This is a genomic window from Anaerovorax odorimutans, from assembly GCF_024459955.1.
Taxonomy (GTDB): domain Bacteria; phylum Bacillota; class Clostridia; order Peptostreptococcales; family Anaerovoracaceae; genus Hominibacterium; species Hominibacterium odorimutans_A.
Genome location: NZ_JANFXK010000011.1, coordinates 57,672 through 141,453, shown reverse-complemented (window position 1 = coordinate 141,453; position 83,782 = coordinate 57,672). Strand labels below are relative to the sequence as shown.

Annotated in this window: 75 protein-coding genes, 1 pseudogene and 1 riboswitch (1 of these 77 running past the window's edge); of the genes and pseudogenes, 62 read left to right on the top strand and 14 right to left on the bottom strand. The window is 47.9% G+C overall.

Translation table 11 applies throughout. The features are described 5' to 3' along the window. Window positions 1–94: 94 nt before the first annotated feature. The 6 genes from NE619_RS11085 to carB all read left to right on the top strand — a co-directional run bounded on the left by NE619_RS11085 (window position 95) and on the right by carB (window position 8,293). Window positions 95–940 carry a pentapeptide repeat-containing protein gene (locus tag NE619_RS11085; protein WP_256132481.1) on the top strand — a complete coding sequence of 282 codons (846 nt, stop codon included), beginning with the start codon at window positions 95–97 and terminating at the stop codon, window positions 938–940. A 151-nt stretch (window positions 941–1,091) separates the two neighbouring features. Then, a complete protein-coding gene (locus tag NE619_RS11080) occupies window positions 1,092–2,039 on the top strand; it encodes a 2-hydroxyacid dehydrogenase (RefSeq protein WP_256132480.1) in 948 nt (315 codons plus the stop codon). Window positions 2,040–2,054: 15 nt separating this feature from the next. Beyond that, window positions 2,055–3,326, top strand: a complete 1,272-nt coding sequence (locus tag NE619_RS11075; protein WP_256132479.1) for a D-serine ammonia-lyase — start codon at window positions 2,055–2,057, stop codon at window positions 3,324–3,326. A gap of 10 nt (window positions 3,327–3,336) precedes the next feature. Then, entirely contained in the window at window positions 3,337–3,795 is a 459-nt protein-coding gene (locus NE619_RS11070; RefSeq protein ID WP_256132478.1) for a PaaI family thioesterase, read from the top strand. A 219-nt stretch (window positions 3,796–4,014) separates the two neighbouring features. After that, a complete protein-coding gene (carA, locus tag NE619_RS11065; RefSeq protein WP_330640721.1) occupies window positions 4,015–5,124 on the top strand; it encodes a glutamine-hydrolyzing carbamoyl-phosphate synthase small subunit in 1,110 nt (369 codons plus the stop codon). Continuing rightward, window positions 5,117–8,293 carry a carbamoyl-phosphate synthase (glutamine-hydrolyzing) large subunit gene (gene carB / locus NE619_RS11060; RefSeq protein ID WP_256132477.1) on the top strand — a complete coding sequence of 1,059 codons (3,177 nt, stop codon included), beginning with the start codon at window positions 5,117–5,119 and terminating at the stop codon, window positions 8,291–8,293. The genes carA and carB overlap by 8 nt, the downstream gene beginning before the upstream one ends. 201 nt (window positions 8,294–8,494) lie before the next feature. On the opposite strand, the gene NE619_RS11055 is transcribed toward carB, so the two are convergent. Then, on the bottom strand, window positions 8,495–9,043 hold the full coding sequence (locus NE619_RS11055; RefSeq protein ID WP_256132476.1) for a YfcE family phosphodiesterase: 549 nt from the start codon (window positions 9,041–9,043) through the stop codon (window positions 8,495–8,497). Window positions 9,044–9,145: 102 nt separating this feature from the next. Here NE619_RS11055 and NE619_RS11050 point away from each other — a divergent pair, with 102 nt between their 5' ends. Continuing rightward, window positions 9,146–9,703, top strand: a complete 558-nt coding sequence (locus NE619_RS11050) for a radical SAM protein (RefSeq protein ID WP_256132475.1) — start codon at window positions 9,146–9,148, stop codon at window positions 9,701–9,703. Window positions 9,704–9,782: 79 nt separating this feature from the next. Here NE619_RS11050 and NE619_RS11045 read toward each other — a convergent pair whose 3' ends face one another. Together NE619_RS11045 and NE619_RS11040 are read right to left on the bottom strand one after the other, a co-directional pair. Continuing rightward, window positions 9,783–9,962: a (2Fe-2S)-binding protein gene (locus NE619_RS11045; protein ID WP_256132474.1), complete on the bottom strand. Its 180-nt coding sequence runs from the start codon at window positions 9,960–9,962 to the stop codon at window positions 9,783–9,785. A 64-nt stretch (window positions 9,963–10,026) separates the two neighbouring features. After that, on the bottom strand, window positions 10,027–10,716 hold the full coding sequence (locus tag NE619_RS11040) for an MgtC/SapB family protein (protein WP_256132473.1): 690 nt from the start codon (window positions 10,714–10,716) through the stop codon (window positions 10,027–10,029). Window positions 10,717–10,805: 89 nt separating this feature from the next. Between NE619_RS11040 and NE619_RS11035 the strand changes: the two genes are divergently transcribed. The 5 genes and pseudogenes from NE619_RS11035 to NE619_RS11020 all read left to right on the top strand — a co-directional run bounded on the left by NE619_RS11035 (window position 10,806) and on the right by NE619_RS11020 (window position 15,926). Next, window positions 10,806–11,531: a Fic family protein gene (locus tag NE619_RS11035; RefSeq protein WP_256132472.1), complete on the top strand. Its 726-nt coding sequence runs from the start codon at window positions 10,806–10,808 to the stop codon at window positions 11,529–11,531. Between the two features lie 228 nt (window positions 11,532–11,759). After that, complete coding sequence (locus tag NE619_RS11030) at window positions 11,760–12,122, top strand: Hpt domain-containing protein (RefSeq protein WP_256132471.1); 363 nt, start codon at window positions 11,760–11,762, stop codon at window positions 12,120–12,122. A gap of 40 nt (window positions 12,123–12,162) precedes the next feature. Then, window positions 12,163–14,841 carry a diguanylate cyclase domain-containing protein gene (locus NE619_RS11025; RefSeq protein ID WP_256132470.1) on the top strand — a complete coding sequence of 893 codons (2,679 nt, stop codon included), beginning with the start codon at window positions 12,163–12,165 and terminating at the stop codon, window positions 14,839–14,841. Next, window positions 14,826–14,879, top strand: a pseudogene (locus NE619_RS19300) (hypothetical protein); the annotation flags it as partial. The gene NE619_RS11025 and the pseudogene NE619_RS19300, both read left to right, overlap by 16 nt. Before the next feature lie 27 nt (window positions 14,880–14,906). Further along, complete coding sequence (locus NE619_RS11020; protein WP_256132469.1) at window positions 14,907–15,926, top strand: hypothetical protein; 1,020 nt, start codon at window positions 14,907–14,909, stop codon at window positions 15,924–15,926. Here NE619_RS11020 and NE619_RS11015 read toward each other — a convergent pair. After that, a complete protein-coding gene (locus tag NE619_RS11015; RefSeq protein WP_256132468.1) occupies window positions 15,912–17,420 on the bottom strand; it encodes an FAD-binding oxidoreductase in 1,509 nt (502 codons plus the stop codon). The two genes, NE619_RS11020 and NE619_RS11015, sit on opposite strands and share 15 nt — an antisense overlap. A 148-nt stretch (window positions 17,421–17,568) precedes the next feature. Here NE619_RS11015 and NE619_RS11010 point away from each other — a divergent pair, with 148 nt between their 5' ends. The 5 genes from NE619_RS11010 (at window position 17,569) to asrC (ending at window position 21,877) form a co-directional block, all read left to right on the top strand. Then, the gene (locus tag NE619_RS11010) at window positions 17,569–18,255 is read left to right on the top strand and encodes a Crp/Fnr family transcriptional regulator (protein WP_256132467.1); all 687 of its coding nucleotides are present in this window, start codon (window positions 17,569–17,571) and stop codon (window positions 18,253–18,255) included. A 70-nt stretch (window positions 18,256–18,325) separates the two neighbouring features. After that, window positions 18,326–19,093, top strand: a complete 768-nt coding sequence (locus tag NE619_RS11005) for a formate/nitrite transporter family protein (protein WP_256132466.1) — start codon at window positions 18,326–18,328, stop codon at window positions 19,091–19,093. A 2-nt stretch (window positions 19,094–19,095) separates the two neighbouring features. Beyond that, entirely contained in the window at window positions 19,096–20,118 is a 1,023-nt protein-coding gene (asrA, locus tag NE619_RS11000; protein WP_256132465.1) for an anaerobic sulfite reductase subunit AsrA, read from the top strand. After that, complete coding sequence (gene asrB, locus NE619_RS10995) at window positions 20,105–20,899, top strand: anaerobic sulfite reductase subunit AsrB (protein ID WP_330640719.1); 795 nt, start codon at window positions 20,105–20,107, stop codon at window positions 20,897–20,899. The genes asrA and asrB overlap by 14 nt, the downstream gene beginning before the upstream one ends. Window positions 20,900–20,911: 12 nt before the next feature. Further along, window positions 20,912–21,877, top strand: a complete 966-nt coding sequence (gene asrC / locus NE619_RS10990) for a sulfite reductase subunit C (protein ID WP_256132464.1) — start codon at window positions 20,912–20,914, stop codon at window positions 21,875–21,877. 198 nt (window positions 21,878–22,075) lie between these two features. Here asrC and NE619_RS10985 read toward each other — a convergent pair whose 3' ends face one another. Next, the gene (locus NE619_RS10985; protein WP_256132463.1) at window positions 22,076–23,167 is read right to left on the bottom strand and encodes an Rpn family recombination-promoting nuclease/putative transposase; all 1,092 of its coding nucleotides are present in this window, start codon (window positions 23,165–23,167) and stop codon (window positions 22,076–22,078) included. Window positions 23,168–23,415: 248 nt separating this feature from the next. Between NE619_RS10985 and NE619_RS10980 the strand changes: the two genes are divergently transcribed. The 22 genes from NE619_RS10980 (at window position 23,416) to NE619_RS10875 (ending at window position 47,522) form a co-directional block, all read left to right on the top strand. Next, window positions 23,416–24,258 (top strand): fumarate hydratase, encoded by an 843-nt coding sequence (locus NE619_RS10980; protein WP_256132462.1) that lies wholly within the window; start codon window positions 23,416–23,418, stop codon window positions 24,256–24,258. A gap of 10 nt (window positions 24,259–24,268) precedes the next feature. Further along, window positions 24,269–24,826 (top strand): Fe-S-containing hydro-lyase, encoded by a 558-nt coding sequence (locus tag NE619_RS10975; protein WP_256132461.1) that lies wholly within the window; start codon window positions 24,269–24,271, stop codon window positions 24,824–24,826. Next, on the top strand, window positions 24,827–26,107 hold the full coding sequence (locus NE619_RS10970; RefSeq protein WP_256132460.1) for a M16 family metallopeptidase: 1,281 nt from the start codon (window positions 24,827–24,829) through the stop codon (window positions 26,105–26,107). Beyond that, the gene (locus tag NE619_RS10965; protein WP_256132459.1) at window positions 26,108–27,019 is read left to right on the top strand and encodes a D-2-hydroxyacid dehydrogenase; all 912 of its coding nucleotides are present in this window, start codon (window positions 26,108–26,110) and stop codon (window positions 27,017–27,019) included. It begins immediately after the preceding gene. Further along, entirely contained in the window at window positions 27,016–28,104 is a 1,089-nt protein-coding gene (locus NE619_RS10960) for a glycoside hydrolase family 10 protein (protein WP_256132458.1), read from the top strand. Before NE619_RS10965 ends, NE619_RS10960 begins: the two co-directional genes overlap by 4 nt. A gap of 165 nt (window positions 28,105–28,269) precedes the next feature. Next, a complete protein-coding gene (locus tag NE619_RS10955; RefSeq protein ID WP_256132457.1) occupies window positions 28,270–29,913 on the top strand; it encodes a family 10 glycosylhydrolase in 1,644 nt (547 codons plus the stop codon). Window positions 29,914–30,117: 204 nt separating this feature from the next. Then, a complete protein-coding gene (locus NE619_RS10950; RefSeq protein ID WP_256132456.1) occupies window positions 30,118–32,025 on the top strand; it encodes a sensor domain-containing diguanylate cyclase in 1,908 nt (635 codons plus the stop codon). 55 nt (window positions 32,026–32,080) lie between these two features. Continuing rightward, entirely contained in the window at window positions 32,081–32,980 is a 900-nt protein-coding gene (locus NE619_RS10945; RefSeq protein ID WP_256132455.1) for a hypothetical protein, read from the top strand. 39 nt (window positions 32,981–33,019) lie between these two features. Then, window positions 33,020–33,706, top strand: coding sequence for a polyphosphate polymerase domain-containing protein (locus NE619_RS10940; RefSeq protein WP_256132454.1), 687 nt, complete (start codon window positions 33,020–33,022; stop codon window positions 33,704–33,706). Between the two features lie 12 nt (window positions 33,707–33,718). Continuing rightward, window positions 33,719–34,405 carry a DUF4956 domain-containing protein gene (locus NE619_RS10935; protein ID WP_256132453.1) on the top strand — a complete coding sequence of 229 codons (687 nt, stop codon included), beginning with the start codon at window positions 33,719–33,721 and terminating at the stop codon, window positions 34,403–34,405. An 18-nt stretch (window positions 34,406–34,423) separates the two neighbouring features. After that, window positions 34,424–35,830 carry a CotH kinase family protein gene (locus NE619_RS10930; RefSeq protein ID WP_256132452.1) on the top strand — a complete coding sequence of 469 codons (1,407 nt, stop codon included), beginning with the start codon at window positions 34,424–34,426 and terminating at the stop codon, window positions 35,828–35,830. A 12-nt stretch (window positions 35,831–35,842) separates the two neighbouring features. Continuing rightward, the gene (locus NE619_RS10925; protein WP_256132451.1) at window positions 35,843–37,990 is read left to right on the top strand and encodes a hypothetical protein; all 2,148 of its coding nucleotides are present in this window, start codon (window positions 35,843–35,845) and stop codon (window positions 37,988–37,990) included. A 3-nt stretch (window positions 37,991–37,993) separates the two neighbouring features. After that, complete coding sequence (locus NE619_RS10920; RefSeq protein ID WP_256132450.1) at window positions 37,994–39,073, top strand: HEAT repeat domain-containing protein; 1,080 nt, start codon at window positions 37,994–37,996, stop codon at window positions 39,071–39,073. Between the two features lie 17 nt (window positions 39,074–39,090). Continuing rightward, a complete protein-coding gene (locus NE619_RS10915) occupies window positions 39,091–40,494 on the top strand; it encodes a glycosyltransferase family 2 protein (protein ID WP_256132449.1) in 1,404 nt (467 codons plus the stop codon). A 260-nt stretch (window positions 40,495–40,754) separates the two neighbouring features. Beyond that, window positions 40,755–41,849 carry an aldo/keto reductase gene (locus tag NE619_RS10910; protein WP_256132448.1) on the top strand — a complete coding sequence of 365 codons (1,095 nt, stop codon included), beginning with the start codon at window positions 40,755–40,757 and terminating at the stop codon, window positions 41,847–41,849. A 99-nt stretch (window positions 41,850–41,948) separates the two neighbouring features. Next, window positions 41,949–42,941, top strand: a complete 993-nt coding sequence (locus NE619_RS10905) for a glycosyl hydrolase family 18 protein (protein ID WP_256132447.1) — start codon at window positions 41,949–41,951, stop codon at window positions 42,939–42,941. Between the two features lie 131 nt (window positions 42,942–43,072). Continuing rightward, window positions 43,073–43,146, top strand: a riboswitch (Fluoride riboswitch). Between the two features lie 31 nt (window positions 43,147–43,177). After that, the gene (gene crcB, locus NE619_RS10900) at window positions 43,178–43,558 is read left to right on the top strand and encodes a fluoride efflux transporter CrcB (protein WP_256132446.1); all 381 of its coding nucleotides are present in this window, start codon (window positions 43,178–43,180) and stop codon (window positions 43,556–43,558) included. An 18-nt stretch (window positions 43,559–43,576) separates the two neighbouring features. Then, entirely contained in the window at window positions 43,577–44,344 is a 768-nt protein-coding gene (locus tag NE619_RS10895) for a universal stress protein (protein ID WP_256132445.1), read from the top strand. Window positions 44,345–44,398: 54 nt separating this feature from the next. Then, window positions 44,399–44,575, top strand: coding sequence for a hypothetical protein (locus NE619_RS10890; protein ID WP_256132444.1), 177 nt, complete (start codon window positions 44,399–44,401; stop codon window positions 44,573–44,575). A gap of 701 nt (window positions 44,576–45,276) precedes the next feature. Continuing rightward, window positions 45,277–46,062 carry a basic amino acid ABC transporter substrate-binding protein gene (locus NE619_RS10885; protein WP_256132443.1) on the top strand — a complete coding sequence of 262 codons (786 nt, stop codon included), beginning with the start codon at window positions 45,277–45,279 and terminating at the stop codon, window positions 46,060–46,062. A gap of 76 nt (window positions 46,063–46,138) precedes the next feature. Then, window positions 46,139–46,813 (top strand): amino acid ABC transporter permease, encoded by a 675-nt coding sequence (locus NE619_RS10880; protein WP_256132442.1) that lies wholly within the window; start codon window positions 46,139–46,141, stop codon window positions 46,811–46,813. Next, window positions 46,800–47,522 carry an amino acid ABC transporter ATP-binding protein gene (locus NE619_RS10875; RefSeq protein ID WP_256132441.1) on the top strand — a complete coding sequence of 241 codons (723 nt, stop codon included), beginning with the start codon at window positions 46,800–46,802 and terminating at the stop codon, window positions 47,520–47,522. Before NE619_RS10880 ends, NE619_RS10875 begins: the two co-directional genes overlap by 14 nt. 139 nt (window positions 47,523–47,661) lie before the next feature. On the opposite strand, the gene argH is transcribed toward NE619_RS10875, so the two are convergent. Together argH and NE619_RS10865 are read right to left on the bottom strand one after the other, a co-directional pair. Beyond that, window positions 47,662–49,029 carry an argininosuccinate lyase gene (gene argH / locus NE619_RS10870; RefSeq protein WP_256132440.1) on the bottom strand — a complete coding sequence of 456 codons (1,368 nt, stop codon included), beginning with the start codon at window positions 49,027–49,029 and terminating at the stop codon, window positions 47,662–47,664. Then, on the bottom strand, window positions 48,980–50,248 hold the full coding sequence (locus NE619_RS10865; protein ID WP_256132439.1) for an argininosuccinate synthase: 1,269 nt from the start codon (window positions 50,246–50,248) through the stop codon (window positions 48,980–48,982). Before NE619_RS10865 ends, argH begins: the two co-directional genes overlap by 50 nt. Before the next feature lie 271 nt (window positions 50,249–50,519). On the opposite strand from NE619_RS10865, the gene NE619_RS10860 reads away from it, so the two are divergent. The 6 genes from NE619_RS10860 to NE619_RS10835 are packed head-to-tail and all read left to right on the top strand — an operon-like array spanning window position 50,520 to window position 55,674. Further along, complete coding sequence (locus tag NE619_RS10860; protein WP_256132438.1) at window positions 50,520–51,794, top strand: AI-2E family transporter; 1,275 nt, start codon at window positions 50,520–50,522, stop codon at window positions 51,792–51,794. Continuing rightward, complete coding sequence (gene murB, locus NE619_RS10855) at window positions 51,775–52,683, top strand: UDP-N-acetylmuramate dehydrogenase (protein ID WP_256132437.1); 909 nt, start codon at window positions 51,775–51,777, stop codon at window positions 52,681–52,683. The genes NE619_RS10860 and murB overlap by 20 nt, the downstream gene beginning before the upstream one ends. Beyond that, on the top strand, window positions 52,673–53,407 hold the full coding sequence (locus NE619_RS10850) for a PHP domain-containing protein (RefSeq protein WP_256132436.1): 735 nt from the start codon (window positions 52,673–52,675) through the stop codon (window positions 53,405–53,407). Before murB ends, NE619_RS10850 begins: the two co-directional genes overlap by 11 nt. After that, window positions 53,404–54,252, top strand: coding sequence for an RNase adapter RapZ (gene rapZ, locus NE619_RS10845; RefSeq protein ID WP_256132435.1), 849 nt, complete (start codon window positions 53,404–53,406; stop codon window positions 54,250–54,252). Before NE619_RS10850 ends, rapZ begins: the two co-directional genes overlap by 4 nt. Window positions 54,253–54,268: 16 nt before the next feature. Continuing rightward, window positions 54,269–55,210: a DNA-binding protein WhiA gene (whiA, locus tag NE619_RS10840; protein WP_256132434.1), complete on the top strand. Its 942-nt coding sequence runs from the start codon at window positions 54,269–54,271 to the stop codon at window positions 55,208–55,210. Between the two features lie 47 nt (window positions 55,211–55,257). Next, window positions 55,258–55,674: an acyl-CoA thioesterase gene (locus NE619_RS10835; protein WP_256132433.1), complete on the top strand. Its 417-nt coding sequence runs from the start codon at window positions 55,258–55,260 to the stop codon at window positions 55,672–55,674. 91 nt (window positions 55,675–55,765) lie between these two features. Here the strand turns inward: NE619_RS10835 and NE619_RS10830 are convergent, their stop codons facing one another. From NE619_RS10830 to NE619_RS10815, 4 genes are all read right to left on the bottom strand, one after another. Continuing rightward, complete coding sequence (locus NE619_RS10830; protein ID WP_330640718.1) at window positions 55,766–58,141, bottom strand: ABC transporter permease; 2,376 nt, start codon at window positions 58,139–58,141, stop codon at window positions 55,766–55,768. Then, a complete protein-coding gene (locus NE619_RS10825; RefSeq protein WP_256132432.1) occupies window positions 58,138–58,821 on the bottom strand; it encodes an ABC transporter ATP-binding protein in 684 nt (227 codons plus the stop codon). The genes NE619_RS10830 and NE619_RS10825 overlap by 4 nt, the downstream gene beginning before the upstream one ends. Before the next feature lie 65 nt (window positions 58,822–58,886). Further along, window positions 58,887–60,113 (bottom strand): sensor histidine kinase, encoded by a 1,227-nt coding sequence (locus NE619_RS10820; protein ID WP_256132431.1) that lies wholly within the window; start codon window positions 60,111–60,113, stop codon window positions 58,887–58,889. Beyond that, window positions 60,110–60,847 carry a response regulator transcription factor gene (locus NE619_RS10815; RefSeq protein WP_256132430.1) on the bottom strand — a complete coding sequence of 246 codons (738 nt, stop codon included), beginning with the start codon at window positions 60,845–60,847 and terminating at the stop codon, window positions 60,110–60,112. The genes NE619_RS10820 and NE619_RS10815 overlap by 4 nt, the downstream gene beginning before the upstream one ends. An 818-nt stretch (window positions 60,848–61,665) precedes the next feature. On the opposite strand from NE619_RS10815, the gene NE619_RS10810 reads away from it, so the two are divergent. The 3 genes from NE619_RS10810 (at window position 61,666) to NE619_RS10800 (ending at window position 63,964) form a co-directional block, all read left to right on the top strand. Continuing rightward, window positions 61,666–62,118 (top strand): DUF2975 domain-containing protein, encoded by a 453-nt coding sequence (locus NE619_RS10810; RefSeq protein ID WP_256132429.1) that lies wholly within the window; start codon window positions 61,666–61,668, stop codon window positions 62,116–62,118. Window positions 62,119–62,133: 15 nt separating this feature from the next. Further along, a complete protein-coding gene (locus NE619_RS10805; RefSeq protein ID WP_256132428.1) occupies window positions 62,134–62,340 on the top strand; it encodes a helix-turn-helix domain-containing protein in 207 nt (68 codons plus the stop codon). A gap of 61 nt (window positions 62,341–62,401) precedes the next feature. After that, a complete protein-coding gene (locus NE619_RS10800) occupies window positions 62,402–63,964 on the top strand; it encodes a DUF4153 domain-containing protein (RefSeq protein ID WP_256132427.1) in 1,563 nt (520 codons plus the stop codon). A 130-nt stretch (window positions 63,965–64,094) separates the two neighbouring features. Here the strand turns inward: NE619_RS10800 and NE619_RS10795 are convergent, their stop codons facing one another. Then, window positions 64,095–64,418, bottom strand: coding sequence for a DMT family transporter (locus tag NE619_RS10795; RefSeq protein WP_256132426.1), 324 nt, complete (start codon window positions 64,416–64,418; stop codon window positions 64,095–64,097). Then, the gene (locus tag NE619_RS10790) at window positions 64,419–64,865 is read right to left on the bottom strand and encodes a MarR family winged helix-turn-helix transcriptional regulator (RefSeq protein ID WP_256132425.1); all 447 of its coding nucleotides are present in this window, start codon (window positions 64,863–64,865) and stop codon (window positions 64,419–64,421) included. Between the two features lie 134 nt (window positions 64,866–64,999). On the opposite strand from NE619_RS10790, the gene NE619_RS10785 reads away from it, so the two are divergent. Next, entirely contained in the window at window positions 65,000–65,656 is a 657-nt protein-coding gene (locus NE619_RS10785) for an HAD family hydrolase (RefSeq protein WP_256132424.1), read from the top strand. 14 nt (window positions 65,657–65,670) lie between these two features. Here the strand turns inward: NE619_RS10785 and NE619_RS10780 are convergent, their stop codons facing one another. Further along, the gene (locus NE619_RS10780; protein ID WP_256132423.1) at window positions 65,671–65,916 is read right to left on the bottom strand and encodes a hypothetical protein; all 246 of its coding nucleotides are present in this window, start codon (window positions 65,914–65,916) and stop codon (window positions 65,671–65,673) included. Between the two features lie 270 nt (window positions 65,917–66,186). On the opposite strand from NE619_RS10780, the gene rlmD reads away from it, so the two are divergent. The 13 genes from rlmD to NE619_RS10715 form a co-directional block, all read left to right on the top strand. Continuing rightward, window positions 66,187–67,635, top strand: a complete 1,449-nt coding sequence (gene rlmD / locus NE619_RS10775; RefSeq protein ID WP_256132422.1) for a 23S rRNA (uracil(1939)-C(5))-methyltransferase RlmD — start codon at window positions 66,187–66,189, stop codon at window positions 67,633–67,635. Between the two features lie 122 nt (window positions 67,636–67,757). Continuing rightward, on the top strand, window positions 67,758–71,501 hold the full coding sequence (locus NE619_RS10770) for an ATP-binding protein (protein ID WP_256132421.1): 3,744 nt from the start codon (window positions 67,758–67,760) through the stop codon (window positions 71,499–71,501). A gap of 31 nt (window positions 71,502–71,532) precedes the next feature. Continuing rightward, complete coding sequence (locus tag NE619_RS10765; RefSeq protein ID WP_330640717.1) at window positions 71,533–72,549, top strand: virulence RhuM family protein; 1,017 nt, start codon at window positions 71,533–71,535, stop codon at window positions 72,547–72,549. A 184-nt stretch (window positions 72,550–72,733) separates the two neighbouring features. Beyond that, on the top strand, window positions 72,734–73,456 hold the full coding sequence (locus NE619_RS10760; protein ID WP_256132420.1) for a hypothetical protein: 723 nt from the start codon (window positions 72,734–72,736) through the stop codon (window positions 73,454–73,456). 99 nt (window positions 73,457–73,555) lie between these two features. Continuing rightward, window positions 73,556–74,272, top strand: a complete 717-nt coding sequence (locus tag NE619_RS10755; protein WP_256132419.1) for a DUF169 domain-containing protein — start codon at window positions 73,556–73,558, stop codon at window positions 74,270–74,272. A gap of 26 nt (window positions 74,273–74,298) precedes the next feature. After that, window positions 74,299–75,255, top strand: a complete 957-nt coding sequence (locus tag NE619_RS10750) for a helix-turn-helix domain-containing protein (RefSeq protein WP_256132418.1) — start codon at window positions 74,299–74,301, stop codon at window positions 75,253–75,255. A 205-nt stretch (window positions 75,256–75,460) separates the two neighbouring features. Beyond that, a complete protein-coding gene (locus NE619_RS10745) occupies window positions 75,461–77,164 on the top strand; it encodes an amidohydrolase (protein WP_256132417.1) in 1,704 nt (567 codons plus the stop codon). 1 nt (window position 77,165) lies between these two features. Beyond that, window positions 77,166–78,524, top strand: coding sequence for an APC family permease (locus tag NE619_RS10740; RefSeq protein WP_256132416.1), 1,359 nt, complete (start codon window positions 77,166–77,168; stop codon window positions 78,522–78,524). Window positions 78,525–78,553: 29 nt separating this feature from the next. Next, complete coding sequence (locus NE619_RS10735) at window positions 78,554–80,233, top strand: amidohydrolase (RefSeq protein ID WP_256132415.1); 1,680 nt, start codon at window positions 78,554–78,556, stop codon at window positions 80,231–80,233. After that, window positions 80,220–80,726, top strand: a complete 507-nt coding sequence (locus NE619_RS10730; RefSeq protein WP_256132414.1) for a GyrI-like domain-containing protein — start codon at window positions 80,220–80,222, stop codon at window positions 80,724–80,726. Before NE619_RS10735 ends, NE619_RS10730 begins: the two co-directional genes overlap by 14 nt. Window positions 80,727–81,386: 660 nt before the next feature. Further along, on the top strand, window positions 81,387–82,058 hold the full coding sequence (locus NE619_RS10725; RefSeq protein ID WP_256132413.1) for a hypothetical protein: 672 nt from the start codon (window positions 81,387–81,389) through the stop codon (window positions 82,056–82,058). A 25-nt stretch (window positions 82,059–82,083) separates the two neighbouring features. Further along, window positions 82,084–83,019: a cadherin-like beta sandwich domain-containing protein gene (locus NE619_RS10720; RefSeq protein ID WP_256132412.1), complete on the top strand. Its 936-nt coding sequence runs from the start codon at window positions 82,084–82,086 to the stop codon at window positions 83,017–83,019. 6 nt (window positions 83,020–83,025) lie between these two features. Then, a protein-coding gene (locus NE619_RS10715; RefSeq protein WP_256132411.1) for a hypothetical protein crosses the window boundary here: on the top strand, window positions 83,026–83,782 show its 5' portion. 137 nt of this gene lie beyond the right edge of the window; 757 of the gene's 894 nt are visible here — the first part of the coding sequence; the start codon lies at window positions 83,026–83,028; its stop codon lies off the right edge, out of view.

Genomic DNA, 83,782 nt, shown 5'->3' with positions numbered 1-83,782 from the left:
TGAAAATGAATCGAAACTCTACCAACTTGCCCGCAGATACATTATAATACTGTATGAGTGTTATTTGTAAGGTAAGAAAAAAAGGAGTTTACCGATGGATCAGAATATACATATGGAAAGCCAGTTTGAAAATCTGCGCGGGCAGCTCGCGATCGACTGCGGGGCATGCTGCGGACTTTGCTGCATCGCTCTTTATTTTGCCAAATCAGAGGGCTTTCCAACGGATAAAAAGGCAGGTAAGCCTTGTGGGCAGCTGCTCAACGACTTTCGCTGCAAGATCCATCCGCAGCTTGCGGAAAAGGGTCTGAAAGGCTGCATGGCCTACGACTGCTTTGGGGCGGGACAGAAAGTCACACAGAGCATCTATGGAGGCGCCACCTGGAAAAACATGCCCCCGGATCAAGCCGCAGAAATGTTTGACGTTTTTCTGCGGGTGTGCCGGCTGCATCAAATCCTGTGGTATCTCATTGAGGCCATATCTTTGACTCCGGCGCAGAAACTGAAAAATGAGCTGAAAGGGCTCATCATAAAAATCCAGACCACAGCCGGAAGTTCGCCCAAAGATATCTGCGCCTTTGATTTGGAAGAATATCGCAGCAGGGTGAACCATGCCCTAAAGGAAGCAGGAGAATGTGTGCAAAAGGAGGTTAGGGGGAGCATCGAAAAAGCGCAGATAAGAAAGGATCTTTGCGGCCGGGATTTTGGCCGGGCAGATCTGAGCGGAGAGAATTTTTTCATGGCGTTGATGATTTCTTCCAACTTGAGCGGCTGCAGACTGAGGGGAACCAATTTCCTGGGAGCGGACCTGCGAGACGCGGATCTGCGGGACGCAGATCTAAGCGAGAGCATCTTTCTTACACAGATGCAGATCAACGAAGCAAAGGGCAGCAAGCACACCCGTCTGCCGGGATGGCTTGTGCGGCCGGGACACTGGAAATAAAACGCAAAGTGAGCTATTCTTGCAAACCCGCCGGCCAATTGGTATAATAGACCCCAAGCAAAAAGCGGAAGAATGTGGAAATCCCCTGTGGCAAGACGATGCGGGAATAGCGCAGGATGCTTAAAACAAAGAGAAAAGGGAGGAAATAAATATGAAAATTGTACTGCTGGAATCTCTGGCTGTCAGCCAGGAGCTTCTCGACCAATATACGGCGCCTTTAAAGGCGGCAGGCCATACTTTTGAGGCTTATGAAAGAGACGACGATCCCAACAAGCAGATCGAAAGAGTAAAGGATGCGGATATCCTGATGATCGCCAATATGCCGTTAAAGGGACAAGTTATCGAAAACTGTCCAAACCTCAAGTTTATCGACATCGCTTTCACAGGCGTGGATCACGTGGATATTGAAGCAGCCAAAAAGCGGGGCATTTCCGTAAGCAATGCCTCCGGCTACTCCAATGATTCGGTCGCGGAACTGACCCTGTGTATGATGCTGTCCCTCCTGAGAAACGTTCCCCAGGTTGAGGCGCGCTGCCGCAGCGGAAAGACTAAGGATGGATTGGTAGGCAGTGAGCTGCGGGGAAAGACCGTAGGCATTATCGGTACAGGGGCCATCGGAAGCAGAGTTGGAGAATTGTGCCGCGCATTTGGATGCAGGACCATTGCATATAATGGCTTTTCCAGCAAAATCAGCACACAGGAGATGGAATACATGCCGCTGGAGGAAATGCTTTGCCAGTCGGACATCGTAACCCTGCACTGTCCTGTGACCGAGCAGTCCAAAAACATCATCAATGCCGAGTCAATTGCCTCAATGAAGGACGGGGCCATTCTCATCAATGCGGCCAGAGGGCCGGTAGTGGACTCCCAAGCCCTTGCGGACGCACTGAACGGCGGAAAACTGGCGGGCGCAGGCATCGACGTGTTTGAAACGGAGCCGCCGCTTGAACCGGAACACCCGCTGCTTCATACACCCAATACCATCGTAACCCCTCACGTAGCCTTTGCCACGGAGGAATCCATGGAAAAACGGGCAAAGATCGTCTTCGACAATATCCACAAGTGGATGGACGGAAAACAGATCAATCAAATCATCTGATGACAGGAGAAAACTATGGAACTTGAAACGCTGATAAAAGACTGTCCGCTGGTCGGACCCATGAGCGAGTACAGAGAAATCTACTGGGGAAATCCCCAGTACGGGCAGGAGGCGCGGCTTCCTTTTACCATGGCGGATATCGACGACGCAGAAGCAAGGCTCAATCGTTTCGCGCCATATATAAAGAAGGTTTTTCCCGAGACGGAAGATACAGGCGGAATCATCGAATCGCCGCTTAAGGAGATTCCCAGGATGGGGCAGGTGCTGGACATCGAAGGCAGATTGTTTCTCAAATGCGACAGTCATCTGCCGGTGTCCGGTTCAGTGAAGGCCCGCGGCGGCATTTACGAAATTTTAAAGCTGGCAGAAGAAATCGCAGTCAAAAACGGCATGCTGTCCCTGGATGATGATTATGGAAAACTGGCGGAAGAACCCTTTCGCGAGCTGTTTTCCCAATACAGCGTCGCAGTCGGTTCAACGGGCAACCTGGGACTTTCCATCGGCATCATCAGCGCTGCCCTGGGATTCAAGGTGACGGTCCATATGTCAGCCGATGCCCGCAAGTGGAAAAAGGATCTTCTGCGGGAAAAAGGCGTTAACGTGATCGAATACGCGGATGACTACCAGAACGCGGTGGCGGAAGGCAGAGCGCAGGCAGCGAAGGACCCCAAATGCCATTTTGTAGACGATGAGAATTCGAGGGATCTGTTCCTCGGCTATTCGGTAGCGGGAAAGCGCCTGCAGACGCAGCTGGCAGAGCAGAATATTCCGGTGGACGAAACGCACCCGCTGTTTGTGTATCTGCCCTGCGGTGTCGGCGGTGCTCCCGGCGGCGTGACCTTCGGCCTCAAAACCGTATTGGGACCCCACGTCCACTGTATTTTCGCAGAGCCAACCCATGCTCCCTGCATGGTACTGGGAATGATGAGCGGCCTTCACGATCAGATCAGTGTCCGCGACATTGGCCTGGACGGCAGAACCGAAGCCGACGGGCTGGCAGTGGGGCGCCCTTCCAAGCTTGTGGGGGCAGTTATGCGCACGCTGGTACAGAGCTGCTATACGGTGGAGGATGATAAGCTTTATCGGTACTTAAAGCTGCTGGCCGATCAGGAAGATATTTGGATTGAGCCTTCTGCCTGCGCAGGGTTTGAAGGCCCGGTACATATGCTGTACAGCGACCGGTGCCAGGCGTCCCATATCGTTTGGGCCACCGGCGGAAACATGGTGCCCAAAGAAGAGATGCGGCACTATTACCAAAGAGGAAATGAATTGGAAGCAAGAGAGTAAGGAGGCTGCGATGGACGGACAGAAACGAATGGAAGCATATTTAGACAAAACCATGCATGAAAATAATGTCGGACAGGAAAAAACGATCAACGGGATGATGAAATCCGTAAAAGTGGGATGTTCTTATGAAGATAAATCCATTTCTTTAGGATTCCCGGTTCTCCAGTGGCAGGCCAATCGGGCGGGGATGATGCACGGAGGAGCCATCTGTACCGCCTTTGATATGGCCGCCGCCGCAGTAGCCAGATTCTGCGCCGGTGAAAATTACGCGCCGACTATCAGCCTGGATGTGAAATATATCCGCCCGGTCAAGCTGGGAGACACTATGATCGTAACAGCAAAGGCCACGGCGGCAGGCAAACGGATTACCCAGATCGTCTGTGAAGCGGTGAGCCAGGAGACGGGAAAACTGGTAGCCACAGCAGCCACCGTATATATGAACGTAGATACAACCAAGGAAAAAAGATAGGCTGTCTTTAAGAGCTCGTCAGAGTGAAAGCTTTGCGAATGTTTAAAAACATTTGAAGCTTTCCCATGATGCGCTCTTTTTTCGGGCAGGCAAAGATATATACTGAAGATAATTTATTCATCCGAGAATTTTTATAAATTCATACTTGAATAAACATAAAAAGCGATGTATAATTATCTGAATGAAAAAATAAAGATGAGAATAAAAAGGATGAAGACTATGGACAACAATAAGGAAAAAATGGAAGGTCTGCTGTATTTGGAGGACGGATCGGTCTATAAAGGACATGGATTCGGATTCAAAGGTACTGCAGTGGGGGAATTGGTATTCAATACTTCTATGACCGGATATCAGAAGATATTAACAGACCCGTCCTATAAAGGACAGGTTATTACGATGACTTATCCGCTGGTGGGAAACTACGGAATCAGCGATATTGACAACGAATCCGGCAGCATTCATGCCTTTGGATTAGTGATTAAAGATTTGTGCCAGAAGCCGTCCAACAGCAACAGTGTTAAATCGCTGGATGAATGGCTCGTTGAACAGAGAACACCGGGAATCTGGGGAGTGGATACAAGAAAAATCACCAAAAAAATCCGTACGGAAGGAACGGTGAAATGCGTAATCAGCAATGAGGGCATTTCCATTGAAGAGGCCAAAAAGATCTGCGAAACCAATTCGCTGAGAGGCGACTGGATGAAAGCAGTCTCCGCGCCTGAAAGGATGACTCTGGGAGACGGCGGCGAGTACAAAGTAGCTGTGCTGGATTTCGGCGTAAAGCTGAGCATACTGAAATCCCTCATGAAAAGGGGATGCGAGCTGGAAATGTTTCCATACGGCACACCGGCCGAGGAAATCCTGGCATATCACCCGGACGGTATCTTTTTGACCAACGGACCCGGAGATCCGCAGGAAGCAACGGAAGCTGTAAAAGAAACGGCTGTTTTGCTGCGGGATGCGGGAGTGCCGATCTTCGGCATCTGCATGGGACATCAGATTCTGGCGCTGGCGGCCGGCGGACAGACCTACAAGCTTAAATACGGTCATCGCGGCGGCAATCACGGCGTCTATGATAAAGATACAAAGCGTTCTTACATAACTTCTCAGAACCACGGTTATGCGGTAAAAATGGAAAGCATCATGCTTAACGGCATGGAGGTAACTCATCTGAACCTGAACGACGGTACGGTAGAGGGAATGGAGCACAGAGACCTGCCTGTCTTTTCCGTGCAGTTTCATCCGGAAGCATCGCCGGGACCCAACGACAGCGCATATCTCTTCGATAAATTTGTAACTCTGATGAAAGGTGGTAAGGATAATGCCTAGAAAAGCTTCTTTAAATAAATTACTAATCATTGGCTCCGGCCCTATCATCATCGGCCAGGCGGCGGAATTCGATTATGCCGGCACCCAGGCCTGCAAAGCGATCCGTGAAGAAGGGATCGAGACCATTCTGGTGAATAGCAATCCGGCGACCATCATGACGGACAAAGGAATCGCCGATAAAGTATATATGGAACCTCTTACAGAGGAAGCCCTAGAACAGATATTGGAAAAAGAGCGCCCTGACGGAATTCTGGCAGGCTTCGGCGGCCAGACCGGTCTGAATCTGGCGATGGCCCTGGAGGAGCATGGAATTTTAGAAAAATATGGCGTAAAACTTTTGGGCGTCAACAGAGAGAGCATCGAAAAGGCCGAGGACAGGGAGGAATTCAAAAAGCTCATGCTGGAAATCGGCGAACCGATTCCGCCCAGCATCATTGCCACCAATATAAAGGAATGTTTTGAGTTTGTACAGCAGATCGGCTATCCGGTAATCATCCGTCCGGCCTACACTCTGGGCGGCACTGGCGGCGGCGTCGCGACCAACGACGACGAGCTGCGGCTGCTTTGTCAGAGAGGTATGGAAAACAGCGCCATCGGTCAGATTTTACTGGAAAAATCCGTGGCCGGCTGGAAAGAGATCGAATACGAAGTAATCCGCGACAGCAGGGACAACTGCATCATCATCTGCAGCATGGAGAATCTCGACCCGGTGGGCGTACATACGGGCGACAGTATCGTAGTGGCGCCGACCCAGACCTTAAGAGACGAAGAATATCAGATGTTGAGAGATTCCTCGGTAAAGATTATCCGCAGTCTGGAGATCGAGGGCGGCTGCAACGTTCAGTTCGCGCTGAATCCGGATAACGGAGAATACATTGTAATTGAGGTTAACCCTAGAGTAAGCCGTTCATCCGCTCTGGCGTCCAAAGCGGCCGGCTATCCCATCGCCAAGATCGCAGCCAAGATCGCCCTGGGATATAATCTGGATGAACTGAAAAATTATGTTACTCATGAAACAAGCGCCTGCTTTGAGCCGGTATTAGACTACTGCGTGGTAAAGTTTCCAAAATGGCCCTTTGACAAGTTCAGAACAGCTTCCAGAAAGCTGGGAACACAGATGAAGGCCACCGGCGAAGTCATGTCCATATGCAGAACCTTTGAAAGCGCCCTTTTAAAAGCGCTGACTTCCGTAGAGATCAAGTGCGACGGCCTGCGCATCCCCTTCGTCACCAATCTGGACGACGAAAAACTGATGGAAAAGCTGGCCGCCTGTGATGACGAACGTATCTTCTGCATTGCCGAGGCACTGAGAAGAGGATTGACGGATGTGGAGGGGCTCTATGACCTGCTGAAAATTGACCGCTGGTTCCTCAACAAGATCAAAGGCATCATTGATATGGAAACGGCTCTCAAGACGCAGCATCTCACAAAAGAACTCCTTTACGAAGCGGAGTCCAGAGGTTTTACGGACAGCGAGATCCTGGAGCTTTCGGGAGTGCCCAGAGAGGTACTGCAGGATATCCGTATCTACAATGACATTTTCCCGGTGTATAAAATGGTCGATACATGCGGCGGCGAATTCGACGCGGCCACTCCGTATTACTATTCCTGCTACGACGCAGAGGATGAAGTGGAGGTCAGCGATGAAGAGAAAATTCTGGTAATCGGGTCAGGTCCCATCAGGATCGGCCAGGGAATCGAATTCGATTACTGCTGTGTGCAGGGCGTATGGGCAATCAAAGATCTGGGCTACGAAGCCATCATCATGAACAACAACCCGGAAACCGTAAGCACGGACTTCGATACCTCCGACAAGCTGTACTTTGAATCCCTTCATATTGATAACGTGATGAACGTAATCAAGAAGGAGCGCCCGTACGGCGTGATCCTTCAGTTCGGAGGACAGACCTCTTTGAACCTGGCGGAAAAGCTCAACAGCCGGAGCATCAATATTCTGGGTACTCCGTATAAATATATCGACCTGGCCGAAGATCGGGAAAAATTCTGCGATCTGCTGGATGAACTGGGAATCGCGGTTCCCCAGGGACTGGCAGTGACTACGGCGGAGGAAGCCTTTGCGGCTGTGGAAAAGCTGGGCTATCCGCTGGTGGTAAGGCCTTCTTACGTAATCGGCGGAAGAGCCATGCAGGTGGTATACAGCGACGTAGAGTTAAAACGCTATCTAAAGGAAGCGGTTTCCATTTCCACCGAGCACCCTGTACTGATCGACAAATACGTTCAGGGCAAAGAGATCGAGGTTGACGCCATTGCCGATGGGGAAGATGTGCTGATTCCGGGAATTATGGAGCATATTGAACGAACCGGCGTCCATTCCGGCGACAGTATTTCCGTATATCCGCATTTCACTCTTTCCAAGGAAGTGGAGGATACACTGATCGATTACACCAAGCGGATCACAAAGGCGCTGAACGTTGTGGGCCTTGTCAATATCCAGTATGCTTACGACGGCCATAAAATCTATGTTATCGAGGTGAATCCGAGAGCATCGAGAACGGTTCCGATTCTCAGCAAGGTGACGAAGGTTCCGATGGTCAAGCTGGCTGTGGCTGCTATGCTGGGACACAAGCTGGCGGATTCAGAATACGGAACAGGCCTTTACAAGCGGTCGGATTATTACGCGGTCAAGGTTCCGGTATTCTCCAACGCCAAACTGACCAATATGGACATGGCCCTGGGACCTGAAATGAAATCCACCGGTGAAGTTCTGGGAATGGATAAAGACTTGAGTAAGGCGATCTACAAGGGATTTTTAGCAGCAAATATGAAGATCCCCACAGAAGGCAATATCTTTGTTACCCTGAGAGATCCGGATAAAAACGCGGCTACGGCTAAGACCCTTAAGCGGTACGAGCAGTCAGGCTTTAAGCTGTACGCCTCCGAGGGAACCGGCGCCTTTATGAAAGAAGCCGGGATCGCGGCGGAAGTGATTCCCTACGATCAGGCAAAGCAGATGATCGGCGAGGAAATCAAAATGGTCATCAATACGCCGAAGGTAGCCAACCGTCCGGGAAGCGACACCTTCCCCATCAGGCGCAAAGCGATTGAACGGGGACTGCCTGTTCTGACCTGCCTGGATACGGCTGCGGCATTCCTGATTGCCATCAACCTTAAACAGAAGGGCGTAGAACTGGACTACGAAGTGATGTAGTGAGCGGTGCTCCGCTATAAATAAGCGTGATAAGATTTAAAAATTCTTTATAATAAAAAAGGCGTATGTAGCACAGCGCCTTTTTTGCTATGGCCCACAATCTTGGATGGCTCCACAGCAAGATACAAAAAAATCAAAGGCTGTCGCATCCGTTTCTTGCTGATACGACAGCCTCTGTCATTATGTTTTCTGTCAATATGCCTAGAACCGATCGCTATAATTCAGCATTTGCCGCAGCCGTCCGCCTGAGGGCGGCTTTTTCTTCGGGCTGAGGCTGGAATAATAGACGATGGCGCAGTTGAATTCTTCCGGCGAAGTATGGATAATCGCATAGGAACCGTCGCTTCCGTCTCTTGGCAGGGAAAGGCTGCCGGGGTTGACCAGATAGATTCCGCCCGCTTCTTCGTAGGCCGGCCGGTGGGTATGGCCGAAGAGGACAGCTTTGCAGCCCAGCTCCTCAGCTCGATAGACCAGGTTCAGCGGTGACATCTTTACGTTATCCATATGCCCATGGGTCAGGAGCAGCTTGCCGTATTCCGTTTCAAGGATGCGGTAATCGTCAGAGTTGTAGGAGCCGTCCATATTCCCTTTAACAGAAACCACTTCCGTTTCCAGCTCCTTCTCCAGACGCCGGGCGTCCTCTATATAATCACCCAAGTGAACGACCAGATCCACATTGGTCAGTTTGGCCCAGACTTCCGTAACCTTTTCCGTCCTTCCATGGGTATCGCTAATAACAAAGATCTTCATGCACATATACCTCCGATAATGGGATTGTAACATAAGATGAAGCGGTTGACTAGGCCCGGGGTATAGAGTAAAATTGTTTTGTCTGAGTTAGAGGAGGTAGAAATGAAAATAGAACTGAAAGAAAACGGCCAGCCGTCCAGAGATGAGATCCTGGAAATGGCCCGCGGACAAAAACAGGTGATCATCGCAGGTGAGGAACCGCTCAGCCGCGTGGGGATCGTTGATATCGTAAAAAAACTGCAAAATGAAGAAATCTACATACAGACAGACGGGCAGGAACTGGAGCCTATGGCGGAAAAGCTGAAAAAAGCAGGATTGACGGGCGTGATCATAGAGGTGAACACGATGCGTTATACCCGCTATAAAAACAGCAATAACGGCAAGGAACTGGCAAAAGTCGTAGACGGAATCAATAAAGCGGTGGATCAGCAAATGAAGGTTCGTCTGAACGTTTCCCTGGAAAAGGGATTCAGCGATGATGAGGTGCTGGATTTTGTGCAGCTGACCTTCCAGCACGCCTACGAGATCGTTTTCCTGCCGACCATGCCTTACGAAGAGATCAAGGCCAAGATGCGTCTGTTCCCGGTGGAAGGTGATTACGGCGATGTGGAAATGTTCAAATATGCCGGAGCACGGGGGAAGATCGGATTCTTAAAGTAGTTTCTGTATTTTTTCATAATAAAACAGAAAAAACAGGCAGCGCGAAAAAAGCGCTTTGCCTGTTTTCCATTTTTGCCTTTTACTTTATGACCAGCCGGTCCAGGATTTCTTCGATCCTTTCAATGCAGCCGCCGCATACGGAGCCTGCTTCCGTTTCTTCCAAGATATCCTCATAGGTCTGCGCTCCATTGTCAATGGCATCTTCAATTTCGCCATAGGATACGGATTTGCACAAACAAACAAATTCATTTCTATCCATGATCGGTCTCCTTCTCTGTATATATTTCTATATATACATTAACCCGATCAGGAAATGTTATTCATCAAATTTCTTCTACAATATAAACGCCCTCCAAGTGGCTGAATTCATCAATAGCCTGACTGTGCCCCATGTTTTTGGGCAGGATCATGGAAAGATGAAAAGCGATGCCGCCCGGACTGACGGGATTATCCTGACTCAGATGTGTTTCGTAAAACGCTGCGTCCACGGTCCTTACATGCTTGATAAAGGCCCGAAAGTGCTCCACGGAATCGATTTCAATGTAGAGGTCGATAGCCCGGGAATTTCGGTAAAAATAATTTTCGATTTTCGGAAGCAAAGCCAGGCTGATGAAGATGACTGCTGCCGCGATGATCGCTCCCGAATAAAATCCGATCCCCAGCGCCAGGCCCAGACAGGCGGAAGCCCACAGGCCCGCCGCCGTAGTAAGTCCCTTTATTTTATGACGCCCAGTCACAAGGATCGTTCCCACGCCGAGAAAACCTACGCCGGTGATAACCTGCGCGCCCAAACGGGCAGGATCGCCGCTCCCGTAGATCTGACAGATATATTCATTAGTCAGCATCGCCAGCGTTGCTCCCACGCATACCAGGATATGGGTTCGAAAGCCGGCAGGATGGCGGTTGGCTCCCCGCTCCAGCCCGATAATGCCGCCGAAGATCACCGCCAGAACCAGGCGAAACGCCGTAGAGAATAAATTGATGTTGTAAAAGCAATCCGGTAAGGTATACATTTCTGTCCTCCGTTCGATTATTGTGATTATTATTATACCATAAATCAAAGTTATGTGATAAACTTAGGTATGAAATAAAGGAGGACCGCATGTACCAGGAATTATTGAAACAGAAGATCGATCTGAGCCTGCGAAGACCGTTTAAAAATGAAACGAATTTAAAGATCAAACGGATCAATGAGCTGGATTATATATATGGGGGCCTGACTCTGGACGGCACCGACCTTTCCCGGCAGGAAGTCGAGGGAATGATGGAGGGCGTGATACCGGGCACGGCTTCTCTGAAAGAATGTGTTTTTATAAAAAATTATCTCAATGCGCTGGAGCTGATAAGAAATTCTCTGTCCATGAAGAACAGTCTGGATACGCGTCTGCTTCTAAAGCTGCACGGCACGCTGACGGGAAGCAGTTCAGGCTTTCGCAGGAGTACGCCGACGGTGGTGGATTTCCGGCACGTGCCGCCGCATCACTCTGAGATCGAAGAACGTCTGGGCAAGCTGTTTCAGGCCGCGTACAAGACAGGAGCCAATGAGATACGCAGCGCCGCCCGGATTCATTGCGGAATCATGGACATCTATCCCTTTGAGCGGTACAGCGAGGCCATGGCCCGCATGGCGATGAACTACTATCTGGAGGAAAGAGGGTTCTACCCGGTTGCTTTGGGCTATAACCGGCGCGAGTATATAAAAACGGTCACCGAATGCCTTAAGGACAAGGACATCACCATCTTTTTCTGGGGACTGGAACGGGCGGAATTCAACAAGCAGGATTTGATACGTCAAATTGTGGAAGGAGACGAGGAAGCGGATACATAGGATTTGAACGCGCCCGGTCTGTTTTGTATGGAACGGAGCGCCGATACGGCGGAATCATTGGTGCAAACGGACAGAGATACGAGGTGTTTTACCGTTATCTTTGTTGCTTGTTCCTATTTGGATTGATATAATTTTAGTAGCATGAAATTATTCTGTGATTCCGCCATATAGTTCAAATGGATGCCTTTCGAAAGGCAACTGAGAATGAAAGGAAAAGGAGACAATCACATGGAAGAAAAAACTGTACTGGCTCTCGGCGAAGCCGGAGTAGATACGGAGGCCGCGCTCAGAAGGCTGGGCGGTAACGCGGCATTATATGAAAAAATACTGATGAAGTTTTTGGACGATCAGAGTTTTTCTGAGATCGGGCCGGCTTTAGATCAGGATGATTACGAAACCGCGCTGAAAGCGGCGCATACCCTGAAGGGGGTATCCGCCAATTTGGGAATGGATCGTCTGGCCGATGCCTGTGCGGAAGTGGTTAACCATATCCGCGCAAATGAGCCGGACCCTGCGAAAAACGCGTATCCGGAACTGGAGAAGGCTTACCGGGCTGTCTGCATGGCCCTGGCTAACGAAGAGAACGCCTGATTCAGCAAAGGGCTTCGCAGATAGAGGAGGAATAGGGAGCATGTGCCGGGATACGATATTAATTGTCGATGATATGGAGATCAATCGTACAATCCTCTGTAGTTTGTTTAAAGATGAATATCAATTGCTGGAAGCGGAAAACGGAGAACAGGCGCTGCTTCTGCTCAACCAGTATCACAGCAGCATTGCCATTATGCTGCTGGATGTTGTGATGCCTGAAAAGAATGGATATCAGGTCCTGGAAGAGATGAACGGAAACGGGCTGCTTTCCGAAGTCCCGGTAATTGTCATCACGGCGGACGATTCTCTGGAAGGGGAGCTGAGGGCCTTTGACCTGGGCGCTTCCGATATTATAGCAAAACCTTTCGAGCCGCATGTGGTAAAGCGAAGGGTGGATAATATCATAGAGCTGTATCTGCACAGGCATAATCTGGAGGATCTGGTGGACGAACAGGCGATAAAACTGCGGGAGTCCAACGATGTATTGATCGATGCGCTTTCATCGGTTATCGAGTATCGGAGTCTGGAATCCGGACAGCATATAAAGCGAATTCGTCTGCTGACGAAAGTCCTGCTTGAAGAGGTCAGAGAAAGCTGTCCTGAATACGGGCTGAATGAACATAAGATAAATGCCATTGCTTCGGCTTCGGCTATGCACGATATCGGTAAGATCGCCATACCGGACAATATCCTCAATAAGCCGGGCAGGCTTACGTACGAAGAATTTGAGATTATGAAGACCCATTCGCTCAAAGGCTGTGAGATTCTGGCAAGTCTTTCACGCATGGAGGACAAGGAATATCTGCGGTACGCTTATAATATCTGCCGTCACCACCACGAAAGATGGGACGGAAACGGTTATCCGGACGGCCTTGCGGGAGATGCCATTCCAATCTGCGCACAGGTTACGGGCATTGCGGATGCCTATGATGCTTTGACCTCCGACCGGGTATATAAAAAGGCAATTGCCCATGAACGGGCGGTCGAAATGATCCTCAATGGAGAATGCGGCGTGTTTTCTCCAAAGCTTTTAAGCTGCTTTCAAAATGTAAAGCAGCAGATGGCCGTACTGGTAAAACGGTACGCAGACGGTGTTGCGGCGGAGGACGAACAGCTTCAGACCAGCGAGCTTGCCGGTGTTTTTCGTGAAGAAAACATCAGTGCTTTTGAGAAGGAGCGCATGAAATATCATGCTATGCTACGATACGAAGATGCCATCGTAGGGGAGGTGGATCTGGCGACTAACAGCTGGCAACTCGTCTATTCATCGGGCCTGAACAACCCGGAACTGTTTAAGAGCGAAGCGATGGATAAGCTGGGAAAGGAATATATAGAAACAGCCGTTCATCCGCAGGACAGGGAACAGGTTTTCGAAATATGGAAACAGGGACTGGCGGATTTTTTTGCCGAGGGAAGGTTTCAACAGAGCTGGCAGTATCGGATCAAAGGTCAGAAAAGCGGTCAGTGGCAGCAGGTGATAATGACCCTGGTAAGAGTAGATACCGAGCATCCACAGCAGAAAAAAGGCTTAGTTTTATGGAAAAAGTATGAAGATGATAAACCGGTTAAGGCACAAAACGCGATTGATGAGAGCTCCGTGTTTCATAGTATCTTCCACGGTGTGAGACAGCTGCGCAACGATAAATGGCTGACCATCATTGAGATGGAAGACAGTTTTTTGGGCTACAGCCGTCAGCAAATAGAGGAACGCTTTGACAACCGATATATGAACCTCATTTATCAGGAGGACAGGGATTACGTGCTTCGGCAGCTGTCACGGCAGCTGAACAGCGGTTCGGAATACGAGATTGAATATCGGGCAGTCAACGCCCGGGGAGAAATCGTATGGCTGCTGAGTAAGGGCCAGTTGGTTCAGGATGGGCAGGGCGGCCAAATGCTCTACGGCGTGCCCATCGATATTTCAAAAACCAAGCGTACGGAAGAACAGCTGCAGATGAGTCTGGAGCGGTACAAGATTATTCTGGAACAGACCAACGATATTATCTTTGAATGGGATATTGCCAACGATCACGTGGATTTCTCCGCCAACTGGAAAGAAAAATTCGGATATGAACCGATCACTGAAAACGTTTCTCAGAGGATTATTAAGGCTTCCCATCTGCATCCGGACGATACGAAGGACTTTAAAGAGTACATTGAGGAAATGAGGTCGGGAAAACGTTACAATGAGCTGGAATTTCGCGTATCGGACGCCAGAGGACGTTACCGGTGGAGCAAAATCCGGGCGACTACGCAATTTGACAGTAAAGGCGCGCCCTATCGAGTAATCGGGCTGGTGGGTGACATCAATGATGAGAAGCTGGCTACCCAGGAGCTGCAGGCCAGAGCGGAGCGGGATATCCTCACAAAGCTCTACAATAAGGATTCGGCCAGGCAGAGGATCGAGCAGAGGCTTGAACTGGTGGATTCAAATAATTGCTGCGCTCTCTTTATCATTGATTTGGACAACTTCAAGCTCATCAATGACCGGTATGGGCATATGTTCGGAGACGCGGTGCTTAAAAAGATCGCAGAGCAGCTATCCCAGCTGTTCCGCAATGAAGATGTGCTGTCCCGGATTGGCGGCGATGAATTTATGGCCCTGTTTCAGGGTATGCAAAGCAGAGAGCATATTGAAGCTATCGCCGGACGGATTATTGAACGTTTCCGGCAAACGTTTGCCACCCTCCTCAGGACTGTCATATTTCGTGCAGCATAGGAATTGCCATAGCACCTGAGGACGGTACAGATTTCGAGACTTTGTTCCAGAAAGCGGACAGCGCTTTGTACCGTGCCAAGGCAGCAGGCAAAAAGCAGTTCTGCTTATACGATATGTCGCTGGACAGCATGGCTTTCAGCGCATCAGGAACCGGCCAAGAAACCGTAGACGAGACAATTGATTCGGATAGAAGATACAGCCCGGCTATGAACGAGCTGATTCCGGCGGCTTTCCGCATTCTCAGCAAGGGGGAAGATGTAAATCTGTCAGTTTCAAGACTTTTGGAAATAGTGGGGCAGCGTTTGGGCGTAAGCTGGGTCTATGTTGCGGAGCTATCGGAGGACAGGCGATATTACAGCAATACTTTTGAATGGTGCGGCGAAGAAATATCTTCGCAGAAATCCGTACTGCAGAATCGGCCGGTGGAGGATCTGGGAAAGGATTATATGAAGCACTATAATGAGCGGGGAATTCTGTATTCCAGCGATCTTTCCCAATTTAACGCTAAGACGAAGGCGTTCCTGGCAAAACTGGAGATAAAATCCGTACTGCAGTGCGGAATTTGGGATCATGGAACTTTAGGCGGATGGGTAGGATTTGCCGACTGCCGGGAGCAGCGCCTGTGGACCAGCGATCAAATTGACATTCTCTCCTTTATTGCGGAGCTGCTGTCCACATTCCTTCTGAAGGGGAGAGCGCAGCACCGGGCCCTGAACATATCCAGAGATCTGCAGGCTCTGATGAACAGCAGAAATACGTGGCTTTACATAATAGATCCGCAGACCTATGAGATCCTTTATATTAATGCGAAGGCCCGCGGGATCTCAAAGGAGGCAGTAAAGGGAGCCGTATGCTACCGCGTTTTCCTGGGACGGGAATCTGCCTGTGACGACTGTCCGGCAAAACTGGCCCGAAAGAGCAGGATCGCGTCCAAAGAATTCTACAGCGACAGTCGGGGAACCTGGATCTCCGCCGAAGCCACCTTAGTGCGCTGGGAGAATAAGGACGCGTATCTAATTGAACTTAGGGACATATCGGCATATAAGGAAAATGATAAAACCGGCAGGCCTCTAGGGAAGGAATGAGAATATATTTCCCCGATTGAGGAGCTGACAGGGATCAAAGATTTTTTTGAGATCCTGCATAGAAGCAAGCTGCTTTTCTGTATATAGTTCTGACAGAAGAGCAGTTTTTATTTTTCCTACGCCATGTTCAGCGCATACGGTTCCGCCCATTGCGGCAACATCTTTCGCCCATCGGCCGAACAGCTCTTTGCCGCGGTTAAATTCATCCATTGTCCTGGGGATAATGTTGACATGGACATGGTTGCTGCCGATATGGCCGAAGATGACGGAATCAAACCCGCCTGCGGCCAGGCCTTCGTTATAAAGGGACATAACCTCTTCCAGACAGTGATCGGGTACGGACATATCGGTTCCCAGCTTGGTGACAGAGGGACAGTCCTTTTTTATTTCGCTGATTCTGGTGTTGACACATTCCGGTGCGGCGTGACGGAACTGGTGCAGCTTGTCCATATTGCGGGAATTGATGGCCGCCCAGGTACGGCGGGGGTCGCCGCCCACGGATTCCATTGCTGAGCAGGTTTCTTCAAAGGCGGCTTTCAGCGCCTTGCGGTTATCGGAGGCGTATTCCGTATAAAGGGCGCAGCAGTCTTCTGCAGGAAGCAGCTCCATTTGGCAGAGGGCTTCCTTCGAACGCTGGGCCCGGCGCAGGAGACGCAGGGTGTCGGAATTGAAATATTCCAGGGCCTCAGGCTCCAGAGTAAGGGGAAGGGCCGTTTCTCCTCTGAGGAGCCTGACCAGACGCAGAGCGGCAGCTTCACTGGGAAGGAAGATGACAGCACCCCAGGTTTCCTTCTTGACCGGCAGCAGTTTCAGCTCCACAGCGGTGACGGCTCCAAGGGTTCCTTCTGCACCGATGAAGAGGTCGAGCATATCCATATCGGGCCGGATATAATAACCGGCCGTATGTTTTTTCACTGCGGGCATGGTGATATCGGGGAGGACACCGCTGATCCTTTTTCCCGACTCACAGGTGAGTGAAAAATGGCGGCCCCGGGCAAGACAGGCGCCTCTTTTTAGATGCAGCTTTTCGCCGCCGGGCAGGATCATGCGGAGCGCCGTGATATAGAAGCGGACGGAGCCGTATTTGAAACTGCGTGCGCCGGAAGAATTGCAGGATACCATGCCTCCCAGAGAAGCTGTTGTTTCTGTGGGATCAGGAGGAAAAAACAGTGAATAGGGGCGCAGATGCTGGCGGAGCGTCTGCAGGAGGACGCCGGGCTGCACGATGATGCTGCCGCCATATTTCTGAGGCTTTAGGGGCAAAATACGATTCATCCGCTCCAGATTGACAGCAATGCCGCCGTCGGGAACGCATCCCGCAGTGACTCCGGTCCGGCCGCCCTGGAAAGTTATAGGAGTACGGGGGTTTTCTTTGAAAATGGAAATCACTTCTTCTTCGCTTGTGGGAAAGAAGATTTTTTCGCAGTTTCCGCTGCGGCGCGATTCGTCCCGCATGTATTCGAGCATGGTTCCTTTATCATCGGCTGTTTTCAAGGGAAGCTCCTCCTTTGGCTTTGAATATAGCTTGATTATACGCCGCCGGGCAAAAAAAGTAAAATCTATGCGGCAGTTCTTGCGGGATTCGTCAATTTTTGCTATGGTTAAGAAGATATCAATCAAATACTGAGGAAAGGAATTGACCATGGATATAAAACAGGCCCTCTCCGCGGCGGAAATCCTGCGGGATGCCAGTCCGGCGTCCCTGGCTATGCTGGCGGGCTGCGGGGTTCTCCGCAGCGCAGAAAAAGGCGCCCATCTTTTTTACGATCATGATTACACAGAAACCCTCTATATCGTCATCAGCGGAATGGCGGCGCTGTACAAGATGAACAGCCAGGGTGAGAAAAAAGTGATCTTTGTCCTGGGAAAGGGAAAGGCGCTTAACGAAGAAATTCTCAACGGGCTTGCCTCTTCTGTCAGCTGCGAAGTCCTCAAGAGCGGGCTGGTGCTTTCCTTTCCCAGAGAGCAGATGCTGCTGGCCATGGAAGAAGACCGGGGCTTGAGCAGGGCTATGCTCAATTCCATGTCGCTGAAAATCCGCAGGCTGTACCGGCAGATGAAAAACACCACCAATTCCATCCGGGGCGACAAAAAGATCGCGGCCAAGCTGTGGAAGCTGGCAGCTGACTATGGAGCGCCATGCCCGGAAGGAACTATGATCGGCATCGACCTGACCATCACCTATCTGGCCGATATGCTGGGGACAAAGCGGGAAACCGCCTCCAGGCAGCTGAAGGTTCTGACGGATCAGGGGCTGGTGCTGGTGAAGAAAAATCGTTTCATCATCCCGGACTGCGAAAAACTATCTGAATATTTTAAATCCCCGTGATAAATCTCACGGCCTGATATCTCTTTCTTCGTTATAATTCTCACAAAGATAACGAAGGAGGAGATATTTTATGTTTATGGAGGAATTCACAGCTGTGACAAAGGCAGCCAAAGCAAAAGCGGATTTTCTGAAAAAGAATCCGCTGGGTTACTTTCTGGCGTCCATGCTGGCCGGAATGTACATCGGGTTCGGGATTCTGTTGATTTTCAGTATTGGGGGAATGCTGGACGGCGCTCCCTATACGAAGATCGTCATGGGCCTGTCGTTCGGTATCGCCCTGAGCCTGGTAATCATAGCCGGAGCGGAGCTTTTTACTGGAAATAACTTTGTGATGACAGCCGGGGCTCTTGAAAAAACAACCGGCTGGGGCCAGGCGGTAAAGATCTGGGTCGTGTGCTTTATCGGCAACTGGGCCGGCTCCATTCTTTTGGCAATCATTTTCTATGCCGCCGGATTCGCGGAAGGTCCGGTGGGTCAATTCATCGCCGATTCCGCAGCCACGAAAATGAGCATCGACTTTCTGCCGCTTCTTCTGCGGGGCGTTCTCTGCAACACGCTGGTATGTCTGGCCGTATGGTGCGGTTTCCGATGCAAGTCCGACAGCGGTAAGCTGATTATGGTGTTCTGGTGTCTGTTCGCCTTCATCACCACCGGCTTTGAACACAGCATCGCCAACATGACACTGCTGACCATCTCCATGCTGTCACCCATGGAAGCGGCGGTAAGCTGGAGCGGCTATTTCTACAACCTGTTTACGGTGACTCTGGGCAATCTGATCGCCGGTGCGCTGGTGCTGGCAGTGCCGTATTATCTGATCAGCAGAAAGAAGGAGGCGTGATCATGGGCTATTATCTGAAAGAAAGGGAAGCGGATCGTTTCCTGAAAGAGCTGTCCGCGGACTACGAGCTTTATGCTCCTGTAAAAATGAAGGATGACGGAATGTTTTCCGACACGGACACGGTGCGTTACGGAAAAATAGCGAAAGCCTCCGACATCGTCTTTGATGAAAAATCCGATTATTCTTTTAAAGAAGTCTTGCTGCCTTTATCGGAAACCCTGTTCTTTTTCACGGAAAACCAGATGAAGGAGGCTGACGGCAGAAAGAAGGGAGCCGTGATCTTCCTGAGAAGCTGCGACCTGCACGCGGTCAAACGGCTGGACGAAATCTACCTGAAAAACGGCTATGAAGACTACTATTATAAGAGAATCCGGGAGAATGTGAAGTTTGTGCTCATGGGCTGCAAGTCCTGCTTTGAAGACTGTTTCTGCGTGGATATGGGAACAGCGTCAGCTGATTTCTACGGTCTGAGCATGGAACCGAAGGATGGCGGCTATCAGCTGGATAATAAATATGCAGAGTGGGATGGAATTTTGGAAGAGCTGTGCCAGGAAAAACTGCCGGTGACACCTTCCACAGTGACGGAGACCAAGGTTCGGGTGACGATTCCCGAAAATCTGACGCTGGACGTCGCAAAATCCGGGATGTGGGATGAGTACGACGGCAGATGCATCAATTGCGGACGTTGCAACTTTGCCTGCCCCACCTGCACCTGCTTTACCATGCAGGATATCTTCTATACGGATAACGGAAAAGTGGGCGAACGCCGGAGAGTGGCGGCCTCCTGTATGGTAGACGGTTACACCGATGTGGCCGGCGGCGGTTCTTATCGGAAGAAGAACGGCGAGCGGATGCGGTTTAAGGTGCTGCACAAAATCTATGACTACAACAAACGCTTTGGCTATCATATGTGCGTCGGCTGCGGAAGATGCGACCGCATTTGTCCCGAATACATATCCTTCTCCGGCTGCATCGGCAAGCTGGAAGAGGCCCAAAAGGAGGTAGAAAACCATGATGCAGAATGAATATGTTCCTTTTTTCTCAGAGGTTAAAGAAGTGATCCGCCATACGGATATCGAATACACCTTCCGCATGGCTTACGAAGGGGATGTGAAGCCGGGGCAGTTTTTCGAGGTTTCCCTTCCCAAATACGGCGAGGCTCCCATTTCCGTCAGCGGCATTGATGAGGGCAGCATCGATCTGACCATTCGCAAGGTGGGCAAGGTGACGGACGAAATCTTTGAACACTATGAAGGCGACCGTTTGTTTCTCAGAGGCCCCTACGGAAACGGATTTGACGTGGATACCTACAAAGGAAAAGAACTGGTCGTCGTGGCCGGGGGCACGGGGCTTTCGCCGGTCCGGGGCGTGGTGGATTACTTTGCCGCCCATCCTCAGGAGGTCAAGTCCATGACTTTGATCGCCGGATTCAAGTCAGCTACCGATATTCTCTTTAAAAAGGATTTGCAGCGCTGGAGAAAGGTGATGAATGTGATTCTGACAGTGGACTCCGGGGAAGAGACTAAGGACTGTAAGGTGGGCCTGGTGACAGAATTCATTCCCGGACTTGAACTTTCGGACGTTTCTAAGGCCGCGGCCGTCGTTGTGGGCCCTCCTGTGATGATGAAGTTTGCTGCGGGCGCACTTCTTAAGAGAGGCTTTGCGGAGGAAAACATTTGGATTTCCCATGAGCGGAAAATGTGCTGCGGCATCGGAAAGTGCGGTCACTGCAAGGTGGATGACACCTATATCTGCCTGGACGGGCCGGTGTTCAACTTTACCAAAGGCATACGTCTGGTGGATTAAAGGAGGAAAAACATGGATATCAATACAAAAGCTTTGAAGAAAAACGCCTTCCGCGTGACCAAGGTGAGAGGGATCACAGCCTCCAGGGTACGGGTGCCGGGAGGCCATCTGCCCACAGAATATATGGGTATGATAAAGGCCATCGCCGATGAGTTCGGCAACGGCACGGTACATATTACAAGCAGACAGGGCTTTGAGATCCCCGGAATCCGCTATGAGGATATGCCGGCTGTCAATGAGCGGCTGCAGCCGATTATTGAAGGGCTGAACATCAACCAGCAAACGCCTGGAAAAGGCTATCCTTCCTCAGGTACGAGAAACGTGACCGCTTGTATCGGCAACCGGGTATGCCCCTATGCCTGCTATGATACTTCCGCCTTTGCCCAGCGAATTGAAAAAGCGATTTTTCCCAATGACCTTCATTTTAAGATCGCGCTGACCGGCTGTCCCAATGATTGCGCCAAGGTGCGGATGCACGACTTCGGCATCATGGGCATGAGCAGGCCCCATTATGAGAAGGAGCGCTGCGTGGGCTGCGAGGCCTGTGTGAAAAAGTGCCGCACCAAATCGGTGGAAGCGCTGACCTTCCGCAATTATAAGGTGGAGCGGGATGCCAAGACCTGCATCGGCTGCGGGGAATGCGCGCTGGCCTGTCCCACCAGGGCTTGGACCAGAGAGGGCGAAAAGCGTTACCGCCTGACCCTTCTGGGGCGGAGCGGCAAAAAGAATCCGCGGCTGGGCGTGGATTTCATCAAATGGGTGGATGAGGAAAGCATCATCAAAATTATTCTCAACACATATGATTATGTAAAAGAGTATATTGATCCCAATGCGCCGGGTGGCAAGGAGCATGTGGGATATATCGTGGACCGCACCGGCACGGAAGAATTTTTGAAATGGGCGATGCGGGATGTGGAGTTGCCCAAAGGAGCGGAAGTCATAAGCCCGCTGTACTGGGGCGGCATCCGCTATCGTTAAAATTTTTCATGGATGGCGAACGAGGTGAAATTTCGGCAGGGCATGCCACGTCACACATTCGCTATTTCCTGCATAAAAAAAGCAACCAGTGCGGATAACGATATCCGTGCTGCTTGCTTAAAAGTGGGTACTTTTAAACGTTGTATTTTGTGAATTACTTGCTGCCCTGAGGCCGGTCCCACCCGGCGGCAGCCTGAATTACCGGTTCAGAAGTTTTTTCAGAACAGCTTCCGGCAGATCTGTGATTTCTGAGATCTGTGTAAGGGATATGCCGCTGGCGTACATCTTTTTTATAAAGGCTTGTTCCTTTGCCGCAGCTTCCTCTTGAACTTTCATAGTTTTTTCTTGGGCCTGCTTTGCTTTCGACTGGGCCTGCTTAGTCTCTTTTCGGGCCTGTTCAGCCTCTTCCAAAGACTGTTTAATGCCTTCTTGGGCCTGCTTTGCTTCCGCCTGGGCCTGCCTTGCTGTTTCTTGAGCCTGTCTGGCTTCTGCCTGAGCCTGCCTAGCGTCTTCCTGGGCTTTTTCAGCCTCTTCTTGGGCCATTTCAGCTTCTTCCTGCAGCATCCTGATGTATTGTTTTTGATGGCGCTGCTGCATTCGGAATTTGTCCCGGGATATGGCCTGCTCCCGGATGATCTCATCAGCTGTAGCTTTTTTCAACAGTGTTTCGGTCATAGCGATCTCCTTTCCTCCCTGTGATTTCAACTCTGCCACATAAGCGGCTTCTTCCGGATCGCCGGCGTATCGCAGATACTCCAGATATCGTTCCAGTTCAGTCAGTTGGGACACCTGTCTGCGGCGGCCAGGGTTGACCTTCGGCAGCTCGAGGTAGTGCATCTGCAGCAGGTCTGTCAGCAGAAAATTCTCCCGAACTTCCTTGAGCATAAAGCAGCAGTGGAACTGATCCGTTTTGCGAAACAGGGAAAAATCAACGATATAGATGCTGATTGTTTTCTTTATTTTATCATAGGTTTCCCCGCTTTCCAAGGACTGTGTGATGATCCCGCTTTGATAATAGATATTGCGGTTGATGAAATACGGATCGTAGACCAGATGAATCTCCAGATTCAGCAGCTCTCCATCTGTAGTTTCGGCTTTGATGTCCAGAATGCTTTCTTTTTGGTCGGGCTGTTCCCGGATATTGAAGGGATTTCTGTAAGAAATTGAGGTGATAGGATCATCCCGGCGGTCTAAAATCAGGTTCAATACAGCGATAAGCGCCTGTTTGCAGGCTTTATCCTCTCTGGCATAAACGGCTTTAAAGATGATGTCATTTTTTAGAGTCAGCATAAGTAAAAATTCTCCTTTCTTTGATTTACATTTATTTACAATTATATAATATTTGGAAATAAATGTAAATGTGTAAATTGGTCCTGCCTTGTATGGGAAAGGGTTTTAGCGTATAATAGGAAAAGCAGAACTGGGGCTTTCGTTTGATATGTGCAGGACGCAGGGAACGGTGCAAAAGGATCGATGTTTTTAAACATATGGGAAGCCCAGCTGGCATATTTATAAATGAGGACAAACAGGGAGGAATTATGAGAACACTCGATGTAAAAGAGATTACGGCGGCTGTGGAAAAAATGGCAAAACAGACCAACCATTTTTTGAGCAATGACGTAAAGCGCGCCATTTCCGGCAGGACTGAAAAGGAACCCTGGCCGGTAGCCAAAGGCGTTTTGGAAAAGATAGAAGAAAATATCACCATTGCAGAGGAGGGCGTATTGCCGCTGTGCCAGGACACGGGAATGGCCTGTGTGTTTTTGGAGATCGGACAGGATGTTCATTTGACCGGAGGTTCTGTTACAGATGCGGTCAATGAAGGCGTTCGCAGGGGATACGGCGAAGGTTTCCTGAGAAAGTCAGTGGTCAGGGACCCTCTGCGGAGAGTCAATACCAAGGATAATACCCCAGCGCACATTCATTATGAGATTGTCAGCGGAGACAAGGTGAAGGTCGTATTTGCGCCCAAAGGATTCGGCTCGGAAAATATGAGTCAGATTAAAATGCTGCCGCCGTCTGCCGGTGCGGAGGGGGTAAAGGACTTTGTGGTTAAAGTCTGTGAAGAGGCCGGCGCCAACCCATGTCCGCCCATCGTGGTGGGCGTGGGGATCGGAGGCACCTTTGACAAAGTGGCATTGATGGCTAAGGAAGCGCTGCTGATTCCCTTTGACGAGGAAAACAGCGATCCGTACTACGCGGAAATGGAAGAAGAGCTGCTGACGCGGATCAACGCTTTGGGAATCGGGCCGCAGGGTTTTGGTGGAGAGACGACTGCTCTGTCCGTAAAAATCAAGACTGCGCCTACTCATATAGCAGGTCTTCCGGTAGCGGTCAACATCAACTGCCACGTATCGAGACACGCAGAAATGGTTTTATAAGGAGATTTTTATGGAATACAGAATTAACGGACCTTTTACAAAGGAGAAATTTGAGGATCTGAAAGCCGGCGACACAGTATTGCTGACAGGAACCGTGTATACGGCCAGAGACGCCGCTCATAAGCGGATGGTGGAAATGCTGGAAAAGGGAGAAACGCTGCCCTTTGATATAAAAAACGCGGTCATTTATTATGTGGGTCCCACACCGGAGAAACCGGGAAATCCCATCGGTTCCGCCGGCCCTACCACCAGCTACCGCATGGACGCCTACGCGCCGACCCTGCTGGATCTGGGCGAGACGGGAATGATCGGCAAGGGCCAGCGTTCACAGGAAGTAAAAGAGGCGGTGCTGAGAAACGGAGCGGTGTATTTCGCAGCCATTGGCGGAGCCGGGGCCCTGATGGCCCAGCGGGTAGAGACAGCTGAAATCATCGCCTTCGACGATCTGGGAGCAGAGGCTGTGCGCAGGCTGCAGGTAAAGGATTTTCCGGTGACCGTGGTTTTAGACAGTCACGGCGGGGATCTGTATCAGGAAGGCAGAGCGGCATATCTGGAGAGCAGAAAGTAAATGGAGCAAAAATTCGTTACCAAAAATCATGTGGAAATATTCTCTTATCCCGGTCAGCATCTTCACAGCTTCTGCATCGGACTGTATCTCAAAGCAGGAAGTATGTATGAAACAGAGGAAGAAAACGGAGTGACCCACTTTCTGGAGCATGTGGTGATCCGCAATATCAATTGGCTCATGGACGGACAGCTTTACCCGTATCTGGACCGGCTGGGGCTTATGTTCAACGCCTGTACCTACAAGGAATTCGTGCAGTTTGAGATTACCGGCGCCAGCAAGCATATCCGGGAAGCCATTGATGTCTTTGTGAAGCTGTTCGAAGCCATCGACCTTCCCGCAGCAGAGATTGATATTGAACGCAAGCGTATCAAAGCTGAGATCCGGGAAGATGATGAAAGAGGCTCCCTTGGATACTTTACAAATGAAATCGTCTGGAACGGGACCTCCCTGGTGCGGCCCATAACCGGAAAAAGCACAGGACTGGACAAAATGGGAAAGGGGACCCTCAGGCGGGCCCATGAAGAATGCTTTGTTTCCAACAACCTGTTCTTTTACGTGACAGGTCGTGCGGATGAAGCGGATATTCGCTATCTGGCGGATGCGGTGGAAAACTGCCATATAAAAACATCCTCTGTGGAGCGGACCAATATGGCGCCTGTGCCCAAGGACTTTTTTCTCAGACAAGGCAGACTGGCCATCAAAAAAAGCTCGGATACGGTGGTGCGCTTTTCCTTTGACATTGACAGCAGAAAATATTCGCAGGCAGCTTACATGCTGCTTTACGATATTCTCTTTGACTGTGAAAATTCCAAGATACACCAGGCCCTTTCCGAACAATCCGGCTATATCTACAGCTTTGACCCGGGCCTGGAACAGTACAGCAATATTGGCAGCCTGTATTTTCAATACGAAGTGCAGCCTTTGCGGCTGCTGGATTCTGTCAGGATTGTGATGGAGCTGTTCTGCGAACTGAAAAAAGGGATTCGCGATGAACTGGATTATGTAAAAGCCGTGTACATTGATAACAGTGAACTGATTCTGGATCATGCCTCCAACCTCAATTGGACGCAGGCTTACGAAGCCCATATTCTGGGCCACACCTGCTCGGATCTGGCAAAACGCAGGGAGGAATTCATATGCGTAACGCCTGAGGATATTGTCCGGCTTGCCAGAGAGATTTTCGCCCTGAATAATCTGACCGTGACCGTAAAGGGGAAGAAAACCAAAAAACTAGAGCGCGAAATGCGAGAAATTTTGCAGCAGCTTGATGAGGAGAAATAAATGAAAATTATTTTTTTAGACAGCGGAGTCGTTAACCCGGGGGATATTTCCTGGGAGCCCATCGAAAAACTGGGCGAGTTCAAAAATTATGAAAGGACATCGGCGGAGGAACTTGAAGAGCATCTGCGGGAGGCTGAAGCGGTTTTGATTGATTCCTGCGGCCTCGGAAGAGAAGTGATGGAAAAGTGCCCGGCCTTAAAATTTATCGGGATCGCAGCTACCGGTTTTAACCATGTGGATCTGGCTGCCGCCGAAGAGCTGGGTATCGCCGTGGCCAATGTGCCGGCCTATTCCACCGACGCAGTGGCGCAGCAGGCCATTTCTCTGCTGCTTTCGGTAGCCAACCGGGTGGATCTGTATGATCGGTCCATTGCCGCGGGGGAGTGGAAGGACAGCAAGCAGCCGATTTTCCTTGAGGCCCCCATTACCCTGCTTGCAGGCAGATCCATCGGAATTGTGGGCTATGGGAATATTGGCAGAAAGGTAGCGGAAATCGCAGAAGCCTTCGGCATGAAAGTCAACGTCTACAGCCGGGACCGGGAAGCGGCGGTCAAGTCCGATGTGATATCCCTCCACTGCCCGCTGACGCCAGAAACGGAAAAAATGATCAATCGTGAGCTTATAGGCAGAATGAAGGACGGTGCCATACTCATCAATACGGCGCGGGGCGGTCTTGTGGATGAAGAGGCTCTGGCGGAAGCCCTCAGATCCGGAAAGCTTTCCGGCGCGGGGCTGGATGTGCTGACGCAGGAACCTCCGGAGCCGGGCAACCCTCTGGTAGGGCTTAAAAATTGTTATATAACGCCGCATATCGGATTTAGCCCTGTCGAGACGCGGCGCGTTGTCATCGAAACCTGCGCGGCCAATCTGGAGAGCTTTCTTCGGGGCGAACGCCTGAACCGTCTGGTATGAAAAGGAGAAGGAGAAGGCGGAAACGCCGCCTGACGAAAAAAGAAAAGCTGCTTATAACCGTTCTGGTGCTGGTGGTAATCTTACTGGCCGCAGCGATCGCAGCGGCAGCCTGTCACAGCAGAGAGAACAAAGAAACGGGAGAAGTACGGGCGGTGTGGCTGGCATATGTGGATTTCAAAAGCCTGGGTCTGTACAATCAGGACGAGAAGCAGTTCAGGAAGAACGCGGAAGCTTTCTTTGCGGAGGCGGAAAAAAACTCCATTAACACCGTATATTTTCATGTGCGGGCTTTTCGGGACGCAGCCTATCCATCAAGCCGTTTTCCCATGAGCAGATATATATGGGACAGGGAGGAGCAAATTTCCTACGACCCGCTTGCTGTGATGACAGAGCTGGCCCATAAGAACCGCATGGAAATCCACGCCTGGCTCAACCCGTACCGGAACCACAATATGGACGAAGCGATTCTCGACCCGGCAGCGGAGGAATCTACGGAGGAGATCCTGGCCAGTGTAAGGGAGATTCTGGACAATTATAAGGTGGACGGCATCCATTTTGATGATTATTTCTATCAGGAAAGCACCAATCTTCCCACAGCGGAAAAAATGGGCAATGTCAATAAAATGATCCGTGCCGTGTATCAGCAAGTAAAGGAATACGGAGAAAACCTCCGGTTTGGAATCAGCCCCGCGGGGAACACAGGCTACTGCGAATCCATAGGAGCGGATGTGCGGACCTGGATGTCAGAGGACGGATATGTGGATTATATCGTTCCTCAAATCTACTGGACCGATGAACACAGCGCCGCGTGGCGGAAAAAAATGTTCACGGATACGCTGGACGAATGGATTTCCATCAATAAAAAGAAGCTGCCCCTTTACGTGGGCCTGGCTCTTTACCGCACAGGTAAGAGTGAGGACGACGACCCGGGGTGGGGGAAGCACAGCGATATTCTGGCCGGCCAGATCGCCCGGCTGAGGGAACAGCAATGCGCGGGATTCGCACTGTTCAGCGCCAAAGACTTTTTCCGCGAAGGTGCGCAAAAAGAGCTGGAAAACTATCGCAGTGAACTGAAAGCAAAATAGGGCGGCTGCTATGGCAACGGATTAAAAAATGTATTATTAATTCCCGCCCATGGCGCAAGATGACTTTTGTTGACTGTAAGGCCCGGGGGCTTTATAATAAACCATAGAACGCTAAAACATTTGTATCTATAACAGTTACAGCTTTAGTACCATAAAGAGGATAAAATGAAAAAACGAATCGCAGCAATTATTACAGTATGTGTTTTCGCCATTACCAGCGTATTGGGAATTCTGCCTTTTAACAAGGCGGAGGAAGTCAGCGCTGCCAGCAATCAGGAAGTGCGGGGAATCTGGCTGGCCTATGTGGATTTCGGTTCTCTGGGAATGAAAACCAACAGTGAATCCACCTTCCGCTCCAAAGCTTCCGGAGTTTTGGATAAAGCGAAGGCAAACAGCATCAACACCGTGTATTTTCACGTAAGGGCCTTTGATGACGCGGCATGGAAGAGCAATACCTTCAAGGCCTCTTCCTATCTGACTTCAAAAGCTTCCGATAAAAAGACCGCGGCGGAGACTTATTCCTTCGATCCACTGAAAGTTATGGTGGAGCTGGCCCATAAGAAGGGTATGGAGCTTCACGCCTGGATGAATCCTTATCGCATCGATATGAATTACTATTTGGACCCGGCCCTGGACGAATCTACTGAGAGGATTGAAACCGCAGTAAGGGAAGTCATGGCCTATGGCGTGGACGGCATCCACTTTGACGATTATTTTTATCACGCAAAGAAGGGCTATAAAAATCCGGCTGGCAAGGTCACAACAACCAAGGAGCCTTCCGCCAAAACACAGCGCAGCAATGTCAATAAAATGGTAAGATCCGTTTACAGTACCGTAAAATCCATCAACAGCGGAGCTGAGTTCGGCATCAGTCCTCAGGGCAATATCGACAACTGCCGGGGCGCGGGAGCGGATGTGGATACCTGGTTATCCTCATCAGGATATATCGACTACATCATGCCGCAGATTTACTGGACCAACCAGTGGGGTTCAAGCGGCAAGACCACCATGTTCACCAACCGAATCAAACAGTGGAAAAATTTAAATAAAAACGGAACCACGATGTATATTGGATTGGCCTCCTACCGGACCGGTATCAAATACAGCGATGACCCGGGCTGGAAAAAGAAATCCACCAATCTGGCGGACCAGCTGAATATCCTCCGTTCTTACGGCTGCAAGGGCTATTCCCTGTTCAGCGCCAAAGATTTGTATCGAAGCGCGGCGAAAACAGAGCTCAGCAACCTGAATAAGATGGTAAAACGGATTCCAAGGGTCAGCGTTTCCTACAACAATTACAACGCCCTGACCGTTAAATGGAATAAGATCACCGGCGTTTCCGGCTATCAGATATACAGGGCCACCAGCAAAAACGGAAAATATAAAAAGATCAAGACTGCCGGAAGTGGAACTACCAGCTACAAAAACTCCAAGCTGACTACTGGCAAAAAGTATTACTATAAAGTCAGGGCCTATAAAGGCGGTACCTATTATTCGTTCTCGTCCGTAGTATCAAAAGCAGCCAAACCAAAGACACCGAGCATCAAGACGAAGGCCGGTAAACGAAAGATTACCGTAAGCTGGAAGAAGGTTTCGGGAGCATCGGGCTATAAGGTGTACCGGGCTACGAAAAAATCAGGAAAATACAAGACCGTTAAGACGGTCAAAAGCGGAAAGGCCGGGAAATATACCAATAAGAGGCTGAAAAAGGGTAAACGCTATTACTACAAGGTAAGAGCATATAAGACTGTGAAAGGTAAACGGGTTTACAGCAGCTACAGCTCATACAGCAGTAAAAAAGCAAAATAACCGCAAAACCGAAAACCATCCTCCATAGCCCATGGAGGATGGTTTTAAATGCAAAAGACGATATGGGTAAAAAATGCACCGTTCGTGTAAAAAGGAAGTTACAGTACTAAGTGAAGAAGTATAATGGTTATAAAAAAACAGGCCTTTTGCTGTACTGCTGCTGTACTTGCCGGCCTATAATGAAAAAAAGCGGGGCAATCCATAATGCGAAAAAATGTTTTAATAAGAACGAATATATTCATCTGTACGGTAATTATTCTGGGCTTTTTATTGACATCCGTTATCAGCTACTATTCCAACAACGGTATGCTCAAGCGAGATGTTGAACATATTTCCAAGCTGACGTCGGAAGGCATCTATCACCAGATCGATTCGATTTTTGCAAAGCCGATCAATATATCCCTGACAATGGCCAATGACAATTTGCTGAAAACCTTTTTGACGGAAGAAGAAACAAGAAAAAATGATGAGGCTTTCCTGAAAACCATGAAGGATTATCTGTTGGCCTACAAAGAGCAATACAATTACGACTCTGTTTTTCTGGTATCCACAAAGACCAATCGTTACTATCATTTTCAGACAGGAGTTGACCGCGTCCTGAAAAAAGGCGACCCGGAGAACGAGTGGTACTACAACTTTTTGGACGATTCGAAGGACCACGCCCTGAACATTGATAATGATGAAGCCCGGTCCGCGGATAACGGCATCACGATCTTTATCAACTGTAAAATTCATTCCCGTAACGGAGAAGTTATGGGCATCGTGGGCGTCGGGTTCAGTGTCGATACTTTGCAGAAAATTTTCCGCAAGTATGAACAATCCTTTAATCTGCGTGCTTATCTGGTAGATACGGATGGAAACATTGAAATTTCTACGACAAAGACCGGATTTATAAAAAATGACCTTTTTGATGACTGCGGCTATGAAGAATATAAGACGGGAATTCTTTCTGAGCGGCAGAAAACCCAGTCCTTTTGGTATTCCTCCAAAGGGGAAAAGGGATTTCTTGTCACCAAATACGTTCCGGATCTAAAATGGCATTTGATCATAGAAAACGATACAACTGCTATGCAGAACAGCCTGAACCGGCAATTCCTCATGGGTATAGCTGTGGTAATCATAGTGATTGGAGCCGTTCTAATCATTATTACCAATATCATACGTAAATACAACGCACAGATTGTAAATTTGACAGTGGAGAAAGAAAAAGCGCACCGCAAGGCGTTCCAGACCGAAACGGAAAAAATGTATGAAAACATTTACGAAATCGACATTACCCACAACCGGGCGGCCAGCGAAGAGACGGAAAGCTATTTTGAAAGTCTGGGTGTTCCGAAAAATACGCCATACGATGAAGCGCTGGAAGTGATCGCAAAAGAGCAGATTAAAGAAGAGTTCCGAAAAGGGTACCTGGACACCTTTTCCGTGAAAAACGTGCTCAAAACTTACGAAGATGGACAGGAAAGTCTGCGCTACGATTTTATGATCACCAACGATGGCGGATATACATATTATTGGATGAGGATTACGGCACGTATTTTCTTCTGGAAAGACGACCAGTCCGTCAGGATGATGGTTTACCGCCAGAATATCGACAGCGAGAAAAGCAGGGAAATGGAGATGGCGGAAAGGATGCAGAGGGATTCTCTGAGCGGGCTCTATAACAAAGCGGCCACTCAGGAGCTGATCCGCAGGCTTCTTGCCGAAGCTCAGGGGAATACATATGCGTTCTTTATTCTGGATATTGATAATTTCAAGAAAGTAAACGATACCTACGGCCATGTGGTGGGCGATCAGGTTATCGCCGACTTTGCGCAGAAGATCAAACAGCAATTCCGAAAGGAAGACGTTGTCGGACGAATCGGCGGCGACGAGTTCGTTGTTTTTGTGCCGGCTTCATCGGCGGAACTGGTGGAAAAGAAAGCGAAAAACCTTACTCAGGTGCTTCAGTATCCGTTTACCGACGGAGATGTGTATTGCCAGATTTCTACAAGCATCGGCGTTGCCGTTGCTCCGGAAGCAGGAACGGACTTTGAGACCCTGTACAAGAATGCGGATCAGGCCCTCTATCGAACCAAAGAAAAGGGAAAGAAAGGGTATACGATTTACTAGAGGACGCACGGCCGTGATGCATTAAGCGCAACAGACGGCGGAAAAGGGAAGGTCGATGAGAAAAAAGGGAATCCTTATTTTTGCGATTTGCCTGCTTATGGCAGCAGGAATCGCCGCTGCCATAACAATATATTCAAGACCTGCGGAAAAAATGGTGACACGGACCAGTATTTTCAGCTGGTCTGATGATCTGCTTTCAGATAAAGAAAAGCGGGCCTCACTGGACCATGCGGCTGAGCAGCTGAGCATCGGCCGCGTATTTCAGGCATTTCCAAAGGAACCGGATCAGAAGGAAACGGAGAAATTCGTAAAACATTTAAACAGAGACGGCCGCCTTTGCTATGGACTTTTGGGAAAGCCCCAGTGGGCGCAGGACCGGGGGCTTGCGGAGGCTGAGGGCCGTATGGAAGCTCTGGCTGCTTACAATGAACAGGCAGCAGATGGAGAAAAACTGGCCGGAGTGGTACTGGATATCGAGCCATACCTTCTGGAACAATGGGGTCAGGACCGGCAGACCGTCATGGCCGCCTTTTTAGAGAACATGAAAGCGCTTTACCAATATGCGCAGGAAAAGGAACTGTACACCATCATCTGCGTGCCCTACTGGTTCGACAATGACTATTCCGGGATATTGGAAAGTTTGATTCAGGATGCCTGCGATGAACTGGCGGTTATGAATTACTATGTGGGAGAAGAATACAGCCACATTGAGACAGAACTGGGTATGTGTAAAAAGGCCGGTAAGCCAATTATTTCCATTACGGAATTTCAAAGCCCGGGATATCATGATCTGACCGATGAGATCACTTATTATAACCGGGGGCTGTCCGCTGCGCAGGATATGTTTGAGCAGATGAAAGAGCAGATCCGGTACAAAGATCTGTCTTTCTCCTATCACTGCCTTGAGCCGGTCCTGGAGCTTCTGGAAGATACACAGGGTGACAGCAAAAAATGATGTACTTATACGGATATACCGGATTTTTGCGAGGTGACAATGGAACAGGTTTTTCGAAAAGAGATCAAATACCGAATTTCGGTCATACAGTACGCCAGACTGGCGCAGCTGCTGGACAAGGAAATGAAAAGGGACGCTTACAGCAGTAAATACGGTAGCTATAAAGTCCGATCCCTTTATTTTGATTCGATCCATAATCAGGATCTGCGCGATGTGCTGGCAGGGAATTACGCCAAAAGAAAGATACGCCTGCGGGTCTACTCACCAAAGGATAAAACGGCTAAGCTGGAGCTGAAGGTGAAACACGGACCTGATCAGCAAAAGTTTTCCCTGAACGTATCCCGAGAGCAGGCGAAGCAGCTGGCGCAGGGAAATTTTAATTTCCTGAGAAATATGGAAGAAGAGGTGGCGGCGTATATTTATCAGGAGATGACTCTGGGCGTTTATCGTCCGCAGGTAATCATTGAATACGACAGAACGGCCTTCATCCATGAGACCAATCGCATCCGAATCACCTTTGACCAAAAAGTGCGCGGTTCGGACAGTAATCTGAATCTGTTTTCTGAGAATCTCAACCTGTATCCGCTGATGCCGGAGGACACGGGCGTTCTGGAGGTTAAATACGACGGATTTTTAATGAGCTATATTAAGGACGCGCTGGCTTTGATCGACCAGCTGCCGCAGTCCAACAGCAAGTATGTGCTGGGAAGACTGAAAACTTACTGAGGAGGGACATTGATGAAGCAGTACATATTGGATAACCTGCAAAACTTTACGTATATGAACGACAAGGGGCTGACGGATTTTCTCATCAGCATCGTGATATCCCTGGTGCTGGGAATGCTGATATTCCTTGCCTATCGTATAACCTACACCGGTGTTGCCTATAGCAAACGGTTTAATGTGTCTTTAGTCATGCTGTCCATGATCACAACGATGGTTATGGCTGTCATCAGCAATAACATCGCATTGTCCCTGGGTATGGTCGGAGCCCTGTCCATTGTGCGTTTTCGTACGGCAGTGAAGGATTCCAGGGATACCACCTTTATTTTCTGGTGCATTGCGGTGGGGATTTGCTGCGGTGTCGCCCAATTTGCTTTAGCGGCCGTTGGAAGCGGAATTATTTTTTTGTTTCTCATTGTCATGGGGCAGGTTCGGACCGATGGAAAATACCTCTATATCATCCGCTGCGGCCAGAAGGATGAGAAGGAAGTGGAATCCATCATGTTCCTCTATTTCAGGAATGTTCAGCTGCGGGCGAAAAATATGCAGGGAAATGAAGTGGAATTCATTTACGAGCTGAGTGAGCGGGCGCTGAAAAAGGCAAAGCGCACCCATGAAGAGGATGTGACGGAGCGGCTCTTTGCGCTGGAAACCCTCTCCGCGGCAAACCTGGTGATGCAGACCGATGATATGAGCAGATAAGGGCGGCGAGGCACAGATATGAAAAGGAGACTTCTATGCGCGGCGGCGATTCTGGCAGTGTTTGTAATCGCGGCCGCCGCCAACTGGTACATAGACGTGACCAATGAAAATACCGACGAGCGGGTACATCAGCATGAGCAGGCACAGACAGTAAAGGCCTGCGATCATGATGATTCTGTTTTCTGTACCCATCTTCCCCTGGTATCCATCGACACCGAGGGAAAGAACATTCCCATCGATAAAGAAGAGATCTTCTGCCGGATAAAAATTTACGACAAAGAAGGCGTTAACCATCATTTGTCTGACAAAAGCGATATCGATACGAAATCGACGATCAATATCCGCGGAGCCTCTTCGCGTCACTTTGACAAACATTCTTATCGGATGGAATTCCGCAGCGGCAGAGACCAGCAGAAAAAGAGGAATTTAAAAGTAATGGGTATGGCCGCGGACTGCGATTGGATTCTCAACGGACCTTTTCTGGATAAATCTCTTATGCGTAACTATATGATGTACAATTTGTCCGGCGAAATTATGGCCTGGGCCCCCAACGTGCGATTCTGCGAGGTGTTCCTGAACGGAGAATATCAGGGCGTATATGTGATGACAGAAACCATTAAGGTGGATCAGGACCGAGTGGATCTCCATGAGTATGATCCAAAGGAAATTGAAACCAGCTATCTTATCGAGCGCAATCGGCCGAACACAACCTCTGACGCAGTGATGACCTTCGGCAAACAGGCGGGTTATACGGAGGGAGAACTGGGAATCCTCTACCCAAACCGAAAAAACATCACCGAGCAGACCTATGACTGGATCCGCGATGATATCAATGAAATTGAAAAGCTGCTGTATTCACTGGATTACGACGAATGGAACTATGGATATTATAACTTTATCGATGTGGACTCCTTCGTTGATTATGTGGTAATCAACGAATTCTCCAACAATCTGGACCAGGGCTCCTACTCCACCTACGCCTATCGGCCGCTGGGAGGCAAACTGACCATGGGGCCGGTCTGGGACTTCAACAACTCATTCGGACTGTACGATAAAAATCCCATGGGCTTTTTTCTTTACGGAAAGCCCTGGTTTATGATGCTGATGAAGGATGAAACCTTTGTGCAGGATGTGATCGACCGTTACCGGGTGCTGCGAAAATCCTATCTCAGTGAGGATTATCTGTTCAGCTATATCGACTCCGTCAGGGAGTACCTGGGTCCTGCCGTGGACCGGAATTTTGAAAAGTGGGGATATAGCTTTGAGAAACGTTTTTTCGACGACCCCAAGAGGGAGATACGCAGCTATGACCAGGCCATCGGCCAGCTCAAATCCTTTATCCATCAAAGGATCGAGTTTATGGACGAAAATATTGAAGTACTGAAGCAGTATTGCCACGAGTCTATGGTAAAGCCATACAATTAAGGGGGCAAAGGGATGAAAAAATTTTTGATCGTATGCGCCTGCCTGCTGCTGGGCTACATGGGCCTCAATTACGTATATTATAATACCAGCTTTCCCTGGACGCCGGATTCGGGAAAGCCGCTTGAAGTACAGGCAAAGACTCAGGGTAAGGACATCCTGATGAAAAAAGACGGCGGCTGGGAAAAGATTACGGTCTGCGGAATGAATATGGGATCAGGATATCCGGGACATTATGCTACGGATTTCGCCATCAATTACAATACCTATATACAGTGGTTCAAAATGATGCAGGCGATGAATGTCAATGTGCTGCGGATCTATACGATTCAAAACGATACTTTTTACAAAGCGTTTTACGATTACAACAAGGGCAGAAAAAATCCTCTTTATCTGATCCACGGCATATGGGTGGACGATTACGCTATGCGGTCTCATCTGGACGCTTTTTCCAAAGAGGTTCATGACGCGTTTATCGATGACTGCAAAAAAGTGGTGGACATCATACACGGACGACGTCATATCGGATTTAACTCCGACTATGGCTCAGGCGAGTATGAGTGGGATATTTCTCCCTATGTCATCGGCTATGTGGCCGGAGTGGAATGGGAGCCGGATCTGGTGGTCTATACCAATGACAAACGGGACGAGATCAAGGAGTATCAGGGAACCTATTTCAGCACGGAAGAGGGAGCTTCCCCTTTTGAATGTTTCCTGGCGGAGACAGGCGACCGTATGATGGAATATGAAGTGAAGAAATATTCTCAGCAAAGGCTTCTGGCCTTTGCCAACTGGCCGGAAACCGACCCTCTGGATCATAAGCTCTGGTCTAAAGAGAGAACCAACAATTTCGTAAAAGTGGATGTGGAACATATTCGTCAGGAAGCCGCGGTAAAATCGGGAACCTTTGCTTCCTACCACGTATATCCCTATTATCCGCCTTTCATGTATTATGAAAAGCAGTTTCTGAAAAATGGCAGGAAAAATGGATACAAAACTTACCTGAAGGCTTTGAATAAGCATCATGCCGACAAGCCGGTACTGGTTACGGAGTTCGGTCTGCCTTCCGCCAGAGGGATCGCGCAGAGAGACCTCAACCGGGGACTGGACCAGGGAAATCTCAGCGAGGATGAACAGGGCAAAGGCCTGCAGCTGCTGTTTACCGATATCATGGATTCGGGATGCGCCGGCGGCATGGTATTCACCTGGCAGGATGAATGGTTCAAACGAACCTGGAATACCTGGCCCAATATCGACAGCACCAGAACGCCCTTCTGGAGCGACATTCAGACCAACGAGCAGATGTTCGGAATCATTACCTTTGATCCGGGTGAGGTACGGAGTATCTGTTATGTGGACGGGGATATTTCCGAATGGCAGAGTGTGAAGCCCGTCATCGAAAAAGACGATATGTCACTGTCCATGGTGTACGATGAACGGGCGCTCTATATCCGGGTCCATAAAAAGGATCTGGATCTGGAAAAAGAAGATGTGTACATCCCTCTTGACACAACGCCAAAATCCGGCGCGGTAAAAGATGAAACCCACGGCCTAAAGTACAGTATGCCGGCGGACTTTGTCATTGAAATCAAAAGCGAAAAAGACGCCGAAATTCAGGTGCAGGAATACTATAATACGACAGAAACACTGTATGGCTCGTACATACATAGGATCGATCCCTACCTGGATCCGCCGGATAAGGACAGCGGGGTCTTCGAGGATATCAAGCTGTATCTGCGGCGCAGCATGAAGCTGTCGGAGGATGAATGGGAACCGGCCGATCTCTTCAATACAGGCAAGCTGCGGCCAGGAAACGGCAATCCCAATTCCAGGGAATTCAATTTTCTGACCGATTACTGCGTCAGCGGCGATGAAATTGAGATCCGCATCCCCTGGGGACTGATTAACTTCAGCGATCCTTCCAATATGCGCATTCACGATGATTATTACAAGCATTACGGGGTGGAGAACCTCTCCATCAACCATCTCAATACGGCGCTCTATACCAGAAAGGGCGGACGCGGCGGACAGGTGAGCTCAACCGGGTTTGCGGCCATGAAGCTGGAAGGCTGGGGAAACCTTCCCACCTACCATCAGCGGATCAAAAAATCCTATTACTACATGCAGGAGATATACGGCAAATACTTGAAAGAAGGGGCTTAGAATATGCATACGGTCTCGGAGCAATATCTGACAATTTTATATTTGTTCATTTATTTCTGCATCTGTATCTGCATTTACAATGCTTATGAAACCTTTATCCTCTATCGGGACAAAAAGAAGAAACCGCAGAGAGTGGAGAAAGAAAAGCTGCGTATTGAGAACGCGGTCCGGGACATGGCAGGAAAGAAGAAAAGCGGAAAAAAGAACCGAACAGCCAGATTTCGCCCCAAACGGCTGCTGATTTTTCATGAAGCACTGCTGCAGGTGGAGCAGTGCTGCCGGGAGGAAGACCGGCCTTTTTTGAACCGCTTTGCAATAGAAAGCATGGAGGAGTATATTGAGGTTTTTCAGCGAAAAGGCGTGCTGATTAAAAACTATCTGGTTTGTCTTGTGGGGTATCATCAGACTTACTCGGAAAAGATTGGCGCGTTTCTCATTAAATGCCTCAACGAGCCGTCGGTAGCCATTCGCATGGAAGTGCTGCGGAGTATTGCCAAGCTGGGCAATACGGGACTGCTCATGCAGGCGCTGGATGTGATGGACCGCAGGGAGGCGCGAATGAACGACAAGATGATCACCGACACGCTGACGGATTTCAACGGTGATCACGACCGGCTGATTCAGGAACTGCTGGATAAAATCGACCAATACAGCGATTACATCAAGCTGGCGGTGATCACTTATTTTTACGGAAACGATCATCAGGCGGTATGCGGCAGGCTGCTTTCCATGCTGGAAAGCGAAAAAGAAGACAAAGAAGTGAATCTGCGGATTATCAAATATTTCGGCACTGTTTACAATGCCCGCGCACAGTCCGTTCTGATCCGGTTCGCATTGTCGGAGACTTGGGAGTACGCAGCGGTAACGGCCAGAACCCTGCGCAATTATCCGTCGCAGGAAACGGTGGCGGCGGCCAAGAGCAGGCTCAACGATTCCAATTGGTATATTCGTTTTAACAACGCGGAGACGCTGGCGTTTCTCTGCAGCCGCAAGAATCTGGAGGACGTGCTGAATTCCCAGGACCGGTACGCCAGGGAAATCATGCGCTACGCATTGAAAAAGCAAGAGGAAGTAGTGAAATAAGAAAGGCAGGGACGGATATGCTGCGTACGACGGTTGAATTTATTAATGTGTTTTTCTTTGTATATATTTTGCTCTATTCCGGATTTTTGTTCCTTTCCACCCTGGTCGGCGCGCTGACCTTGGAAAAGGACTCGCGGAAAAAGACCTTTCTTTCGGAAGTGACGCTGTCCGATGCTTCGGGATATATGCCGGTATCCATCCTTGTACCCGCATACAACGAAGCCCTGACGATTATTGACACCATTTTATCCATTGAAAAGGTAGATTATCCGGAATTCGAGATCATTGTAGTGGATGATGGCTCCAAAGACGCGACGGCGCAGACAGTCATCGACTATTTTCAGATGACCCTGATAAAGCGGCCGATCCGCAGGCAGGTGCCCTGTCAGGAAGTAAAGGAGATCTGGGAAGCGGTCCACCGCCAGATACATCTGACTCTGATCTGTAAGGAAAACGGCGGCAAGGCCGATGCGCTCAATATGGGTATCAATGCTTCCAGATACGCCTATTTTCTGGAGATCGACGCTGATTCCGTATTGCAGAAGGACGCGGTAAAAAATCTCATGGAACCGATTTTGGAAGATGACAGAATCATTGCCTGCGGCGGCATGATTCAGGTTTCCAATCAGGCGGTGATCGTAGAAGGGGAGATCAAAAGCCTGACCTTTCCCAAAAAGTGGCTGGTGCTGCTGCAAATGCTGGAATACTGCCGTTCTTTTCTCGGCTCAAGGCTGTTTTTCAATGGATTCAGCGGCAATATGATTATTTCCGGGGCCTGCGGGCTCTTTCGCAAGGACCTTACGGTGGCCTGCGGCGGATACGATACGGGAATCGTCGGCGAAGACATGGAGCTGGTGGTGAAGCTGCATCACTACTGCAAATGCAACAGCATCCCCTATAAGATCATCAATGTGGCCACTGCCAATTGCTGGACCCAGGTGCCGGAATCCCTGAGCGACCTGAAAAAACAGAGAAGAAGATGGCACATGGGACTGATTCAAAGCATCGCCCTTCACCGGGACATTATCTTTAACCCCAGTTACGGCGTGGTCAGCATGGTGTCCATGACTTACTATCTGGTGGTGGAATGTCTTGGCCCGCTCATTGAGCTGGTGGGCTTGCTGAACATTGTAGCGGCCATTTACTTAGAGCTGATCTATTTTGATTTCATGATTCGCTATTTCATCCTGTTCATTCTGTTCAGCGCATTAATTACCATTACAATTTTCCTGTCCCGTATCTATTTAACCAATACCGAGGTCAAGGTCTGGCAGATCGGCAAGGCGCTGCTGTTTTCTTTTATTGAAGCCTTTGGGTTCCGGCAGCTGATTACCCTGTTCCGGCTCAGCGCTTTTGTTCAGTACCGGAAGTACAAGGATTACTGGGGAGATATCACCAGAAAGAAAAATACGGCCAATTAGGAAGGCTTTCCATAACCTTAATCTGAAAAGCAGGTGTTCGGTGGCGGACCGCCTGCTTTTGCTTTAGGTGATTCCCTGGAGCGAGGTCGGTAGAGGGGAGGCCGGCCCCCTCCGGGTTAGCAGATATTTGCGCCAGGCATAGATAACGATATGTTATAAGCATTAGACATGAAACAATGGGAGCGTTACAATATGCTTATCCTGAGAGAAGAATTGTCAAGCATAAAGCATATATTTAAAAAGCATATTAAGGAGAACATATGGAATACCGTATACTGCCCAGAGGGGCGGAGAAAATCAGCGCCCTTGGCCTGGGAACCAGTTCCCTGGGCCAGGCCGGAGAAAAAGAAGCCGAGGAAACGATTGCGCTGGCCCTGGAAGAGGGTATCAACTATTTTGATATGGCATCGGCGGACGCAGTTCCTTTTCCTGCCTTTGGGCGTGCGACAGCCGGATGCCGGAAAAAGGTTTATTTTCAAGTCCATTTCGGCGCGGAATATCATACCGGAACGTATGGCTGGACGCTCAGTCTGGATGCCATCAAGCGGTCAATAGACTGGCAGCTGAAAAACCTGAAGACAGACTATATTGACTTCGGGTTTATACATTGCATTGATGAAGAGGCCGATCTGCAGGGAATGCTTTCAGAGGGGACTCTTGACTATATCCAGCAGCTGAAAAAGGAGGGGGTAATCCGCCATATTGGCCTGTCCTCCCACACACCGGGCATTGCCAATAAGGTGCTGGACATGGATTTAATCGACATGCTCATGTTCAGTATTAATCCGGCATACGATTACCGCCATGGAGATTATGCCATCGGAAGCGTTGATGAGCGGGCCGACTTATATCGCAGGTGTGAGGCAGAAGGCGTGGGGATATCGGTTATGAAGGCTTTTGCCGGCGGGCAGCTGCTGAACGAAAAAACCTCGCCCTTCGGACGGGCGCTGTCGGAATATCAGTGTTTGCAGTATGTGCTGGATAAACCGGCTGTGCTTACCGTAGTGCCCGGCGTGAGGGATCGGGCGGACCTGCGGCGCATCCTGAGATTTTTTGACGCAGCGCCCGAAGAAAAGGATTATTCGATTTTAGGCAGTCTGGCGCCGAAGGATGCGGAAGGGGTCTGTGTTTACTGTAATCACTGCCAGCCATGTCCCGCCGGGCTGGACGTGGGGCTGATTAATAAATACTATGACCTGGCGCTGGCCGGAGACGCGCTGGCAAAGAGTCATTATGCGAACCTTGAGAAAAAGGCTGCGGACTGTACAGCCTGCGGTCACTGTGATTCCCGCTGTCCGTTTCATGTGGATCAGGCGCGGCGGATGGCTGAGATTCGTTCCTATTTCGGGAAATGATGAAAACGCCTATGCCTTTCTAGCTGGGGCGGGCACTTGAAATAAAAGATATAAACCACCTTTCGGCCGCATAACCTTTATCGGGAGGTGGTTTTTTATATGGCAGAAAAACAACAGAAAGAAACGATTCTGGTTAACGGATACGCATATCCCAGCATCGCGCCGGAAACGCTGAATGCGTGGCTGCCTGACCTGACGTTTGTTTCCACGTTCAGCTATGGATTTACACCGGAAGGGCAGCTGATCGATCTTATGGATGAAAACATCGCAGGCCCGGCGCAGGCGGCGGGTGTGCAGGCTCTGATGGTCCTGACCCCGTTGGACAGTCAGGGTGCTTTTAATAACGAACTGGTAAGAGCCCTGCTGGAAAATCCGCAGGCACAGAACCGATTAGTCGAAAATATTCTGGCCAATATTCGCACCAAGAGCATGTTCGGGGTGGATTTTGATTTTGAATACGTGCTGCCGGAAAACAGAGATCAATATACAAATCTGGTCAGGGCGGCGAGGGAAAAACTCAATGCGGCCGGGTATCTGGTGACAGCGGCGCTGGCTCCGAAGACATCGGCGGGCCAGAGGGGACTTTTGTATGAAGGGCATGATTACCGGGGCATGGGGCAGGCGGCTAATTTTATCCTGACAATGACATATGAGTGGGGCCATGCATTTGGGCCTCCGATGGCTGTGGCTCCCCTGGATCAGGTTAGGCGGGTCCTGGACTATGCGGTTAGCGAGATCCCGCCCGATCAGCTGCTGATGGGAATTCCCAATTACGGATACGATTGGAAACTTCCCTTTATCCAGGGAGAATCCAGAGCAGAAAAGCTCTCTCTTGATGAAGCTGCCGCACGGGCGGCACGTTATGGGGCGGAAGTGTTTTTTGATGAGGCAGCCCAGTCGCCCTATTATTACTATACGGACGGAGACGGGGTGTCGCATGTAGTTTGGTTTGAGAATGTGCAAAGTCTGCGAGCCAAGCTGACGCTGGTTTCAGAGTATGGGCTGGCGGGGATCAGCTATTGGAACATCATGGATTACTTTCCTGCCGGGTCAGAGGTTTTGCGGGAGATGTATCAGGTGGCAAAGGTGTAGTTTTGGGAGCAGAGACAGAAAAAGGCAGCTGATTGAACAGTTGTCTTTTTTCGTGAGGCTGTAAATTTACAATTCGTATAGGAAATGACAGGCGCGTAAAAACATAGATTTTAAAACGCCAGTATGCTATACTAAGCATAGGGAATGAGGTTCTCCCCTGGCACATGCCAAAACCGCTGTTACAGCTGATGACTTCTGCAATTCGTTGCAGAAGTTTTTTTGTAGGAGGATAATGGATGGTATTGAATTGTTTGGCCGTCGGCGCCGGCGGCTTCATAGGCTCGGTTTTGCGGTATCTGGTCGGTCTGATACCGTTTCTGCACAAAGGCGCGCTGCCCTTACAGACTCTGCTGGTCAATGTGATCGGCGCGATTCTGATCGGCATGATCGTTAAATCTTCGGAGTCTTATGAGGAACTGGGAGAAAACGTGGTTTTGTTTTTAAAAGTGGGGATATGCGGCGGCTTCACAACCTTTTCCACATTTGCGCTGGAATCCCTGAACATCATGCAGGAGGGGAAAAGCCTTATAGGCCTGCTGTATATTGGAATGAGCGTTGTGCTGTGCATCGCGGGCGTTTATGCGGGGAAATGGATTGCCGGATATCTGGGAGCATAGGGGCAGGAGGTTGTTGCCATGAAAAGATTATTACTGCCGATTGATGGATCGGAGCGCTGCTTTCAGGCAGCGGAGCAGGTCAGGCGTTTGTATCGCAAGGAAGATGTAGAGATTATTCTAATGACGGTACGCAGCGACTGCGAGTTTGTGAGCGAGGAAGCGGAGCTGGAAAAAATCAAAGAACAGTCCATGGGCATCTTTACAAACGCGGAAGAGATCCTGCAAGGCTACAGGGTGAAAAAAATTGTGGACTTCGGACATATCGGAAATACGATTCTAAAGCATATGGAAGAGGATAACATTACAGCCGTAGTGATGACCCGCTCCACAAGGGAAGGCTACATACAAAAGCTGGGATCGGTGACATCCTATGTACTTAAGTACGCAAGGTGTCTGGTCATCATCGTCCCGGAAGTTGAACGGCATATCTGCAAGGAACACAGTGCCACCGTATATTTGTCGGGACAGTTTTGCAAGGGTGCGGATTCCTGCCTGCTTCCGTCCGCGGCCGGAACGTGTGTCTACAGAATCGAGGTGCTGAAAGGAAGGGTGCGCCTGAATCATGCGGCCTACAATCCGGACGGCGGCACCTGGACGATGGAGCCGGGAAATCATCAAAAGGCCCATTATAACATCAGTGCCGGTGAAAGCAGAGAAATTGAACTTTTCGTAGGAGTTAATTTTGGGCAGGAGGATCGGATTGATCTCGTCAATCCAAGGCCTTTTGACCCCGCGGTTATCAGATATGAATATGAAGAGCCAAAAGAAGAAAGGGGCAACAGGTGATATTCAGATCGTAGTCTCCGTTCCGGAGAGCTCACAGGAGTATTGGGCTCTCAATTGTGCGGCCAATCCCCAGACTTGCCGGGAACGGCCCGCTGTGCCAAGTCGACAGTGGAACTGGAGTTTGAGGTTCCGGAAATCTATCTTCTGGGGGATGCCAAGAAGGTGGCGAATATCATGTACGGTATCTGGGATGCCTTTGAGGTGGCCTCCCTCCGGCGCTTTTTGCTTTGAAACTAGGCCGGAGCGGATAAAATATGTGGGTTTGCGGGTTTTACGGATTTATTTTTTGGAAATTTCCATTTAAGCTTGCCACGCAAGGGTAAGAAACGTTGAAAAAAGATCCGCTTTTACCCCCTACTTTTGACAAAAGATCCGGAAACAATTTAGCGCATTACAATATGAAATTGGATAGACGTTCCTTTCTGACAAAATGCGGTCCGGATGCGGTGGAGAGCAGAGAATGGTTTGGGGCTTGCGACCAAATTCCAATTTTGCCGCTAAATCCCGCAACCATTGTCCCCAAAGAAGCACTATGGTCGCAGGTTAGATAAGGATATTCGACTTTACGGCGAAGCCGTGCCCTTATGAAAAACTGTCAAAAAAGGAAAATTGCTATTTTTATCAACAGGCAGCGAAAAATTTAGTTTCTGTTGATCTTTTTTCAAGGATGCAGAGCTTGCGCACATAGAAAATCGCTCAATATGAAGCTCCGAACAGGAGCAGGGACCGCAAATCCTTGGAAATACATCAACAATAGGGCCGAAATGAATCCGTTGTTGAACAAATGTGCATATTGTTAGAAAAGACTGCACCGTAAGACAGTCTATCGAAAAGCTGATAAACATCTCAATTAATATACGATTTATAGCTTGAATATTATGCGTAATCAGTGTATAATTATTAAAGATACTATATTAAGAGGAGAAAGAAAAATGAAGAAAAGTATAATAGCGGTCTTATTGGCCATGGTGCTGGTATTTTCTTTAGCAGCGTGCGGCGGAAGCGACAGCGACAAGAGCGCCGGCGATGCTGAAAAAGTAACCTATAAGGTAGGAACAGAGCCTACATTCCCTCCGTTTGATACTACGGATGAAGAACAGAATATCGTTGGACTGGACATGGATCTGATCAAAGCCATCGGTAAAGATCAGGGCTTCGAGGTAACTTTCGAGAACCTGTCCTTTGACGGTCTGGTTCCGGCGCTGAAAGCTGGAAACATCGATATCATCGCAGCAGGAATGAACAAGGACGACAAGGACAGACAGGCGCAGGTTGATTTCAGCGATGCCTACTATGAATCAAAGCTGATGGTTGCCGTAAAAGAGGACAACAACACCATCAAGAGCGTGGATGACCTGACAAAGGACATGAAGGTAGCGGCTCAGACAGGAACTACGGGCGCTAACAAGACCCAGGAACTGCAAAAGCAGGGCAAGATCAAAGAAGCGGTTATCCTCAACGGACTCGATACAGCGATGCTGCAGCTGATCAACGGTGATGTTTCCGCAGTAATCAACGATAAGCCGGTAACAGAAGCTTACATGAAAAAGCAGCCGGACAAGATCAAGATGGTAGGTGAACCTCTGAACGCGGAAAACTATGGATTCGCCGTTAAGAAGGGAAACACCGAGCTGGTAGAAAAGATTAACGCCGGTCTGAAAAACATCAAGGAAGACGGAACTTTTGACAAACTGGTTGACGAATGGTTCAACAAATAGGATAATAGGAATGAATGCGAGACCTTTGGCCGCGATCACGGTCAAAGGTCAATTCTTATTATAAGGAGGATTTAAGGTGCAGGAATATTTACACGGCATAGTTATCGCGCTGAAGGGCGTTCCGATAACATTGGCAGTTTCCTTAGTCGCTGTGCTGATCGGGCTGGTTGTGGGCCTTCTTGTCGCTACGGCGAAAAGATCCCGGTTTAGAATTCTGCGTATTATAGGGACAATCTATGTAGACGTTTTGCGAGGTACGCCCCTTTTGGTACAAGTGCTGATTTTAGCTTATGGTGTTCCGCAGATTATCAATTCGCTTTTCGGCGTTTCCTTTCACTGGGAGATTAAGATTGTGATTGGTTTCGTGGCCTGCGGAATTAACAGTTCGGCGTATATGGCGGAGATCATACGAAGCGGCCTTCAGGCCATCGACGTCGGTCAGTCGGAGGCGGCCAGGTCATTGGGCCTGAGCAGCAGGCAGACCATGCGTTACATCATTGTTCCCCAGGCGTTTAGAATTATCGTACCGGCGCTGGGAAATGAATTTATAACATTGATTAAAGAGACTTCCATACTGTCTATGGTTGGTATTGTTGAGGTTACGAGACAGGGACAGCTTTGGGCATCTCAATCGTTTTTATTCTTCCAGGCGTATATCGGCGTGGCTATCGTATATCTGGCTATGACGCTGACACTCTCAAGACTTGTCAATTACATAGAAAGGAGGATGGCGCGAAGTGATCGAAGTTAAAAATTTAGAGAAGGCTTTCGGGGATCTGAAAGTATTACGGGGCATCACGGAAACCATAAAAGAGCAAGAAGTAGTTTGTGTGATCGGCCCGTCGGGTTCGGGAAAAAGCACCTTTCTTCGCTGCCTGAATCTGTTGGAAGAGCCCACCGGCGGAGAAATTTACCTGGACGGTCAGAAGGTCAACAGCCCGGAAGTGAACATCGATGAAATCAGAACAAAACTGGGCATGGTGTTCCAGAGTTTTAATTTGTTTCCACATATGACGGTCATGGGAAATATCACGCTGGCTCCCATTCAGGTCAAAGGAATGAGCAAAGAAGAAGCGGACAAGAAAGCGCACGAACTGTTGAAGACAGTGGGACTTGAAGATAAGGCGGATTCCTATCCAAGATCTCTTTCCGGCGGACAGCAGCAGAGAGTCGCCATTGCAAGAGCCTTGGCCATGGATCCGGAGGTCATGCTGTTTGACGAACCCACATCGGCGCTGGACCCGGAAATGGTAGGAGAAGTTCTGGCAGTTATGAAAGATTTGGCGGAACAGGGCATGACGATGATTATCGTGACCCATGAGATGGGATTTGCCAGAGAAGTGGCCGACCGGGTATTCTTTATCGACGAGGGAATCATCATGGAACAGGGTACACCGGAGCAACTCTTTTCCAATCCTCAGAACGAAAGAACAAAGGGCTTTCTAAGCAAGGTTCTGTAAACAATTTATAGCGAATAAGCAGCAGATAGAATAAAAGGCACATCCGAGCCAATGCCTTACGGGCGGCAGGATGTGCCTTTTTGTATAAAAGAAAACCCCGCGTTTGACGCGGGGCTGGTTTTAACTGTTTGCGGAGCCATTATTTACCGGCCTTAATGTCAGCCAGCTGCTGCTTTACGCTTTCAAAGGAAGTGGAGCCTTTGGATTTTTTCGCTTCAATGCAGCTGCGCACGGCAATTTTATCGTATATGTCATCTTCGAATTTATCGGAGAAGGATTTAAATTCTTCCATGGACATTTCTTCAATGGCAATGCCTTTATTGATACAGTGGAGGACAATACCTCCGATGATTTCGTGGCAGTCGCGGAAAGGAATGCCTTTCGTTACCAGATAGTCGGCAGCGTCCGTTGCGTTCATGTAGCCGTATTTGGCCGCATGTTCCATTTTTCCCGTGTTGACCTTCATGGTTGCGATCATCTCTGTAAAGATGTTCACAGAGGCTTTCAGCGTGTCTCCGGCATCAAAGACAGGCAGCTTATCTTCCTGCAGGTCTTTGTTGTAGGCAAGAGGCAGGCCCTTGACAATGGTCAGAAGGCTCATCAGATCACCGTAAACCCGGCCGGTCTTGCCGCGGATCAGTTCCGCCATATCCGGATTCTTTTTCTGGGGCATGATGCTGCTGCCGGTGGAGTAAGCGTCGTCGATCTCCACAAAGCCGAATTCGACCGAACTCCAGAGGATCAGCTCCTCACAGAAACGGGACAGATGCATCATGGTGATGGAGCAGCAGCTGATAAACTCAACGGCAAAATCCCGGTCCGCCACAGCGTCCATGGCATTGGGGCAGACGCCCCTAAATCCCAGCTTTTCCGCCAGAAAATCCCGGTCCGTCGTATAAGTGGTACCCGCCAGCGCGCCGGAGCCCAGAGGCAGATAGTCCATCCGGTCCAGACAATCGGCAAAGCGGTCCGCGTCCCGTTTGAACATCTGATAATAGGCCAGCAGGTGGTAGGCCAGGGTAACCGGCTGCGCCCGCTGTAAATGGGTGTAGCCAGGCATCACTGTATCCTGATGCTTTTCCGCCAGGTCAGCCAAAGTGTCCATCAGCGTTTTCAGTAGCTGATCGATGGCTGCGATTTCGTCTTTCAGATAGAGGCGGATGTCTACGGCCACCTGGTCGTTACGGCTGCGGGCCGTATGGAGCTTTTTGCCCACAGCGCCGATCCTCTCGGTGAGGATCGACTCAATATTCATGTGGATGTCCTCCGATTCGATGGTGAACTCCACCTTACCGGCATCTATGTCAGCTTCAATTTCTTTTAACGTCTTGACGATCAAATCGGCTTCTTCGCCGGCTATGATGCCCTGTTTTCCCAGCATGGTCGCATGGGCGATACTGCCTTTGATATCGTCTTTATACAGTCTCTGGTCAAATTCAATGGATGCATTGAATTCATCAGCGGACGAAGTCGCCGCCTTTGAGAACCTTCCTTTCCAAAGCTTCATTGGGTTTTGCTCCTCCTTCTGAGTTCTGTTTCTGGATTGCGCGGATCTTCAGAGGCAGTGAGAACAGGTTGATGAAACCTTCCGCATCGCTCTGGTTGTATACTTCGTCTTTACTGAACGTAGCGAATTCTTCGCTGTATAGTGAGTTGGGGGATTTGCGTCCTGCAGCAACTGCGCTTCCCTTGTAAAGCTTCATTTTTACCGTACCGGTAACCAGCTTCTGTGTTTCGTCTACGAAAGCGGAGATGGCTTCCCGCAGAGGCGTGTACCACAGGCCGTCATAGCACAGCTGCGCGAACTTCTGAGCTACAATATATTTGTACTGCGTGGTGTCTCTATCGAGGATCAGCTTTTCCAGTGCGGAGTGAGCCGCGAAGAGGATGGTTCCTCCCGGAGTCTCATAGACGCCGCGGGACTTCATGCCCACCAGACGGTTCTCGATCAGATCGGCCGTACCTACGCCGTTCTTGCTGCCCAGTTCGTTGAGCTTTGTCAAAAGCTCGATCGGGCCCATCTTCTGTCCGTCGATGCCTACCGGAACGCCGGCTTCGAAGTCGATATCCACATAAGTCACTTCGTCCGGAGCCTTTTCAGGAGGAACGGAGAGAACGTGGATCGTATCGTAATGTTCATTCCAGGGGTTTTCCAGCTCGCCGCCTTCGTGGCTGATGTGCCAGATGTTCTCGTCACGGCTGTAAATCTTGGCTTCGCTCTGATTGATAGGGATGTTGTGAGCCGCCGCGTATTCCAGCAGATCTTCTCTGGATTCAAAATCCCAGAATCTCCAGGGAGCGATGATCTTAATAGCCGGGTCGAGGGCCTTGATCGTTGTTTCAAAACGAACCTGGTCGTTTCCCTTACCGGTACATCCGTGGGCTATGTAAAAGGCTTCTTCCTGCTGAGCCACCTCGACCAGTTTTTTGGCCATCAGCGGTCTTGCCATGGAAGTTCCCAGCATGTATTCGTTCTCGTAGATCGCGCCGGCTTTCAGCGTCGGCCAGATAAAGTCCGTAATGAACTCTTCTCTCAGATCGATGGTGATCGCTTTGCAGGCACCCGTTGCCAGCGCTTTCTTTTCGATGGCGTCGAAGTCTTCCTTCTGTCCTGCGTTGCAGCAGACTGCGATTACGTCATAGTCATAGTTTTCCTTTAGCCATGTCATGATGATCGAGGTGTCCAAACCACCCGAATAGGCTAATACCACTTTTTCTTTAGCCATGTTAATAAACCCTCCTCAAAATCTTTGTATACTGATGAATAATTAATTCATAGTGTGAATAAAAATTTAAAACATAGGCTAATTATACAACAAAGGTATAAAAAATCAACCCCATTTTTGTAAAAAATCCACAAAAAATATAATAATCATAAAAAAGCTAAAGACTTTAATGCATAAATGTTGTAAAATGGGATTACAGCGCAGAAAGCTGTGTTATTGTCTGAAAAATGTGTATATAATAAAAGAGATATATATTAAGGAAGCGTTTTGTATGAAATTTCAATTTGAAGAAAAGCAGAAAAAATGGGGGCTGACCGCTTTTTTCGTGATCGTGGCGGCCATTCTTGTATTTTTTGCGATTTACCGGTTCGATGTGTTTTCGGAACTGATCAGCATTGGTATGGCTATTTTAACTCCGTTTATCTATGGACTGGTGTTTGCCTATCTGCTGTGTCCGATTTATAATTTTACAACCAGAAACATGTATTCGGCGCTGTACAGGAGAGCGAGGAGGCCAAAGTGGGCCCTGTCTCTTTCCAAGGGAGTGGCTACATTTATTTCGATTTTGGTATTTTTTATCGTCATAACAGGGTTCTGCTGGATGATCATACCGGGACTCATCAACAGCATCATGCATGTCGTTGATATCCTGCCGGACAGTATGAACCGTTTCATCCACTGGATTGATACAAAGACGACCAACTATCCGGAAATGCAGGCGACCCTGGAAAACTGGGTCAACCGTTTTACGGATAATGTAGTAAAATATGTAGAAGAAAAAATGCTGCCCAGCTATATGGAGATCGCCACCAGCATTTCCACAGGCGTGTTCGGCGTTATAACGATTCTGAAAAACTTTTTTGTAGGAATTATCATATGCGTATACTTTCTCAACAGCAAAGATCTTTTCGCGGCCCAGTCGAAAAAGCTGATTCTGGCCACTTTCAGCGAGAAGAGGGCGGGAGAGATCCTCAGAGGAGCAGCATATACCAATAAGACGTTCGGCGGTTTTATCAACGGTAAGATCATTGATTCCCTGATCGTAGGACTCATCTGCTTTATCGTCATGAGCATACTGAACTGGGAGTATCCGCTGCTGATCAGCTGCATCATCGGTATTACCAACATTATACCGTTTTTCGGTCCGTTCATCGGAGCCATACCTTCGGCTCTGCTGATTCTGATGGTAAATCCGATGCAGTGCATCTATTTCCTGATATTCATTCTGATTCTGCAGCAGGTGGACGGAAATATCATTGGGCCAAAGATCCTGGGGGACAGCACGGGGCTTTCCAGCTTTTGGGTCATGTTTGCGATTCTGGTAGGCGGGGGACTGTTCGGTTTCGTGGGAATGATCGTTGGAATACCGATCTTTGCCGTATTTTACGCATATTTCAGCAGAAATATAAACCGGAGGCTGGACAAACGAGGATTTTCTACGGATATCCGCGACTATACCATTGATAAATACCGGGTAAAGGAAAAGAAGAAAAAAAAGAAAAAGAAAAAAAAGGAGGGGCCGGGAAGTGGCATTTTTAAAGGGTAGACTGACAGAAAGATTAGGGGAAAAGGCAGTTTTGGAAAACTGCGATATGAGCAGATTTACATCTTTTCGGACAGGAGGAAAGGCGGACTTTCTGATCCTGCCGGAAAACGAAGAGGAGTTGAAATTCACGCTCAGCCTTCTGGCGGAGACGGACATGCCGTACATGGTCATGGGAAATGGGTCCAATATATTGGTGAAGGACGGTGGTTTCCGGGGGGCGATCATTAAGCTGGGAGATGCCTTCGGGCAGATCGAAATCCATGGAGAAATTCTAACGGCAGGCTGCGGGGCGCTGATGTCATCTGTTGCCAGGGCTGCGCTGGACGCAGAGCTGACAGGTTTTGAATTTGCCAGCGGCATTCCCGGCAGCCTCGGAGGAGCCGTATTCATGAACGCGGGAGCATACGGCGGAGAGATGGCCGGTATCATCCGCGAGGCCAGAATCATCAAAAAAGACGGCAGCGGAGAATATACGCTTTCCTGCGAAGAACTGGAGCTGGGCTACAGGCACAGTATCCTTCACAATACGGGAGACGTGGCAGTAAACGTCACATTGGAACTGGCAAAGGGAGATAAAGAGACCATCGGAGCTGAAATGAAGGAACTGGCCGCCAGGAGAAATGAAAAGCAGCCTGTTTCACTGCCCAGCGCCGGCAGTTTTTTCAAACGCCCGACCGGATATTTCGCCGGTAAGCTGATACAGGACGCGGGGCTGAAGGGACTTTCGGTGGGAGGCGCGCAGGTTTCGCCTCTGCACAGTGGTTTTATTGTAAATACAGGGGGCGCTACGGCGACGGATATCATACGGCTGATGGAGATCGTACAGGCGTCCGTTCTCGATAAGTTCGGTGTAAAATTAGAGCCGGAGGTAAGGATCATTGGAGAATAAGAAATATGAAATGGGTTATGATCTCCACACCCATACGATTTTTTCCCATGGGAAGGGGACCATTGAAGATAATGTACGGGCAGCTCTCGACCGGGGGCTGACCCATGTAGCTATAACCGATCATGGCCCGGGACATCTGTTCTATGGCATCAAGCGTAAGGATGTTCCGGTCATGCGTAAAGAAATTGAACTGCTGAATAAAAAGTATCCCAGAATCAGTATCCATCTGAGCGTGGAGGCCAACATCATCAAGACGGGCAATCACTTGGATATCCGCCCGGACGAGTACGACCAGTATGATTTCGTCATCGCCGGATACCATTACGGACTGCCAAAAGGATATTGCGTGTCCAACTGGCTCTGGAACCACGGCCTGACACTGGGGGAAAAACAATTGAAGATCAAAAATACGGACATGGTGATAAAAGCTTTGTATGAGAACGATATCTCGATTCTTACGCATCCGGGTGATAAAGGGCCCTTTGACATGCTCCCCATAGCGGAAGCCTGTGCGGATACGGATACATTGATGGAGATCAGTACCTGGCATCCCCATATGACGGTGGAAGAGATCAAAATCGCAGCAGAGACTGACGCGCAGTTTATCATCAGCAGCGATGCCCATGTACCGGGAAGAATCGGTGATTTCGAAGGCGGTCTGGAAAGGGCCAAAGAGGCCGGTCTGGACCTTTGCCGGATTGTAAATCTGAGGGAAATTAAATGAATACAGTAATTGTAACGGGACTATCGGGAGCAGGAAAGACCCAGGCGATGAATTGTCTGGAGGATTTGGGATACTACTGCGTGGATAATATGCCTCCGGCGCTGATTAAGAGTTTTGTTCAGCTGGCGGCCAACGAATCCACGCCTATTGAACGGGCGGCCTTTGCAGTGGATGTGAGAGGCGGCGAATTGTTTGCGGATATGGAAAAAGCTCTTGAAGATCTGGCTGCCAGCGGCATCAATTACAAGATTCTGTATCTGGAAGCCTCGGACCGCGTGCTGATCCGACGTTTCAGTGAAAGCAGAAGACAGCATCCGCTGTCCAAGGGAGAGAGCACGCTGGAAGGGCTCAGGAAAGAAACTGAGATGCTCAAAAACCTGAGGGACAGGGCTGACTACGTCATTGACACGTCCAATATGAAGGTGGCCCGCCTCTGGCAGGAGATCAAGGATCTGATTACCTCCGGGGAGAGTGAAAAGACTTTTGTCATCAATATTATGTCCTTTGGCTATAAAAATGGGATACCTCTGGGGGCCGATATGGTATTCGACATGCGGTTCATTCCCAACCCATATTATGTGAAGTCCCTGCGGCAGCTCACCGGAAACAATAAAAAAGTTCGCGATTATGTGATGAAACAGGACGTTACCAAACGGTTCATTGAAGAAGCTCAGAAATTGATTATGGAGCTGATCCCTTCTTATATGAGGGAGGGTAAATACAATTTGAACCTTTGCTTCGGATGCACGGGCGGACACCATCGCTCCGTGGCTATGGCCAATGAAATGGCGGAAATCCTCAAGAGCGGCGGAAAACGAATCACGGTGGAACACAGGGATTTGTAGAGGAGAAAGCAGTACGATGTCATTTTCAATGGAAACGAAAAATGAACTGGCCCACGTGATGCCGGAAAAAAAGTGCTGTATGCTGGCGGAAATCGCCGGCTTTATTCGCATGTGCGGCAGCATTCGGCTGGTCGGCGGCGGAAAGTTCCGAATTGTAACGACTACGGAAATACCGGCGGTGGCGCGCCACTATAAAAAATTGATTAAGGATTATTTCGGCATTGACGCCGCGCTGGAAGTGGGGCAGGGGAATACGCTGAAAAGGGGCCGCGCCTATATCCTCACCATCGGGCCGGAGGATCTCAGCGAGCAGATTCTGAGGGAAACCGGAATTCTGATGGTAAAGGAAGGTATGAACTATATCAGCGATGGCATTTATGACGGACTGATTCGGACCAAATGCTGCCGCAAGGCCTGCCTGAGAGGTATTTTTCTGGCATCGGGAACCATTACAGACCCGGAAAAAGGCTATCATATTGAATTTAACTGCAACAGCCAGATTCTGGCGGGCGATGTGAAAAAGCTGATTAACAGTTTTGTGGACCTTCATGCGAAGGTTTCTGTGCGGAAAAAGAATTATGCGGTCTATGTGAAGGAAGCGGAACAGATCATTGATATTCTGGCTATCATGGGCGCCCATTCACAAATCTTTGCCTTTGAAGACGTGCGAATCACAAAAGAAATCCGCAACAAGGCCAACCGGATCAACAACTGTGACAACGCCAATATCGATAAGGCTCTGCAGGCTGCCGAAAAGCAGCTGGGCTGGATACGCAAGATACAGGATACCAAGGGGCTGCGTTTTCTGCCGGACAAGCTTTATGAGGTGGCGATCCTGCGGCTTGATAATCCGGAGGCGACTCTGCAGGAGCTGGCGGATATGATGGACCCTCCCATGAAAAAATCCGGTATCAACAATCGATTCCGAAAAATCGAGGAACTCGCCGGCAAGCTATAGGCATAAGCCGGTTTTCATAAATACATACATTACAGAAGGAGTTTGCTATGAGAAAATTTGAAATGGAACACAGAGTGGGATATGCTGAGACAGACGCTATGGCAATTGTTCACCACTCCAATTATATTCGCTGGTTTGAGATGGGAAGAAACGATCTTCTCCGTTCTCTGGGGTATCCTTATTCGGAGCTGGAACGCCTGGGAATCTGGATGCCGGTGATTGGCGTGAACTGTGAATACAAGAACCCATCGGTCTTTGATGAGGTTGTAATCATTCGTTCCTGGGTTGAAAAGCTGAAAGGGGCTTCCGTATATCTGGCATATGAGGTGATTGGAAAAGAAGACGGACAGGTGAAAGTAACCGGCACCAGCAGCCATGGCTTTACGGACCCGGATCTGGTTCCCATGCGCCTGAAAAAGAACTTCCCGGAGCTGTACGAAAGACTGGCTTCCGCGGCAAAATAGAGGTTTGTTTGCAAATGACGGATGAAAAAAGGCTTCCTGCGCAAGATTGCGAAGGAAGCCTTTTTTGCGGAGCATCGGACAGGAACGATCGTTATTGGGCGCTGATCGTATCCACGATGGATAATCTATGGATGCGTTTTGCCGGGCCGTAGACAGCGGCTGCAGAAGACGCAGCTACCAGCAGCATGATTAAGAGAAGAGGACCCAGCGGAAGCTGCCAGGGATCTCCCCAACGGGACGTGACCAGATTTTCGTATAAAAAACGATGAATCGGCAGGCCGGCGATACAGCCGATGATACTGCTGGCTGCCGCATAGGTGGCGGATTCGGCTAAAATCATCTTAATCAGCTGCCTGCTGCTCATGCCGATGGCTCGCATGGCCCCATACTGACGAAGTCTTGCCGATACACTCATGGCAATGCTGTTGATAATGTTAAAGACTGTAATCAGCGCGATTACCACCAGAAAACCATAGATAAAGAGGGCAAGGGAAAGGTAGGCCCCCTGTGCTTCGGCATTGGATGCCCGCCGGTCGGAAAATACTGTATCCGGGCCGGCCATTCTGCGGATTTCGTTGACGTCCTGATCCGAAGCTTCGTCGGACAACTTAACATCTACAATTGTATAACCGCCTGCTCCCTGCAGGCTGCGGAAAGTCTCCTCCGAGCAAATGAGAATTTCCTTTCCTTCCTCGCGATTAAAAGGCGAGTCAGACAGAATGCCTGCGATTGTTACCTCCTTTGTTTCGCCCTGGGACCGGAGGGTGACGGTGTCTCCCAATCTCAGGGGATTTTGACGGTCATAGACAGTAAGGACAGCGTCTTTCTTTTGGCGGACATCCTCCAGCGATCCCTGGAGCAGCGCATCTTCCGCCCACTGGAACTGATGCTTTTCATAGGATAGCAAATCAAGCTTCAGTGATTTTTTATGGGTCTCGGCGGGGATGTCATAGGCGAACATGCGTCCGTAAGCTTTTTCTGCCGGGGATTCATCCTCCAGCCTGCCGGGCAGATCACTGCTGAGGGAACGGGTATTGTCCGGGCTGACTATGGAGATATCCGGCGTGTAGGGTTTCAGCGGCTGGATCGCGTGGTGCATAAAATCCATGGCAGCGGAAAAGGCCAGGAAAAGAATGATACTGAGAGCGAAGGAGCCCGCCATCAGTAGGAAATTCTTTTTGCTCGCTTTCGCATGGTGCACACCCAGAGCGGTATCGACTTTAAAGAGTCTGGTATTGGCTGCTCTGCGCACTTTCTGAAAAGCGTATGCGTTTCCCGATACGGCGGTCAGAGGAGAAACTCTGGCTGCTTTTTTTGCCGGCGACTGAGCGGCCAAAAGAACGGTGAGCAACCCGACGGCAGCTCCGCATATGACGCTGATCCAGCTGACTCCAAAGGCAGGCATCGCTGCAAAATAGGCGGGACTCAGAAAACGCAGAACAGCGCAGAGCACCCAAACAACCGCAACCCCGGGCAGAATTCCAATGGGTACGGCCCACTTACACCATTGGAACGCTTCCAGGCGCACAAAGCGGATGATTTGTTTTTTCGATGCTCCCAGACAGCGGAGCATTCCGAAAAACTCCGTCCGCTGCATGACATTGCTGTTGAGACTGCTGGCAATCATGAGAATGCCGGCCAGCAGAACCAGCAGAAAGAGAACAAAAGCGGCGGTGTACAGTTGGCCGATAAAGGAATCGTCGCTCTGTCCAAGGGTTGCCAGCAGCTTGGTGTTTTTTGCGAAGTCTTCCTTTTCCGACCAATGATACTGCTCAGCAATGTCGGCGATGACTTCATTCATATCGCAGCGCTCTGAAAGCTGAACATAATAGCAGCTGTCTTGATCGAAAGTCTCATCCGCCGTTTCAGACAGGGCGCGGAACGCCTCCTGATTGAGAAGGGTACCGATGCCGTCGGCCTTCATGAGCATAGAGGTGTTTTCGATGAATCCAGATATTTTATATTTGAAGGGTTTTCCCCCGGGCGTGTCCAGGGTAATGGAATCTCCGACCTTCAGATTCAGGCGCTCCTTTGCGTTTTCCGTAAGAGCCGCCTCCTCGCCATTGCGGGGGAAATTTCCTTCCACAAAGGCAAGCTCTGTAAAAATGCTGGAAAGAAACTCTGGATTAAAACCGCAGACTGCGGCTTTCTGTGAATCAATGCGATAGTCTTGGGCCAGCCGATAATTGAGGACTCCGTACCAGGCTACCTCCGTCACCTCGGGGCGGGCTTTGATCATAGCGGCTTCTTTTTCATCGGCGCTTTTCAGCATCAGGTGCCAGTTGCCGTAATCTTTGACAGCCTGTATCCGCTGGCTGCGCACTTCCATATCGGCCATGCCGAAGATAACTGTGACCAGAAAGACAGCCAAAGAGATGCAAATCAGAGTCATGCGGCTCTGTTTTCGATGTACCTTTGCGGAAATGGGAATCAGATCCAGGTAGCGTTTCATTTTTTTATCTTTCATTCTCTTGCCCCTCCCAGGTCGGTCAGGATGCCGTCGGTGACCCGGAGCACCCGGTCCACAGAGGATGTAAGGTTGATGTTATGGGTGATCATGAGAATCGTTTGCTGGTAGAGGCGGGAAGCTTTGACCAGCAGCTCCATTACATCCCGGCTGCTCTTTGAATCCAGGTTTCCGGTGGGTTCATCCGCGAGAATGAGCATGGGTCTGGTGATGAGCGCGCGGCCAATGGCCACACGCTGCTGCTGGCCGCCGGACAGCTGGCCCGGAAGATGATGGCGGCGGTCGGACAGACCCAGCACCTCTAAAATTTCATCGACTCTCTTTTGCTCCGGTTTCTGATAATCCAGGAGCAGAGGAAATACAATATTCTGCTCCACAGTCAGCTCCGCGATCAATTGGAAGGACTGAAAGACAAAGCCGATATTCTGACGGCGGAAGACGGTTCTCTTCTGCTCTTTCATAGAGAACAGATCCTGTCCGTCCAGATACACCTTCCCGGATGTGGGCGTGTCCAGAGCTCCGATGCAGTTGAGCAGCGTGCTTTTTCCGGAGCCGGATTCGCCTACAACCGCGCAGAACGTACCTTTTTCCATGGTAAAGGAAACATCCTTCAGAGCGCGGACCTGACTTTCGCCTTTACCGTAGGTTTTATGCAGATTTTGAACGTTTAAAATTTCCATAGGGAAATACCTCCTTTTCATAGAAAAGAATAACACCTGCGGCTTACAATGAGGTGAATTTGAGCTTACAGTTCCGTAAGGAAGGAAAGGGTGAAAACCGTGCCTTCGCCAGGGGTGCTCTGTACGGAGATCAGACCGCCCTGACCTTCGATGATGGACTTTGCCAGGGGCAGCCCCAGGCCGGCTCCCTGCGTATCCAGGGAGTTTTTACTGCGATAAAACCTCTTGAAAATATGGTGAAAATCTTCCGGATTAATACCGGTGCCATTATCGGAGACAAAGAGGCGGAGCATGGTATGAGAACGCTCCCAGGTAATGTGGATCCGGCCCTTTGCTCCGGTATGGTCCAGGGCGTTTTTTATCAGATTGCTTATGGCCTCGCAGGTCCACTCCAGATCACATTCGACGATCTCAGGAGGCCCGCAGACGCAAATAACCTTATCTTCCTGCTCTGCCCGGATTTTCAGATCCTCTGCGGCACGGGATACCAGTTCCGTCACCGGATGCGGCCTCTTTTCGAAAAGAATGCTCCCCGTATCCAGCCGGGCAATTTTGAGCATGGCGCCGATCAGAGATTCGATGCGTTTCAGAGCCTGTCCGGTCTTTTGGGAAAATTCGGCCACTGTAAGGTGATTGTCCGGTTCATCCGCGATGATTTCATTGTACATGTTCAGGGCCGCCAGCGGCGTTTTTAGCTGATGGGAGATATCGGAAATCGTATCCTTTAAGAAACTTCTGGCTTCATGCTCGGTTTCGTTCTTTGCCCGCAAGGCGTTGGCCAGACTGTCCACCAGAGCAAACAACCGATATAGCGATCCCTCATCCGTTCTCGGCAGATGGGAGGAAAAATCGCCGTCCATGAAACGGGTGACTTTTTCGACAGCCAGAAGATAAAGCTTTTCACGCCTGCGAAGAAAGAAAAGTCCGCCGGTCAGCAGTAATGCGGATAACAGTAAGGTTTGCAGGGCAAGGGTGTGTATAAGAGAGGTGCTGGCGCGGTGGGTGATCGGAAGAAAGCGAAGAGCTGTATCCTCAGTAATGCCGATTTTCCTTATCAGCTCTCTGCCGGGGGAGGAGATGGAGGTGCCGGTTACGGCCGCCGCTATTTGGTCGGGAGAGAGTCCCTGCTCTAAGAGTGCGGATGCCACGGCATAGTCCTGCTGCAGGTTCATTTCTTTGATTGTTGTTACATGATGCTGATAGATAAAAAAAGCGGAGCATACCCACAGCAGGACACAAAGAACCAGAAAAAGCAAAAAATTGCGGGACTGTTTTTCATGAATAAAGCTCACAGAGTTACCTCCTTCCACTTATATCCGAACCCCCGCACGGTTAGCAAATGTTCAGGGTGTGAGGGGTCTTCTTCTATTTTTTCACGCAGCCTGCGGATGTAGACGGAAAGGGTGTTGTCATCCACGAAGTTACCGGCGCCGTCCCAGAGTTCATTAAAGATGATCTCACGGGCTACGACCCGGTTCGCGTTTCTTACCAGCAGGCAAAGCAGCTTGTATTCCGCGCCTGTCAGTTCCAGCGGCGTGCCTTTCAGCAGAACCCGGCTGGCGATAAGATCAATAGAAATATCTCCGCAGCGGAGCAGGGAGGCATCAGCTTGCTGTGTGAATCCGGATCTTCTCAGCAGAGCGCGGATCCGGGAGCACAGTTCTCCCAGCTTAAAGGGTTTTGTGATATAGTCATCGCCGCCGCCGTCCAGGCCGCGGATAACGCTGACCTCTTCGTCCAGCGCAGTGAGAAAGATAATCGGGATGCTGCTTCCCTGGCCCCTCACCTGATCGCAGATTTCAAACCCGTTTCCGTCCGGCAGAGTGATGTCCAACAGAAGAAGATCATAATTTCCTTGACATAAAAATTCTCTGGCTTCCCGGACCGTTCTTGCGATGTGCGGATCAAAACCGTTCTTTTTCAGTGAATACCGCAGACCGTCCACCAGACTGATATCATCTTCAAGCAAAAGCAGCCTGGGAGCATTTCCCACAGCCGAATCGCTGCTCATTGTTCCATAAGTCATAACGCACCTCCCGATAACTCCATTATATTTTGCGGAGGATGAAGATACAAGGGACAAGGGGCTGGTTCTTTCTTACAATTCTGTAAGGCGGACATGAAAACAGCCGGCCCCTGATTGTCAGGCCCGGCTGTCTGATGAAAGGAGGCAGCCTGTGGAAAGCAGACTGCGAACCAAAGGCATGTTGGCCGCCGATTTTCGCAAAGCCCCTGTCAAGGCCTGCTGCATGCGTAAAGTAAGCTGTATATATTGTTTATAGGAAGGAAGGCGAACACTGTTTATCGCTTTAGGCGGCGGCCCGATTGTTTGTGGTACAGGGGATTTTGCTTTTAAAATAGAAGCAAAATCCCTGTTATCCTTTGCCCGGTGTTTCGCCGGGCAGACGCATGCTCAAATGGCCTTTTGCTGATATGGAGCACAGACTTTGGGACAAGACAGCCTCGGCAATACCCTGCGCCGATACGGCTGTTAGGGCTTTTCAGCAATCTGTACCTGAGAAAAGGCCATTTGACCATACACCGCTTGAAATGCGGTAGTTTCCCGGGTGGAATTTTTTAATTAATAACATGTAATTAATTTACATATATCATATATTATGGAAGAATATTTGTCAACAGGAAATTTGAAAAAAATTCCAAATTATGTTTTATATGTAACTTGCGTTTTGTGAAGAGGTGCGGGAGACAGGAAGAGAGTAACGGTGAAAAATATTAATAATCAATATAAATTTATTGTTTTTCGATAAAAATATATTGACAAACAGTTTTGCTCGTGGCATAATAAGGCAACAGCTGTTAAAGAAAGGGAAAGGAAGAAAGACAATGTGGAATTCAACAAAATCCTTACAGTTATCATCTATATGTACGAAACTGCTTATCGCAGCCGTGTTCGTGTTTGCGGCATTTCTGCCTAAAATGCTGAACGCCTATATTGCGGTTTCTCCGGCTTACAGCCAGCTTGCGCAGATAACGCCGCTGATGGTGGTTCTGTACCTGTGCTGCCTGCCCGCACTGGCAGCGCTCTTTTCATTGGATCGGCTGCTGGTCAACATCAAAAGGGAAGAGGTCTTTGTTGAACGCAACGTTCGTTACTTGCGGATCATTTCCTGGTGCTGCTTCGCGGTGGCGGCATTTCTGGCCTGTGCGGTATATTATTATCTGATCTTTTTGGCCGTTGCCATTGTAGCTGCGTTTTTCGGCCTGATCCTGCGGGTGGTCAAAAACGTGATCGAGGAAGCAGTTATCATTAAAACAGAAAATGATTTTACGATTTAGAAAGGAGGCGCGGAAATGGGGATTGTTGTCAATTTGGACGTGATGATGGCAAAAAGGAAGATCTCCGCAGGCGATCTGGCGAAAGCCATCGGCATCACACCGGCCAACCTTTCGATTTTGAAGAACAATAAGGCGAAAGCCATTCGATTTTCCACATTGGAAGAGATTTGCAGGGTGCTGGACTGCCAGCCGGGGGATATTTTGGAGTACGAGAAAGAATAGACAAATGGCCTGCCAAGGGGCGCGGGCGTTTGCAAAGGGATCAAGAGGGGAGTGTGTTGGAATGGAAAATACATTAAAGGAAAAATCGGCTTTGAGCGGAAGGGCCTGGGACAGGGAGTATTCAAAGGCAGACGGAGTATTCGCGACCTTGCTGCTGGCTGTGGGATTCCTGTTTTGGGAACTGGTCAGCGCTTTTCGCCCGGGTGCGGGAACGGTAGTGTTTACGGCGGTTGTTTGCACAGTTGCGGCTTTTTATATGAATCGCAGAGGGTGCCGGCAGAATAAAAGGAGCCTGGTATGCCTGGGTGTCATGGTGTTATCGGTATCGATCTTTCTGATCTTCGACAGTGGTTTGGAAAAGGAGCTGAATTTGCTGTTTATCATGGCGGCTTTCATTTACTGGGTCGCTTTGACAACGGAATGTACCATTGAAAACAGATTGTCGGAATATGCTGCGGTGGATATGATCCATCAGACATTTTCAAGGGGAATCGCCAATCTTCCATGTCTGCTGTATATCCTCATCAGGCGCACCAGGCAGAGAAAGGGCGGAAAGGGTACGGCAGCGGCGCTGCTGGGTATTGCGGTCATGGTGCCGGTACTGTTTGCGGTAACTATTTTATTAGTAAGAGCGGATCCCGCTTTCCAGCATTTGATAGAAGGGGTGAGGAGAGCGGTTTCAGAGGATGTTCTCATCTATGTGTGGTATTTCGTTTTGGGTATTCCGGTGGCTTGCTACCTTTGCGGTCTGATCTGGGGCAGCGCGGAAAAGAAACCGAAAGTCCCAGAAAAGTCTGCCGTCGATGGCGCGATGCAGCGTTTACGCATTGTACCTGCCACTGCTGTGTCCTCCGGCCTGGCAGGGCTGAATCTGGTGTACGCAGTCTTTTTCCTGGCGCAGACCAGCTATTTGTTCTCCGCTTTTAGACAAATGCTGCCGGAAAACATGACCTACGCGGAGTATGCAAGACATGGTTTTTTCGAGCTGTGTGCGGTTTCGGCGATCAATCTGGCCGTTATCTTTGCGGCAAAGCTTCTGTCTCAAAAGACATCCGGCAAACTTCTGCGAATTGAGATCATGCTCCTTTCAGTGTTTACCATTGCTCTTACTGTGATTGATATCAGTAAAATGGTGCTTTACATTCAAAGCTATGGCCTCACGCGGCTGCGGATATATACTTCGATCTTTATGGTCTTTCTCTTTGCGGTATTTCTGATTATTCTATTGGGTCAAATCAAGCCCTTCAATGGCGGCAGAGCCGTGATACTGGCAGCGCTGATCTGTTTCTTTGGCCTCTGTTTCGGCAATGTGGACGGTCAGATCGCAAAATACAATATGGGGCAGTATCTGGACGGGAAGCTGGCGCTCATGGACCGGGCCAGCATGGAAGAACTGTCGGACGGAGCGGTGCCGTATCTGTATGAGGCTTATCAAAAAACGGGGAACAGGGAGGATGCTTATGTGCTGTACTGCGCCATTGCGGGGGACCCTGTCACGAATATGCTGCCGGAGAGAACCCTGGAAATGATACCGGCTGCGGAAAAGGAGGGCTTTAAGACCTTTAACCTGCAGCAATACCGGGCGGAAAAAATACGAAGGGAAATAAAACCTCCTGTAGCTTAAAATTCGCTGAAACAGCGATACCCCGCAGGCGGAGAGTGTGTGTTGTGTTCGATGGATAAAAGCCCGGGTCGTTGGGGATGGGCGGTAAAAAGTGTGAATGGCGGGGGCAGAGATCCCCATTCACGCTTTTTTAATGGGATGAGCTGAAGAGGTTCAGCAGCACGACGCCTACCAGCACAAAAACAATCCCCACGACACCTACGGCGTTCAGCGACTCCTTGAAGATGAAGACGGACAGAAGGGAAGCGGCAACGACGCCAAGGCCGCACCAGGTGGCATAGGCGATGCTGAGATTGATGTTTAAAAGGGCCTTGGAAAAGAGAAAAAAGCAGATTCCATAGGCCAGAATCGTTATGAGGGATGGAACCAGCTTTGTGAAACCCTCCGAATATTTTAGAAACGCAGTCCCTACAAGTTCTCCCACAATGGCGAGAGCAAGATAAACATAAGGCATTTATTTTTCCTCCTTTAGTTGAATGGAATTTTGAAGCTGCTGTAAAAACTTACTGCAATTTTCAAGCATATCGGTCCTTTCGCCAACCGTCATGCCCGATAAAGCCTTTTCCTCAAACCGATAGAGCTGTTTTAAAATGTTTTCCGCATACTGCCGCCCTTTTTCTGTGAAACTGACGATTTTGCTGCGCCTGTCCTCTGAGGAGGGCTCTTTTTTTATATATCCCTGGGCCTGCAATTCTGCCAGGATGCTGCTGGTGGTCTGTTTTGGCAGCAGCAGTCTTTCGCAAATGATTTGCTGCGTACAGCGGCCGGAATATTCGTCGATGGTATAGAGGACAAACAGGGTATTGGACGTCAGTCCATGGGACTTGGCCCATTCCTCATAAATCTGTGAGGCGCCGAACCAAAAGTCATAATACTGTCTGATCTGATCTCGAAGGCACATAGAAAACTCCTTTTTTGAAATTAGTCCGATATTGGACTAATTGAAGTCTACCATACTGCATTTCCTTTTTCAAGGAAAATCTGTAATTTACAAAAACTTTATGATACAATCAATGGGTTGAAAAGGAGAATGAAATGATTGATACAATAATTTTTGATATGGATGGAACATTGCTTGACACGCTGGAAGACTTGACCGATGCTACCAATGCGGGACTGGCCTGCGGCGGTTATCCGGCGCGGACGGTGGAAGAGGTCCGCCACTTTGTGGGCAATGGGGTGCGTCATCTGATGATGCGGGCTGTACCGCAGGGCACTTCTCAGCAGGACATGGAAAAATGCCTGGCAGCCTTCAAAGATTTTTACGCACACCATTGGCAGGATAAGACCAGAGCCTATGACGGAATTCCCCAGCTTCTGGCGGCATTGCGGAAAAAAGGCATCAAAACGGCGGTCATTTCCAATAAATATGAACAGGCGGTCCTCGAACTTTGCCGGGATTATTTCCCGGGAAGTTTTGACGCGGCCAGAGGGCAGCGGGAGGATGTGCCTTTAAAACCAGCGCCGGACAGCGTTTTTTCAATTCTTGAGGAGCTGGGGTCGGGCAGGAGCCGGGCGATCTATGTGGGGGATTCCGAGGTGGATATGGATACGGCTCATAATGCGGGTTTGATATCGGTAGGGGTAACCTGGGGCTTTCGGGATCGGGAGTTGCTTGCGGAAAAGGAGGCGGACTATATAATCGACCGCCCGGAGGAGTTGCTGGAAGTTCTCAGTAGGCTTAATGGGTAAAGTGGAGAATTTAATTAAGGGATAACTCGGGGAGCTTTTCCGCCGGGAGCGTGGGCGGCGTGGGGCGCGGCGGTTATGGCCGTTTCCATGGTGTCTATGGTTGTGCCGATAGCGACGGCCATGGTGGCGTCGATGGTCATGTCTATGGTGGCAGCGGCGGTCGTGTCTATGGAGGTGTCGGTGGTCGTGTCGAAATTTGTCGAATGGGATGACTTTATCAACACAGGGTGGATATTGCGCCGGATGTTGAAGTTTTTCATAGGGCCAGAGCATTATGGGCTGGGTAATATTTGTGAAACAGGCTAGTTCCTCGCATGTGAAGGCGATAATCGTTGGAAAAGCCTCAACATCCGAGGAAAAAATGGAAGGATGTTGATCAAAAAGCGAAACTTCTGTATAACGGGCCGCCTCATTTATTGAAAGTTTCGGTTTCCTGTGCGATAATGATATAAACGGGTTCTGCGCTTTTGGCAGGCAGGGCTCTTGCTTTTGTAAAGCAGGCGAATTGAAAATGAAGGAGAATGAAATTTATGTTCGAAAAAGGGCAGAGATGCCAGATTAGAATAGATGATATGGGAAGTGAAGGCCAGGGCATCGGCAGGGCGGATGGTCTGGCTGTTTTTGTTCCGGGCGCTGTGGCCGGGGATCTGGTGACGGTGGAATTGACGAAGGTGAAAAAGCGGTATGCTTTTTCAAAGCTGGTTTCGGTGGATGAGCCTTCGCCCCATAGGATAGAGCCTCTCTGCGGGGCTGCGGGCTGCGGCGGGTGCGGGCTGGCGCTTTTGGATTATGAAGGTCAGCTGGCGATAAAGGAAAAACAGGTGAGGGACAAGCTTTCACGGCTGGGTGGGCTGGAAGATCCTCTTGTGCGGCCAATCGTCGGTATGGACGAGCCATTTCGCTATCGGAATAAGGCGCAGTTTCCTGTCAGCACCGGGGGCATCATCACCCGTAAAGGTGGAGTTGTGGAAAACCTGGGGGAGCCGGCGATCGGTTTTTATAAGGTGAAAAGCCACGAAGTGGTGGATTGCGGCGACTGCATGCTCCAGTCAGCGGCGGCCATGGCGGCTGCTGATGCTTTGCGGCGCTTCATGGCTGAAGATAATATTACGGCCTGGGACGAGCGCTGGGAAAAGGGACTGATGCGTCACCTGATCGTGAAAACCGCTTTCGGAACCGGTGAAGTCATGGTGGTTTTGGTTATCAACGGCAAAGGGATTCCCAATGGACAAAAGCTGGTGGAAATGCTGGATGAGGCCATATATGAAGCTGGCTATTCGCTGGAAAGCGTGATCCTCAATATCAATAAGAAAAAGACCTCGCAGATTATGGGCGAGGAGTGTATTCCTTTTGCCGGAAAACCGACGATTCTGGAGCAGGTAGGGGATCTCTCTTTTGAAATTTCCCCGATGTCTTTTTATCAGGTAAATCCGGTGCAGATGAGGGTGCTTTACGATCAGGCCCGGAAGTACGCCGGTCTGACAGGAAAGGAAAATGTGCTGGATTTGTATTGCGGCGTCGGTTCCATCGGGCTGTACCTGGCAAGGGAAGCAGCCAATGTGGTGGGGATCGAGTCGGTGAAAAATGCGGTGCTGGATGCCAATCGGAATGCAGTGATTAATGGGATCGTCAATGCCCGTTTTGTCTGCGGCAGAGCGGAGGAAGAGTTGCCGCAGCTACTGGAAGATGGGGGAAGTGATGAGATGATTACCGATTGCGTGCAGAATGCGGACGTGGCGATTTTGGACCCGCCGCGGGCCGGGTGCGACCGGAGACTTTTGGAGGCGGTGGCTGCTGTTGGGGTCCAGCGGATTGTCTATGTGTCGTGCGATCCGGCGACGCTGGCGCGGGATGTGAAGGTGCTGACGGAGCTGGGGTATGAGTTTGTGGAGGCGACGCCGGTGGATATGTTTCCTTGGACGGTGGCGGTGGAGACGGTATGTTTATTATCTAAATTGAAATCAACAAATACTATTTAGATGAGGAAAAATAAAAGCTCCACAAGTGTCTCCAGAAAAGGAAAAAGCAATTGAGGGTGTGTTGAAATATTTTGAGGTGATTTAGTGAAATAAAATGAGTTCAAAAAGTAGAGGTGTTAATTATGGCTAATATTGAAAGTATTAAACAAAAAATACTCCAACTAGATGCAGGCTCATTTCAAAATCTTTGTGATTCTTATTTATATAAAATTGGTTATCCTAATATAGTATCTCTTGGTGGGGAAGCAGGTACACGAAAGACCACCCCAGGGACACCAGATACTTATTTTATTGAATCAAAAGGTAAGTATGTTTTTGTAGAGTACACGACTCAAAAGGCAAGCCTATTTGCAAAAATTAAGGCTGACCTTGAAAAATGTCTTGATACATCAAAGACGGGCGTTCCGCATGATAAAATCTCTGAAATCATTTATTGCCATACTTCATCAAACCTTACACCCTCTCAAGATAGAGAAGTGAAAGCCTTATGTGAAGATGTTGGAATCAAGCTTACGGTTATTGGAATTGATAAACTTGCAGAAGACATATATCTTTTCCACCACAATCTTTCTCGTGACTTTTTGGGAATATCAATAAGTACTGATCAAATTCAATCGTGTGATGATTTTATTAAATATTATAATTCGAATAGAATGGCGGCCCCAATTGATACTAAATTCTTATTCAGAGAAAAAGAATTGAAAGATATTGGCGATGCTTTTTTGAAAGTGGATGTTGTTATACTCAACGGTTCAGCAGGTACAGGAAAAACTCGATTAGCTTTGCATTATGTGAAAAATCACCCAGATGCTAATAACGGAAAGGTCTATTGTATTCACAGTAATGCATTACCGATATATGAGGACTTGAAACTTTTTATAGACAACCCCGGAAACTATTTCCTTTTGATTGATGATGCAAATCAATTGTCAGGATTACAGCATATTATTCGTTATGTCACTATGAAACCAGAGGGGTATAACGTAAAAATACTTATTACAGTGCGGGATTATGCACTTCAAAAAGTGATAAGTGATGTTCGAGAAATTACTTCGTATGAAACCATAAATATAAATGCACTTACGGATGATGAGATTGAGAAATTGCTCGAAACTTCATTAGGTATTTTAAATCAAAAATATCATGAAAGAATTATAAGAATCGCAGAGGGAAATGCTCGTATTGCTATACTTGCAGGGAAAGTAGCATGCAGTTCAAATCGTTTGGATTCAATTAATGATGTGTCGCAATTATATGAAGACTATTATAGCTCTACCTTAGAAGATAATCAATTGCTTGTTAACAAAAATTTGTGTATAACTGCTGGTATAGTTGCTTTTCTGGAGGCAATCCATTTAGAGCATATTGATGCACTTTTGCCGATTTTACAGGAAAAAGAGCTAAACCGGAATGATTTTATTGAGAATATCCGTATTCTTCATGAGCAGGAAATTATCGATGTTTGTAATGATAAAGCTGTTCGTTTTTCTGAGCAATGTTTATCTAATTATTTGTTAAAATATGTTTTCTTTGATAAAAAACTACTCAGTTTATCGGAAATGATTAAAGTTTGTTTTCAAGGTTATAGGGAGCGAACCATATCTTCTGTTAATACATTACTTAATATATTTAGAAATGAAACTCTTTTAAAATTTGTTGAGAAAGAAATAAAATTATTATGGGATGAACTATCAATAGAAAAATCACCAATCTTCTTTGAATTTGTCAAAGCTTTTTTTCGTATTAATCCCATTGAAACACTTTTGATTTTGCAGGATAAAATTGAATCTGAAGAAGGAGTGATTTGTGAGTGGAGCGATATAGATACTGAAAAAGGGAAAAACTATCAGAATGTAGAAAATGATATCATTAAAATTCTTGGTGGGTTTGCAGATATGATTGATTTGCCAACAGCTTGTGATTTGTTTTTTCAATATTATTTGAAGAGACCAGATTTATTTATGGAATTTTATCATGCGGTTAATCTGTATTTTGATATTAATAGAGATTCCACACGCTATGGTTTTTATACGCAAATAACTTTCTTTGAGAAGATTAAAGATTATTCAGACGACTGGAGACAAGAATTTATTACTATTCTCTTTTTAGAAATAGCAAAAGAATTTTTGAAATTTCATTTTTCATCGGTAGAGGGAGAACGAAAGAACACAGTTACTATATATCAAATCCCATTAACCATATCTGAGGGTGTTAAAAAATACAGAAAGCTAATTTGGGAATCCTTAGCCTCTTTATGCAACATTGAAAAGTATAGAACAAACGTTAGACAAATCCTTCGTTCCTATGGGAGCACTATTGAGGATATAAGCATTCCAGTTTTACAATTTGACTTAAATTATATCAGTTCAATTTTGAAGTCAAATTTTCCACCAGATAAATTAGAAAACTGTCTTTTAGTGAACCAAATAGCACACGTTTTTAAACGGAGGCACATCTCTTGTGAATCATTATTTACTGAATATTTAGAAGAAAAATACTTGCAGCTATATCTTCTTCTTAAAGGACCAGATTACAAAAAAGGAGTTGATTATAATGAACGTGGAGAACTAAAACGGCAATCAATTAATCAATATGTTTCTAATTGCGATTTAGAAATGTTCAAGCGATTAATCGATGTTTGTGATGATGTCTCTGAGTTTGATGGTCATACACTGTGGGAGGTTGGAGAAGGATTAGGAATTGCCTTTGATGCTATTTCTGATAAAAAAGATTGCTATGTTGACGCAATTAAGTATTACCTAAAAAACGATACGCCAAACAATTTGCATCCAGATCATTTAGTGGATCTCCTATTTTCCTTATTGTCCGATTCAGAAGTGTATGAAATTATTATTAGTGAAGAATATAGCCAGAAAAATGCTTGGCTGTATGCCTATTATCATGAATTACCGCCAGAGTTAATTACCGAAAATCATTTAACTGGGCTCTATAATTTTTTGAAAGATACTTCTGACAGAGAGATTACTTCATCATCAATACGTGATGTGGATTTTCTGGAGAAGTATAATGTAATAGATGAGCGAGTCTTGATAAAAGGATGTAAAATTATTTTAGCTAAAAATGAGTATTCTCCTTTTATAGTGGATATTTATTTTGGTTTACTATTTAATTACCATCATAATACACCAAAGGAAGTGATTCAAAAATTTAATTGTAATCTGGAATTGCTTGAAGAAATATATTGTGCCATGCTGTCAAATGACAACCACCATGATTATAACGGACAATTTTTGAAGGAGATATATTTGGTTAGGCCTGCTATATTAGACAAGTATATAGATTATTTAATAAATAAAAATAATAGCTCTTTTAGTGACCATCAACAAAGACATCGTTGTTTTTTTGATTTGGTTGATTTCATAGAAATATATAATAGGATTTTCGAGCAGTTGATAAGAAATTGCCAGTATTCTACGTTGTCAGTACCGTATTTTTTGGAATCTTTATTATTGCCAAAACAAAATGATCAAAAGCTGTTAGAAAGACAAGATATGTGGATTCGGCAATGTATTCAACGATTCTACGATGATGAAACAAAAATGTATTGTTTATTTTCAGTTGTATCAAAATTAGAATCTGAAAGAAAAAAGGAATATATTTTGCTGTTCCTTGAAAATAATCCGTTGTTTGAGGATTTTGAAAGGATACCATTAACACCTACTTCTTGTAGTTGGTCAGGTAGTGCAGTGCCTATGTATTCAGAGAGGATTGAGTTCCTCGAGTCACTGCTTCCGAGCTTTACAGGGCTAAAGTGGATAAAGCATAAAAATTATATCGAAACACAAATTGGAAATTTAAAAAAGCAAATTGAATCGGAACAAATAGATGAAATTTTAAGAGGGTAATTTATAAATACAAAAGCAGAAAGGAAATCGAGTGGCAAAGAAAGGCAAAGATAATTTAAATATTACAGATAGCGAAATTATCATATATCAAATGGAAGATGGACATACCAAAATTGATGTTAAATTAGAAGATGAGACGGTTTGGCTTACGCAGGCACAATTATGTGAACTTTACCAAACTAGTAAATCTAATATCAGTGAGCATATTAAGCATATTTTTGAAGAGGAAGAGTTAGATGAAAAATCAGTTGTTCGGAAATTCCGAACAACTGCAGCTGACGGAAAAAGCTATAATACAATACACTATAATCTGGATATGATTATATCTCTTGGATATAGAATAAAATCTAAAATCGCCACAAATTTTCGTCGATGGGCTACCGAACGCCTAAAAGAGTATATGATAAAAGGCTTTACGATGGACGATGAAAGGTTAAAAGAACTGGGAGGTGGAAACTATTGGAAAGAGTTATTAGACCGCATACGAGATATTCGTTCATCTGAAAAGGTTATGTATCGTCAAGTGCTTGATTTGTATGCAACAAGTGTTGATTATGATCCCAAGAGCAGTGAATCTATTGCATTTTTTAAAATGGTACAAAACAAATTACACTATGCAGCACATGGACATACGGCAGCGGAAGTTATATACGAGCGTGCGGATGCAGGTCAGCCATTTATGGGATTAAAAAGTTTTTCTGGTGATTTTCCTGTATTAAAAGATATAAGTATTGCAAAGAATTATCTTGATGATGAAGAATTAAAAATTCTAAATAATATCGTATCAGGTTACTTTGATTTTGCGGAAATTCAGGCTATGCGTCATAATCCTATGTATATGGCAGATTATGTGGAGCATCTGGATAATGTTTTAAAAACCACAGGCGAAAAGGTGCTACAGGGAGCTGGAACGATTAGTCATGCTAAAGCAATTGAGAAAGCAACAGAAGAATATAGGAAATATCAGGTACAGAACTTGTCCCCGGTTGAAGAAGAATATTTGGAAAGCATTAAAAACATCCATAGCACAATAAAGAAAAAGGGGTAAGAATTAACTCCAAAAGTATACTTATGTAAATAATGGAGGATTACAGAAGATTAAAAACAGATGAGAATAATAGATTGCCCTTGAATTGGAACTTGCCATCCTTTGATGGAATTTATGATAAAATAAATATGAAGAGAAGGGCAGAATCATTTACTCAGATATATAGAATATGGAGTAATTAGGTATGTATGATTGGTCAGTATTGAATAATACAATTACAGGTTATATAACGTCAAAAGCAGAAAATAAAGACATGGATATATGGGAAGAATTTGGAATTGATTTTCAAATCAATAATGTAATACGCAATATGAAAGCTGCTAAAACCATAGAGGATTTATATGTATATGGAAAGAACCATCAGAGATGGGATAGCCCTTTTGTAAACAAGTTGTTTTTTTCAGCACTAAATGAGTTGCGCGGTAAATTTGGAGGCTCTACTATAGGCATGCTGATGGATGTATTTGCGGAGGCAGCTTACATTGCCCAGGATGATCATCCTCGCAAAGAGTCAGATTATGTCATTATGATTGAGCAAGGGTTTGAAGATATTTTTCCGGAATTTGAATTTATAAAGCGTGAGGCCCAAATAGATAATTATCGCTTAGATATTTTGGCAAAAGATAAACGATCTAAAAAAGCTGTTATATTTGAGGTTAAAATGGGAAGAAAGGATCCCACTAGCCAACTGCTTACTTACAAAAAGATATTTGATAAGCCTTTATTAATTGGTATTACGGAAAAGCGCCTGATAGAGCATCAACAGCATAAGGATATCTATTATTTTACTTATGATGACCTCAATAAAAGAGCTGTTGCAAATATCCAAAACAAATATAGTAATAGCAAGAATCGATTCACAGTCTATTATTCAAAACAGTTTGATCGAGACAGACAAGCAATGTAAATAATTAGGCGAACTATAGGATGGGTTGGAAAACTATTAAATTGAAATCAAAGGCTTGAATTATATTTAGCCGGGAAAAGAACCAAAGGAGGCCCCAAAATGAAAAGCAAAATCGCCCAATACATAAAACTATCGACCGAACCAGTCGCAGTAATCAAGACAGATGCCTGCCCGCAAGGCGCGCTTCAATTTAAAGAAGGCACGTGGGGCTGCGTAATTGCTTTGCTGAACGAAGCGGCCAAAGGCAAAACGGCGGCCCTGAGCGAAAAGACGACAGGCTGTCCGGGCGGAAAAGCAGGCGTAGGATTTAAACCGTTTGAACCCGGAACAATAGAATATTTCCTGTCCGTAGGAGGAAAAGGCTCAAAGGAGGGCGAGTTTTATAAAGAATCGCCGGACTTGGCGTTGTCCTATATTGAGCAGCTGCCTGAAATCAGCCCCAAGGAGTATCTTGTGCTAAAGCCGGTAAGCCGCATCACCAAAAACGACGATGTGCAGTCCGTGGTTTTCCTTGTCAATGCGGACCAGCTTTCCGGTTTGGTGACCCTTGCCAACTATGATCAGGCGGAGCAAGACAGCGTGCGGATAAAATTTGGAGCCGGATGCGCGCAGTCACTGCTGTACACGATGGCGGATTCAGAACTGGATAATAACATTTGCATGATAGGGCTGACCGATCCGTCGGCGCGTAAATGCATTGACAAAGATATTTTATCATTCAGCATTCCATACCGGAGATATCTGGAGATGGAGAGGAAAGCCGATGACAGCTTCCTGTCGAAGAAAACCTGGCAGCTGATTGCAAAAAGAATATAACGGGAAGGAATTCAAAGCGCAGATCAATGAACACGAATTTGCAGACGAAAAAAATCGACTGGATAGAAGGCACGCCCTTTGGAATAAGTATCTATTCCGCAAGGTCCCTTTCTACCCAGCTGCATGAAAATGTAATAGAATTCATAATGTGCGTTAAAGGAAACATACGCTTTTCCTATTCATACGAAGAGTTCACTTTGCACGAAGGTGAATTTATATCCGTTGACAGGGACGCATATTACCTTGTAGATGGAAAGGACAGCGTTTGTGTGTCCTTTTTTATCAATATGCCGCCATTCCACGATAAATATCCAATGACAAAGAACTATATGTTCGTATGCGAGGCATTGGAGGAAACGACTACAGCGTACCCTACGGCGGCTCATTTAGAAGTGCAGAGCCTGCTGATCGGCCTGCTGGACTATCTCGGCGGATTTGAGGACTTCCGCAGCGCATCTGTTGAAATCATCAATAATGCCGCAGATAAGATCGTTAAGATGATGGTAGAAAATTTCGATATCGTGTATTTCTGGGTGCCGGGAAAAAAGTTCAGCAATTCATATTTAGCCAGGTATCGGGCAATGATTACATACATGTGGGATCATGTCGATGAACCGCTGACGCTGTCGGACATGGCGGAACATTTTCATTTGACGGAATCCTATATTTCCGAGTTTATCAGGAAAAGCGGGATCAGCTTTAAAAAGATCATTTCCTATAACCGGGCAAACTATTCGGAAAAGCTGCTGCTTACTACAAATGACAGTATAGCGGCGATAGCGGACAAGTGCGGATTTTCAGATGCGAAATTATATTATTCGGCATTCCGAATGTGGTATAAATGTACGCCGCGGCAATTCAGAGAGAAATATAAATTTGAAATAAAGGATGATATCGAATACCTGGAGCTGGAAAACATCAGTGAAGAAATAAGAGACATCGCAGTAAAAATTCATAACAGAAAATTGTTTTTAAAAAAATAATATAATACAAAGGAAAAGAGGGAAATAGCAGATATATTGACTATTTCCCTCTTTTTATAACGTGATTTTTAACTGAATAGGATAAAATTCATGTTAAATAAAAGCGAAAATACACAAAAAATGGAGTTGGAATTTTCTGAAAATGATTTATGCTATAAATAATCGCTGATGTGAATCAAAATCATTTTGAAATATAGGAGGAGCCATGAAAAAAGCGGATTTATTGCTTAAAAACGCCAGTGTTTATTCGATAGGGACGGACGGCAAGAGAACAAAAGCTGAAACAGTTGCTGTTGCGGAGGGCGTAATAGCCGCAATTGGCAGCGAGGCAGAGACGAAGGAATATATCGGGGATGAGACCCAAATCATTGATTGCGGCGGAAATACCGTTTTGCCAGGACTTTGCGACGCCCATTGCCATGCGTCCTATTCTGCCAGCGCCTACGCAGGCTGCGATTTGTTTGGGATCTACATTCAGGAAGATGAAACAGATGAGGATATTATCCGCAAGTATCTTGACCGATTGAAGAAGTTTGTTGATGAACATCCTGACAATGAAATGATCCGGGGTACCGGATGGGTGGAAGCCAATTTTAACAAAGGCCGGTATCCCAACAGACACGATATAGACAAAATCTGCAATGACCGTCCAGTGGTACTGGAAGCCTTCTCCCAGCATACATTATGGGTCAACACCAAAGCGCTGGAAGCAGCCGGCATTGATGAAAACACCCCTGACGTTAAAACAGGAGCATTTTGGAGGGAAGAAAGCGGATATCCGAACGGCATCTTCAAAGAAGCCGAAGCCATGTCTCTGGTTAAGGAAGGGGTACCGGGATACGACTACACGGTGGAGCAGTATAAAGATTCCCTGCTGTATTATCAGAGGGAGTACGCCAATAAATACGGAGTGACGCTGATCCAGGACTGCTGGCACAGCGACAATGCCAGAGAAGCCTACAAACAGCTGGCAGAGGAGGGAAGGCTCACCATAAGAGCAAGAGGCGTGTACTTCCTTGAACCGGGAAACTCCGATGCGGATCTGGCCGCATATATTGAACGCAAAGGCCAGGATGACGTAGACGATCTCTTTAAGATAGAAACCATAAAAACTTTTGCCGAAGGCACTTTCGCGATGTGTGAACCCTACTGTGAAGAATTTTTGAAGGTGAACGATCTGCCGGAAGACTATAACGGTCCCTTATTCTGGAAAGACGATAAGCTGACGGAGGCTGTCAGAAAAACAATGGAAGCAGGGATGGACCTTCATATCCACGCCATGGGCGATTTATCCGTGAAGCAGAGCGTTAAATGTATAGCAGCCGGACAGGATGCGGCCGGCCGTACCGGAAGAAACGTAGTCGCGCACTTGATGCTGATTAAGCCGGAAGACGTAAGGCTTATGGGTCAGCAGAATATAATCGGCAACTGTCAGCCAAGGTGGATGGTTTACGATTCGGATATTAAAAGTATGTTTGATCTCATCGGTGAAAAGCGCTCCCTTCAGGCATATCCTTACAGAACGTTTCTCGACAATGATATAACGGTTGCTTTTGGCACGGATTTTCCTGTAACTCCGCCGCCTGATACCATGCATGAAATTCAATGCGCGATGACCAGGAGCGTATTCCCTGACGCCCCTGACTACCGGCAGTTCAAAGGAAAAGTCCTCGGCGATGAAAAGCCGGCGGCTCTGGAAGAAGCGGTACAGTCGTTGAGCATAAACGGAGCCTATCAGATGAATCTGGAGGATGTAACCGGAAGCATAGAGGTGGGCAAGTCCGCGGAATTTGCAATTCTCGATTCGAATATAGAAAAAACGTCGATTGACGAAATATACGCCATCAAGGTCGCTAAAACGATTTTTAAAGGGAAAGTCGTTTATGAGAATGAAAAAGGAGGAAAGTGAAATGGAAGAAAGAAAAGCAGCGGCTGAAACTCAGGAACTGAGACGTGTTTTAAAGCTGCCGACGCTCGTATGCCAGGGACTTGCTTACCTTTGTCCCGCATGCGTATTCATGTATTTTGGAATCATCAACCAGCTTTCGGGCGGTCACTTCCCGCTGGCAATTATCATTGCGGGTATAGCCATGACGCTGACCTCATTGAGCTACGCCAAGATGTGCAGAAAATACCCAGTAGCAGGATCAGTGTACAGCTACACCAGTAAGTCCCTGGGGCCCAGGATCGGTTTTTTAGCGGGCTGGACGATTATGCTGGATTATTTCCTGCTGCCCATGACCTGCTATCTGGGAATCGCTCTTTACACAAATGCCATGATACCTGCTATCCCCACCTGGGTGCTGATTATCGCAGCAGTAGTATTTGTTGCGGTTTGTAACTACATAGGGGTAGGCGTTGCGGCATTCCTGAATAATATCAATGTTGTAGTACCCATCATCGCAGTGCTGGCGACGCTGGCGGGAACCATCTGGTTTATCTGTGAGGGAGGCGGAGCCGGGACCTTATTTTCAGGAAAAGCGATCTATGACCCTTCAACCTTTGATCTGAGTACGACCATGACGGGCGCAGGAATTCTGGCAATGGTATTTGTCGGATTTGACTCAGTAACGACTTATTCGGAGGAAACGGTTAACCCGGAAAAGAACATGCCCCGGGCTGTGGTAATTGTATGCATCGGCGCGGCAATTGAATTCTTCCTCGTAGCCTATCTGATGAACTGCGCATGGCCCGATGCGATTACAACCATGTCGGATCCCGATACGGCTACTTACGAATACTATGTTGTGATCGGCATGGCCTGGATGAACAAGGTTTTCGTAATCTTCAACATTCTGGCTTCGATCGGATGCTGCATAGCAGGACAGGGAGCTACAGCAAGAATCCTCTTGGGAATGGGCCGCGACGGATTTATTCCTAAGAAGTTCTTTGGTTATGTACATCCTAAGTTCAAGACACCTTCTAGAAACATTCTGCTATCGGCGGCAATCGGCCTGACTGCTTTGATTTTCCAGGATAGTTTGACCAATGCCATGTCCCTGGTAAGCTTCGGAGCTCTTACAGGATTTATTCTTACAAACATTTCGGTAATCGCAAGATTCTGGGTTCGCGACAGGCAAAGGGGCGGCGCAGCGGTTTGGAAATATGTGATTCTTCCTGCGATCGCAGCAGCATTTTGTGCATACTTATGGATCAGTTTGCCGGTGGCTGGAAAGATCGTTGGCTTTTCATGGCTGGCAGTAGGCGTTATATTCCTGGCAATCAAGACCAAAGGATTCAAGGAATTGCCGCCGGAAATGGATCTGTAAACGTTACTGCCGATTAAAAAGAGGAAACTATGATAATATTGAACAATGCAAAAATATATACGGCCAGGAAGGAAAATTTGTGGGCGGATACGCTCGCTTACGATGACGGAAAAATTGTTTATGTGGGCAATGGAATCGGTAAAGACAATAACTCCATTAATGCAAATAACTGCAGCGTTTTCGATCTGAGAGGCAAAACCGTGCTTCCGGGGTTTATAGACAGCCACATCCATCCCGGGGCGGTAGCAAGGAGTTCATGGCACATAAAACTTCCATGGACGGAAAACGTAGATGAAGTTCTGGGCTTTATAAAAACTTACGCAAAGGCGCATCCCAAGGAAGAAATCCCGTTTCTGTATTTCGAGTATTATCCCACGTCCATGTTTGACGAAAAAGGACCGACCAAAGAGCTGCTGGACACGGCAGTATCCGACAGGCCCTGCCTTTGTCAGGACTTTGGGGAGCATTTATGCTGGCTCAATTCCAAGATGTTGGAACTTCTACAGGTTGATGCCAATACCCCTGACCCCAGCGCGCTGGAAGTCTTTGTGAGAGACCGGGAGGGCAATCCTACGGGCTGGGTCAAAGAAATGGCCTGGGCGCATTTTGCGGAAAATATGTTTCGCTCCATAGATTGGCGTCCTCCGGAAACCCTTACGGCAAAAAGCTTAACCCCTTTTTTTGATTTCCTGGGCTCTCACGGGATAACCGCAATGTGCGACGGATTCATTGAGGCAGATGAACAGATTCAGTCTATCTACGAAATGGATCGGGCCGGTGAGCTGAACGTTTATTATGATGGGATGGTGAGATTCTGGAGCTATGAAGATCTGCCGGAGAAAATAAGCAAGCTGAGGCGTTATCAAAAGCTGTACTCCACCAAACACATTAAAATTAATACGATGAAGCTGTTTTTAGATGGAACGAATGAGAGCGGGAACAGCGCTTCTCTCCACCCGCATGTGAACGATCCGGACAATTACGGAGAAATCATGATGGAGACCGAAGAGCTGACCAAGTGTTTTGTCCTTTGCAATGAAGAAAAGCTGGATTTGCATATTCATATGGTGGGGGACAGGGCCTTTCGGGTAGGATGCGATGCTGTAGCCGCAGCGCAGAAAATCGCAGCGGCAAATGGGACTCCGTGGGTGTGCCAGCCGGTATTCGCTCATTGCGAGATCGTTGATCCGGAAGACATGCCCAGACCTGCGGAGCTTGGAATAACCATCAACTGGAGCTGCCACTGGTCAGGCGGATATTTTGGTGAAGAGGCTATGAATTACTATACGGAGGAAAAGTGGAGACGAATGTATCAGTTTACCCCCTTCCTTGACAGCGGTGCTCTGGTAGCCTTTTCAAGCGATGTGGTTACATTCTACGAACTGAACAGAGCAGATCCGATGTTTGGTATCCAAGTGGCGAACACAAGGATAGATCCGCAGGTACCCTTGAACCCGGCGAAATATCCCAACAGTATGAGGCCCCCGGAGAGCGCCAAACTATCACTGGACGTGCTGCTCAAAGGGTACACCTTATCCAGTGCGAGGCAGTCCCATTGGGAAACGATCATGGGTACTCTCGAAGAGGGGAAGCTGGCAAATCTGTGCGTGCTGTCCAATAATCCATTTGAAGTCCGGCCAGGTGAAATCGGGAAGATTAGTTTTGAGACAGTCATTTTTGAAGGGGAGGTAATTCATGGCAAATTATAACGATTATCGGGCGGTGATAAAAGAAATACCCGAATATACAGTGTATTACAAAGATTATTATGTGAAATCGCTGGCGGATTTTCTGAATATCAGTCTTGAAGACAATTTTCTGCAGGACCTTTCTGATAAAGTAATGAATGAAAATCCTGATATCGCCTTAACGGAACCCGATTACAACGTTATGCTATATATGGACGGTGAATTCAGGGATAAAGATTTGCACTGCCGATTTTGCGATGCGGTTACGGCTGCGGGCAGAGACTGTGCGGACTATAAGTTTACGACGCTTGAAGGGGCAACGGCAGTGACAGTGCTTCACAGGGGGGCGTACAGTAAGCTGGGAGAAGCACACGCCTTTGCTCAGAAGTGGATCAAAGAAAACGGATACAAGCAGACGGGTTTTGCCCGCGACAGTGCCATAGACGGATGCTGGAACCGGGATTCAGAGGAAGATTATCTGATGGAAGTTCAAATTCCCGTGGAAAAACGATAAAATTAATGGATATGAGAAAAATCCTTTTTGCCCGCCAGCCGGGGTTTTAACGCCTGAATATCAATAGTTACAAGAAAGCGGCACAATTTTGATAGTTTCACAGCGATTTTGAAAACTAGAAACGGCTGAATATCAATAGAGCGTATTCAGCCGTGCTGTTTTGATACTTTCCCCAGGATTTCGCCGTGTTTTTTTCTGAAAGTATCGCTTGAATGTTAAATAATTGTATATTGCGATATTCTTTCTTATTTTCCAAGGACAATTCAGTCCAAACTATCATTTTTTCGCTTTTTTCGGAGGCCCTGCGATATACTCCAATTGAGCCACCGGAGGCCCCTCCTTTTATAAGTTCCAGTCTACCAAATTGGGACAGTTTCTCAAGTAAATCCTATAGTGACATTATCACAAGTTAACAAGCCTGGTTAAAAAAGTAGACCTTTTTAACCAGGCTTCTTGTTGCGGTGCAAAAGACAAAATCCCTAAAAAAGCGCCAAAAAACCTTCTCGAAAAAGTATAGCATAGCTGGCGAATTTTGTCTGCTTTTCTAGCCAAAGATGTAAAATAACAGCGTGATCGGTAAAAAACTGAAACTTTTCGTACTTTGCGGTACAGAAAGCGTATGGAGGAGCAATATGCGCAGTGCATATGAATCAGAGGATTATGGATGGAAAATTTGCAATCAAATTAAGACATATCTGTACGAAACAGGAAGGGCGACGTGAAAGCCTGCATAATGTTTCCATTACGATTCAGCAGGGAGAAGCAGTGGCATTCCTGCAGAAAGACAGGACGCAGGAACTGTATTCCTGCCTAAAGAATCTTCTGTCCAGATCAGAGGAACCAACCTTTGGAACCCTTCGAATCAATGGGCGTATTAAAGCCCTGGAAAATGGGCCGGGTTTCTTTCATGTCAACACCAGCGGCAGAAAAAATATTTACCGAAAAGGGGCTGAACAGGGCCTGGAAAAAATAGAAATTGAAGAGATGGAGGAGGAAATCCTGACTTTTGCGGAGTTAGGAGATCTGATAGATGAACCGGTAAAATCGTATTCGGAAGAGATGAAAATGCGTCTGGCCTTTGCAATTACGTACTGCATGAGAGATGGCATTCTTCTGATGGATCCGAATTTCGCCTTGAAGGAAACGGTATTTCTGCAAAAGTGTCAGAAGAAACTGGAAGCTTGGATTCAGACCGGGGGAACACTTTTACTGGTTACCAATTCTGCGGATGCGGCAGATTTTTTTTGTAAACGAGGAATTGTCCTGAAAAACGGCAGACTCGTGGAAGATAGTGAAATTAATGAGGCACTGGAGAGCTTTCAACAACTTTAGTGCTCTGAATCATACAGGCGGTAAAATGAAACAACAAATATGGAATAAAGTTAGATATCCAATTCTGATCGGACTGCTTCTCTTAATGCTCATCAGCTTTTTTTGGGGAGGGGAGGCAGTTTATGGCGTTCCGGAAAAGGACAGCGCCGTGCGGCTTTCCAGTTTATCCATTGATTGTGGAGAGCTGGCACCGGAATTTTCTCCAAATCATTATGAGTACCACGTATACCTTGAGAAGGATTCTAAGACAGATAGCTGCCGTACAACAGCAAGAGTCAGTGATAATTCCTTAAAGATCGCGGCAGAAGGTCCTGCAAAGCTGAATGGAAAAGATGTGAAAAAAACCGTTACCGTAACAGCGGCAAATGGGAAAAAAACAATTTACACCATTCAAGTGCATTTTGTAAAAAAGCTTGAAATTCTTTCAAAAGGAAAACTGTATGTACCGCAGGAAAAACCAGATCTGGCAGCTCTGCCACACGGCTTCACATATTCTGAACATAAGATAAAGGGACAATCCATTACAACAGCGGAAAATTCGAAGGAACATCTGATTTTGCTCCAATATGCAAATGACCTGGATGAAAGGGATACACGCTGGTATGCTTACGACCCAGGGGAAGATGCGCTGAATCACATAGAAATAAAAACAATCGACGGAGAATCATATATTACCGTACCATCTGAAAAGGAACTGCTGTATGGAGGCGGTGACGAGCAGGCAGGGTATTACCTGTATGACTCCGGACAGGGGAAAATCCAATCGTTATCGAAAGATCAGCAATCCTATGCGGCCAAATATATTGTGATTGGAGGAGCAATAATCACCCTGCTGCTGTGCGCGATTCTTATCATTGCCCTGAGAAATGGAAGGAAGCTTCGGAAGGAACAGATCCGTTATTTCAGTCCGCATCTTTCCCTGGAAGAGGCAGAAGACAGCAGACAGGAGGAAGGAGACTAATAACCGGTGCGTTCAGATAAAAAACATAAGAAAAAGAAGCAAAAAGAGAAATGGGAAGAGGACTATCTGGATACGCTGTTTCTAAGCTGCTTTGAAGAACCGCATACAGAGGCGGAAGTTTGCCGCAGGATGGAGTTTGACAGTGATCTTCGAATCTCCGGCAGTCGGAGCTGGGTGAGCCGGCTGCTGAAATCCGGTTATCTGAAAAAAGAAAAATTCGTAGCGATTACTTCTACAGCAAAGGGCAGAACGTTTTTGTCCGAAGCGGTTATCTCAATTACGGAAAAAGGAAAAGTCTTTGTGGAAAAGCGGAAGGATTTCCTGCTGTTTTTCGACTTTGCCAGCCCCTATGTACGAATTTCTGATTACCAGAAGTGGAAACATCGTACTGGGAAGTCCGATTTTGATACCGTGATGATTTCCCTGCTGATGAGCAGGCTGAACCAGCATAGAAAGCGAAACGATTACCTGGGAGTCCAGAATCTTTTCTATGAGATCGGGGAATTGTATGAGCGGCTTTCCTGCAAACCGCAAGCGCTGTACAGCTATCTGAGTGCCCTGTATTTTGAGGTCAGCGGACTGGACTATTACGGGTATTTCCTAAAATATATTCGGAATCGGATGACCCGGGAGGAGCTGCAGGACAGCTATGAAGGTTTGTATCTCAGCCCGGAAATTCGCAGACGGCTGCAGGGCGTCAAAGATGAATACCGGGAGGGTTTGGTCGAGCAGATTTATCGAAAGTTTCCGGTGAATATGCATC

Bases quoted from the DNA above. Each gene is read 5' to 3' on its own strand.
- NE619_RS11055 (WP_256132476.1), bottom strand. From the start codon at position 9,043: ATGAAGATCTTTGTTATTAGCGATACCCATGGAAGGACGGAAAAGGTT.
- NE619_RS10805 (WP_256132428.1), top strand. From the start codon at position 62,134: ATGGGGATTGTTGTCAATTTGGACGTGATGATGGCAAAAAGGAAGATC.
- NE619_RS10735 (WP_256132415.1), top strand. From the start codon at position 78,554: ATGATAATATTGAACAATGCAAAAATATATACGGCCAGGAAGGAAAAT.
- NE619_RS10750 (WP_256132418.1), top strand. From the start codon at position 74,299: ATGAACACGAATTTGCAGACGAAAAAAATCGACTGGATAGAAGGCACG.
- NE619_RS10935 (WP_256132453.1), top strand. From the start codon at position 33,719: ATGAAGCAGTACATATTGGATAACCTGCAAAACTTTACGTATATGAAC.
- NE619_RS10825 (WP_256132432.1), bottom strand. From the start codon at position 58,821: ATGGAAATTTTAAACGTTCAAAATCTGCATAAAACCTACGGTAAAGGC.
- NE619_RS11085 (WP_256132481.1), top strand. From the start codon at position 95: ATGGATCAGAATATACATATGGAAAGCCAGTTTGAAAATCTGCGCGGG.
- NE619_RS10985 (WP_256132463.1), bottom strand. From the start codon at position 23,167: ATGCTGACTCTAAAAAATGACATCATCTTTAAAGCCGTTTATGCCAGA.
- NE619_RS10740 (WP_256132416.1), top strand. From the start codon at position 77,166: ATGGAAGAAAGAAAAGCAGCGGCTGAAACTCAGGAACTGAGACGTGTT.
- NE619_RS10760 (WP_256132420.1), top strand. From the start codon at position 72,734: ATGTATGATTGGTCAGTATTGAATAATACAATTACAGGTTATATAACG.
- NE619_RS10960 (WP_256132458.1), top strand. From the start codon at position 27,016: ATGAAAAGGAGAAGGAGAAGGCGGAAACGCCGCCTGACGAAAAAAGAA.
- NE619_RS11030 (WP_256132471.1), top strand. From the start codon at position 11,760: ATGGAAGAAAAAACTGTACTGGCTCTCGGCGAAGCCGGAGTAGATACG.
- argH (WP_256132440.1), bottom strand. From the start codon at position 49,029: ATGAAGCTTTGGAAAGGAAGGTTCTCAAAGGCGGCGACTTCGTCCGCT.
- NE619_RS10720 (WP_256132412.1), top strand. From the start codon at position 82,084: ATGAAACAACAAATATGGAATAAAGTTAGATATCCAATTCTGATCGGA.
- NE619_RS11075 (WP_256132479.1), top strand. From the start codon at position 2,055: ATGGAACTTGAAACGCTGATAAAAGACTGTCCGCTGGTCGGACCCATG.
- NE619_RS10790 (WP_256132425.1), bottom strand. From the start codon at position 64,865: ATGTGCCTTCGAGATCAGATCAGACAGTATTATGACTTTTGGTTCGGC.
- NE619_RS11005 (WP_256132466.1), top strand. From the start codon at position 18,326: ATGTTTATGGAGGAATTCACAGCTGTGACAAAGGCAGCCAAAGCAAAA.
- NE619_RS10785 (WP_256132424.1), top strand. From the start codon at position 65,000: ATGATTGATACAATAATTTTTGATATGGATGGAACATTGCTTGACACG.
- NE619_RS10865 (WP_256132439.1), bottom strand. From the start codon at position 50,248: ATGGCTAAAGAAAAAGTGGTATTAGCCTATTCGGGTGGTTTGGACACC.
- NE619_RS10925 (WP_256132451.1), top strand. From the start codon at position 35,843: ATGAAAAAATTTTTGATCGTATGCGCCTGCCTGCTGCTGGGCTACATG.
- NE619_RS10830 (WP_330640718.1), bottom strand. From the start codon at position 58,141: ATGAAAGATAAAAAAATGAAACGCTACCTGGATCTGATTCCCATTTCC.
- NE619_RS10770 (WP_256132421.1), top strand. From the start codon at position 67,758: ATGGCTAATATTGAAAGTATTAAACAAAAAATACTCCAACTAGATGCA.
- NE619_RS10895 (WP_256132445.1), top strand. From the start codon at position 43,577: ATGAAAAGATTATTACTGCCGATTGATGGATCGGAGCGCTGCTTTCAG.
- NE619_RS10810 (WP_256132429.1), top strand. From the start codon at position 61,666: ATGTGGAATTCAACAAAATCCTTACAGTTATCATCTATATGTACGAAA.
- NE619_RS11040 (WP_256132473.1), bottom strand. From the start codon at position 10,716: ATGTATACCTTACCGGATTGCTTTTACAACATCAATTTATTCTCTACG.
- NE619_RS10795 (WP_256132426.1), bottom strand. From the start codon at position 64,418: ATGCCTTATGTTTATCTTGCTCTCGCCATTGTGGGAGAACTTGTAGGG.
- whiA (WP_256132434.1), top strand. From the start codon at position 54,269: ATGTCATTTTCAATGGAAACGAAAAATGAACTGGCCCACGTGATGCCG.
- NE619_RS10940 (WP_256132454.1), top strand. From the start codon at position 33,020: ATGGAACAGGTTTTTCGAAAAGAGATCAAATACCGAATTTCGGTCATA.
- NE619_RS10980 (WP_256132462.1), top strand. From the start codon at position 23,416: ATGAGAACACTCGATGTAAAAGAGATTACGGCGGCTGTGGAAAAAATG.
- NE619_RS10730 (WP_256132414.1), top strand. From the start codon at position 80,220: ATGGCAAATTATAACGATTATCGGGCGGTGATAAAAGAAATACCCGAA.
- NE619_RS10860 (WP_256132438.1), top strand. From the start codon at position 50,520: ATGAAATTTCAATTTGAAGAAAAGCAGAAAAAATGGGGGCTGACCGCT.
- NE619_RS10975 (WP_256132461.1), top strand. From the start codon at position 24,269: ATGGAATACAGAATTAACGGACCTTTTACAAAGGAGAAATTTGAGGAT.
- NE619_RS10915 (WP_256132449.1), top strand. From the start codon at position 39,091: ATGCTGCGTACGACGGTTGAATTTATTAATGTGTTTTTCTTTGTATAT.
- NE619_RS10835 (WP_256132433.1), top strand. From the start codon at position 55,258: ATGAGAAAATTTGAAATGGAACACAGAGTGGGATATGCTGAGACAGAC.
- NE619_RS10970 (WP_256132460.1), top strand. From the start codon at position 24,827: ATGGAGCAAAAATTCGTTACCAAAAATCATGTGGAAATATTCTCTTAT.
- rapZ (WP_256132435.1), top strand. From the start codon at position 53,404: ATGAATACAGTAATTGTAACGGGACTATCGGGAGCAGGAAAGACCCAG.
- asrC (WP_256132464.1), top strand. From the start codon at position 20,912: ATGGATATCAATACAAAAGCTTTGAAGAAAAACGCCTTCCGCGTGACC.
- crcB (WP_256132446.1), top strand. From the start codon at position 43,178: ATGGTATTGAATTGTTTGGCCGTCGGCGCCGGCGGCTTCATAGGCTCG.
- NE619_RS10910 (WP_256132448.1), top strand. From the start codon at position 40,755: ATGGAATACCGTATACTGCCCAGAGGGGCGGAGAAAATCAGCGCCCTT.
- NE619_RS11045 (WP_256132474.1), bottom strand. From the start codon at position 9,962: ATGGATAGAAATGAATTTGTTTGTTTGTGCAAATCCGTATCCTATGGC.
- asrB (WP_330640719.1), top strand. From the start codon at position 20,105: ATGATGCAGAATGAATATGTTCCTTTTTTCTCAGAGGTTAAAGAAGTG.
- NE619_RS10905 (WP_256132447.1), top strand. From the start codon at position 41,949: ATGGCAGAAAAACAACAGAAAGAAACGATTCTGGTTAACGGATACGCA.
- NE619_RS10945 (WP_256132455.1), top strand. From the start codon at position 32,081: ATGAGAAAAAAGGGAATCCTTATTTTTGCGATTTGCCTGCTTATGGCA.
- NE619_RS10920 (WP_256132450.1), top strand. From the start codon at position 37,994: ATGCATACGGTCTCGGAGCAATATCTGACAATTTTATATTTGTTCATT.
- carB (WP_256132477.1), top strand. From the start codon at position 5,117: ATGCCTAGAAAAGCTTCTTTAAATAAATTACTAATCATTGGCTCCGGC.
- carA (WP_330640721.1), top strand. From the start codon at position 4,015: ATGGACAACAATAAGGAAAAAATGGAAGGTCTGCTGTATTTGGAGGAC.
- rlmD (WP_256132422.1), top strand. From the start codon at position 66,187: ATGTTCGAAAAAGGGCAGAGATGCCAGATTAGAATAGATGATATGGGA.
- NE619_RS10755 (WP_256132419.1), top strand. From the start codon at position 73,556: ATGAAAAGCAAAATCGCCCAATACATAAAACTATCGACCGAACCAGTC.
- NE619_RS10955 (WP_256132457.1), top strand. From the start codon at position 28,270: ATGAAAAAACGAATCGCAGCAATTATTACAGTATGTGTTTTCGCCATT.
- NE619_RS10815 (WP_256132430.1), bottom strand. From the start codon at position 60,847: ATGACTTATGGAACAATGAGCAGCGATTCGGCTGTGGGAAATGCTCCC.
- NE619_RS11080 (WP_256132480.1), top strand. From the start codon at position 1,092: ATGAAAATTGTACTGCTGGAATCTCTGGCTGTCAGCCAGGAGCTTCTC.
- NE619_RS10725 (WP_256132413.1), top strand. From the start codon at position 81,387: ATGGATGGAAAATTTGCAATCAAATTAAGACATATCTGTACGAAACAG.
- NE619_RS10885 (WP_256132443.1), top strand. From the start codon at position 45,277: ATGAAGAAAAGTATAATAGCGGTCTTATTGGCCATGGTGCTGGTATTT.
- NE619_RS10965 (WP_256132459.1), top strand. From the start codon at position 26,108: ATGAAAATTATTTTTTTAGACAGCGGAGTCGTTAACCCGGGGGATATT.
- NE619_RS11010 (WP_256132467.1), top strand. From the start codon at position 17,569: ATGGATATAAAACAGGCCCTCTCCGCGGCGGAAATCCTGCGGGATGCC.
- NE619_RS10780 (WP_256132423.1), bottom strand. From the start codon at position 65,916: ATGAAAAACTTCAACATCCGGCGCAATATCCACCCTGTGTTGATAAAG.
- NE619_RS11050 (WP_256132475.1), top strand. From the start codon at position 9,146: ATGAAAATAGAACTGAAAGAAAACGGCCAGCCGTCCAGAGATGAGATC.
- NE619_RS11035 (WP_256132472.1), top strand. From the start codon at position 10,806: ATGTACCAGGAATTATTGAAACAGAAGATCGATCTGAGCCTGCGAAGA.
- NE619_RS11025 (WP_256132470.1), top strand. From the start codon at position 12,163: ATGTGCCGGGATACGATATTAATTGTCGATGATATGGAGATCAATCGT.
- NE619_RS11070 (WP_256132478.1), top strand. From the start codon at position 3,337: ATGGACGGACAGAAACGAATGGAAGCATATTTAGACAAAACCATGCAT.
- NE619_RS10745 (WP_256132417.1), top strand. From the start codon at position 75,461: ATGAAAAAAGCGGATTTATTGCTTAAAAACGCCAGTGTTTATTCGATA.
- asrA (WP_256132465.1), top strand. From the start codon at position 19,096: ATGGGCTATTATCTGAAAGAAAGGGAAGCGGATCGTTTCCTGAAAGAG.
- NE619_RS10800 (WP_256132427.1), top strand. From the start codon at position 62,402: ATGGAAAATACATTAAAGGAAAAATCGGCTTTGAGCGGAAGGGCCTGG.
- NE619_RS10950 (WP_256132456.1), top strand. From the start codon at position 30,118: ATGCGAAAAAATGTTTTAATAAGAACGAATATATTCATCTGTACGGTA.
- NE619_RS10930 (WP_256132452.1), top strand. From the start codon at position 34,424: ATGAAAAGGAGACTTCTATGCGCGGCGGCGATTCTGGCAGTGTTTGTA.